Here is a 115,343-nt window from a genome sequence, read left to right as displayed (position 1 = left end):
ATTGCCATTGAATGTGGTACTGAAGATTTTTTCTATAAAATGAATGTACGTTTGCATGATGAACTCCTGTATAACAATATTCCTCATGATTTTACCACCAGACCCGGTGTACACAACTGGGATTATTGGGCCAATGCGATTAAATTTCAAAGCGTTTTCTTAAGCAATTATTTTAACTTAAAACCTTAATATAGTTTAGGCAGCAAGCCGTGTACAACTTCAGTTTGAGTGTGCCTGTAATCCAACCGAGAAAAATAATAAGCAGACTAATAGTCATGCCAGTCCCAACGAAATTAAAATGATGTAGCGATAGTAATGTAGCCCGCATTAAAATTAATACATCATTTTAAGTAAAAAATTAACTTTTAGATTACATACAAACTAAAGACTTACCATATTTTTGACCGTTCTCGAAATCTTATTTATAAAACAGGAAACGAAGATTTAAAACCAAAAATGAAATACTTAGTCAAAGAAATCAGTGACGGAAACTGCGATATTACCTTGTTGCCAGAAAACCTGAATGATAGAAATCTTTTAGTCGAAACAACGAAAAACCTTCAGCACGATTATCAAGAAGCTATCCAATCGCATTATGAACATGCATTGAAAAATGAAGTTCATGGCAATGCGGCATTTGTTTCCTTAAACAGCGAGGAAAGCAATTATCCGAAAAGAGTAAACGTAAATTACCAGATTATCTTAAGTTAAGCAGATATTCTTCTGGCAAAGGCTTTCTTTATGGCAAAGAAAGCCTTTTTTGTTTTGGGATTATTTTGCATAAAGCCCGTAAAAATAGCTCAGAACAATTGCCATATAAAAATTGTTTTTAAGCAATCAGCGGATTGAATCTGTAAGGTTTTATGCCAACTTAAAAACGATGTCGAGGCAAATTTACAATAGAACCATCAAAGTGGATGGAATTGATCTATTCTACCGCGAGGCAGGAGACAAGAAGAATCCATCTTTACTGCTTTTGCATGGATTCCCAACCTCATCAATAGCTTTCAAGAATCTGATGATTGCCATGTCTGATCGGTATCACCTTGTTGCACCAGATTATCCCGGTTTTGGTTTCAGTGAATTTCCTGTGCCGGATAATTTCGAATATACATTTGGCAACATATCAGCTTTGATAAACAAATTCACAATAGCCATAAATCTACATAAGTTCTTTATTTATCTCCATGATTATGGTGCACCAATCGGACTTCAACTATGTATAAACCATCCAGAAAAAATCTCTGGTATAATTGTTCAGAGCGGCAATGCATATCGTGAGGGTATGGGGCCTGAATGGGACGAGTATATCGACTATTGGTACAATCCAACACCTGTAAAAAAGAAAAAACTTATTAAATTCTTGAGTAAGGAAGGTATAATAAATCAATACTTCGGTGGGCTTCCAGAAGATGTATTATCTAAAGTCAGCCCGGAATTGTGGATGCTCGACTGGGCATTTCTGAAAAGGCCAGGGAACATCGAAAGGCAGTTTGAATTAAACTGTGATTTCAAAACCCACTTTGAAATGTTCCCTATTTACCAGGAGTATTTTCGCAATCACCAACCACCAGCGCTCGTTATATGGGGAAAGTATGAAATATTTTTTTCAGTAAAGGAAGTTTCATGTTACAAGCGAGACTTGCCGGATGCGCAAATCCATATTTTAGATGGCGGACACGATGTGCTTGATACTCATTTTGATGAGGTATTGATGTTAATAAGGAATTTTATTAATGATCTACTTAAGTCAAATACAATAAAATAAAAATGATGTTGATTCATTGTGCTTTCCTCAGCATGGGTTGTAAAATAGGTGAGCTATCGGATTGAATTTCGCCGATAATTACCTGTCGGCGGTGCAAAATACCTGTTTTGAAAAAATATTGAACTTTTAGGGATATCCGCTTGTCGTAATAATAGAAATCTATAAAAAAGGTATCTAAGTAGCATAACTCTAATCACTTTATTTATAATTATGGAATTGCAAAATGAATCACACAACGAGGGAAAAGTAGCCCGCATAATAGAGGAACAAACATCAAAACTACCATCCGATACCTTTTTATGGGCCTCACTTGCCTCCATGGGTATATCATTGACATTGAAATGTCTCGGACATCGTCACAATGCTTTATTTGTAGGGCAATGGGCTGCACCATTCCTGCTACTGGGTATTTACAATAAAATAGTAAAAACCCAGGGACATGATCAGCAGGACCCTCAGCCATAATACTTGAAAGTAAACGGCAGGCGATGCCTAAACGTCTCTTGCCGTTCGCGTGTTAGTAGTACGGTATGGAATTAGCATTCTTTCATTAAAACTATGAAATTAAAAGATCCGATACTGAATGTCCTCGGGAAGCAGTATGAGCCTTCTTCAATGATTGAGGTAAGATTTGGTCGATATGATCTGGCCTTTAGAACCGATGATGGAGGTAGGCCAATCCTGTTGTTTATTGGAAGGAAAACCGAAAATGGCAGAATTGCCGGAGAAAGATATGCCCGGCGCCTAAAAATTGAGGATGGTAAAAAGATTAAGGACCACTGGGAACATAAAGGAAAGGCTTCGTAATGGCAAATTATTGTTGATTTTTATATTAAGCGTATCGGCGCATTTTTGATTTTAAATTTAATATGATACATGGATCTAATTGATATCATTGGTATTGTAGCGGGTATTTTTACCTCATCTTCGATCGTTCCACAAATTATAAAAACACTTAAAAAGAAAAAGGCGGGGGAGGTATCGGTATTTATGTTTATTGTAATGATGACCGGTAATGCGCTTTGGGTGTACTATGGTTTCGACAAGTCAGACATTGCAATTATCTCAACGAACTTTTTGGCGCTTGGATTGAATATTACAATGGTGGTGCTCAAATACCGCTTCAGAAGCTAGTAATTGCTAATGGGAGGCAATTATGTAGCTTTGGGCATATACAAGAAGCTGGGTAAATCTTAAATGGCAGATGCTGTTATTAATCCGAATTGCTGCAAATGGTGATAAAAATGTTTGCTATGCCATATCAGCCATTCTTTATAGGTCATTGGTCCAAATGCGCCATGTATTTCGGTTTTCCCTGGTTCAGCGAAATACCGGTCAAAATCACGAAGTTCCGTCATTAATTGTTTAGTGGCACTAAGCAGATCTGGATACAGTAACTTTTGCTGAGGTGTTCCGAATACTACATTCCTTGGTATTTCTACAGCGGTGTAGATATTGATTTGCCGGGCATTATTTGCTTCTTCTTCTGAAACTTCACAGAAAGGTTTCTTTTTACCATTGGTATATTCAACCTGGCTTATCAAGTGTTCAACCATTTGCTGTGCGGTCATTTTTCCCCAAACCGCAGAAGTGTTTGCCTGAAGTTTTAGCAGCAGGCTTTCTAAATATTTACGGTTCTTTGGTGCTATGAGTTCGGTTAGCGGGTTCATTTTACATGGGGTGCAGGTTTTACAGGTAAGCTGCTGTGCAAATATATGCTATAACTTAGGCGCAGCGTGGGGCGAAACAAGACAATTATAAGGCGATATTTGCCAATTATACATTATCAATAATATATTGAAACAAATTTTTGATCTCCTTTTCCCGGATTCCTCATTTGAGCGATGAGGATAAATAAATTTAAACAAAAAACCTTTCATTTCTGAAAGGTTTTCTTCCGATTTTTTTGTGTACCCGCAAGTATAAGCTATATTTTTCAACAAATAGTTTTCCAAAATTTTTAAAATAAACCTGCTAATCACTTTGTCGGAAAACAAATCGCAATTTTTGGGATATCCAAGCTTAAATTTCGTTATATTCCCATACGCCGGAAATGGTAAGCAGAGTCAGTCCAGGTTGTTTTTCACCATAGCTGAAAACACAAATATATTTTGAATGACAAGAAGGACAATCTGTCCCAAAGTACAATGTTGGTAAATCATTTACGGTCAATTCTCCAAAGTGAAGTAAATTTATGGAGGTTTCGGAGACAATTTTATTTTTTAACAATTCATTTTTTGCTAAAACTTCTTCGTTATTGTACAATTGAAAAATCGGAAAGCCTGATTCATAAGGTGTTATTTTAACGGTATTTTCATGTCCACAGTTACAGCATTTGAATTTTACTTCTGCTGAGTTACCGATCTCTGCATTACTGAACGTATTTTTGGCTACAGAAACCTGTTTTTCAATTAATATTTTTTTTGAAATGGAATACATCTAAATGATTTTATTGTGCAATAACTACGCCCACAGCTCCCGGGTATTTTCCACTCGGGTTTTTCTTGATTGTTACTCTAATATACCCTTCTTGGGCCAATTTATTCCAGGTTTTTTGGTAGCCAGTCGCTGGATCGATCGGGATTTTCCACATGGTCTGCTTACCATAGCCCATCTGATTAAACCAAGGAATAATATCTGCTGTTTGGCCTTTGAAATTTAACGAATTATTTAAAACTTCGATTTCATAATAAAAATCATAAGTATTTTCCGGTTGATTCAAGGCTCTTTGCCCGAAGGAATACACGGATCCATTGATGATTGGACTTGTAAAGCTTCCTCCCAAGGTCGGAGCCCCTGTTCCGCTGTAGGTTCCAATCGCACCACTGTATCTATCGTATTTTTGTCCCATCGTGATTGGCGTATCATCTACTGTATTGAAACCCCCGTTTGCAGGTGGCCATTTTCCGTTTAAATTGTTGTTTAAAAATAGTGTTTCCAGTTCGCCCCACTTTTGTTTCTTGTATAAATCGTAAACCTGATCCCTCAGCGTCTGGCTTACAGTGTTTGAAGGATCATAGGTCGCAGCCAGTTGGTTTGCGTTTTTGTAGAATTCAGTAGGTGCCGTAATTGGTGGTTCATCTAAAAGACCATCCTTATCTGAGCGACAAGCCACAGAGAATAATGCAATGTTTAAAAGTAGTAAGTACTTTAATAAATTTTTCATAGCTGTTAATTTAGTTTAGTAAAGTGATGATTTTAAAATAGGTCGATATATGACAGTGAAATTAGACATTAAACTGCATGGCTAATCTAATATTTTTTAATGATAAAAAATACAATTCTATAAAATATTAACTACAAATATAAAGGTAAGACCCATATTGAACGTAAAGAGATCAATGAGGAAATAGCCACCTAATAGAAAACTTGCAAAAGCACGAGACTTGCTTTTTGATGATAAATTGGAATCAGACGATTACAAGAAATCAAGAAAGAATGTGAAGGTAAGGTTAAGCGTCTCGAAATAAAGCTAACCGAGGCGAGGCTGCAAAACTCGAACCTTTCGAGCATAGATAAAATGCTCTCGCAGGCAATGGGGATGCTTTCACAACTTAGTTCATTTTACGAAGCTTTTGATGTATTGAAAAGAGAGTTATTTGGTTTGATATTTTCCGATTTTCTCAGAACGTAGAATATAAACTGTAAACAAAAGAATTCAACTTAAAAGAAAAATGACTAGAAACAAAAAAACCTTTCATTTCTGAAAGGTTTTCGTTCGATTTTTTGAGTACTCGGGGCGGGAATCGAACCCGCACGCCTTTGAAAGCACAGGATTTTAAGTCCTGCGTGTCTACCAGTTCCACCACCCGAGCATTAGCCTGTTCCGAAATCCTTCGGTAGGTTAACTTTAAAATAAATGCCTTCTGGTAGGAAGGCATTTAGAGCGAAAGACGAGATTCGAACTCGCGACCCCGACCTTGGCAAGGTCGTGCTCTACCAACTGAGCTACTTTCGCAAATTAATACATAGTGTTGTATTCCTTTGGGGTTGCAAATATAGGAATTAAAGTTTTTAAAGCAAAAAAATAAAATAAATTTTTCGGATGAAATTCTTAATGCTTAAAAATCAGCGGGATAAATTCTGAAATTAGGGTTTATAAGTTTTTTTTTAGAATTAATGTAGGCCTTAGGGATGTAGAACTTTTCAAGTTTATGTTTGTTACCTAATAGATTATCTATTCTGATAGCGTTTGTAATCGTTGCTTATGCCAAAATAAAAAGGTTTATAAACTTTAATTGATAACCATATGGATAAATTAAGCCAAACCAGGATTCAATTATTACACCCTGATTTAAGGGCTTTAGCAACAGAGACTTTTTCTAAAGCCGAATTAAAGTTAACGGGTAGGGCACAAGCCAGAATAACTGCTACTTTGCGCACGTTTGAGGAGCAGGATGCTTTATATAAATTGGGCCGGACGGTGGTGAACCCTGATGGCAAATCGAAAAGTAAGCCGATGGGAAATATTGTGACTAATGCGAAGGCAGGTCAATCGATACATAATTATGGTTTAGCGATGGATTTTGCCCTGATTATAGATGGCGAAGAAACTTCATGGAATACGGCTAAAGATTTCGACGAAGATGATGTTGCCGATTGGACAGAAGTGGTTGCCGTTTTTAAGGCCAACGGTTGGGAGTGGGGAGGCGATTGGAAGAGTTTTAAAGATCCACCACATTTTCAATTCGATTTTGGTTATACCTGGCAACAATTGCAGGCCAAATGGAATATTGGCGATCAAAAAAATGGCTATGTCAATTTAAAAAGAGCTGCCCTAAACGTAGCCAACCTCTACAGGGCAAAGACAGCTTTAAACCTTAGAACAGGACCATCTATTACTTCGAGAAAGAAAAAAGTTATTTTAAAAGGCGATTATCTTAGCGAAATTTCGAGAGAAGGTGAATGGAGTAATGTGGTTTTTGAAGGCATTAAAGGATATGTTAATAATAAATATCTGGTTAAGTGATCAAACGCAGAACATTAAATAAATTAAACCGCTAATCTGTATGCTGGAAATTATTTCCAAATCAACTTTTACCATGCTTTTATTCTAAAATTCTTAATTAATGTAATAATCGTCAAATGGTCTTGCCAGTGATTCTGCCTTGGTTATCATTAGAGGAGATGAATAAAACCAAGGTTGGAAGCATGAAAGATCCAGCCTTGGTTTTGTTTTGGATATTAATCAACTTAAATTAACCGGTTGTATATGCTACTGTCAAGTCCCTGCTTTTACTTAAATGATGTCTGGACTATAGAGATGTACAGGTATTACCCGAAAGTGTAGCACCTGCCCCATTGGAAGCTGTAACATTTGCTTTTACTGTTGAAGCATTGAGCACAGTAAGGCTGTAAGGCGGTATGAAAGCCGTTACACCATTACCAACTTTATTTCCGGTAATAGAAGTGAAAATACTGTTTTTCTCCTGTACTGCCGTGGCGCTATTGTTCATCAGATCGATCGGGATCTTAACATTTTCAAATACATTTGACTCGATCAACAGATTTGATTCGAAACCGGCCTGAATGCAATTTTTACTTGCCGTGCTGTTAAAGTAGTTGTTCACCAGATGCACCTTGCCAAACCTTACCCTTGGCATTCTGGCAACACAGCCCTGGGCCCACCAGCAGCGTACAAAAGTAATCCGGAAGTGCCCCCTGTCCGAAGTAACATCATCCCCTGAGCCAATCAGGTTAGAAAAACGATGGTCGTCTGATCCTCCTGGGCCACCGGCTCTTGGTGCTTTCAGATAGGTGAATTTACAGTAGGAAACTGTAATGAAATCGGAAGCTGCCTTGATGTCAAAGTTTCCGTCAACGCCGTCCCTGAATTCACAGTGGTCTACCCAAACATTGGTGGAAGCATCTAAGGTAACATTATCCCATCCATCAACATCGTAAGCGCCAGGACCTTCAAAAATCAGGTTCCGGATAATGATGTTTTTGCATCTTTTTACATACATTATCCCTGAGCCGGCCTTGGTCTGATCAGCTGAAACGATCTTTGCACCAGTAGACCCAAAGAGCGTTTTTCCCGTCTGGTCCTGAAAGGAAATCCTTCCGCCAGAAGGTACTGTTATTGTGCCATTGACCTGGATTACCTTGATGGCTGTATTTTCTATTGCCGACTTTAACGAGGCATAATTTGTAACCACCGTGGCGCTGACTTCTCCACCGCCGTTAGTGCCGCCGTTTTGCGATGCCCAGGCCTTGGCATAACATATAGCTTCGGTTGTTGCAGGGTTCGGAATGGTTTGGTCGGTTGAGAGTGATGTGTTACTCGTTTCGTCACTCAGTTGAGCCGACTTTTCGCAGCTGAACATCAGCATAGGGATGCTAATAGCCATTAAATAATGGCATAGATTTTTGTTTCTCATTTTTGGTTTTTTTGGTTAGAATTTTTTACAACAGGACAGAAGTTTTTTAAGTACATATTGGTTAATATTCGGTTGTTGTATTAGTTAAGTTACATGATGTATCTGTTTAAGCAGTGTTTTTGTGTCTAAATATTTGTGCAATCGTTCCCGTTATCGATTGCGTAATGCCGTATCTATTGATTTTTAGCATTAATACATCAAAAAAAGATTGATTTCCATTGAACGGCAGCATAAAAAATTATACTCTCGGCCATTATTTATATAGCATATCTTGTATAATATTATTGCAGTTTTTTAAATTTCTCAGGTATCGTTTTTAGCCTAAATTCCTTTCTGATTTCTGCTTTATTAAGCTCCGCAAACGATTGCACAAATAAATAATCCAATTTACTACAAGCTCTGGTTAAAACTCCGTAAGATTGTTGGATGTGCTGTTCAGTGCTGGATTTCAGGTCTTTGTGCTGTTTGCATCTAACTAATAATTAACATGTACATCGAATTTAGGATTTGATGTGCCTATTGAAAACCTAACCAAATATTATGATCAAATTGTATCTATCGTTGGCTATGTGCTGTCTGCTTTTTTTTACAGCTGCAGCGCAGAACCATACCGTTACCGGCCAGGTATCGGATGCCAAAACCGGTGAAACCCTTATTGGGGTGAGTATACTCCTTAAGGGCACTACCCAGGGCACAAGTTCAGACGGCAATGGGAAATTTAGCATAAGTGTACCAGACAATGCTGCTGTGCTCGTTTTTAATTATGTGGGTTATGCGAACCGCGAAGTAACTGTGGGCACACAGCGTCAAATTAGTATCAAGATGTCGGCAGACGAAACCAACCTGAACGACGTTGTTGTTATTGGATATGGAACGGTAAAAAAACGTGACCTAACAGGCTCAGTTGTATCTGTTAAAGGGGATGATATTGCTAAAGTGCCTTCGGCAAATCCCCTTGAGTCTATTCAGGGAAAAGTACCGGGTGTTGATATTACCAGAAGCAGTGGCTCAGCTTCATCGGGCGTTAATATTAATATCAGGGGTACCCGTTCCATTTCAGCAGGAAACGGTCCGCTTATTATTGTTGATGGTGTGCAGTACGGAAGTTTGCAGGATCTAAATGCGAACGATATTGCTTCAATGGAAATACTCAAAGATGCTTCCTCTACTGCAATATACGGATCGAGAGGCGCCAATGGTGTAATCCTGGTAACCACTAAAAAAGGAATTTCCGGACAGGCTGTTGTATCACTTAATTCCTATTACGGGATCTCGCAGGTTGCACGGTATCCGGGTGTAATGGATGGCCAGCAATTTGTTGAGCAGCGCCGCCAGGCCTATCGTACCACAGGAAACTGGGCCAGCCCTGCCGATGATATCAAGATCTTCAATTCGGCCGAGTATGCAGCCGTTCAGAATAACCAGTTTACCAATTATCAGGATCTGTTGCTCCACGATGGTAGCCAACAGGATTACCAGCTCGGTGTTAGGGCCGGAACCGAAAAAACCAAAGCCTACTTTTCGCTCGATTATTTAAATGAAAAAGGAATCCTCAAAAATGACAGATCGGCACGTTACTCGGCGCGGTTAAACCTCGATCAGAACATCGGAAAGTATTTCACAACGGGAATGCAGGCACAGTTTACCCATTACGAGATAGATAACCGAAGGGATCCCTTAAACCAGGCCAACAAAATATCGCCTTTGGGTGATGCTTTCGACGCGCAAGGCAATTTTATTGTCTATCCGCTTGCAGGAACTTCTGTGAATCCCCTTGCAGATGAGCAGCCGGATGTATATTCTGGAAAATCGATCATCAACCGTACACTCTTGTCTGCTTACATGGAGCTAAAACCAATAAAAGGGCTTGTCATCAGGTCGAATGTGGGTGCAAACCTGAATACCGACAGAACAGGTACATTTGCCGACCGGTATTCGATTGACAGGAATGGTTCGGTTCCAAAGGCCACATATTCGGCCTCGAACAGCCATCTAATCAATATTGAAAACTTTGTAACCTATAACAAGGAAATAAAAGACCACTCGTTTACCCTCACAGGGATTAATAGTATGCTTTTTAACCGGTCTGACAATATCGCTGCATCGGGAGAGAACCAATTGCTCAAATCGCAGCTTTTTTATGCCTTGGGCAACACCCAGAACCAGGCGGTTACTACCGCCTATAACATGAGCAACCTGATCTCTTATGCCGGCAGGATTAATTATGCCTATAAAGGGAAATATCTATTAACCGCCACCGGACGTACTGACGGCTCTTCTAAACTTGCAGAGGCCAATCAATGGGCATTCTTCCCTTCGGCTGCTGTTGCCTGGAGAATCAGTGATGAGCAGTTCCTGAAGGATAATAAGGTAATCAGCGACCTGAAGGTAAAATACAGCTACGGTATTGCGGGAAGCGATAATATTGGCGCATATTCTACCCAGAGCAGCCTTTCAAGGATAGCTTTCGGCTACGACGAAACAGCTGTACCGGCCTATACCTATTCTCCAAGGATCGGAAATGTTGATCTCACCTGGGAAAAGACTAAAACAAGCGATTTCGGTCTGGAGATTGGATTGTTCAAAAACAGGATTACAGCAACTTTCGACTATTATGATTCTAAAACTTACGACCTACTTCTTAATAGAAGTTTGCCTCCAACTGATGGGGTGACTTCAGTAACCCAGAATATTGCCAAAACAAGGAACAAGGGAATTGAAATTTTTATTTCTTCGAAAAACATGGAGAGCAGGGATTTCAAATGGTCTACAAACCTCACCTTTAGCAGAAATGTTGAAAAGATAACGGAACTTGCCGGCGGCGCACAATCGGATGTGCTCAACTCCTGGTTTGTAGGCTCACCTGTACAGGCCTTTTACGATTATCAGAAAATCGGGATTTGGCAAATCGGAGAGGAAACAGAAGCTGCAAAATATGGACAGAAGCCGGGCGATATACATGTGGCCGATCTGAATAGCGACGGGAAAATAGATGCAACCAATGATAGGAAGATTATTGGTACCAACAGGCCAAAATGGAGCGGAGGGCTTGAAAACACCCTTAGTTATAAATCATGGGACCTTAACGTTTATATTTTTGCCAGAATTGGACAGACCATTTATCCGGACTTTTTAAGAAGGTATGATCCGCAGGGCGTTGGCAATAGTACAACTGTTATCAACTACTGGACTCCAGAAAACCCGAGCAACGATTATCCGCGTCCCAATAAAAATATTTCCCTGGCCTCAACGCTTTATTCCTCATCCCTAGGTTATGTAGATGGGTCTTATGTAAGGCTGCGTAACATCACCCTGGGTTATACCGTTCCAAAAGAAGTTATCCAGAAGAGTTTTGTTAAAAGCCTGCGTTTATATGCTACGGCAAGAAACCCATTCACCTACACCCGCTCAGCATTTTTAAAGGAGTATGACCCTGAAAGAGGGGGATCGGAAAATGCACCGATGACCAAACTATACACCTTCGGACTGAATGCAACTTTTTAGAAAATTAAAGGAAAACATAATGAAACAATATATATTTAAAGGACTGCTGTTGTTAAGTGTAATCACATTGACTGCATCCTGCCAGAAATCGTTAAAAGAATACAACCCGTCGGGAATGACTGCCGAAAGCGTTTTCACCACCCCTGAAGGATTTGAAACATTGGTAAACGCGGCCTATTCCTACCAACGCTGGTGGTATGGGAAAGAAGAAGGGTTTGGTCTTTCAGAAATGGGAACAGACATTTGGATGAGCGGTGCCGGAGATGTGGCAACTGACCTTACCCAGTACATTAACCTTCAGGGAACAAATGGCGCCATTACCACAGAATGGCAACAGCTTTATGCTGCTGTGAACCTTTGCAATACAGGGATCAACAGGATTTTCGGCGCTGGCCTGTCTGCTACGGCACGTCCAATAAGAGAGGCTGAACTCAGGTTTTTAAGGGCATTTTATTACTGGCATATTGTAGAGACTTGGGGCGGAGTACATTTTTCGCTTGCAGAAACCCAGGGCGTAATTACCACAGCAAATAAGACACCTGTTGAAACCTTTAACAAACAGATTATTGAAGACCTACTTTTTGCAGTCGAACGGCTTCCGGTTACAACCACAGATTATGGAAGGGTTACAAAACCTGCGGCCCAGGCATTTTTGGCAAGGATGTACCTCACCCAGAAAAAATACACTGAAGCAAAGGCCATGGCACTTGCTGTAATTAATGGTGGCTATGGTTTTACCTTGCTGCCTAATTATGCCGATTTATGGAAAATGTCGAACCTTAAGAATAAAGAAGTGGTATACGCGGTAAACTATGCCGTAAATCTTTCCCTGAACGACCTTTCCGATCCGATATTAAACCCGCTAGGGCACAGTAGGGGAAGCAATAATGGCCATATGCTTTTTGCTATGAAATACGACGACCAAGCGGGTATGTTCAGGGATATTGCCAACGGGCGGCCGTTTAACAGGTATATGCCAACCAGGTTCCTGCTGGATCTTTATTCTGATAACGATGCGCGCTATGAAGGTTCATTTAAGACCGTATGGTTTGCAAATAGTACCTCGAGGCCAGCGGGTATGGCCATAGGAGATACCGCTGTATTTGCAACAAAAAAGGTGTATGCACCGATCGGCAAGCTTTATAAGGTATACGACCGGAATGCGGTGTATAATGCAAACGGAACAGTAAAAGACCAATTACATTATGTATCACTCAATAAGTTTGATGATCCCACCAGAACGAGTACAAATGAGGCACAGAGTGCACGTGACAGTTATGTGATCCGCTTTGCTGAGCTTTATCTCATTGCCGCCGAAGCAGAATTCAATCTGGGAAATCCCGATCAGGCTGCAACCTATTTAAATGTTGTGCGTACAAGGGCAGCTAAGGCAGGTAAAGTTGCCGAAATGCAGCTTACCGGTAGCCAGGTAACCTTAGACCTGATCCTTGATGAACGGGCAAGAGAATTTGCAGGCGAACAGCTACGCTGGTTCGACCTAAAACGGACAGGTAAACTCATTGAAAGGGTTAAGGCAAATAATCCGAATGCTGCAGGGGGAATACAGGACTTCCATCTTGTACGCCCCATCCCAAGAACACAGGTAGATGCGGTAACCAATAAGGACGAATTTAAACAGAACCCTGGTTATCAGTAAGTTTTTTCCAGAACAGCCGTTCTGGAAACTTTTACCTGTTTTGGAACTATATTGAGAAAATGCCGCTTTCAAGCGGCATTTTTTTGTTGTTTTCTTCTTTATCGTTCATTCATTGGAAAGATTGAAAGGGTGTTGTTGGCCAAACCAGTTCATTTGATTCCTTTTAACCGGCGAACAAATTAAAAAATGCACATCGCTTAAGGGTGCCGGGTAATCTGGGAATAGACAGGTTGTTGAAGAAATTCATCTGTTTGCAAATTGTATTTTGCCAAGAAAAATCTTACTTTGGGGATATATGAAAAACGCTTTTCTGCTCTTGCTTCTCGGGATATTCATTAATACTAAATCCCTTGCGCAACAATATGCGATCAATGCTCAAATTACTGGTTTTGAGGATGGTACGAAATTTTATTTAAACGATGTCACCTTCGATACTAATATTGATAGCGCAATAATCAAAAACAATTTTTTAAGTTTTAAAGGAAAACTCAAGGCAGAACCCCAATCTTTATGGGTTACCACAAATGCCGGGCAAAAGTTTTATTACTTCACATTGTTGATGGGAAATGAAAAGATCAATGTAAGAGGGGATATCAAGGATTTTCCTTTTGATCTGAAAATAACGGGTTCTAAGACTCAGGACATGCACAACAAAATGATCTACCTGACCAAAGAAGGTTATAAGAAGCGGAGCAAATTGGTAGAAGAATACCAGGCCTTGACTGGGGATAGCGCGAAATCAAAAGGTAAGGCAATATGGAAGGTTATTGCTAGGCTGGACAGTTTGGATATGCTCATTAGAAAGGATTTTGTGAAACAGAACCTGAATAGTTATGAAGCACTCGATGCCTTGTTCTACCTTAAAAGAGATTTTCCAAAAGACACCATCAGTAAATTTTATAACGCACTGAATTCAACGTTCAAAAACACCTCTTATGCAAAGCGCATTAAAACTTTTTTAACCGTGGGTGATGCGCTTGAAGTAGGGGATGTTTATGCTGATTTCAACGGTTTTGATAGGGATGGAAAGCGCCATACTTTATCGGAAATAAAAGGCAAATATGTACTGCTGGATTTTTCTGTCACATACTGCGGCCCTTGTATAGAATCGGTTCCCGAATTAAAAAAAATCTCACAGGCATACCGTCAGGAGCTGGACATAATTTCATTTTCAGTGGACGCTGGTAAAGAAACCTGGTTAAAGGGTGTAAATAGAGACCAACCGCAATGGCTAAGTCTTTGGGATGGGAAAGGATTTTATGGGGAAACGATCATCAAGTATGGTATTACGGGTTATCCAACATTTGTACTTATTGATCCCAAAGGAAAAATTGTATCCAAATGGTCGGGATATTTTCATGGTGACGTACTGAAGGAAGTTCAGAATCAACTCGCCAAAAAACAATAAGACAGATCAAATCTGTTTATCGCAAATAAGTTTTGCTGTTGCAAAAAAGATGTGCTGATGATGACCTAGATCGAACGGGTCACATTTTTCTTTTCCTACATCACTGATGTAGTCATACTGTGGGTGAATAATAATCGTTATTTTAACGTTTGTTTTTTATATTTAATAACACCAAATATATAGGCCATGTCTTTTTTCAAATCTTTGATCCTTTTAATATTACTCATAGCAGTTGGCCCTTTGGCTTTAATTGCGCAAGAGGAGTTACAGCGTAAACAGCTCTTTGATCATGATTGGAAATTTAACCTGGGAGATGTTAAGGGAGGAAGCAGTTTTGAATTTGATGATCAGCATTGGAGAGCCCTCGATCTGCCGCACGATTGGAGCATTGAAGGGAAGATCAGTCCGAAAAATCCGACTGGTGGAGACGGAGGTTTTTTTCCATCGGGAACAGGCTGGTATAGAAAGAAATTTATGGTGCCGTCTGATTGGAAGGGAAGGCTTATTTCCATAAACTTTGAAGGAGTTTACATGAATTCGGAAGTTTTTATCAATGGAAAATCATTAGGCACTTATCCTTACGGGTATTCGGCATTTACTTATGATCTTAGTCCATACCTTAATTTTGGAAAACAAAATGTGATTGCGGTTAGGGTAGATAATTCAAAACAGAAAAACAGCCGCTGGTATAGCGGCTCCGGCATCTACCGTCATGTGTGGCTGGTGGTAACGGGACAGGTTCATATACCCAATTGGGGGATAGCAATTTCTACGCCTGAAGTTGCTGAAAAAAAAGCCACTGTAAAGATTAAAACAAGAGTTAAGAACGAAACCGCGCTAGCTAAAATGGTTACGGTTCAGACCAATCTCCTTGACCCAGGGCTGAAAAAGTCAGGTACAATACAAACCCAGGTCAGGTTAGAAGCGCATAGTGAAAAGGAGGTAATACAAGATATACAGGTAGAAAAGCCACTTTTATGGTCGCCAAAAAAACCTAACCTATACCGGGCTCAAATTAATATTATCTCCAATAAAAAGGTGATTGATGGCAACCGGACAGATTTTGGAATCCGTTCATTAAGATTTACGACAGAGAATGGTTTTCAGCTAAATGGACAGACACTAAAACTCAATGGCGGCTGTGTGCATCATGATAACGGCTGTTTAGGCGCCGCTGCCTTTGATCGGGCCGAGCAAAGGCGGGTTGAACTGTTGAAAGCAGCAGGATTTAATGCCATAAGAACTGCTCATAATCCCCCTTCTGAAGCCTTTTTGGACGCATGCGACCGCTTAGGGATGCTGGTTATCGATGAAGCATTTGATGGTTGGAAGACCGCCAAGAATAAATATGACTATGCCATGTATTTTGATGAGTGGTGGAAAAAAGACATAGATGCAATGGTACTAAGAGACAGGAATCATCCCTCGATAATCATGTGGAGTATAGGGAATGAGATCATAGAAAGGAAGGAACCACAGGCGGTACAAACCGCAAAAATGTTGGTAAACGCTGTTCATGAAATTGATTCTACCCGTCCTGTAACCTCAGCAATGACTACCTGGGATAAGGACTGGGAAATATTTGATCCATTAATGGTGCAGCATGATGTTGCTGGCTATAATTATCAGTTGCACAGGGCTATAGCAGATCATAAAAGAGTACCTTCCAGGATCATTGTTCAAACAGAATCTTATCCCAGAGATGCTTTTGCCAATTGGAAACTTGTAAATAACAATAGTTATATCATCGGAGACTTTGTTTGGACTGCGCTCGACTACCTTGGCGAATCGGGCATAGGCCGTTATTATTATTCGGGTGAGACACCTGGTGAGCATTGGGAGAATACTTTTTTTCCATGGCATGGCGCTTACTGCGGCGATATTGACCTGACCGGATGGCGGAAACCCATTTCCCATTACCGGAGCATGCTGTATAACGATAACGAAAAACTCTATTTGGCCGTCCGTGAGCCGGCCCCGGAACCGTTAGAAATCAAAGAAACATTGTGGTCGGTATGGCCAACCTGGGAAAGCTGGACATGGCCGGGATATGAGGGTAAACAGCTTCAGGTAGAGGTTTATTCCAAATATCCCAGGATTCGTTTATACCTTAATAAAAAACTGATAGGAGAAAAGGAAACCGGCATAGCCCAAGAGTTTAAGGCTGTTTTTGCCGTTCCCTATGCTGCTGGAGAATTGCTTGCTGTTGGTGTTCAGGATAGTAAAGAAGTGGAAAAAGCCATACTCAGAACCTCAGCAAATACAGCCAGGATAAAGCTCAAGGCAGATCGCAGTGAAATCAGCGCAAATGGACAAGACCTGGTATTTGTAACTGTTGAACTGACCGATAAAAACGGTGTGTTGCAGCCAAATTCTGAAAACAGGGTAAATTTTGATATTGAGGGTCCAGGGAAGATTATTGGAGTAGACAATGCGAACCTGAAAGATGAAGACCTCTATGTTTCCAACTCACGCAAGGCATGGAAAGGGCGGGCGCTGGTGGTCGTCAAAAGTACCAAAAACACCGGAACGATAAAGTTGAAGGCAAGCGCTCCAGGCCTGGCCGAGGCTGTGGTTGTAGTGCGTTCATCTCCAGAAGCAATTCAGCACACACTTCGTTATTAGCCATAACGTATTGAAATTAAAAAAGAAAGGGTTGCTTCAAAAAGAGCAACCTTCTTCAAAAATGTTTAAGGTTCCCATTTGTACCCGGAGCGGGAATCGAACCCTTACGCCTTTGAAAGCATCCCGACTTTAGGTCGGGACGTGTCCACCAGTTCCACCATCGACAATTAGCTTAAAAGAAAAATGACTATAAACAAAAACCTTTCATTTCTGAAAGGTTTTTGTTCGATTTTTTTTGTGTGTACTCGGGGTGGGAATCGAACCCGTACGCCTTTGAAAGCATCCCGACTTTAGGTCGGGACGTGTCCACCAGTTCCACCATCGACAATTAACTTAAAAGAAAAATGACTATAAACAACAAAACCTTCCATTTCTGAAAGGTTTTCGTTCGATTTTTTGAGTACTCGGGGCGGGAATCGAACCCGCACGCCTTTGAAAGCACAGGATTTTAAGTCCTGCGTGTCTACCAGTTCCACCACCCGAGCATTATCCGCTACCGATCTCCATCGGCTTGGTTAACTTTAAAATAAATGCCTTCTGGTAGGAAGGCATTTTGGAGCGAAAGACGAGATTCGAACTCGCGACCCCGACCTTGGCAAGGTCGTGCTCTACCAACTGAGCTACTTTCGCATGAACAAAACTGATGTTGTTGTTTCGTTTTGGTGATGCAAATATAGGCAGATTTATATTTCTGTCAAGAGATTTCTTGTTAAAAATTTAATATTTAATTTAAATTGCTGGCTTTCAGTACAAGTAAAATTAAATCAGTTTCAAAACCTTTTGCCAGAAGGTAGCTCATTAGCTTATTTTTTCTTTTAAACGGATCATTTTCGTTCAAACTCTCCACTTTTTTGATGGCCAATTTTTCTATCGTTTGTAAATAATCATCGTCATCGATGCTATAAATTGCCTTTTGCAGAATTTTATCCGGTACACCTTTCAATTTTAAACCCTGTTTAATTTTAACGCGGCCCCAGTGTTTAATGTTGAATTTACCCGATGCATAACTTTTTGCAAACCTTTCTTCATTTAAAAAATTATTTAAAATCAACTCGCTTATAATTTCTTCCAGCTCATCGCCACGCATGCCCCATTCTACCAGTTTATACCGTACTTCCTTTTGCGAGCGCTCCTGGTAAGCACAAAAATGCTCGGCTTTTACCAACGCTTGTTTTTTATCTAATAATACTGCTTCTTGTTTACCGCTTTTCATAATTATTTACTGAAATTCGTAAAAATAATAGCGATTACCGTATTTTTCTGAATATAATAGCATGCAAAATCCAATATACACCATTGCCGAAATAGCCGAAATTTTAAATGCCGATGCCAAATTAGTTGATGAACAGGTAATTATTCAATACCTGGTGATCGATAGCCGTTCGGTTTTGGTTCCGGAAAATTCTGTATTTTTTGCCCTGTCTTCACACCGCGATGGACATGAATTTATTAGAGATGCTTATGCAAAGGAAATCAGGAATTTTGTAATTACCGAAGCGAAATACATTAACGAGTACCCCGACTGCAATTTTTTATTGGTAGATGATGCTTTGGCGTCGCTTCAAAAGCTTGCTATCGAGCATCGGAATCAGTTTGATTTAAAAACCATCGGTATTACGGGGAGTAATGGGAAAACAATTGTTAAAGAATGGTTGTATCAGCTTCTGGCCGCCGATTTTAATATCGTTAAAAGTCCGAAAAGTTATAATTCGCAGATTGGGGTGCCGCTTTCAGTATGGCAGATTGAGGCCGATCATACCTTAGGCATTTTTGAAGCTGGTATTTCTGCAGTTAACGAGATGCAATACTTGGCAGAAATTATCCGTCCCGAAATCGGAATCCTAACCAATATAGGTGAAGCACATGCCGAAGGATTTGGTTCTAAAAAGGAAAAACTAACGGAGAAACTGAAACTTTTTGCAGCATCAGAACTGTTTATTTATTCGCCCGAATACGTAAGTGAAATAAGCGTGAAAGCGCTACCTGGTAAAAAACAGTTTAGCTGGAGCAGTAAACAAACAGCAGATCTTCAGGTTATTGCAGTTGAACCCATCGAAGGCAATTGCTACCTGAGGGCCATTTATCAAAATAGGGAAATTGAATGCATTTTGCCTTTTAAAGATAAAGCCTCGATAGAAAATGGAATGATCTGCTGGGCAACCTTACTGGCTTTAGGCTACACGCCAGAGCAGGCCGATTTACGTTTGGAAAAATTGAGCCATGTGAGCATGCGTTTAGAGCTGAAAAATGGGATTAACCAATGTTCCATTATCGACGATTCTTACAGTGCCGATATTTCTTCGTTGGCCATTGCCCTGGATTTTTTAAATCAACAGAATCAGCATGCAAAGAAAACCGTTATTCTTTCCGAATTATTTGAAACCGGCAGAGATGATTTAGATTTATATACGGAGATAGCCGAATTGCTTTTACAGAAGAAAGTAAACCGCCTGATTGGTATTGGGACTCATATTTCCAAGTATGCTGATCTTTTTAACTTTGAAACACAGTTTTTTGACAATACCAATGCTTTTATCGATGCTTTCCCCGGTTTACAGTTTAACCACGAAACCATATTGGTAAAAGGGGCCAGACGGTTTGAATTTGGCAGGATCAGTAAACTGCTCACACAAAAAATACATGATACGGTTTTAGAGATTGATCTGAATGCCATGGTTGGTAACCTGCAATTTTACCGTTCTAAAATCAAACCAGGTGTTAAAATAATGGCCATGGTTAAGGCCTTTTCGTATGGAAGCGGAAGTTTTGAGATTGCCAATTTATTGCAGTTCCATAAGGTAGATTATCTGGCGGTAGCTTATGCTGATGAAGGTATTGCCTTGCGGAAAGCTGGAATCACTTTGCCGATTATGGTGATGAGTCCTGAAGAGTCTGCTTTCGAGGCCATCATTAAACACAAGCTTGAGCCCGAAATTTACAGTGTAGAAATTCTGAACAGTTTTTTAAATGCACTGTCTGATTATGATTTTGATTACCCCATTCACATTAAAATAGATAGTGGCATGCACCGTTTGGGCTTTGATCAGCCAGAAATCGATACATTGTCTAATCTGCTTAAAGATTCGGCGCGGGTAAAGGTTCGAAGTATTTTTTCTCATTTAGTGGCAAGCGATGCAGCAGAGCATGATGGATTTACGCAACAGCAGATCGCAAGGTTTAAAATTATCGCCAACCAGTTGGTAGAAGTTTTAGGCTACAAGCCATTGCTTCATATATCCAATACTTCGGGCATTTCGCGTTGGCCCGAAGGGCAAATGGATATGGTTCGTTTAGGTATAGGTTTGTATGGTTTTGATTCGGCTTTGGCCAATAACCGGGGTTTGCAAACCGTAATGGTGCTTAAAACTACGGTTACCCAGGTGAAGACTCTAGCCCCAGGTGAAACTGTAGGTTATAGTAGAAGAGGAGTAATGCCAAATGGTGGAAAAATAGCGACTGTAAAAATTGGTTATGCTGACGGCTACACGAGGTATTTTGGCAATGGAGTGGGTAAAATGCTTATTAATGGCCACTTAGTGGCAACAATTGGTTCAATCTGTATGGATATGACCATGTTGGATATCACAGGTATCGATGTGAAGCCAGGCGATGAGGCTATTGTTTTTAATAAGGAGCACACCATTATGCAGCTGGCCAAAGATATCGGCACCATTCCATATGAAATTCTGACAAATATCTCGCAAAGGGTTAAAAGGGTTTATTTTTATGAATAGTTTTTAGTTAATTGGTTCAGTTGTTCATTAGTCATTAGTGTAGCATATTGCCTATTAGTTCACTAGTTCATTGGTATAGCGGATGTGTATTATAGGCACCCCGGACGAATGAACCAATGGCTAATGAACCATTGAGCTGTCCATGCAAATGAACTATTGAGCGTGCCACACGAATGACCTAAAAAAATGTTATTTTTGCACCATGAATAAAGTCGGGAAAGCTATTTTAAACTATTTGATTAAAGGTTTATTAATTGTTGTGCCCATTGCCGTAAGTATTTTTATTGTGGTTTGGGCGGTTACAACTGTAGATAGCTGGTTGAATGTAAACAATATTTTAGGCGTAAATCCAAGTACTGGCGAAAGCCGGAATATCCCTGGTTTAGGTTTGCTGACCGTTTTAGCCCTTATTTTACTAGCTGGTATCTTTGTAACCAATTTGGTAACAGAGCCCATGTACAATTGGTTCCAGCGGATTATGCAGCGGTTACCCTTACTTAATTTTATCTATTCTTCTATAAAAGATTTAACAGAAGCTTTTGTAGGTGATGAGAAGAAATTTAACCACCCGGTGCTGGTAGAAGTGGAGGGAGGCCTAAAAAAGATTGGATTTTTAACGCAGAACGATCTGCATAAACTCAATCTGCCCGAAGAAGTAGCCGTATATTTTCCACTTTCTTATTCTTTTGCAGGTCAGCTTTGTATTGTAAGAAGAGATAAAGTGACTGATTTGCATATGACAGCAGCTGATGCCATGAAACTGGTGGTTAGCGGTGGCGTGAGCGGGCTTTAAACATTTCTAAATGATTACAATTTATCACAATAACAGATGTACTAAAAGCCGTTGTGCTTTAGACGAACTCGAAAAAAGCGGAAAGGATTTCGAGGTGGTTTATTATTTGGAAACCCCGCCCAATAAAAGTGAACTCGAAGAAATTATTCGAAAACTGGGTATTAAACCATTGGAATTGATCCGTAAAGGTGAAAAGGTTTTTACTGAAAATTATAAAGGAAAAATCTTGACTGATGAAGAATGGATTGATGCCATGGTTGCACATCCTATTTTAATTGAAAGACCGATTATCATCTCAGGAGATAAAGCTGTTATTGCCAGACCAACTGAAAAGATAAAAGAGATTTTAGGATAAATTAAAGCCTGGCTCTAGATACGTCATCCTGAGGGATAAGTTGCTTCATAAAAATCCATATGAATAACAGAACATTTTTTATGAACTGTAGGCTGCGTGGAGTCGTCATTGCGAGAAGGCTTTTTCAGCCGACGAAGCAATCTTACAACGATCGCTACTAGCGAGCGCATTAAGATTGCTTCGTTCCTCGCAATGACGGATTTTCTGACTCTAGTCGTCGCCCCGCTACGAGATGAAATGGTTATATAAAGACGAGATTAATATTTCTAGCGTTTTAGCAAGGCGCTAAGACCAGATTGTTTTGTGGATATATCTGATAACCGCCTGTACACAATAGCCCTGATGGAAATGGAAATCCCTTTTGGGTATTGGCAGTTGTTTATATGTAATATTTCCCAAAAGGATTGGAATGTACAGCAGGACCGGAACCTTCCCACTGATTACAGGTGTTAGCGCTTCAAAAGAAATGCTTTACTATGAAAAGTTTGAAATGGCAGTATTAGCCTAAAAAATATTCTTGAAACTAAAAAGAAAGAATACTACAATGATAAAGCCAACAAGAAGTCTCGAATAGTATTCCCTGATAAAAAGCCCGCATAAAATCAATTTATCGTCGTCTACGTTGCTATGTAACATGCCATTTCCGCTTGAAGCATTGAACAAGATCTGTTTATCCTGATGGTCGTTTAACGACCACCTACTTAACCAGCTGTTTTGAAAGCTCCAGTCAAAAGTATCGCCAGAGGCAAATATAATTTTTGCTTTAAAACGAAGCCAGTCATAAGTAATTATAGCTAAAACCTCATTCTGATTGTTCAGTAATTTAGTTTCAGGTTTAGAAAATCCTTCACTTTTTAACAGGTAAATACCTGCCTGGGTAGTGGCTATTGCCGAATTTTTCCACGAATTAAAATTCAGCGAAAATTTTAACAGTCCGTTGTTAAATACCTGATAATTGCTATCAAATAAACCTTTTCTCCAATTTAATACCTGTTCCATCTCACAAATGATTTAATTCACTACTAATGGCGCATTGTTGATATCACTATAATTGGCATGAAGCAGGCAATAAGTGTAACTACCCGTTTGTTGTAAATATGCTTAATAAACAAACCTGCAATAATCAATAATTCATTGTCTGTATCTGATGATATTGCACCGCTATAGCTGCTTGCGTTATAGGTGATGTGCTCGTTGTTATAATTGCTTACCGTAAACTGCGATTTCCATATTCCGGTTGATGTCCATTCGTACCGTTCGCCGGATTTTAAGCTGATTACGGCTTTTGATTTCCAGCTGTCGTAAGTAATCACCGCAACAAGTTCATGTGTTTTTCGGTCGATTACATTAGTTCTCGATTGCCAAAATCCCACATTCGAGAAGAAGTAATTTTTGTCATCAAACACGCCCTCTGCATCACTTCTCCAGGTTCCAAAAGCGATCATTCCTTTCTGAATACCATCTACAAAGAGTTGAAAATCCCCGCTCAACCAATTACTTTTCCAATTGATAAATTTCGCCATTTCAATTACATTTTATTTTAGATAGCAGTTTTCTCCAGTTGTTACAATAAATGAAGACATAAAAAAAGTGCTTATTGTTTGTAAGCACTTTTTTTAGTTAGCAGTTTCCAATTTCCAATTTTCAGTTAACCGATTTAAACAATTAACCAGTTAACCATCTTGAACTGACCAATGAACCAATGGCCAATGAACCATTGAACCTTCCTAGAAATTCGGTTTAAGTACGTATTTATCGTAGAAACGGAAAATGTGCTCTGCAGCTTCTTCTGCGGTATCTACCAACCTGAAAAGGTTTAAATCTTCCTCATGGATATTATGTTCCTTCTGCAACATCGTTCCTTTAATCCAATCAATTAATCCACCCCAATAATCAACCCCCACCAATACGATTGGGAAACGTGCAATTTTTCCGGTCTGGATTAAGGTTAAAGCTTCAAAAAGTTCATCCATGGTGCCAAAACCACCAGGTAAAACCACAAAACCCTGGCTATATTTCATGAACATTACTTTGCGTACAAAGAAATAATCAAACTCCAGTAATTTATTATGATCGATATATTTATTGTGGAACTGCTCAAATGGCAACTCGATGTTTAAACCTACCGACTTACCCCCGTTGGTGTGGGCGCCTTTATTGCCGGCCTCCATAATACCAGGGCCACCGCCAGTGATTACACCATAACCACGATCGGTTAATAATTTACCGCACTGCTCTGCCAATTGATAATATCTATGTGTTTGAGCGGTACGTGCCGAACCATAAATGGTAACACATGGGCCAATTTTAGCTAGTTTTTCAAAACCGTCTACAAATTCGGCCATGATTTTAAAAATTTGCCAAGAGTCTGTTACTTTAATTTCTTGCCAGTCTTTGTTTTCAAAAGCGCTTCTAATTTTTTCTTCACTCGTCATATACTGTTATTCTAATATTAAAATCTGGTTTGCGCATCAGTTTTTTTACTGATGAACAACAAGCCTATAAATGTGATTAAACCGTTAATCAAAATCAGTTCAACACTAAAAACGTAACCGCCCAATAAAGTGGTAGAATACGTGGAAAGCAAGTAACATAAAAAAGGTGATAATAAGCAAACTATTGGCACTAATTTATCGTGAAGACCACGTTTTTTTACAAATAATCCAAAACTATAGAGTCCTAAAAGCGGTCCGTAGGTATAAGAGGCAATGGTAAAAATTAAACTGACCACCGATGAGCTGTTCACTGCATTGATGACGATGATCACCAAAAACATCAGAATAGAAAATGCCACGTGTACGGTATGGCGCTTTTTTACGGCGTCTTTGGCATTTACATTTTCCGCCTTGGCCATGCCTAAAAAGTCAACACAAAAGGATGTGGTTAAAGCGGTAAGTGCCGAGTCGGTAGTGGCAAAGGTTGCTGCGGTTAAGCCCAACATAAATATAATTGCTGGTATGGCACCCAGGTTATTTAAAGCAATTTCAGGGAACAATAAATCTGTTCTTGGTTTCCCGGTAATATGATCTAATGGAATATCGATGCCGTTTTTTGCGGCGAAAATGTACAACAAGGCGCCCACGCTCAAAAAGAAAACATTCAGGATTACGAATACTCCTGTAAAAGTAAACATGTTTTTTTGTGCCTCCTTGATGGTGCCCATGCTCAGATTTTTCTGCATCAGATCCTGATCTAGACCCGTCATGGCGATGGTAACGAAAATACCGCCGATAAACTGTTTGCTGAAGTAGAATTTATTGGTCAGGAAATCGTTTAAAAAGAATATTTTCGAGTAACTGCTGGTTTTTATGGTCTCGAATGCCTGTGGGATATTGAAATCGAGACTGTTGCAAATAAAATAAATCGTCAGAAAAACCGAAAGCACCAAGAAAAAAGTCTGCAGTGTATCGGTAATGATAATGGTTTTTAAGCCACCTTTAAAGGTGTACGACCAGATCAGTGCCAACGAAATTAAAACCGTTAACCAGAACGGAACACCATAATTGTCGAATATAAAACGCTGTAAAACAATCACTACGAGGTATAATCTTGTTGCTGATCCCAAAGTGCGGCTCAATAAAAATATCGATGCCGCCGTTTTGTAACTATAATGCCCCAACCTCTTTTCGATGTAGCTATAAATGGATGTTAAATTCATCCGGTAATAAAGTGGAAGCAGAACTGTGGCGATGATGATAAAACCAACTGCATTGCCCAGAACGAACTGGAAATACTGGAACTGGTTCCCGCTGGGGGCGCCAACTTCTCCGGGCACTGATATAAAGGTAACACCCGAAAGTGCGGTACCTATCATCCCAAAGGCAACTAAATACCATTTAGAATTCCGGTTGGCGATAAAGAAAGTAGAATTATCAGATGATTTTTTTGAGGTTACGAATGAAATAATAATCAGCAGTAAAAAATAGCCGATCAGAAAACATAAGAGAATGGTTGGAGACATAGTTTTGTGTTAAGCTGATAAATGTAAAGAAAAGTATCAAATCAAGCAATATTCTTGAGTCTGAAGTCCGAAGTCGGGAGTCCGAAGTCAGGGGGGCGGAGTCGGAAGCCAGAGGTCCGAAGCCGGAAGTCAGGGGCGGGAGTCGAAGTCAGAATTCAGAAGGGAAATCAAGTCCCCCTTTTAAAGGGGGCAGGGGGATGAAAAAAACTCGACCTGTCAATATCCAAGTTTACTTTACCAATGAACTATTAACTATTGAACCACATTTAGTTTTCAATTGGCAATTTGCAGTTACTATGGCTATGGACTATTAACCCATCAACTATTAACCACTAAACTATCAACAAGTGAACGAATGGCTAATGAACTATTGAACTAACAAACCATTTTACCTATTTTTGTAATATGAATTTTTCATCCAAGCTGCTCGAAGATGCGGTAAACGAATTCTCGAAACTTCCTGGTGTAGGGCAAAAAACAGCTTTACGTTTGGTATTACATCTTTTAAACAAAGAGCAGGAGGAGGTAAACCAGTTTGGCAATACTTTTATAAAACTTAAGGAGCAGATTAAACATTGCAGCACCTGCCATAACATTTCCGATTACGTGGTATGTGAAATCTGTACTTCGCCAAAACGCGATAAAGAAACCATCTGCGTGGTTGAAGATACCCGCGATGTTATGGCAATCGAAAATACCGGTCAATATTTTGGGGTTTACCACGTTTTGGGAGGTTTAATTTCTCCGATGGATGGCGTAGGCCCTTCCGATCTGTTTATTGATGGATTAGTAGTCAGAATGGCAGCAGGGGGGATTAAAGAGGTGATTTTAGCATTGAGTCCGAATATGGAGGGCGATACCACATTGTTTTACCTGTACAAAAGATTAAAGGAGTTTAATGTTCCGGTAACAACCATTGCACGAGGGATTGCTTTTGGCGGTGAGCTGGAATATACCGATGAAATTACATTGGGTAGGTCGATTGTAACCCGTGTGCCTTACGAAACTGCAATGATGAAATAATGGTACAGCATCTTTTCGTTTTCTTAGCCCTGGTTTTATCAGGATTATCCGCCAAAGCGCAGGTTAAGATCCACTCCCATAATGATTATACCCACGACAAACCATTTATTGATGCGGTTAATAATCGCGTTTTCTCTATTGAAGCCGATGTTTTTGTAGTTGGCAATTCGTTGATGGTAGCGCATAGTAAAAAAGAAATCAAAGCGGGTAATACATTAGCGCAATTGTATTTAGAACAGATTAAAGCCTTATCGGCCGAAAAGGAATATTATACTTTCCAATTGATGATCGATGTTAAAGGTGACTGGGATTCGACATATCGCTTGTTGCGGAAAAATCTGAAAAAATACCAGAAATACTTTGACAGACAGGGGAGAAATACCGTTGTTGTGATTAGCGGCAACCGACCTGCTGCAAATACATTTCATAAATATACTCACCTGTTTTTTGATGGCTTACCAAATGTAAACTACAGCTTAGAGGACCTGAAGAAAATAACCATGATCAGCGATAATTTTGCCACTTACTCTAAATGGAAAGGTATTGGTGAAATTTCGGAAGCTGATAAAGCTAAATTGACAGAACTGGTTAACAACGCACATAAATTAGGTAAACCCTTTCGTTTTTGGGGCGCACCCGATAATCAGCCTTGCTGGAAATTACTACATGACTTAGGTGCAGATATTATTAATACAGACAAAGTTACGGAAGCAACAAACTACTTTAAAATAAACTAATGAAAGCAGTATCAAGTCTTGATACTTGATACTCAAATCTTGATACTACACATGAACCTAAAAAATAAAGTCATCATCATCACTGGTGCATCGAGCGGAATCGGAAAAGCTTGTGCCGAAGAATTTGCTAAACGTGGCGCTAATTTGGTTTTAGCAGCACGCCAATACGTAACCCTTTGCGAAATTACTGCCGATCTGGAGAAAAAATATACCATCAGGGCCGTAGCAGTTCAGGCCGATGTAAGTAAAGAGGCAGATTGCGAACTGATTATCAAGCAAGCTTTAGTATCTTTTCAAAAGATTGATATTCTGGTAAATAATGCCGGATTATCCATGCGTGCCCTGTTTAACGATCTGGATTTATCGGTGCTTAAAAACCTGATGGATGTGAACTTTTGGGGGACGGTTTATTGCACCAAATATGCTTTGCCAGAGATTTTAAAAACCAAAGGAACGGTAGTGGGCATATCATCAATTGCAGGTTACCGTGGTTTACCGGGCAGAACGGGTTATTCGGCTTCTAAATTTGCAATGAACGGTTTTATGGAATCTTTACGCACCGAATTACTAAAAACCGGGGTAAACGTTTTATTGGCCTGTCCGGGTTTTACCGCTTCCAACATCAGGGTAACCGCTTTATCAAAAGATGGCGCTGCACATGGCGAAACCAGTATGGATGAAGGCAAAATGATGACATCGGAAGAGGTAGCGAGCATCATTGCCGACGGTATCGAAAAACGTAAACGTACCTTAATCATGACCGGACAAGGGAAATTGGCCGTTTGGATGAATAAACTTTTCCCGGCTTTTGTAGATAAAAAGGTTTTTGATCTGTTTGCTAAAGAAAAGAATCCGCTGATAAAGGGGTAAAAGGTTGAGGGTGTAGAGGTGGAAGGCTTAGGGTTTAAGGCGTAAGGTAAACGTATTGCGGTTGGGGTTTGGCGTTAGGTGGCACCGTTAAGTTGGCGGTTTAAGCTAATTAATTGTCAGTCTGAGCGGAGTCGAAGACCTTTAATTTTGTGTTTACCTGGATTTATATGAGGATATTGCTGATTTTATAGGTCGCTGAAACACCCCGTCCTGCGGACACCCCTCTGAAAGAGGGGAACGCAAATCGCATAGAGACGATGAGGGGCAATTCCCCTCCTTTGGAGGGGTGCCTGAAAGGCGGGGTGGTCATGTTTAGCACAGACCAGACCGTCCTAAACCCGGTAGTAGCGAGCATCCCGATCCTTTGCCGATGATTCGGCACTAAAGGAGCATCGGGATAAAGCGAATAACGGGACTACCGCAACCGATTAGCAATATCATTGCTTTCCAAAAAATAAAAAGACTTCGTTAAATGAGAAAACAAGAAACTTATGCCGTCGGTGTAACTTTATCCAGTTTACTATAATCCATCACCATTTTGCCTTCTTCGTTATGGTAATACATTTTATCAAACTTAGCATCCATTTCAATTTCCTCATCCTGATAACTGGTTCTGGTGTGGATGGTCTGCGAGAAAGTATCATCAAAAGCTTTAAGGATCACAAAAACCTCTACTTCGGCATGTTGCAGCTCGGTTAATGATTTTTCGAAAAACGGACTTTCTTCTGTAATGGGGTGTACCAAAGTCCAGTTTAAAGATAGGATACCGATTTTACTGCGCTCTAATGGCAAAGGATAAAACCGACGAACATGTTTGCCATCAATGGTTTCGTTGTACGACATCACCATCTGCACCTCAACCTCTATCAATTGATTGCGGCGGAGGTTAACCAAACGGCACATCAATCCGTGGCCTTTCTCGTAAGGGGCAATCACCATTTTTTTGCTGAAGCTCACCTTTGAGGTGGGCCTGCTAAAACGGCCATACAATAAACCCGTAGCCAATGCAAAAGCCAATAAACCCAACATACTTTCGAAAGCGGCAAGCACACTGGTAACAAAACCCTGTGGCGAAATATGGCCGTAACCCACGGTAGAAATGGTTTGAGCAGAAAAGAAAAAGGCATCAAAAAACTGATCACGAAGCGTTACACCTTTGGCGCCATTTAAATTTTCGATACCCACAACATTATACAAAACCGCGAATATGGTATTTACAACAAGGTAGGCAAGCAGGATGACAAAGAAAAACCGCGGCCAGCTCATGGTAACCAAGCGGGTATAGGTATCATCGAACTTAAACCAGGGAAGGCCCGTTCGTTCGATATTTGCCGAACCATCTGGGTTGAGCATGCGCTGGTTTTTGGTTACGGGGTTGGATCCGAAACCGAAATCATCATTAAACTGTACTTTTCTTTTAAAAAAGACCATATATTTTTAGAAAGATTTTGGAATATTAAAAAACTATGTCAATATTTGCTTTATACAAACATGATAATTAAAAACTTAAATAACAATTGGTGGTGGCATAACGAAATTCGTTAGGCAAATTCTATTGTTATATATATTAAAATATTTTAAACACAACGAAGAGGATTGCCCAAAAAGCAATCCTTTTTTTTATGCTTTCCCCTCCCATGGAGGGGTGTCCGAAGGACGGGGTGGTTTAAAAGTGGTGCGTCATGCTGTCCCGATTAATCGGGATCAGCATCTATAAGATAAGATTTATAAAACATAAGTGGTCTGTGGAGACACAGACCACGGAGATAAAAATAAGATTTAGAAAAATTAAATGGTTTGTGGCGACACAAACCATGGCGAGCAGATTGAATACAAAACTAACGCCCCGGTTCGTGTCTCCACGAAACGGAATATTTAAATGGTTTATGGCGACACAAATCATGGCGTAAAAAAATAAGATAAATGAGAAATGAACCACAGATAAAAAAGATGAACACTGATAAAATCTGTGTGTATCCGTGTTCATCTGTGGTTAAATAAGATTGAGCAATAAACATGAAAAAAATATTAAACCATTTATTCGAGAACAAGAGTTTTAGCAGGGAAGAGGCAAAGAACATTTTAATCTCCATTTCGGAAGGCACATTTAATTCTTCGCAGATTGCCGCTTTTATAACGGCTTATGCCATGCGTAATATTACGGTGCAGGAGTTACAGGGTTTTCGTGATGCGATGCTTGATATGTGCGTTAAAGTAAACTTATCGGGTTACGAACTGATCGATCTTTGTGGTACCGGAGGTGATGGTAAAGATACTTTCAATATTTCTACCTTATCCTCATTTGTGGTGGCAGGTGCTGGTCATCATGTGGCCAAACATGGTAACTACGGCGTTTCTTCGGGCTGCGGTTCTTCTAATGTAATGGAATATTTAGGTTATACGTTTACCAATAATGAGGATACTTTAAGGCGTAATTTAGATGCAGCCGGGATTTGTTTTTTACACGCCCCGCTGTTTAATCCGGCAATGAAAATTGTAGCACCGATCCGTAAAGAACTGGGTGTAAAAACATTTTTCAATATGCTTGGCCCAATGGTTAACCCGGGGCAGCCAAAATACCAGATGGTAGGCGTTTTTAGTTTGGAGCTCGCCCGTTTATATGCTTATTTATACCAGGACACGGATAAAAGTTATACCATTGTACATGCATTGGAAGGTTATGATGAGGTTTCGTTAACCTGTGATGTGAAAACCTTTTCGAACAAGGGCGAACAGATTTTAACCCTTCAGGATATGGGTTTTGATAAGGTTGATACCAATGCGATTAAAGGTGGCGATACCGTAGAATCATCAGCCAAAATATTTATGGATGTATTAAATGGCGAAGCCACAGATGTACAGAACAATGTGGTATTGTGCAATTCGGCACTGGCCATCAAAACCATTAAACCTGAACAATCTTTTGCCGATTGCTTTTATGAAGCGGAAGAATCTTTAACCAGCAAAAAAGCGTTAAACAGTTTCAAAAACTTATTGGCATGTTAAAGTTAAAAGTTTGCGGCATGCGTTTGGCAGCGAATATTGCTGCGGTAGCCGAGCTTCAGCCAGATTACCTGGGTTTTATCTTTTATGAGAAATCGCCCAGACTAATCAGTGAGGTTTCTGCTGAATTGATTAAATACATTCCCTCAGAAATTAAAACTGTAGGTGTTTTTGTAAATGAAGAGCTGGAAAGAGTAAAAGATAAAGTAAACACATTGAAGCTAAAGGCTGTTCAGTTACATGGCAGCGAACCGACTGAATACTGTGCAGCATTAAAATCAAGCTTTCCTACCTTAGAAGTGATTAAAGCATTTGGAATAGATGAAGATTTTGATTTTTCAGTTCTCGAAGTTTATTTAAATGTGGTAGATTATTTCCTGTTCGATACCAAAACCAAAATGCATGGTGGATCGGGAAAAACATTCGATTGGTCTGTTTTAGACCGATATACTTACACCAAACCCTACTTTTTAAGTGGCGGCATTGATTTAGAACATGCACCGGCCATAAAAGAAATAAATGATGAGCGTTTATATGCCCTGGATATCAATAGCAGATTTGAAATTGAGCCGGGTTTAAAGGATGCAGAGAAGATTAAAGAATTTATTAAAGAATTGAATAAATAGATTGTTATTCATAACCCTTGGTTTCAACCAAGGGAAAAAAGAAAAACCATGAAATACAAAGTAAACGAAAAAGGATATTATGGAGATTTTGGTGGCGCGTACATCCCCGAAATGCTTTATCCAAACGTAGAAGAATTGCGTCAAAACTATTTAAAGATTATTGATGATGCCGATTTTCAAAAGGAATTTCATCAATTGTTAAAAGATTATGTTGGCCGCCCTTCGCCTTTATATCTTGCCAAAAGATATTCGGAACGTTATGGTGCCAATATTTTCTTAAAAAGAGAAGATTTAAACCATACCGGTGCCCATAAGATCAACAATACCATCGGACAGATTTTATTGGCCGAAAAACTGGGTAAAAAAAGAATCATTGCCGAAACTGGCGCTGGTCAGCATGGTGTAGCTACTGCAACCGTATGTGCACTGCGTAATCTCGAGTGTGTAATTTACATGGGCGAGGTAGATATCGAGCGCCAGGCACCTAACGTGGCCCGAATGAAAATGTTGGGGGCAAAGGTTGTTCCGGCAAGCTCTGGAAGCAAAACCCTAAAAGATGCCACTAACGAGGCGATGCGCGATTGGATCAATAACCCGGTAGATACGCATTACATCATTGGTTCGGTAGTTGGTCCACACCCTTATCCTGATATGGTGGCGATTTTCCAATCGATTATCTCTGAGGAAACCAAAAAGCAGTTATTAGAGCAGACCGGAAGCGATCAGCCTGATTATGTTTTGGCCTGCGTAGGTGGCGGAAGTAATGCCATGGGTATGTTCTACCATTTTATGGACGATGAAAATGTTAAACTGATTGCTGTTGAAGCAGCCGGAAAAGGTGTATCGAGCGGATTTTCTGCTGCAACCACTTATTTAGGTAAAGAAGGTGTTTTGCATGGTAGCAGAAGCATTTTAATGCAAACGCCAGACGGACAAGTTGTTGAACCGCACTCGGTTTCTGCCGGATTAGATTATCCAGGCATTGGCCCACAACATGCACATTTGTTTAAAACTGGTCGTGGCCAATATGTTTCCATCACTGATGAAGAAAGTTTAGATGCAGGTTTGCTTTGTACACAATTGGAAGGGATTATTCCGGCGATTGAAAGTGCACATGCCCTGGCTTACTTAGAAAAAATGGAATTTAAAGGTGGCGAAAACGTAGTGGTTTGCCTTTCAGGCCGTGGCGACAAGGATCTGGATACTTATATTAAATATTTTAATCTGTAGAAGAATCGTCATTGCGAGGCACGAAGCAATCTTAATGCTTTGGGTTAGCCTCCTAGCGAGTGTAGTAGGATTGCTTCGTGCCTCGCAATGACGGAAAAAGAAAAAACATGAACCGAATTAAACAACTCTTCCAGGAGAAGAAAAATATATTATCAATATACTATACCGCTGGTTATCCAAATACTGGCGATACCATTAAAATTGCCGAAGCGCTGGAAAAATCAGGTGCAGACATGCTGGAGATAGGCTTCCCTTATTCCGATCCTGTTGCCGATGGACCGGTAATTCAGGCGAGCAGCAAACAATCGCTCGATCAGGGCATGACACTTAATCTGCTTTTCGAACAGTTGAAAGACTTACGAAAGACCGTTACCATTCCTGTTTTGTTGATGGGTTATGTAAATCCTGTTTTGCAGTTTGGTGTAGAAAAATTTTGCGAAGCCTGTGCAGAAGTAGGAGTAGACGGCTGTATTGTTCCTGATCTGCCAATGGTAGAATATGAGGAGTTTTATAAAGATTGCTTCGAAAAACATAACCTGAGCAATGTATTTCTAATCACCCCTCAAACTGCTGAAGAACGTATCCATAAAATTGACGGTTTAACCAATGGGTTTATCTATTTGTTATCATCGTCGGCTACCACAGGTAAAAATCTTGAGGTTGGTAATACTACCGAGGCTTATTTCAGCAGGATTAAAAACCTGAATCTTAAAAACCCAACCATGATCGGTTTCGGGATCAGCGATAAACAAACTTTTGATAAGGCTTGTTCGTACGCCAATGGTGCAATTATCGGTACTGCTTTCGTTAAAGCCATTGCTGATGGAAATTTGGAAGAAAGTGTGAGCAACTTTATGAAAAAGTTTAAAGGTTAGTGTTTTTCCTTTTCTTCCATGTATCGTCATTGCGAGGAGGCACAACGAAGCAATCTTACAACTATCGCTATTAGCGAGCGCATTAAGATTGCCACGTCGGCTGAAAAAGCCTTCTCGCAATGACGATCAATTTATCGGTCCGTCACCCTGAACTTGTTTCAGGGTCTTTCATGCAAGATTGTCCAAACATTCCGTTTGCACTTGAGTCGAAATGATTTTTTTCCTAAATTAGTACCATTAAAATCTCTTTATAAAATATAACTCAAACAGAATTCAATTCTGAAATTCCCTTATCGTTCTGATAACGGGAGATAAATTGTTATTTTCTAAAATTTTATAAAGAACATCATGCAAGATTTAAAAATTGCTTTAATTGGTGCCACGGGCAAAGCTGGTATTTATATTTTAAAAGCGCTATTGGCGCAACAATTCAAGGTGAAAACCCTCATCAGAAATCCTGAAAAACTTCAGATCCATCATGCTTCATTAGAAATCGTAATCGGCGACGTAAAAGATACCGAAACAGTACACGCGCTTATTGAGGGTTGCGATATCGTAGTCAGTGCATTGGGAATGGGACAACCCGCAAGCGAAAAAACAATCTTTACGCAATCGACAGGTAATATTTTAAAAGCAATGGAAGCCATTCACCTGAAGCGGTATATTGTAATTACCGGGATCAATGTAGATACGCCTGCTGATAAAAAGGATGCGAAGCCCCAATTTGCAACCCAATGGATGTATGATAACTATCCGGTTTCTACAGCCGATAAACAGAAAGAACATGATCTGTTAACTGAAAGTGATCTCGATTGGACCTTGATCCGCTTACCTTTAATCATGCAAACCGACGAGCAAACGCCTGTAGGGACAAGTGTGGTTAATTGTGATGGAGAACAGATTAATGCGGCTAATTTAGCGCAGTTTATTGTTGAACAGTTAGAGGGAACAACTTTTATCAAACAAGCACCTTTTATCTGGAATAGTTAGATTGTTTACCGCTAGGGCACTTGCTTTGTGACTTGGTGGTTAATTTTTTCTCGCTGCATCGTCATTGCGAGGAACGAAGCAATCTTACAACTATTGCTACTAGCGAGCGCATTAAGATTGCTTCGTCGGCTGAAAAATCCTTCTCGCAATGACGATCATTCCCAAGATCCGTCACCCTGAACTTGTTTCAGGGTCTTTTAGGCCATAGATCTCTCTCCCGAAAATTCGGGACTGCGCTTCAGTCGAGATGACGATTATTTCAGAGATCCGTCACCCTGAACTTGTTTCAGGGTCTTTTATACAATAGATATCTTCCTTCCGCTGTGCTTCGCAGGCTGAAAAAGCCTCCTCGCAATTACTATATCCCGAATGGATCTACCTACCCACCCAATCCTCATAACTCATTTCAAATTTCACTTCGCCTTTGTTTACCATGCCCACGTTTTTCCAGCCTTGCCGGGTATAAAATTCTTCGGCTCTGGTATTGGGTGATGTACCCAACCAAACTGGCTCATGCGTTTGATCGAAATACCAATCCATCATTAACCGGTGCAGTTCTTTGCCAATGCCTTTGCCTTCAAATTCTGGCCGAAGGAATAAAGCCCAGATATTATGCTCCTTTAAATCCACGATGGAGAAACCAACTACTTCTCCACCTACTTCGCAAACCCATCCTTTGCCACGTTGCGTAATAAATTCTTCGCAATCTTTGTCAGTAACAAGTGCTGGATCTGACAAAATGTTCTCTTTTACTGTATGTCTGACAATTTGTATCGCAGGTATGTCAGTCGTTTTTGCTTCGCGGAAAATCATTCTTATAAGTTCTTGAGAAAATTAATTTATTTGAAAAAGCCTTTTGAATGCTTTAATGGTTGATTATCAGCTATAAAACTAAACAATAAAATGTTTATGACAAATGAATGATTGTCAATTCTGGAATTGGTTCTACATTTGCTTAACGGTGTTAGATTATTTACACTGTATATTCCAAGTCATGGGAAGTAAAGAAAGAATTCTACGTTTAAAAGATGAAACCAGAACAAAAATTCTGGATGCTGCCTTGAATATTGTTCAAACAGAGGGCTGGCAGGCATTGAGTATGCGTAAAATTGCCGACCAGATCGAATATACTGCACCAATTATTTACGAATACTTTTCCAACAAAGATGGCATCTTACTGGAACTCACCAGAAGAGGTTACTTAATGTTGGCAAAAGATATCCGCGAAGCCAGAGATCAACACGAATCTCCGGAAGATAAAATGGAAGCCATGTGGATTGCCTACTGGAACTTCGCCTTTACCCATAAAGAATTTTATCAATTGATGTACGGTGTGGATATGGTTTGTTGTACTGTTAAAAATTCAATGCCCGAAGCCGAAAACGTAGGTAGTATGTTGGGCGAGGTAATTGAATCTTTATTCGAGAAAAAACCAGTGTCTGATGATGATATCTGCATGAAGTATTACACCTATTGGTCTATCATCCACGGTTTAATCTCCATCAATCTGGTTCGCCCGAATGGAAGAACAACCGACGAATTAAACCAGCAGATTTTAAAAGATGCCATCAAGGGCATTACATTATCTATTAATAGTTAATTTTTTTTTACAACGTAATTTAACACTGTTAAATTATTATACACACTAATTCCAATTAAATTTAATCATATGAAATCTCTACATCGCTTGTACCCTTTACTTAACACCGTTAAATGGTTTAATAGTATTAAGTTATTGTTAACAATTTCTCTTCTATCTATAATTTTAGTGAGTTGTAAGTCGTCTCCTGATCAGGCTGCAGCTGCACCACCGCCACCGGCATTGCCTGTAAGCGCCATTAACGCGAGTACAGAAACCACCTATATCGAATATCCGGCCTCTATTCAGGGTGCTGTTGATATCGATGTACGGCCACAGGTAAGTGGTTACTTACAAAGTGTATTGGTTAACGAAGGCGCTTATGTAACCGCCGGACAAACCTTGTTCAAAATTAATGAAAACCCTTACCGCGAGGCTTTAAACAATGCTAAAGCAAGTTTACATGCTGCAGAAGCGGCTATTTTAAACGCTCAATTGGAAGTTGATAAATTAACACCACTTGTTCAAAACAAAGTAGTTTCAGATTTTCAGTTAAAAACAGCTAAAACGGCTTATAAAATTGCCCAGGCAAATGCCGAACAAGCTAAAGCCAACGTTGCTTCGGCACAGATTAACTTAGGTTATACCAATGTTAAGGCTACTGTTAGCGGGTACATTGGCCGTATCCCTAAAAAACAGGGAAGTTTAGTTTCGCCGACAGATCAGGTTGCTTTAACACAGTTATCAGATATCCACGAAGTACATGTTTATTTCTCTCTTGCAGAAAACGACTTCAACAATTTTAATGCAAACTACCCGGGTAAAACACCTGCCGACAGGATTAAACATTTACCAGCAGTAGAACTTTTATTGGCTGATAATTCTGCTTATCCAATTAAAGGCAAGATCGATATGATCGATGGTCAGTTTGATAAAAACACAGGTGCAATCACGCTTAGGGCAAGTTTCCCTAATGCCAACGGAATTCTTCGCTCGGGTAATACCGGTAAGATCCGTTTAGGTTTGCAGCATGATAATGCCATTCTGGTACCTCAGTCATCGACAGTAGAAATGCAGGATAAAGTATTTGTATTTACCGTAGGCGACAGCAGTAAGGTGAAAAAACAATCTATTACCATTGTGGGCAAAGCCGGCGAAAATTACCTGGTTAAAGACGGGGTAAAAGTTGGCGATCAGATTGTGTTAAGTGGGGTTGATAAATTACAGGAGGGCATGGTGATCCAGCCTCAAAAAGCAGCAGATAAAGTAGCTGTTGCAAAAACAAAAAATTAATAAGACCTAAAATCTAAAAAGTCATGTTTCAGAAATTTATAGACAGGCCTGTACTTTCGACTGTTATTTCCATCTTATTGGTAATAGTTGGTATACTAGGCTTAACAAAGTTGCCCTTAGAGCGCTTTCCAAATATCGCACCTCCGTCGGTATTGGTAACTGCTGTATATCCTGGGGCCAATGCCGAAACGATTTTACGTTCGGTAACTCCATCATTGGAGGAAGCAATTAATGGTGTAGAGAACATGACCTACATGACCTCCAGCGCCAGTAACGACGGTACTCTTGCAATCACAGTTTACTTTCAACAGGGTACCAACCCCGATCAGGCAGCTGTTAATGTGCAAAACCGGGTTTCGCAGGCTACCAGCCAGTTACCTGCAGAGGTTGTACAATATGGTATAACCACTACTAAACAGCAAAACAGTTTTATTGGTGCTATCGGTGTTTACTCAGAAGACACAAAAAAATACGATGCCGTTTTTGTAAATAACTATGCACAGATCAATATCATTCCCGAACTTAAACGTATCCCGGGTGTAGGTTCAGCCAGTGTATTTGGTGGTATTAAAGATTATTCAATGCGTATTTGGTTAAACCCAAGTCAATTGGCAACTTACAAAATTACACCTAATGAAGTAATCACAGCCATTCAGGACAAAAACCTTGAAGCAGCACCTGGTCGGTTTGGAGAAAGAAGTAGTGAGGCCTTTGAATATATTATTAAATATAAAGGTAAACTGACCAAACCAGAGGAATATCAGAATATAGCGATCCGTTCTAATTCTGATGGTTCTATATTACGTTTAAAAGATGTGGCCCGTGTAGAATTGGGTGCTTACAGTTATGGTAGTGTAAACCGCTTAAACGGACATGATGGTATTACCATTGGTATAATCCAGTTATCAGGCTCGAATGCCAACGAAATCCAGATTGCCATTGATAAACTGATGGCAAAACTATCGAAAGATTTCCCTGCAGGCATTAAATTTAATCAGTTTTACCGTACCAAAACCGATCTTGATGAATCCATCAACCAGGTGGAGCACACTTTGATAGAAGCCTTTTTACTGGTATTTATCGTTGTATTTATCTTCCTTCAGGATTTCAGGTCTACTTTAATTCCGGCTATAGCGGTTCCGGTTGCAATTATCGGTACCTTCTTTTTCATGCAGTTGTTCGGCTTCTCCGTTAACCTTTTAACACTTTTTGCACTTGTACTGGCCATTGGTATTGTGGTTGATGATGCGATTGTGGTAGTGGAAGCGGTGCATGCCAAAATGGAAGAAAACCCGTCGCTTAGCCCCAGGGCGGCAACTACCGAGGCGATGAATGAAATTACCGGGGCCATTATATCGATTACATTGGTAATGGCGGCAGTATTTTTACCGGTTGGTTTTATGACAGGCTCAACAGGTATTTTCTACAAACAATTCGCCTTAACCATGGCCATCGCCATCATTATCTCGGCTGTTAATGCCTTAACCTTAAGTCCTGCTCTTGCGGCCTTATTTTTAAAGAACAAACATGCCGAAGGTGGTCATAACGCGCCTAAAAAAGGTTTTGTAGAAAAGTTTTATGCAGGCTTTAATGGTGGTTTCAATTATATGACCAACCGATATGTTGGCGGTTTGAAAGTGCTTATCCGCAACAAATGGATCAGCATGGGTGGATTAGCTTTAATCGTTCTGGTTACCATTTTCCTTGTAGGCAGAACAAAAACAGGCTTTATCCCTACAGAGGATCAGGGTTTTGTGGCTATCGCGGTTGCCAGTCCATCGGGAACATCATTAGCCAATACCAATAAAATATTAAAACAGGCAGAAGAAGAGTTGAGGGCGATGCCATCAGCAAGATTTGTGATGTCGTTGGCTGGTTATAATTTTTTAACTGCATCTAACAGTCCTTCAGCAGGTCAGATTTTCTTATTGTTAAAACCAAACGACGAAAGAGGGGCGGTAAAAAATATCGATGAGATCCAAAATATTGTAAGGGCCAAAATGGCGGCCATATCTGCCGGTACCTTCTTTGTATTCAGTTTCCCTACGGTTCCGGGCTTTAGCAATGTGGAGGCCATGAACGTAATGTTACAGGATAAAACGAACGGCAAATTGGATAAATTTAGCGGTGTAGCGAATAACTTTATCGGAAAGTTAATGACCAAACCGGCTATTGCTTATGCTTTTACTTCTTATAAAGCAGATTATCCGCAGTTACAATTAGATGTTAATGATGAAAAGGCCGATCAGTTGGGTGTAAGCAAAAAAGATATCTTACAAACCATGCAAACTTATTTTGGTACTGCACAAGCATCAGATTTTAACCGCTTTGGTAAATATTACCGTGTAGTGGTTCAGGCCGATGTTGCCGACAGAACCGACCCTGCAAGTATCGATCGTGTATTTGTTAAAAACAAGGCAGGAGAAAGTGTGCCAATCAGCACCTTGGTTAAATTAACCCGTGTATATGGTTCGGAAACGGCTTCCCGTTATAACCTGTTTAACTCTATCGAGGTAAATGCGATCCCTAAACCAGGCTTCAGCTCTGGTGATGCAATTAAGGCGATAGAAGAAACCGCCAGAGAACAATTGCCAACCGGTTATGCTTACGAATTCTCAGGGCAGACACGTGAGGAGATTTCTTCAGGCGGACAGTCGACAGTGATCTTCCTACTTTGTTTGGTGTTTGTGTACTTCTTGTTATCAGCACAGTATGAGAGTTACATCTTACCATTGGCGGTAATCTTATCTATTCCTACAGGTGTATTCGGTGTATTTGTGGTATTGGGTTTAACCGGTATCGAAAATAACATTTATGTACAGGTAGCGCTGATTATGCTTATCGGGTTGCTGGCTAAAAACGCCATTTTGATTGTGGAGTTTGCCGTGCAGCGACGAAAGGCGGGACTCAGTTTGGTTGATTCGGCTATAGAAGCAGCAAGATTAAGGATCAGACCGATCATAATGACATCACTTGCCTTTGTGTTTGGTTTATTCCCGATGAGTATTGCAACGGGTCCATCGGCACAGGGTAACCACTCCATCAGTATCGGTGCCGCAGGTGGTATGGTATCGGGTGTAGTTTTAGGTTTGTTTATCATTCCGGTACTTTTCGTCATCTTCCAGGCTTTACAGGAAAAAATATCAAAAAAATCAAGAAATGAGGTTGTTCACCACAATGGAGAACCTGTAAATAATAATCATGTAGTTTATGAAACGGTTTAATCTAATTACCATCCTGCTCCTTGCTTTAATCTGGAGCGGATGTTCGGTTTCGAAAGATACAGCCTTGCCCAATATTGCGCCAGGCTTATTCAGAAATTCATTGCCTAAAGATTCTTCGAGTGTTGGCGGTATGCCATTGAAGAGTTTTATCAACGACCTTACTGTTCAGAATTTAATTGATACAGCTTTGGTTAAAAATTACGATATGCAGATTGCCTTGAAAAATATCGATGCAGCCGAAGTATTGTTCAAACAATCGAAATTGGGTTATTTACCTGAATTAAAATTGCAGGTGGCGGCGAGTTCGAGCCGCCCGTCTGATAACAGTTTAAATGGTTTAAGCCTTAACCAGTTTACAGGCTCAACACACATCGAAGATTACAATGCGAATCTGGGTGTGGTTTGGGAAGCTGATATCTGGGGTAAAATCCGTAGTCAAAAAGCTGGCGCTTTAGCCAGTTTTTTGCAGACAGAAGAGGCACGTAAAGCAGTACAGACACGTTTGGTGGCCAATGTTGCGCAAGGGTATTACAATTTGTTAATGCTTGATGCACAACTGGAAATCGCGAAAAAGAACTTAAAGCTGAACGATAGTACATTGAGGATTATCAATTTACAGTTCGATGCCGGTCAGGTGACTTCATTAGCGATACAGCAGGCACAGGCGCAACAGTTAAATGCGGCACAGTTGATCCCTCGTTTGGAGCAGAATGTAACCTTACAGGAAAATGCTTTAAGTGTATTGATCGGTACTTTGCCTAAAGCCATTAACCGCGAGAGCCGTTTAGATAAAATGATTATCCCGCAGGATTTAAACGCAGGTTTTCCTTCATCGATGTTAAGCCGCAGACCAGATATTAAAAGTGCTGAACTGGCGCTTACCATTGCCAATGCAAAGGTTGGTGTAGCGAAAGCAAGTTTATATCCATCGCTGGTAATTACCGCAAGCGGAGGTATCAACTCTTTTAAAGCGAGCAACTGGTTTAATGTTCCGGCATCGTTGTTCGGTTTGGTTGGGGCAGGGATTACCCAGCCGATTTTTCAAAGAGGTCAGTTAAAAACTTCTTTAGAACTGGCTAAAATCGACCGCGAGAAATCGGTGATCCAGTTCCGTCAATCGGTATTAAATGCTGTTGGTGAAGTGTCAGACGAGTTAACGAAAGTAGAGAAGTTAAAAACACAATATAGTATTGCCGAAAAAAGAGCGCAGACTTTACAACAAGCCTCAAGAAATGCAAGTTTGTTGTTTAAAAGTGGTATGGCTAATTATTTAGAGGTAATTACAGCGCAAGGCAATTTATTGCAAAGCGAACTGGAGTTAACTACCATTAAAACTGAGCAATTAAATGCAGTTGTTGGCTTGTACCGTTCGTTAGGCGGCGGCTGGCAGTAATTCCGGTAATCCGTCATTGCGAGGCACGAAGCAATCTTAATGCTTTGGGTTTAACCAGCGGTTACAGGCAGGCAATCTTTATAGATAGATTTACTAGCGATCGTTGTAAGATTGCTTCGTGCCTCGCAATGACGACCGTTTGTACGGAAACACCAGGGACGTTTTGCAATAGCAGGATGCTCTTGGTGTTTTTTTGTTATACAATGATTTGTCATCCTGAGGCACGAAGGATCTCTGCGTAATTAACCACTGCCTTTATTTATATAGTATCACTAATACGATCGTCATTCCCGCGCATGCGGGAACCTTAAAGCGGTCGCTATTCTTTGCCCTTCGCACTGTCTTGCCTCGGCTCACCGCCGCCGAGGGGCTCTTTCTTTTCTCTTGATAGAAAAGAAACAAAAGATCAAGGCTTGGATCTGATGTCGGATAAATTCGTCAAAGCTTTATTGGTCGCCAGCACAAGCCCCCGATGAAGGATCGGGGAGGGCGTGCTGCCTCTGGGCTGTGGTAGGTTGAAAGGAGGTGCAAAAGCTTTAACGTTTTCTCCTTCCATCATATCCTAGGCCGATAGCGAGATGCAGATCGCATGGAGCATATTGCAGGATGCGGTAATTTGTTTTTTAGCCCTTTCCCTTTCAGGTGAAAGGTGCCGATAGGCGGATAGAGATTTAAGGCGCTCGCTATAATACGGTCGTCATTCCCGCGCAGGCGGGAATCTTAATGCTTTCGCTACTATTGTGAAATTGAATATATTGGCCCTTCTCAGCCTTACCTCGGCTCACCGCCGCCGAAGGGCTCTTACCTTTTTCTTGATAAAAAGGTAACCAAAAATCAAGGCTTGGATCTGATGTCGGATAAATTCGTCAAAGCTTTATTGGTCGCCAGCACAAGCCCCCGATGAAGGATCGGGGAGGGCGTGCTGCCTCTGGGCTGTGGTAGGTCGAAAGGAGGTGCAAAAGCTTTAACGTTTTCTCCTTCCATCATCTCCTAGGCCGGATAGCAGGATGCAGATAGCATGGAGCAGATACAAGCATCCGTAGATTTATTCCTCTGAAACTATGAGGGGGCACGCTGGGTCGTCATCTCGACCGTAGTGGAGAGATCTTTGTACTTTCTATTACGGTCGTCATTCTCGCGCATGCGGGAATCTTAATGCTTTCGCTATTCTTTGCCCTTCGCTTGGGCTTGCCTCGGCTCACCGCCGCCGAGGGTTCATCATTGTTGTATTTTCCTCCGGTTTTTTGTCATCCTGAGCGTAGTCTAAGGATCTCCTTCCATCATATCCTAGGCCGAATAGCAGGGAGCAGATCGCATGGAGCAGAGGGATTATTCGCGTAATTTCTATTCCGATCAATCCGTCATTGCGATGAGGCTTTTTCAGCCGAGGAAGCAATCTTACTACTATGGGTTATCGGAGATATAGTTCAGACATTGCAGTCGATGGTTCAGACATTGTAGTCGACAGTTCAGACGTTGCAGTCGTTAGTTCAGCCGTTGCAGTCGTTAGTTCAGACGTTGCAGCCGATGGTTCAGCCGTTGCAGTCGATGGTTCAACCGTTGCAGTTGATAGTTCAGGTGTTGCGGTCGGTAGTTCAGACTTTGCAATCGATAGTTCAAGTATTGCAGTCGGTAGTTCAGATGTTGCATTCGCTAGTTCAGGCGTTGCAGTCGACAGTTTAGGCGTTGCAATGAGCCGTTTTACGGTTAGGTATTGCATAAAAGAGAAACAGTAAGCCGTCTTGGTGCCTGTTAAGTGGAATGAGGAAATAAATTAGGGATGATTTTTTTTAGGGTATTATGGGTGTTTTAGGTCAGGGTTCGGAAAGGGATACCCGAAACCTGTTTGTATTGGGGGCTGGTTGACCCAAAAACGGATTTTGCGTAATTTTTCACATCCTGAGCCAAGGCAACTATGCCGGTTTCTGCATCGTAAAGCGCGTTATTGCGGTTAATGCGTAGGGTACTCAACTGCGAGCTGTTGGCTACCACATCGCGGTTTTTCTGCAATAAATCGTTATATAAACTGGTGAGGCTGGCCAGCTGCAAATCTACCTCGTTAGGGGCGTACTGCGGTATGGTAGCTAACAATTTAATCTGTTTATCGAGCGTATCGAGCAGGTTATCGTAACTCTGTTGCGAGGCCGAAATCTGGTTAACCACCGTACCGCTGGCGGCCAGGTTATTTTTTTCTTCGGCTGTGAGTTTGGCTGTTGCCCTTTGCCCCTGTATTTTGCGGTGGTGGCTTGCTGCATTATCCAATACCTGTTGGGCTACACTGTTTGCCTTAACGGCGCTCAGCACGCGGGTGCTCAACTTTTTTAAGGGTGCAAAAGCCAGATCGCGCAGGGCTATGGCATTGCTGTTTTTGGCGGCTGCATCGTGCACCTGCTCGTTAATGGTTTTTGCTGCGGCAGCTTTCTCGGTTAAACTCGTTAACTGGATGTTTGCATTGCTGGGATTGTAAACAGCGCCGTAGCCGGTTAAATAGGCAATAAGGGTTTCGAAATTCGCTACGTTTTTGGCGTGTCCGGTGTCATTTGTTTTAGACATAAGATGATGTTTAAAAAGTAAATGGATATAATTAATTAGTTGTAAGATAGTATTATTTTCTTTACAACTAAAAAGATAGGTTGATTTTTTTTGAGGAGGTACGGGAAACCGTAGGGAATAGTAGGTAGAATAGGAGAGGTTTAGAAAATTAGTTTAATCTTCTTCATCCTACTAAAAGCTTACAGGCATGCATGCCTACACAAGAAATGAGTAATTTTAGGAAATGTGAGTTGAATTCAATAATTCTAATAATTTTTGTTTACTTTAAAATAACTTCAATTCGCATACGTAATTTTTTGAGATATGAATATTAATGGAAGTGTGTAAAAAAAGTCTACTCTTGGTAAATATTAGTCAATTTGTTCTTGAAATATATGTTAAATGATCATCTTTGATAACCTGTATGCTCTCAATCCGCTAAAAAAACAAAGTAATGGCTTTAGATATTAAGTTTATTGAAAACGAAATTATTGATCAATTTTTATATGATGAAAACAGTTCAAGACCCTGGATTATAGGTTTTAGTGGTGGAAAGGATTCAACAATGTTATTGCAACTTGTTTGGTCTGCTTTAAAAAAAATAGATCCTTTTTTGCGGCATCAAAGAGAAATCCATGTTGTGTGCAACGACACTCTAGTTGAAAATCCTAAAATCGTTCAGATGATTAATAAGACACTGGGTCTTATAAGCAAAGCAGCAACTGAACAGGGAATGCCTATCTATGTTCATCAAACAACACCTAAATTAGAGGATACTTTTTGGGTGAAATTGCTAGGATTAGGTTATCCTGCACCAAACAATACATTTAGATGGTGTACTGATAGACTTAAGATTGCTCCAACAACCAGATTCATTTTAGAAAAATTAAATGAAAAAGGAGAGGCTGTAATCCTACTGGGAACAAGAGAGGACGAAAGTGCAACAAGAGCTAAATCCATGAAAAAGCATGAGATTAAAGGAAATAGGTTGAGAAAGCATGTTTTGCCGAATGCTTGGGTTTATGCACCTATAAAAGATGTTGTAATTGACGAGCTTTGGCCATACTTATTACAGGTAAATCCACCTTGGGGAGGTACTAATAGAGATTTAGTAACATTATACAGAAATGCGACGGGTGGTGATTGCCCATTAGTAATTGATACTACTACTCCATCCTGTGGAAATAGTCGTTTTGGATGTTGGGTTTGCACGGTAGTAAAAAAGGATAAATCGATGGAGGCTCTTATAGATAATGGAGAAGATTGGATGGAGCCCTTGATGGAATTTAGAGATTTGCTTGTAGAAACTAGAGATGATATTACCTGGCGCGATGACAAGCGACGAAATGGACAAGATGGAATCGGGCCTTATTTATTTGAGAAAAGAGCACTTTTACTTGAAAAGCTACTAAAAGCACAGTATCTTGTTCAGAAAGATCAGCCTGACTTGGAATTAATTACGCATCAAGAACTTGTTGCAATTCAATTAGCATGGTACAGAGATTTTTATTTTAAAAGGAAAGTGTCAGATATTTACAATAATATTTACAAAACTCACATTGATATGAGTAAGCATGATGAAAAATTGCAGCAGGAACATGAACTTCTTAAGCAATCTTGTAATGGTCAAGAAGAGCAGGTCACTCTAATCCATGAGCTTTTAGCTTTGCAAAAGTCTAAGTCTCTAATGATGAAAAAAAGAGGTTTACAAAGTGATATTGAAAGTAGAATTCAAATATTTTTATCCGAAAAAAAGAATTAATGATAATAAAAAGCTTAGAACTTTTTAACTATAGAATATATAAAGGACTAAATTTAATAGACCTCTCAAAGGATTCTGAAAAGAATATATTTATAGTTTCTGGTAAAAACGGGTTTGGTAAAACCACATTTTTAATGTCTTTGGTTTGGTGTCTTTATGGCAGGCAAATGGAAGATGTTGACGAACTGTATAAACAAGAAATTGCTGATCAGGGAGGTTACTCAAAATATATCAACAATGCATTAAATAGGTTGGCAGAAGCTGAAGGTGAAACTTCACTGTATGTTGCAATCACATTTACGGATGTTAGTATTCCAGAGCTACCGTGCAATGAAATTAAAATTATTAGATCGTATAATAAACTAACTGGCGGGCATGATACTGTTGATATACTTATAGATAATTATCCTAATGAACTGACAAATGAAGTTGGACCAGAAATTTTTATTAGAGATTTCTTACTTCCAAAGGAAATTGCGAAATTTTTCTTCTTCGACGCAGAGAAGATTGTAAATCTAGCAGAAGAAAGTTCGATCGATCAACAGAGAAAATTAAGCAAAGCTTATTCTGAAGTTCTTGGAATCAAAAAATATGAGGACCTTAAAGGCGAACTTGAAGAGTTAAGGTATAAGCTTAGAAAGGAATCAGCAAATTTTAAAGATAAGCAAGAATTAATCACAATTGAAGCTGATATAGCGTTAGCAAGTAACCAGATAATCCAAAATGAGAAATCGATTTTAGAGCTAAGTGATAAAATTGATTTTAACAAACAGGAACTCAATCAAGTTCAGGAAAAACTTATTAGAGCAGGAAGTTCTATTTCGTTAGAAGAACTTCAAGAGATGGTTAAAAAAGAGAATGAATTAGTCGCAAAGTCCGAATCACTAGCATCTGAGTTAAAAGAACATTTCGATTTGGTGCCTTTTGCAATTGGGGGAAATATTCTTTCTGATTTACATTCACAGCTTGCTTATGAAGCTAAATTAAAAACCACTAAGTTTCAAGCTGAGGCAGTTGTTAATAAAACTGAAGATGTTATAAATGAATTAGCTGAAACTTTGCCACAAGATGGTAATACCGTTATCACTTTTAAGATAAGAGAGATCTACGCCGAAGCGCTAAGGAAAATTATTAAAAAGCACTTTTTTGGTGAAATTGAGGAGATTCCTGACGATGTGCAAACTATTCATGATTTTTCAGAAGTTGAAACGAATGAATTTAACTCTCTTATTTCTAATATAAGAAATTCATTTAAGGAATCCTTTAGACGCATTAGTGGGGATAATCAGCAGGCAAAGAATGAATTAAGTTCTTTACGGAAAAAGATTAGAGATGCAGAGGCCCAGCAAGATGAGCCTCTAATAATAGCTCTGAAGGAAAAGAGAAAAAGGTTGGATGATAGTATAGAACAACTACAAAAAACTAAGTTTCAACTCGAGTTGCAATCAGATGAAAAGCAAAAAGAGATCATATCTAAAGAGAAACAAAAGCTAGAATTAACAAAAAAGCTTGAGGTTTCGGAACAGAATAAAGGCAAAGATGAGGAGGCCTCTAAACTAATACTCTATTTGCAGGATTTCATTGTAACATTTAAGGAAAAGAAGAAGGAATCACTCGAAAGGGAAATACTAATCGGGCTTGATATGCTTATGCATAAAAAAGACTTTATAAAAAGAGTTAATGTTGAAATTGCCGATGATTTGATTGATATCAAATTATATAATAATAGAAATAATGAGATAAGAAAAGGCAGTTTGTCTAAGGGGGAACAACAGATGTATGCAACCGCACTATTACGTGGTTTGGTCGAGGAATCGGACATTGACTTTCCCGTGTTTATAGATAGTCCGATGCAAAAATTTGATGAACAACATGCTGAAAACATAGTTAAGCATTTCTATCCTAGTGTTGCGGATCAAGTAGTTATTTTTCCTCTTATAAATAAGGAATTGACATTGAAGGAATATGAGCTGCTAAAGCCAAATCTTGCAAAAACATATTTAATTGATAATATAAATCAAGATAGGTCACAATTTTTAATGTTGGAACCAAATGATTTTATCGAAGCCTATAATACGAAATACAATGCAAATTAATATTAGAACTTCAGAGGCTAATAAACAAGCGGTTCAAGAATTAACAAAAAGATTAAATCTTGGATCGGAAAACTATATTTCAAGAATTGCATTTGCTTATTCTTTAGCGAAAGGACAAAAATTAAATATTGAACAAGACTTACGGGATAGCAAAGGTAAAGAGTATAAAGAAGATGTTTTATTTGGAGCGCATAAAGATTTTTATGTTGCAATGGTATGCCAACTTTATGGTATTTATAAAACAGATAAAGATATACCTAGGTTCATTAAAATGCATATTGACCATGGGTTAGACATTATCAATAAATTATTTGATTTGAATAAAAACTATGCAAGTATTGATTTTTTGTTGGAAAACATAGAAAAGGGTATAGATGCATTAGAAGATATTGAGGTAAGTTTAAGTCATGTTAAGAATAATAATCAGTCAATTCAAAAATCGCTATTTAACGAGGTAATGCAGATTAAAGTTGGTAAAGATATTGAGACTGATGAATCGATATTATTCCGACTAAATGATATCTCAATTCATAATAATGCTCATGTCGCCGTGGCAGGTAATTCTGGTACAGGAAAAACTCACTTTGCATTAAGTTTTCTTAGGCAGCTGGTTCAGGAATCTCAAAATAAGGTGAATTATATTTATCTTGATTTTAAAGGATTAAAAAAAGAAGATGAGGAAGCGTTGAGACCTTTTTTCAATGAAACTTTTACAACACTTATAGATGTTCCACAAACAACATTTCCTTTAAATCCATTATCATTTATCGATAACATTAATGAGAAAAATAAATTAATGGGTATAAATAAGTTCGTTGATATAATTGCAAGTTATTCAGGTATTGGGAAAAAGCAAGAACAGACACTGAAAGACGCGGTTAAGGAAGTTTTTGCTGAACAAAAATCGGGTAAGTATCCAAATTTAAAACAGATTTATGATAGGGTTCAAGAATTTGAAGGTGAAAAGAGGAGTACATTAAGTGAGATCCTCGAAGCACTTACCGAATTTGATATTTTTGATTCTGATACCACAACAAACAAAAGTTTTATAAATAAAAATTATTATTTATCTCTTTCAGGAGACCTTAATAAATCATTAAGGTTTACCTCAATGTTTTTAGTAATAAATTATTTGTACAATACTTTTATGAATATGGAAAATGCCCCAATTGAAAACAATATTCAATCAATGAGGTATGTGATATTAATTGATGAAGCTCATGTGATTTTTAAAGAAAAAAAATCCCAAGACTTACTTGAGAAAATCCTTAGAGAAATTAGATCTAAAGGTGTAGCAGTAGTTTTATTATCGCAAGGTATTGAAGAATTTAACCAACCAAGTTTCGATTTTAGTAGTATGTGCGAAACTGCATTTCTTTTTGATATAAAAGATAAAACTAATTTGAAACTTGTTCAGAAATTTATGGGGGTTGGTGATAAGGATGCAAATAAATTGAAAGTCAGTCTAGAAAAAATTCAAAAATATCAAGTGGTTTCTAATCTTAAAGAATATAAGATTGGTGAACTATTCAAAACAAATTAACATTTCAAATTAAATTTAAATGAACGCCGAATCAAAATTTCTCGACCCAATACCTGCAATTCCGGTTAAACAGGGTGAAAATGAATTTTATATATTCACAATTAATGCAAAAAAGTTACTATCTATCTCATACACCAGTGAGAGAACTCAAAATAATAGAGATGGCATCCAAAGAGGGCTTAGGAGAGATCGTTTAATTAAAATTGGTAAATATCTTCAAGGAGAAACGTCAGGAATGCCAATATTACCCAATACGATCATTGTTAGCTTGAGTAGTGATAGTTATTTCAAAAATGGCTTGTTGCATATCGCTAATAAAGAGTTTGCTGAAGCATTTGTAATAGATGGCCAGCATAGGCTATGGTCTTTCTCGGAAGAATTTTCAAAAAAAACAGATATTAATATTGTAGTATCTGCATTTATTGCATTAGGGAATGAGAAAAAAGCATTAATATTCAAAACAATTAATGGAGAACAAACAAAAATAAATCCATCACTAGTTTATGATTTAATACCAATGCTGAGGGAAAAAGATTGGGTTAAATTTGAAGATCTTAGATCACAAGAAATTGTAAGCTATTTCAATACATATGAAAATTCCCCATGGGCAAAGAAAATTTCAATGGTTGGAGAACCAGGGAAAATAATTAGTCAATCATCCTTAATGGCAGCAATAAAGAAGTTATTTAAGAAAGGACATATTTTCTATAGTAGTGGGAATGTTGATGATTTATATGAAGCAGTAATTCAGGAAAATTTATTGAATGAATATTTTATCTCTGTATCTGATGCTTATAGCGTAGAGTGGGACAATAAGGATTATTTGTTAAGTAAATATGTTGGTGTCTCAGCAATATTGATGCTCCTCGAGTTAATAGTCAATGATATAAGGCAAAATAAAAGTATTGTAGATGAAAAAGGGTTAAACATTACTTCAGCAGATTTTGATCCTTACATCGCCAAATTGAGAATATATAACTTTTCGGCGAAAGATGCTAAAAAAGAGGGTAAATCCTATGTTGGAGAGGGAGGCGTAAATGAATTATTTAAGAAAATTTCCAATATTATTTTTCCTCAATAATTATGACGCAGAACGGACTCTCAACAAACGACATTAGTAGTTTGATTAATAAATCTTGGACATTAAGAGATCAAAAAGTTGCTTTCGCTGGAAATTTTGTACCGAGTTTGAATCCAATAGCATCTTTGGTAGACCCGGTTGTTAGTGGACTTCACTTGAATCGAGAAACAATAAAACCTGGTTTATTGGTCGAAGGCCAAGATCTCACAAACTTAATTTTGAACCAAGCATTAGAGTATTTTCAAAAAGCACTTTATAACTTTAATTCACACTATGTATTAGCGAATCGAGGATTTAGCACGTGGGCTAGTGTGACTAACTATTATTCTAGTTATTTCTCTGTCTTTGCATTACTATCTCTCCAAGGTAGGGTTATAACTAAATTTAGGTTGACCGCAACTGAAGATATACCCTGTATGATTCATCCAGAAGACTTTAAAGTTCATAAATATATTATCACTAGTAAAGAAGCTGGCGGTAAAACACATCAAGTTCCCTGGAAGAAATATTATACAATTTATGATACATATCAGATGATAAAACCTGAATTTGATGTAGTACAATCTAAAAGCTTTGTAACTGAATCTATAGACGAAACTGAAGAAAGGAACAAAATCAATTATAGGATTTTTGAGGGATTTCAAGAGGTATTGAACCTAGCAGACATAACTACATTTAGAACACAATATTCTGATTCCTTAGCGAGTCCAGTTTTGGGTGAAAATATAGATAAGTATTTAGATACTTTGAGGTCATTATCAACAGATCCGTCCTTTAAATATTTTGCGCGCTCTGCTTTAAGGCTAATTCTTATAAAATCTATTTTTGAAGAAATTGGTCAGATCAATAATGATTTTAAACTTGAGTACGAACGAAGAGTGCCTATTTGGCAGACAACTTTATTCGATATTTATGCACCACCAACAAATTACTATGAGAATTTTGTAAATACATTTTTGAATTAATATTTTCAAATGGTATCTAAAATTCAATTAAACTATCTCTCTACTTATAAAATTTCATGGCTGAAAAAATAAAAAAAAAATTACAAGATTCAAGAGAAGAAAGATACAAGTTGCTTATATCAGCTAGGAATTTTCACTATGATAATTTCAGTAAGTGGGCAAACTATTTTTATATTGCTATTGGAGCATTATTCGTTGCATATTATTCTATTGTTACTACTCCAAAGGACTTATTTGAAAAGAAGTTATTCTCTTATGTAGTTTTATCATTAGGCTTTTCATGCTCATTGTTGTGGTATTGGAGTTCAAAAGGTTATTATTATTGGAATATAAATTTTATCTCTCTGGTAAATAATTATGAAAGTAAGATACTAGAGTGGGATAAGGAAGAAAGAATCTATTTCGTTTTTGCAAATAAAAAAACTCAAAATAATTATTATGCGCCTTGGAGTGGTGCAAATATATCAACTTCAAAAATTGCCATTTTATTTTCCTACATCATTACATTATCGTGGGGATTCTTGATAACTTATAAAATATTGACGCTTCGTTTATGCGAAGATAGTGGATGGACAATTTTATTATCCATTTTTGTATCAATTTGTTTAATTCTTATTCTCAGTTTGTTAATCCCTAAATATATATTATATAGTAAAATTGACCATTTTCCGGATTTAGAACTTAGTCAAAAAGAAGAATAAGCTTGTAAGATGGATAGGATTAGATATATAATGATTACCAATTGGAGTTGTCATTGGGATGATTTACAATTGAAGTTCAACAATTCTACCCTTTTCACTTTTCCGTTAATAAAAGATGGAATTGAAAAAGAGTCACTGACGCAACAATGTGAAACTTTATTTATTAAACTTACAAAGAACAATGACTTCGAAAAGGCGTGGTACGGTATCTCGAAGAATTTTAGAAAAACATATTATAAAACTAAAGATGCAATAAGATTTGATGTCGCTGATTTGGTAGAAGTTGATTGCCCAATGGAATATAAGACACTTAAAAATGGGTGGCATAAGAATTGGGCCAATAGTAACTATCTGTCAGTAAACAATAGCAGTACAAATGGTCTTTTAGAGCCAGGTTTTTTTGCTGAAATGAAAAATTGTGGGTGGGAGGAATTTGAATCATTTAGTTTTGTCTTATTAAAACTTTTAGGTATAAATAATATTCACAAATACAGTAGTTTAGACAATAGAGGTAAGGCAGATGGTTTTTTTAAATTCCAAAATCTTTCTGTACTTTATGACTCAACATTAGAATCGAAATTTGATAAAAAAAAGGAAATTCAAATAAATAATTATTTAGATCAGATAAAAAATGATAAGATAGTGATTCGAGATCATTACTATTCGTTAAAGGATACCACGAAACAAGTATGGATAATTTCTAGAAATACCGGAACTCGATTAATAAGAAATGAAGATGGGATAAAAGTTAAAGAAATTGGTTATCTAACTCTTATCGATTTGTATAAGCGAAGATTGAATGAGGAGATTACCTTAGATGAGTTAACAGATCTTTTAAAGACATTAAATGGGTAATTTGAGTTTGTTGATAATTTTGTGAATAAGTGATTTTATAAATCGCATAAAAGCCCAATCATCTCTGATTGGGCTTTTACTTTTATAGTTATTTTTTCTATTTATTCTTCAATATCTCCACTTTCTCTCTTTCGCTTTCCAATAGTCGTTCTAGCAAAGCGACTTTCTCATCATATAACATAACAATCTTTTCAATTGGGCTAAAATTATAGTAATGACCGTAAGAACTTGCATTGTCATTATATGTATTGGCAATAAAACTTATCGTAGCTTCATCCGAGTAATTCTTAATCGCTTCCGCAGTTACGCCCAACACCTTTGCTACTTTTTCTAAAGTGCTATCCTCAATTTCTTCGCTTTGCTCGAGTTTGCTAATGGCCTGCTGGCTAATGCCGAGTGCTGTAGCGAGGCTTTCCTGTTTCATTCCGCGCAATTCGCGGATGCGGCTAATTTTACGGCCTATATGTGTTCGGTTGGGTTTTTGAGCAGTTTCCATAGCCAAATATATCTAAATTTTTCGTGTGGTAAGAAACAACTGCCTAATTGTTTTAAACAATTGCCTGTGGTTCGGTACCCGGTTTTTCTGTCGGAAATTGTAATTATTAAGCATGAAGATATGAAAAAGAACCTATTAAAGCCAGTAGAAAGGGCGAAAGAGGAGTCTGCGCTAATTACAATTACAGGGAAACCACTTTCGCAGTTTTACAAACTGCCTTTCGAAAAAGGGAGCAGAGTGTTGAGGTTAGAGGTACTTGAATTGCATAGTACATTTAGGGTAGGTAAAAAAACTAACCTGGTAGAAAGGAAACTACTTTCTTTTAAGCAGGGGTTGTTAACCGTTACCATTAAATTGAAAAATGAGGCGCCAGAAAGGGTTTACATTTGGGTAGAATACGATCATCTGTTGGTGAGCTGTAGTGTAGATACTGATGAAACGTACCTGGGGCGTTATGCTTACCATATTTTGCGGGCCATGCTGTGGACGGGCAGCCTTGATTTTAATAAATATTACTGGCCCGAATGTTTTGGGGTAAATACGGAGCGATCTAAATATGTAGATATTATTAAAAAACCTAACGGACCGGAGATTAGATTAAAGAAAAAGTTTATCGGTTTATTTAGGCCTGGTGATTATTTCCCAGAGGTTAAGGAGCGGGTGCTTGAGCAGCGGCCAACAGGGGCTAAACATGCCGTTGCTAATTTGGTACCGATGGGTGTTGGCTATTGTTTTGCCAATACAGATCTGCAGAATTTCCACAGCAACCATTATCCTTTTCTTATTCCTTATGTTTATGCTGCCACTGCTTACCTGAAAACGGTTAAATCGTACAAAAGTTTCGTGTTTAATGCGCAAGATGTTGAAGGGATAAGTGTATCGCCACAACAGCAGGAGCTGAACAGCATTTGCTTTGCCATGAAAAAGATTGCTTCAATACGTTTCAGTGCACTACCCGAAACCGTTGCTGAAATTAACAGGATTAATGAGGCTAATCACCTCGAAATTTTTAAGCTCTGGAACAATGCCTTGCCATTATTGGTACAACAACCTTTTACGCACTACTTATATACGTATGGCATGCGGAATGTTGCGGGCAAGCCAGTAAGGAGGGATATGAAACTGGCTTTTTTCTCGATGGATATTCCTGTTTTAAGCTTTTTGTTAAGGGATAAGGGTGATTATTACGAACTGCAGCTTAGGCTTAAAGTGAAAGGGAAGCTGTTGAAATTAAGTAGCGATAGCTTTGGGCTGTTTTTGGTTTGCGATTGCGTTAAAACGTATTTGTGGTATTTGCTTGGAGCAGAAATGGATTATAGGTTGGTATGGTTTTTTAGTAAGGTAAATTTTAGGGTACAGGTACCGAAAGGGTATTATAAAGCGCATTTTGAAAGATATGTTGAGGGGATTGAGCGGTGGTATGTGGTTAAGAGGGTTTAATGAGAGGTGTTTGGTTTTTGCAGTATCTCTAATACGGTCGTTATTGCGAGGCACGATTTGCAAGTTTTGCCCTTCGCGCAGTCTTGCCTCGGCTCACCGCCGCCGAGGGGCTCTTACCTTTTTCTTGATAAAAAGGTAACCAAAAATCAAGGCTTGCATCCTTTCTTGTAAAAACCTACGGAAATCTTAATTGCGGCAGCATCGAGGCTCTCACCCTTGCTTATTCCCAACGCACCCGCTTGATCCTGCCTTGGGCTGTGGGGTTATGAGGGGAAGTGCACAGGTTTCCGTGCTTTTTCCGGCGAAAATCTGCTAGGCCGGATAGCAGGGAGCAGATAGCATGTGCCACATTGCAGGGTGCGGTAATTTGTTTTTTAGTCCTTTCCCTTTCAGGGGAAAGGTGCCGATAGGCGGATAGGGGTTTGAGGCGCTCGCTGTAATACGGTCGTCATCCGATAGCTATCGGATCCCGCGCAGGTGGGAACCTTAAAGTGGTCGCTATTCTTTGCCGCTGGCTCAGGCTTGCCTCGGCTCACCGCCGCCGAGGGGGCTCTTTCTTTTGGCTTGGCCCAAAAGAAACAAAAACCCAAGGCTTGCATCCTTTCTTGTAAAAATCTACGAAAATCTTAATTGCGGCAGCATCGAGGCTCTTACCCCTTGCTAATCCTAGCGCTCCCGCTTGATCCTGCCTTGGGCTGTGGGGTTATGAGGGGAAGTGCACAGATTTCCGTGCTTTTTCCGGCGAAAATCTGCTAGGCCGGATAGCAGGGTGCAGATCGCATGGAGCATATTGCAGGGTGCGGTAATTTGTTTTTCAGTCCTTTCCCTTTCAGGGGAAAGGTGCCGCTAGGCGGATAGGGGTTTAAGGCGCTCGCTATAATACGGTCGTCATTGCGAGGCACGAAGCAATCTTAATGCGCTTGCTATTTTCTTGGCCCTGCTCGGGCTTACCTCGGCTCACCGCCACCGAAGGGCTCTTACTTTTTCCTTGATGAAAAAGTAACAAACCTGAGCGCAGCGAAAGCATGGCTACCTTTAAAAACAACAAACACCAAGGCATAACTGAAAGGCTTGGAACTGATGTCGGATAAATTCGTTAAAGCTTTTTTGGTCGTCAGCACAAGCCCCCGATGAAGGATCGGGGAGGGCGTGCTGCCTCTGGGTAGTGGTAGGTTGAAAGGAGGTGCAAAAGCTTTAACGTTTTCTCCTTCCATCATTTCCTAGGCCGGATAGCGAGGTGCAGATAGCATGGCGCACACTGCAGGGGGAGGTAATTTGTTTTTTAGTCCTTTCCCTTTCAGGGGAAAGGTGCCGATAGGCGGATAGGGGTTTAAGGCGCTCGCTATAATACGGTCGTCATTGCGAGGCACGAAGCAATCTTAATGCGCTTGCTATTTTTTTCTTACCCCTTGCTGGGGCTTGCCTCGGCTCACCGCCGCCGAGGGGGCTCTTTCTTTTGGCTTGGCCCAAAAGAAACAAAAACCCAAGGCTTGCATCTTTTCTTGTAAAAACCTACGGAAATCTTTATTGCGGCAGTATCGAGGCTCTTACCCTGGCTTATCCCATCGCACCCGCTTGATCCTGCCTTGGGCTGTGGGGTTATGAGGGGAAGTGCACAGATTTCCGTGCTTTTTCCTGCGAAAATCTGCTAGGCCGTATAGCAGGGTGCAGATCGCATGGGGCATATTGCAGGGTGCGGTAGTTTGTTTTTTAGTCCTTTCCCTTTCAGGGGAAAGGTGCCGTTAGGCGGATAGGGGTTTAAGGCGCTAAAATTAACGCTTGTAATCGCGTTCTTTGCGAAAAACTTTGCACCCTTTGCGGTTAAATATTAGCTTAATCTTTACAACGAATCTAAAAAATCTAAATACAAAGGAACGCTTTCTTCTATCCATTTTTTCGACGTGTTATGCTCCATTCCATAATATGCAAATGGGGGTTGGTAATCGGCTTTTACATATTGGAAGGAGAGTTCGTACGGACGGGTTAATTCTGCTAATGTATATTTATATTTTTCTGATGGACGCAGTTCGTGTTCTTCAACGCCTAATGAAATGGCCAGGGCAATTTTCTTTCCAGACAATTTATAACCGCTTTTGCTGCCATAAGCCCATCCATGAGTAAGTACTTCATCCATCCATTTTTTTAAAAGTGAGGGGCAATTGAACCAATAATAGGGGAATTGGAATACGATTTTATCATGTCGTTCAACCAGCTTTTGTTCTGCCAATACATCAATCTTTTCATCTGGATATGCCTTGTACAGTTGATGGACTACATATTTATCAGGGTATTTATTTAATTCTTCAATCCACCGCTTGTTGATTAGGGAACTTTTAATATCGGGATGGGTTACAACGATTAGTGTTTTCATTTTTACAAATTTTGGTGATTATAAAGCGCAAAAATAGATGCATAACCGCTTATTTTGTAAATTAGCAACCAATTGTAAGGTACTATAAAAAATGTAAGCATGTCTAAAATCAAGGAAACCTCAACCAACTATGCTAACAAACAAGCTTTAGCTGATGAGTGTTTAGAAGTTTATGCAGCCAACATTATCGGCGGGCAATGGGCTTTAGTAATCTGTTCGTGGTTAATGAATGGCAAACTCAGATTTGGAGAGTTAAAACAACATTTGCCAAATATTACCGAGCGGATGCTAACCTTACAGCTACGTAAATTAGAGGCAGCTAGAATTGTTAAGCGAACCATATACGCCGAAGTTCCGCTACGGGTGGAATACGAACTAACCGAAATTGGCCTTGAATTGAGGCCAATTATTCATGCACTCGAGAGTTGGGGTGTAAAACATAAAAGTCTGTTAGGGGAGTAGCTGGCCTGGTTTAGTTTAAGGTCAGCATCCAAAACTTAATGCTTATCTCTTTTATTCGAAGCGCATACCTCGAGGGGGTGAAGCGGAAGGTTTGAAAATGATAGGCGGATAGGGGTTTAAGGCGTTCGCTATAATACGGTCGTCATTCTCGCGCATGCGGGAATCTTAATGCATTCGCTATTTTCTTGCCCTTCGCATAGTCTTGCCTCGGCTCACCGCCGCCGAGGGGCTCTTTCTTTTCTCTTGATAGAAAAGAAACAAAAGATCAAGGCTCGCATCTTTTCTTGTAAAAACCTACGGAAATCTTTATTGCGGCAGCATCGAGGCTTTTACCCTGGCTTATATCCCTGCGCACTCGCTTGATCCTGCCTTGGGCTGTGGGGTAATGATGGGGAGGTGCAAAGATTTCCGTGCTTTTTCCGGCGAAAATCTGCTAGGCCGGATAGCAGGGAGTAGATAGCAGGGTGCAGATAGTATGGGGCGTATTGCAGGGTGCGGTAATTTGTTTTTTAGTCCTTTCCCTTTCAGGGGGAAGGTGCCGATAGGCGGATAGGGGTTTAAGGCGCTTGCTATAAAACGGTCGTCATTGCGAGGCACGAAGCAATCTTAATGCGCTCGCTATTTTCTTGGCCCTTGCTCAGGCTTGCCTCGGCTCACCGCCGCCGAGGGGCTCTTACTTTTTCCTTGATGAAAAAGTAACAAACCTGAGCGCAGCGAAAGCATGGCTACCTTTAAAAACAACAAACACCAAGGCATAACTGAAAGGCTTGGAACTGATGTCGGATAAATTCGTCAAAGCTTTTTTAGTCGCCAGCACAAGCCCCCGATGAAGGATCGGGGAGGGCGTGCTGCCTTGGATAGTGGCAGATTGGAAGGAGGTGCTAAAGCTTTAACGTTTTCTCCTTCCATCATATCCTAGGCCGGATAGCAGGGTGCAGATCGCATTGGGCATATTGCAGGGTGCGGTAATTTGTTTTTTAGTCCTTTCCCTTTCAGGGGGAAGGTGCCGATAGGCGGATAGGGGTTTAAGGCGCTTGCTATAAAACGGTCGTCATTGCGAGGCACGAAGCAATCTTAATGCGCTCGCTATTTTCTTGGCCCTTCGCGCAGTCTTGCCTCGGCTCACCGCCGCCGAGGGGCTCTTTCTTTTGGCTTGGCCCAAAAGAAACAAACCTGAGCGCAGCGAAAGCATGGCTACCTTTAAAAACAACAAACACCAAGGCATAACTGAAAGGCTTGGAACTGATGTCGGATAAATTCGTCAAAGCTTTTTTAGTCGCCAGCACAAGCCCCCGATGAAGGATCGGGGAGGGCGTGCTGCCTCTGGGTAGTGGTAGGTTGAAAGGAGGTGCAAAAGCTTTAACGTTTTCTCCTTCCATCATTTCCTAGGCCGATAGAATGATGCAGATCGCATGGTGCACACTGCAGGTGCGATAACTTGTCTTTTAGTCCTTTCCCTTTCGGGGGGAAGGTGCCGATAGGCGGATAGGGGTTCTGTGCCCCTCTGTGTTTTACTTTGTGTCCTCTGTGGTTAAATTGCCTTCTGTGGTTAACCCTTTAGCTTTCACCGATTTCAAAAACACAAACCCCACCACGCCCGATAGGATCGAAGCCGTTAAAATTGCAAACTTTGCTTCCGAAACATGGAGCACTTCGCTAAAAGAGAGCAGCGCAATAAAAATCGACATGGTAAAGCCGATTCCGGCGAGCATGCCCAAACCTAAAATGTGTTTCCAGCCTGCTCCGGTGGGTAAATCGGCCCATTTTAATTTCACGGCTAACCAGCTGAAAAAGGTTACGCCAATGGTTTTACCCACGAATAAGCCTACGATAATGCCGAGGCCGAGAGGTGAAACCAGTCCGGCGAGCATTTCTTTTTGAAAAGTGATATTGGTATTGGCTAATGCAAAAATGGGCATAATGATGTAGTTTACCGGCGTGGTTAAAAAATGTTCCAGTTTTTCAAGTGGCGATTCTTCATCCGTTTCGTTAGTAGGGATGGTGAAAGCCAACAGTACCCCTGCAATGGTGGCATGGATGCCAGAGTGGTGAATGAAATACCAAAGGAATATGCTTGGAATGAGGTAAAATGCCAGTTTCTTTACGCCGAAATAATTCATCAGTCCTAAAAGAACAAGGATGCCTCCGGCCATGGCCAGGTATTCGAAATGAATCTGGTTAGTATAAAAGATTGCGATGACCAGGATGGCACCAAGATCATCGACAATGGCTAAAGCGGCCAGGAATATTTTTAAACTGGTGGGTACACTTTTACCGAGCATGGCAATAATGGCAAGGGCAAAGGCGATATCGGTTGCCATGGGGATGCCCCAGCCTGATGCCGAGCTTTCTCCTTTGTTAAACAGGCTATAAATTAAGGCAGGGACGAGCATGCCGCCGAGCGCTGCAATTACGGGTAAGGCTGCGCTTTTAACGGAAGATAATTCTCCTTCGAGCAGTTCGCGTTTGATTTCGAGCCCTACGAGCAGGAAAAATATAGCCATTAAGGCGTCGTTTATCCAGGCTAAAATGCTGTAGTTGATAGCGCCGAAGCCTAGTTTGGTTGCTAAAAAAGCTTCGAAACTTTCTTTTGAATCGGTGTTGGCGATGAGTAAGGAAATTGCCACGCAGATCAACAATAAAAAACCACCTACTTGTCCGGAACGAAAGAAACGCTGAAATACTTCTAGATTGATGAGTTTAGCCATAGGGGTAAAAATAGTGAAATAAGGGGGAAAGGGGGTGGTTTTTGTGAGGAAATTTGTTATTTAACGTAGTCGTCATTCCCGCGTATGCGGGAACCACGAAGTGCTCAGCGAAGCTAATTTTAAAATTTGCTATTCTTGCCCTTCGCGCAGTCTTGCCTCGGCTCACCGCCGCCGAGGGGCTCTTTCTTTTCTCTTGATAGAAAAGAAACAAAAGATCAAGGCTTGGAACTGATGTCGGATAAATTCGTCAAAGCTTTTTTGGTCGCCAGCACAAGCCCCCGATGAAGAATCGGGGAGGGCGTGCTGCCTCGGGGTAGTGGTAGGTTGAAAGGAGTTGCAAAAGCTTTAACGTTTTCTCCTTCCATTCATTTCCTAGGCCAGATAGCATGGCGCCGATCGCATGGGGCATATTGCAGGGTGCGATAATTTATCTTTTGCCCTTTCCCTTTCAGGGAAAAGGTGCCGATAGGCGGATAGAGGGTTGAGGCGCTCGCTATAATACGGTCGTCATTCCCGCGCAGGCGGGAACCTTAAAGCGGTCGCTATTCTTTGCCTTAGGCTCAGTCTTGCCTCGGCTCGCCGCCGCCGAGGGGCTCTTTCTTTTGGCTTGGCCCAAAAGAAACAAAAACCCAAGGCTCGCATCCTTTCTTGTAAAAACCTACGGAAATCTTAATCGCGGCAGTATCGAGGCTCTTACCCTGGCTTATCCCAGCGCACCCGCTTGATCCTGCCTTGGGCTGTGGGGTAATGAGGGGAAGTGCGCAGATTTCCGTGCTTTTTCCGGCGAAAATCTGCTAGGCCGATAGCAGGGAGCAGATCGCATGGAGCATATTGCAGGGTGCGGTAATTTGTCTTTTAGTCCTTTCCCTTTCAGGGGAAAGGTGCCGATAGGCGGATAGGGGGTTAGGCGGATCCGTGGGAACGCGATCAATTAAAAAAGCCACAGACCTAGTATCTGTGGCTTTCGTTTTGTTGCATTAAGATCCCCGCATGCGCGAGGATGACGACAGTCGCTTTAATTAAGGTTTCTTACCGATATTAACCCTGATATTCACTTCAAAATCGCCATCGGTATAACCACTGATTGCCGAAGTTGCGGTGTTGTAATATGCCATAAAATATAAGGTCGATTTATAATTCATGCCAAAACCAATAGTAGCATTCTGGGTATTGTGGTACATGGCCATTACGTACAATTTATCGTTGGCAAAATTTGCATTTAAACCTGCATCCCAAAGGTTGTCGTAATTTTTAATGCCTCTAAAAACACCTTTTGGTTCTAAGCTGATTCCGTTTATACCTGATCCCAGCATGAACTTATAACTCACCGCCGAATAAAACGTGGGTTTGTCGGCAAAGTTTAAATCGTCTTTTCTAAAAACGGAACGCATGTTCGGTACGGCACCTTCAACGGTTAATCCTTTCGAAGTATAAGAGATCCCAAAATCGCCATCTACATAATAACCCCTGTCGTTAAAACGGGCAATGGACGGGTCGTTAATATCACTGTTTCTTACGCTGCTTAAATCCAGTTTATCCTGACTGGCACCAAAAGAGATCCCGAAGTTTAATTTCTGGTCGTCGCTGTTTAACGGAAGGTGGTAAGCAAAGGTTCCGACAGCTTTGGTGCGTTGGATACCACCCGATTTCTCGTTGTAGATATTTACACCCCAACCCACTTTGTTCACCTGTTGATCTAAGGTTACGCTCTGGGTAATGGGTGCACCTGGAATGTTCGACCACTGCTTGCGGAAACTTCCGTTGATATTAAAACCTTCGTTTATACCGGCCATTGAGGGGTTAACGAGGTAACGGTTCTGGAAATATTGTGCATTGAGTGGAAGAATCTGTGCTTTAACAGAACCCAAAAATAATGTGCCTGCAGCAAATAGAAACGTTACGCGACGCATTTGCTTTATGTTTTTTGTAATTGCTCTCATGTCTGTAATTAGTCTCTAATGATGTTGATATAACCTTTAAAAGTGCCTGTGCCGCTACCTAAATCGATGATGTAATAATAGGTGCCTTCATTCAGCGGACTACCGTTTATGGTTCCGTCCCAATCGTTGGCATAAGTGTGTTTGGTATATAAAATCCGACCGGCCTTATCAAATATCTTCAAGGTATTGTTTGGATAATAATCGATGTTCTTCACGATAAATTTATCGTTGTAACCATCACCATTAGGCGTTATTACAGTACTGGCGTCGAGTTTATAATCTTCAACTACCGTGATGGCAATGTTTTGATCGCTCACACAGCCACTCGCATTGCTTACGGTAACACGGTAAGTACCGCTCTGTTTCGGTCGGATGGTTAAGGCAGCAGTACTTTGCCCGCTAATGATGTCGGTGCCTGTCCAGCTGTATCGCGTACCGCCGGTAGCCGTTAAAACGATGGCATCGCCTTTAGAAACCGATAAACCTTTGTTGCTGCTGATAGAAACTACAGGTAAAGCGTTTACCGTTACCGTGGCTGTTCCGGTTTGCGTTTGGGTAGCATAGGCATCGGTCACGCTTACTAAATTGTAGGTAAATGTACCTGTTGCGCTGGTTGGCACACTAACTGTTGCCGTGGTTGAACTTGTGCTTACCGTACGGTTACTACCTCCATTAATACTGTAGGTAAAGGTGTAAGGTGCTGTTCCAACTGACCCGGTAAAGGTAATATTTGGTGATGAACCGAAGTTACATACGGATGTATTACCTGCAATGGTGGCTACTGGTAAAGGCCGAACCGTTACCGTGGTTGAAACATTTTGGGCCTGTGCACTAAAAGCATCGGCAATGCTGGTGATGGTGTAAACGAATGTACCTACTACATTGCTTGGTGCCGTTACTGTTGCAGTATTGCTTGTTGCTCTCAATGTTTGGCTGCTGCCTCCATTAATGTTATAAGTGAAGGTAAACGGTGCAGTGCCTGCAGTTGCCCTAAAGGTAATTACCGGAGCAGTGGCGTTTTGTGGAACAGCAACACTGGCACTTAGTGCGGCAACCGGTTTGGCGTTAATATGAAGATTGGCAGCATTATAGTTGATGGTGTAATTGCTACTTAAAGCCAGGGTTCCCTGCTGAATGGCATAATCGCCTGCGGTTTCGCCCGCCACACGGCTTAATGCTCCTGTAAAAGCATCAGCACCAATTAATGCAGGGCTGGAAACATAGGTAAATGCGGGATCAGCTGTTCCTTCTAGCTTGGTTTTGGCATCTGCCGTTACCGTAATGCCTTTAGGGGCAATGGTTAATACCTGTTGTTTGGCAACTGCCGGGTTAAAGAAAGTATCGCCAGGTTGATTGGCTGTAATGGTTACCGTACCTGCTTTTACAATGTGGATATCGTTATTGCTGATGGTGGCAATATTGGTATCGCTACTGGTATATTCGATGTTAATGGCCGTATTGTCGCTCGTAGCCCCTGCAACCAAATCAGGGTCGCCATAAGTAGCGGTTCTGGTAGCGGTAAAGGTAATGTTCTGGTCTTTCTTAACGGTTGCATCATCCCTGGTGTACCAGATGGGGGAGGTAATGATCCGGCTTCCGTCTGCCTCTACAATATCAGCATAATAATAGCCTGTGGCCAGGTTGGCCAGGGCATTATCGGTATAGGTTAAACTTGCGGTTGCACTGGTGGTTAACTCTACCGGATTGGTGCCGCTTCCAGGTGTTCCGTATAAAATTTTAATGCTCGTTACCGCACTTGTGGTCATCGAACTCACGGAGATCTGTGGTGCACCGGCGGTTTTGAATACACTGCCTACGGGTTGTTTGTTGATGGTGAATACGACTTTAGCGGCCGAATCTTCTGAAGCATAAAAACGCATCTTTTTAATGGCATCCAACAAATCGTTCTCCGTAAGGGCAGGAGCCAATACCACTAACCTCGCACGGGTGTGCTTACCAAAGGTTAAATTGTGGTTATCATGATCGATGGTTGCACCAAGGTGATAACCTTTAGCCAGCATGCGGTTATAATAGCTTAAATAACTCATTGAGCTGGCGGGATCAGAATAGGTAACATTGGTCGAAAATGCAGGACCACTTTCTAAGGCCGCACCTACAATGGCGCTATCGGCACTTAAATCGTAAGTCGCCGAGATGTTGTTATAATCGGTAGTATTGGGGTGAGCCAAAGTAGCTATGGCATTTAAACCATGGCGGTTAATGATCCTGAATAAACCCGTTGGCCCGGTATAAGTACTTTTAGGTACATAAATCTGGTTTTCGCCGGGCTCCCAGCCAATCAGTGAATCGATTCCGTACACAATTACGTGTCCGCCGCCACTGATTACGCCCCATTCCATACCGTGCAAAGCAACGAAAGTAGAAGTGGTTGCATTTTTGGCTGCAATGATACCCGGTTGCCAGTTGGCCAATGACATGCCCGCCTGGGTATGGTTATGCTCTGATATCCCAAGGAAATCGAGGTTCATCGCCGTTTTGGCAAAAGCATAATCATCCTCTGGTTTTTTGGTTAAATCGTCTTTATTTCCGTCAGAATAACTGCTGTGACTGTGTAGGTTACCATAATAGAAATTGAGTTTGTTTACATCAAGGATGCCGGTTTTAAAGTTCCCTAAAAGAGGCTGCGTGGTTAAATACAAAGGGCCACCGCTGCAGGCACTATTTACCGCATAGGTGAAAAAGTAATAATTGGTGTTTTGGGTTAAACCATTTCTAATAAATGAAGTGCCCGTTCCTCTTTTCACCACGATACCACCACCTAAAGCATCGCCTACATTATAAACCGTTTGGTTTACCGGTGCTGCGGTTAAGGTGCTGCTGGTGCTCATCACCACCAGGTATTCATCAGCTGCGCTGGCGGCGGTGAAAGAAGCTTGGATAAAGTTATAGTTAGCAGAAGTAATGGTAAAACCTGTAGGTTGTGCGGTTGGAGTGGCACAAGGCAATAAGGTTTTAGTAGTTTGTGCTGCGGTTAAAATGTTGGTGGTTAAATATTTCGGTCCGCCGGTACAAGAAAGGTTGTTTAACGGAACAATAAAATAATTGTAAGTAGTAGAACTGTTTAAATTGTTATCGGTAAAGGTATTGCTTACAATTTTGTTGATTACCGTGCCCCCACCAAAAGCAGAACCAATGGCATAAGCGGTACCATCAACCGGAAGCGCGCTTAAGGTGGCATTTAAACTTCTGATGATCAGGTATTCGTTGGCATCGGCCGATTTAGTGAAAGTAGCGGTGATACTACCTGTGGTTACGGCGCTAAAAACCAATGCGGTTGCAGGGCTGCTTGGCGCGGCGCAGGCAGGTAAGTTAGGTGGGAAATGTACACCCAATCTATTGGCATCGTCATCATCAATGGCATTTTGAACAGTAGCAAGTGGTGTTCTGGTCCAATCGTCGTCTACATAAGCAGGACTGGCAGCGGTTACATTCAAACTTCTTACATAAGAAACATCTTTGGCGTTAACACCCTGACCGAAAGCATCGATAATGTTGTTATTGGCATCTAAAAGGGCCACACCATCGTTGCCGTTAAAGTTGATTACGGTGTTGCTGTTTAAGATGGCACTGGCAGGACTTAGGTAAGGTACTTCCGTATTGCTATTACCCGTATTGCCCAAAATTACGGAGCCATGGGCTGGGATGGTAAAGTTTAAGTTTACCGTTTGCGAAGGTGTACCAGTGATGTTGATGTTACCCGCATCGCCCGAAATATTGTATAAAGCTAATTTTAACTGTGGTGATGCGGTATTGATCGGTGCATTGCTCAGGTTGGTTAATTCGATCCATTTGTTTACAGAAGTTCCTTCGTAATATTGGCTGATGATTACGGGGGCGCTTACCAAAGGAGGATTGGCAGTGGTAGCATCTACCGTGGCAACTGTGGTTTGTAAATTGCCGGCTGCATCCTGTGCCACAACATATAAGGTATAGCCGGTACCAATTGTTAAACCGGTGATGGATGCACTGGCATCGGTATTGGCCGTGTTGGCAAATGATCCCGATTTTAAAGCTGCAGATCCACTTCCATCCTGTGCGGCTTTCACCTGTGCAGGTGTTGGGGCAGTACCGCCAGTAAGGGCTAGCACATAATAAGTGGTACCTGCTTCGTTAATGTTGTTTGCAAAAGCTACCGAGGTAGTGGTAACCGTTGTTGTTTTGGGATAAGTGGCTGCGGTTACCGGTGGGCTAACGTCGCCTACAATACCAGTACCTGTAAGGGCAACATTTATAAGATTTGCTCCGGTACTCGAAATTTGGACGTTGCTTGAAGATGTACCAGTGACCGTTGGACTATAGCGTACGTAAACCGTTGGCGAAGCCGAAACTTCGGCAACACTGTAGGCTACAGATGTGCTGAAAGTGCTATTATCTTTGGATACCGTAAAAGGTAAAGTTGTGCTAACGTTGGTATTTGCTGTGGTATTGCTGCCGCTTAAAGTGAAGCTCTGCGCAGTAGAATTTGTTGCAATACTTTGGTTTCCAAATGCCAAGCTGGTTGGCGATGTTGATAAAACCGGTGTAGTGGGGCCACCGCTTTTCGGAGTGATGCTAAAATTGTCGATCGTGTAAATACCGTCGCTTCCCGAATCATCAGTATCTGTCCAGCGGATATAAAGTGTGGCACCATTTGCCCAGGTAATGGCGGTGATACTTCCCGAAATAGCCGTTTGATTTGCAGGTAGGTTTCCATCAATACCAGCCGCTGCGGTAGTTGTGGTTAACTTTTCGTTAAGGTCCATGCTACTAAGTGGTAGCCAGGTGGCCGATGCATCGGCAACGCTTGTGGCATTGAAACTGTATTCGAAATTTAGTTTTTCGTTAACCGTAGCTGTCGAACCGCTTCTCCATTGTTCCATCACACCCGATAAATCGATTGAAGTTACAGTTGCGCCGGTGTTATTCTGGAATCCTGCACCAAATCTTGGTACCAACGAACCAGAAGCCAGACTTCCTAACGATCGGTCAGCCGCTCCGGCTGTTCCTGCGTTGTAGGCAGCACCGGCATTTGACGAAGCGGTGTAAACCGTTAATGTTAAGGCTGAACCAACGGCTACGCCGCTTGTGCCACTGGCTTTAACGGCGCTCCATCCGGCAACTGTTGAAGTCCCCGTTGCAGTCATGCCATCAAAATTTTCTAATCTAGCTGTATTTATTGTCGTTAGTGAGACTTGGGCAGATAAATAATTGGAGAAAATCAGAAAAAATAAAATGAGAAGTAAAGGTCTTTTCATATAATAAGTTTTGTTTACAACAAATGTATATGCAAAAGCCTTATAATCAGATTAACTTAATGTTAATTTGGGCGATTGTGGAAAAATAAACATAATAAGGAATAATTTTTTGATTGGGATGACGTTGATATGCTTTTTTTTGGCGTTTTGGTTTAAAGATTCGACTTACTATCATTGACAGATACTAAAAATCGGCAACATCTCGACCGGAGCGATTGATACGGCAGTAACTTGGTCATTTTTGCTGCTAAATAATTTTCTATCATCCTGAGGCACGAAGGATCTTTTGCCGAAAGATTCTTCACTGCGTTCAGAATGACAATTGTAGGTTTTGCCCTAGGCTTGGGCTTGCCTCGGCTCACCGCTATAATACGGTCGTCATTCCCGCGCAGGCGGGAACCTTAAAGCGGTCGCTATGTTGTTGCCCTCCACGCTGTCTTGCCTCGGCTCACCGCCGCCGAAGGGGCTCTTTCTTTTGGCTTGGCCCAAAAGAAACAAAAACCCAAGGCTGGGAACTGATGTCGGATAAATTCGTTAAAGCTTTTTTGGTCGCCAGCACAAGCCCCCGATGAAGGATCGGGGAGGGCGTGCTGCCTCGGGGTAGTGGATGGTTGAAAGGAGGTGCAAAAGCTTTAACGTTTTCTCCTTCCATCATTTCCGAGGCCGGATAGCATGATGCAGATCACCTGGAGCACATTGCAGGGTGCGGTAATTTGTTCTTTTAGTCCAATCCCTTCGGGTGAAAGGCGCCGATAGGCGGATAGGTGTTTAAGGCGTTCGCTATAATACGATCGTCATTCCCGCGCAGGCGGGAACCTTAATGCTTTGCTGTTCTGCTGTCCTTTTCTATTTTGCCCCTTGCTCGGGCTTGCCTCGGCTCACCGCCGCCGAGGGGCTCTTACTTTTGGCTTGGCCCAAAAGTAACAAAAACCCAAGGCTCGCATCCTTTCTTGTAAAAAACTACGGAAATCTTAATTGCGGCAGTATCGAGGCTCTTACCTTGGCTTATCCCATCGCACCCGCTTGATCCTGCCTTGGCTTGTGGGTTAATGATGGGGAGTGCGCAGATTTCCGTGCTTTTTCCTGCGAAAATCTGCCAGGCCGGATAGCATGATGCAGATCGCATGGCGCACATTGCAGGGCGCGATAATTTGTTTTTTTAGCCCTTTCACTTTCAGGGGAAAGGTGCCGATAGGCGGATAGGGGTTTAAGGCGCTCGCTATAATACGATCGTCATTGCGAGGAGGAACGACGAAGCAATCTTAATGCGCTCGCTAGGAATTGTGCGCCATTTTATTTTGCTTTGTCATCCTGAGGCACGAAGGATCTTTTACTGAAAGATTCTTCACTGCGTTCAGAATGACAATTGTAGGTTTGCCCTAGGCTTGGGCTTGCCTCGGTTAGCCACCGAAGGGCTTTTACTTTTTCCTTGATGAAAAAGTAACAAACCTGAGCACAGCGAAAGCATGCCTGCCGTTAAAAACAACAAACGCAAAGGCATAACTGAAAGGCTTACATCTTTTCTTGTAAAAACCTACGGAAATCTTTATTGCGGCAGTATCCAGGCTATTACCCCTTGCTAATCCTAGCGCACCCGCTTGATCCTGCCTTGGCTTGCGGGTTAATGATGGGGAGTGCGCAGATTTCCGTGCTTTTTCCTGCGAAAATCTGCCAGGCCGGATAGCATGATGCAGATCGCATGAAGTACATTGCAGGGTGCGGTAATTTGTTCTTTTAGTCCAATCCCTTCGGGTGAAAGTTGCCGATAGGCGGATAGGGGTAAGGTGCTCGCTATAGTCGCTCGCATCCGATAGCTATCGGATCCCGCGCAGGTGGGAATCGCTACAAATACTCTTCAATATTTCCTTTACCCTCACGGATCACCTCGAACTCGCCTGTGGTACAATCGATTACTGTAGAGGCATCGTTATCGCCGTAACCGCCGTCGATTACCAGATCAACCAGGTCTTCATATTTTTCGTGGATCAATTCCGGGTCGGTAGAATATTCGATTACATCATCGTCATCCTTTATTGAAGTAGATAGGATGGGGTTACCCAATTCTTTTACAATACAACGGGCAATGTTGTTATCGGGTACACGGATACCCACTGTTTTTTTATTGGAACTTAATAATTTGGGTACGTTGTTGTTCGCATTAAAAATAAAGGTAAACGGACCCGGTAGTGCTTTTTTTAACACCCTGAAAGTGGTATTGTCAATTGGTTTAATATAATCGGAAATGTGTTTTAAATCGTGACAGATGAAAGAGAAATTGGCCTTCTCAGGTTTGATACCACGTATTCTGCAGATTTTTTCGATCGCTTTCGGGTTGGTGATATCGCAGCCCAAACCATAAATGGTATCGGTTGGATAGATGATCAAACCACCTTTCTTCAACACTTCAACAACTTGTTCAATGGCTCTTTCGTTCGGGTTTTCTGGATAGATCTTAATAAGCATAGCGTAAAAATAACAAATTAATGGTGTCAGTTGTTTAATAATCCTAATCTTTGTACCAACAAAACATACGCTAATCTATTATTATGAGAAAAGCTTTCGTTGCGATTGCCGCATTTTTAATTGCCCTAACCATTATGCTGGGCCTTTACCATCCGTTTTTATGGTGGACATTCATCTTCACTGGTCCTTTTGTAATTCTTGGTATTTACGATTTGTATCAGCCCAAGCATAGTATTGTAAGAAATTACCCGGTTTTTGGCCGTTTAAGGTACTTTATGGAAGAATTGAGGCCAAAAGTTTACCAGTACTTTGTAGAAAGTGATACCAACGGTACGCCTTATAACAGGTTAAACCGCTCATTAATTTATCAACGCGCTAAAAAGGATAACGATACCATTCCATTCGGAACGCAGTTAAATGTTTACGATAATGGCTACGAATGGTTAAGCCATAGTATTGCCGCCATTTCTCACCACGAATTAAATTTGGATCCACGTGTTATCGTTGGTGGACCAGATTGTAAAAAACCTTACTCTGCGAGTATTTATAATATATCGGCCATGAGTTTTGGCTCCTTAAGTCAGAATGCTATTCTGGCTTTAAACGGTGGTGCTAAAATGGGCAATTTTGCACACAATACCGGTGAAGGTGGAATCAGCGATTATCACCGTCAGCCAGGAGGCGATTTAATCTGGCAGATTGGTACCGGTTATTTCGGTTGCCGTAATGGCGATGGTACCTTTAATTACGATGCTTATGCAGAAAGGGCAAAAACCGACCAGGTAAAAATGATCGAAATTAAACTTTCACAAGGTGCTAAACCTGGGCATGGTGGTATGCTGCCTGCAAAAAAGGTAACGCCAGAGGTAGCCAGGATCCGTTTAGTGCCCGAAGGTAAAGATGTATTGTCGCCACCTGCTCACTCGGCATTTAATACCCCGATCGGTCTGTTGGAGTTTGTGAAGAAACTCCGCGATTTATCGGATGGTAAACCAGTAGGATTTAAACTTTGTATCGGTCGTAAAAGCGAATTTTACGCCATTTGTAAAGCCATGGTAGAAACCGGTATTTATCCTGATTTTATTACCGTTGATGGTGGTGAGGGCGGAACAGGTGCTGCTCCACAGGAATTTTCGAATTCGGTAGGCATGCCATTGCGCGAAGGTGTGGCTTTTGTGTACGATGTTTTGAATGGTTTTGATCTGAAAAAACACATTAAAATTATCGCCTCGGGTAAAGTGGCAACAGGTTTCGATCTGGTTAAAAATATCGCCCTGGGTGCCGATATGTGTAATGCTGCCCGTGGAATGATGTTCGCTTTAGGCTGTATTCAGGCTTTAGAATGTAACAGCAATACCTGCCCAACAGGCGTAGCTACACAAGATCAGAGTTTAATGAAAGGTCTTGTGGTAGAAGATAAAACCGTTCGGGTTAAAAACTTCCACAACTTAACCGTGGCCAGTGCTGTAGAATTATTGGGCGCTGCGGGTTTAAGAGAAACGCATCAATTAAGCAGGGCGTATATCAACAGGCGGGTGAGTCCGAGTGTAATGCAGAGTTATTTAGAGAGTTTTCCATATATCCCGGCAGGCAGTTTGTTAAAAACGCCTTATCCAACGCGTTACGAACTGGGCATGGCGCTGAGCACTTCGGCCAGTTTTGCCCCAACCGATTATAAGGTTTCGGCGGTAGATTATGCACATGCCAATCCGTACGGAGATAGTATGCATGATGACGGGCGATAAATCTGGGGATGACTTCCGAAGTTTTAATAGGTTGAGCGTCGGCAGAACTTCGTAAATCTAGCATATGGCAACTCATTAGTTTTTTGGAAAGCAAGGGCAGTGGTATTTAGGCTTGTTTAGTCCTGCTTTTTGCTTCTGCCGATGAAAAATCGGTATCCGCGTCAATCAGGTTTAGGTGGCCAGAAATGAAGAGGTATTAACGGGTAAATCACCAAACGTTCCTACGGAACGAAACCGCCAATTGTACAATTGGCTACCCATGAGGCGTCCCACTGGGACGATTTTTCAAAATTCTTGATTTGTTTAGCTTACATTAATTCGGTTGTGTTCACACTGTGAGGGCATCGTCATTGCGAGAAGGCTTTTTCAGCCGACGAAGAAATCTTTATAGGACGATTACTAGCATGAAAGATTGCTTCGTCGTTCCTCCTCGCAATGACGACCCTTATATTGAAGTCTGTAAGGTGTTTTATCTCAGGGGCTTAAGAATACAAAATAGCATGATAGATACTGAAACAAGTTCAGTATGACGGGATTCGTTCCCTCGATCGTCACCCTGAGTTTATCTCAGGGTCTTAATAACGCAAAAAAAAGAAGTCAAGTTTTTAAAACTTGACTTCTTTTTTTTGCGTTATTTGTTTTCCCTAAACCCTCTTAAAACTCTGCGTTTTTCGGGAACCTTGGGAAAGCAATTACATCACGGATGTTGGTCATTCCGGTTACAAACAATACCAAACGTTCGAAACCTAAACCAAAACCCGAGTGCGGGGCTGATCCAAAACGGCGGGTATCTAAATACCACCAAAGTTCTTCCTGTGGAATGTTTAAATCTTCCATACGTTTAGTTAAACGGTCTAAACGTTCCTCACGTTGCGATCCGCCAATCATTTCGCCAATACCCGGGAATAAGATATCCATCGCTGCAACAGTTTGTCTGCCTTCAGCATCAGGCTCATTCTGGCGCATGTAGAACGATTTAATATCAGCAGGATAATCTGTTAAGATTACCGGTTTTTTAAAGTGCTTTTCTACCAGATAACGTTCGTGCTCACTTTGTAAGTCTGCACCCCATTCATCAATCAGGTATTTAAATTGTTTCTTCTGGTTTGGTTTAGAAGATTTTAAAATCCTGATCGCCTCCGTATAGGTTAAACGCTCAAATTCGTTGGCCAAGCAGAAATCCAATTTCTCCAACAAGCTAAATTCACTGCGCTCGTTCTGCGGTTTTTGTTTGTCCTCTTCGGCCAAACGGGTATTTAAGAATTCCAATTCATCCTTGCAGTTATCTAAAGCATATTTAATTACATACTTCATCATATCTTCTGCAAGCTGCATGTTGTCTTCTAAATCGGCAAAGGCAACTTCAGGCTCAATCATCCAGAACTCGGCCAGGTGACGTGTAGTATTTGAGTTTTCTGCCCTAAAAGTTGGGCCGAAAGTATAAATCTGTCCGAAAGCCATTGCTGCCAACTCGCCTTCCAATTGACCAGATACAGTTAAGTTGGTTGCACGGGCAAAGAAATCCTGCGAGAAATCTACCTTACCATCATCTGTACGTGGTGTATTGTCGAAATCTAAAGTGGTTACCTTAAACATTTCGCCGGCACCTTCTGCATCACTTGCGGTAATTACAGGCGTGTGCATGTACACAAAACCACGTTCGTTGTAGAATTGGTGAATGGCAAATGCCAAAGCATGACGTACTTTAAAAACGGCATTAAAAGTATTGGTACGGAAACGCAGGTGTGCAATTTCACGTAAAAACTCTAAACTGTGTTTTTTTGGTTGCAACGGGAATTTTTCAGGATCGCTATCACCCAAAATTTCTAAAGTTGCTGCCTTAATCTCAACGGTTTGACCTTTACCAAGCGATTCGATCAATTTACCTGTTGCAGAAATGGCTGCACCGGTAGTTATTCTTTTTAACAGCTCATCAGGTAAATTATTAAAATCGATCACAACCTGGATATTGCTCATGCAAGATCCGTCATTTAATGCAATAAACTGATTATTACGGAAAGTTCTAACCCATCCCATAACCGTTACTTCTGTGTCAAATGCTGTCGACTTTAATAAATCTTTAATTTGCTGTCTCTTAATCATATTGTTATTTGTAAAAGGCGCAAATTTAGAAAAAAACTTTATCAGTTGGCAGTTTTCAGTACACAGTTTTCAGTTTTTTAGCATTAAGCAACTACCAACTGAAAACTACCTATTGTTGTTTCAAATAAATTCTCATCCTCAAATGATTTTAATATCAAAATTAATTTTACCATATTCAATCTATATTAACTTATTTTTTAGTTGATTGTTGAATTCGTTTTAATGTTAAAGAGGCCTCATGAATAAATTTGATATTGATAAACAAACCTTAACCGACTTAAATATATTTGAGGCTTATGGCCTGGATAAAAGTGTTTTTTCTTTATTCAATTTTACTTCGACAATTAAAGGCAACGATAAACTGATCGAAATTTTCAGAACACCATCAACAGATATTAAGATAATCAATGAACGGCAGAGGGTAATAAAATATCTTTCAAACTACTCAGGCGATTTAAGTTTAGATCGTACCAATATGGATTTTGTGGAAAGCTACCTGACACAAAATTCTAAAATCAAGTCTTATTCCAGAATATCTGCATTAACTAAATTTGTACATTATTTCTTTTCTCCCAATCAGGGCTATTATTTAAAAGAGAAAGGTGTAAAAGAAATCATTTATTTGCTTAAAAAGCTGAGCGGAGTTTTTGCGGGATTGAATGATCAGGATAAACCTGAGCTGGCTAAAGAATTTGATGAAGTTGTGATTATCTTATTTAAACAAGAATTAGTTAAAAACATTGTTGAACGTAAGGAAAAGAAGATCAGCATATTCGAATTAGAAGAACTTGATTTTATTTTTAAGAAAATTGAACTGAAAACAATCAGGAAGTTTTTAGATATCATCTATCAGGTAGATGCTTATTTTTCTATTGTTCTGGCCGCCAGAAAGTTTAATTTAACCCTGCCGAATGTCAATCGTAAAGCACGTCATTTTTACATCTGTGGCGTTTTTCATCCTTTTTTAAGTAATCCTGTTGCTAATGACATTGAATTCGGAACCGAGAAGAATGTCTGCTTTCTTACGGGAAGTAACATGGCTGGAAAATCTACTTTTTTAAAGTCTGTAGGTATATCCGTTTATTTAGCGCATTTAGGGCTTCCGGTTCCTGCAAAGTACATGGAAACAGGTATTTGGCAAGGGCTAATATCGACTATAAATTTGCCCGATAACTTAAATCAGGGATATAGTCATTTTTACAATGAGGTTTTAAGGGTAAAACATGTTGCGGAGAAGATTAAAACCGCTAAAAATATTTTCGTGATTTTTGATGAGCTGTTTAGGGGTACAAATGTAAAAGACGCTTTTGATGGCTCTTTAGCTATAATTAAATCATTTTCTAAAATAGAAGATTGTTATTTCATGATTTCAACCCATATTATTGAGGTTGCCGAAATGCTGAAAGATAATAAAAACATCATGTTCAAATATCTCTTTACCGAAATGAAAGACAACAAACCTACATTTACTTATAACCTGATGGATGGGATTACCGATGAACGAATAGGGATGTGGATTATTGAAAACGAAAAAATCGATGAAATTTTAAACAGTAGAGATTTGAAATAGATCTCTACTGCTTTTATTCCTGATGATTTGAAACTGTTAACTGCCAACTGCAAACTGAAAACTGCCTACTGTTGTTGTTGCTGCTGTTGTTGCTGAATGGCTTCCATATATTGCTGATAGCTGTTTTGTGTTCTTGCAGTGGTTATTGTTCCAGATGGTTTAGTGTAATTCACTTCTTTTGGCTGGAAATAAGTTTCATTATCATTAAAATCTTCATCATTATAACCTACTGAAACGTTAACTTCCATAATATGCTCGAAACCACCTTTGTAAACCCCTTTTACAGGGGAGCAATCGGTAAAATTGCGGCCTACTGCCAGGCGTACATGGTTTTCGTTGGCAATGCAGTTATTGGTGGGGTCTAAGCCCAGCCAGCCGTACTCGGGTAAATATGCCTCGGCCCAGGCATGCGTTGCGCCTTCACCCCGCATGCCATCTCTATTGGGGCAGATGTAACCGCTCACATATCTGGCAGGAATCCCGGTTAAACGCAACATGGCTGTTAATACATGGGCGAAATCCTGACAAACACCTGCCTTGATGTTTAAAATTTCATCAATAGTAGTGTCAACTGCAGTTACCCCTTTAATGTATTCGAAATTGTTGAATACATGAGCGCAGTATTTTATTGCGGTTTGATAGGGGGTATCTTCAGCATCTTTAATCTTTAGCGCTGTTTCTTTCAGGTGGCTAATGCCCTCGAAACTTTCTTGTCGCAAGTAATCGATATATGGCACTTCGAATTTTAGAACGTTTAAACTGTTCCACTGCTCGCTGCTAAACATATCGTCTTGCGGCAATGGCTTCGGGAAGGTTTCTACACTTACTTTGGAGAAAATTTTCAGCTGGGTATGCGGTTCATTTTGGGTAAATGTGCCCACTTCATTGCCGTAATAATCGATAAAAATTTCAATTTCCGGGCTTCCGGAGATATTCAGGTCGTGTTTAACCACCTTTTGAAAATCATCCTTAATCGGAAATAAAATAATCTGATTTGCACTGTCCCGAACAGGCAATTCGTATTTATAATTGGTGATATGTTTGATTTTGAAAATTGGCATATTGGTTTTTATTATTATAGGTTACCACAGATAAAAAATCAATAAAGGAAATAGTATCTGTGTTAATCATGTTTATCTGTGGCTAAAAAACTATTTATGAATTTGCGAAATAATATTCGTTTAGCTGGTTTCCGATGCCGAAAAGTTCAGCCCTGATCTCTGTAAGGTAATGGTGCAACTGCTCTTCGTTCATGGTATTTACCGAGCTATAGGTAATCATACTTTTTAAACGCCCTATCTTAAAAGATAAGTTGTTGTAATGTTCGATATTGCTTTCGCTCTTTAACCGGTTGAAATACCTTTCAATATTGTTCATGGCATACAGCACAGACCGTGGAAAATCATTGTTGAGCATCACTAATTCGATGATGTTTTTTGCATCAAAACCTTGCCTGTAAGTTTTTAGGTATAGTTCATAACCACCTAATGAGAGCAATAAATGTTTCCAGTAGGATATATCCGTCAACAGATCTGGATTGCTGCTTATCGAACTGAATTTAATATCGAGAATATCTACGGACTGTATGCTTCTCTCCAGGTGTTTGCCAATATTCATAAAACTTCTGCTTTCCCCGCGCTCCATCACACTGTCGGCAGTTCCGTTGTATAACATTACCTGTTTAATCAAAACATCGAAGGCTGTAACAGGATCGTCCTTTTGTACGTACCACAATAATTTCTCGTCTTTTACCGCATGGTAATATTCGTTTAAACACTGCCATAAATCTTTAGGGATATGTTCCTGAACGCTCCGTGCATTTTCCCGGGCTAGGGTAACGATGTTTAAAATAGAATTTTGATTCTCGCGGTTTAACAAGAGGTATTCTATCACGGCACGGCTATCGTGCTGGATATTCAATAATTCATTTTCGTCATCTGAAGAAAAAATCCTGATTACGGGCTTCCAGGTAAATTCCTGTATGGTATCTTGTGAGGAAGCATAATTTGTTTTTAACATGCGCAGCATACCATCGCTGCGCTCAACATATCTGCTTAGCCAATATAAGCTTGATGCAACTCTACTTAACATATTCTGTATTCTAAGAAGTTAAAACCCATGTGTCTTTACTGCCGCCACCCTGTGAGCTGTTTACAACCAGCGAACCTTCTTTTAAAGCCACCCGGGTTAAGCCGCCCGGCACAATTGAAATGCCCTCCGGCCCGTTTAAAGCAAAAGGGCGAAGATCGATTCTGCGCGGGGCCAGTTTTCCGTTGATAAAACAGGGGGCGGATGACAGGCTTATGGTAGGCTGGGCAATAAAATTGCGCGGATCTTTCAATACTTCGATTTTGTATTCGTCAGTTTCCTGTTCGCTGGCAGCATGCCCCATTAACATGCCATATCCACCACTTCCATTGGTTTTTTTAATGACCATTGTATTGATGTTTGCAAAAACATAATCGAGCTCATCTTTATTGCTGAGCTGGTAGGTGGGTACATTCTTGAGTATGGGTTCTTCGTTCAGGTAGTACCTGATCATATCTGGTACATAGGTATAAACGGCTTTGTCGTCGGCTACGCCATTGCCTATTGCATTAATAATGGCTACATTACCCTTGCGATAGGCACCCATCAGGCCAGCAACGCCCAGTACGCTGTTCGGATTAAAAACCAGCGGATCAAGATAGTCATCATCTACACGGCGATAAATCACATCAACCTGCTGCAGGCCAGTGGTGGTTTTCATAAACACCTTTTGGTTTTTAACCACCAGATCTCGTCCTTCTACCAGTTCTACCCCCATTAAGCGGGCCAGGGTAGTGTGTTCGTAATATGCAGAATTATACATGCCAGGGCTTAACAGTACAATTGTTGGGTTAGAAACAGCTCTGGGAGAGAGGCTCATTAAATTTTTGTATAATGTGGCAGGGTATTCGGTTACACTTCTTACGCCGCACTGTGGAATAAGGTCGGGAAATAATCTTTTAGTGATTTCCCTGTTCTCGAGCATATAACTCACCCCCGAAGGTGTGCGCAGATTATCTTCTAACACATAAAATGTTCCATCGTGATCTCTTATCAGGTCTATTCCGGCAATATGAATATAGATATCGTGTAATACGTTTACATTGTGCATCTCTCTTAAAAAATGCGGACAAGAATAAATTACATTTATAGGTACAATCTGGTCTTTTAAGATAAATTGATTGCTATAAATGTCTTTTAAGAAAAGATTCAGTGCTTTTAAGCGTTGTTTTATTCCTTTTTCTATAAAACTCCACTCTGTTGAAGTAATAATTCTAGGGATAATATCAAAAGGAAAGATTTTTTCGATCCCTTCGCCGCTGTCATATACCGTAAAGGTAATACCCTGGCTCATGAATAGCTTTTTGGCCAATTCTTCCTTTTTGTTCAGGTTCTCAAGAGATTCTTTAGAGAAATTATTGATGAAGTTTGCATAATGATCCCGGTAATGATCGCCATTTAGGAACATTTCATCATAAGTTTTGGGATGATTTAAGTAATTTTTTATAAAATCTTCTATCATTTTGCTTAAATATTTCCTTAAATTATGATTTTGTAAGGAAAAAACTAATGTTTTTGTATTAAAAATTAATTTTTATATGATTTATATCTATTTGTTTTATTTTTTTAGTCTGCATTTTAGTGTTTTATCTATTTTTTATTAAAATATTTAAATTTTTTAATAAAAATACTTGCTAATATGAATAAAGTTTGTACTTTTGTAATGCTCGTTAATTATTATTATATATTTGGTTTAAAAAAAGCGCTGGCAACGGCGCTTTTTTTACAAAAAGCATTAAGACTTATTCATAATCAACATAAACTAAACATCCTAAACCAATAAGCTCCAGTTTTGCTGGAGCTTTTCTTTTTATTATCGGTTGTTAATCTCGATCCGATCGTAATCGGATGAAACATAGTAAATGGAGCGTTCTCAGAGAAAGTCGTAATCGCGAGAAGGCTTTTTTCAGCCGACGAAGCAATCTTATAACTATGGATTGTAGCGATCGTTGTAAGATTGCTTTGTCGTTCCTCCTCGCAATGACGACCCCTCGTTTGGATTCTAAGTGCATAAAAAAAGCTATCCTGATTTAATCGGGATAGCTTTCAATATATGTTTTGTTGTTGTTATTCTTCCGAATAGGTGATTTTGTTCACATGTTTATCAATTTCCCATCTTCCTGTGCCTTCTTCGCCAATCACTTCGAACAATTCTAATGCCCTGCGGGCTTTGTATTCTTCTTCGCGTTGCTCTTTCAAGAACCAGTTTAAGAATTCCATCGTTACAAAATCCTGTTCTTTATGGCATTTAGAAGCCAGGTTTTTAAAACTTTGGGTAATGGCGATTTCTGCTTCTAAAGCATCTTCGAAAACTTCTCTAAATCCGGCAAATTCAGTTTTTATGCCAGAAACTTCCGGAGATATTGCGTTTCCGCCCATATCCAAGACATATTTGAACAATTTAAGCTGGTGTACTCTTTCTTCTTCAGATTGCTTTAAGAAATAATCTGCTGAAAAGTCGAATCCATTTTGGTCACACCAAGATGACATTGATAAATATAGTGATGAAGAGTGTGCTTCTTTTTTGATCTGCTGATTTAATAGTGTTTCAATATCCTGTGATATTAAACATTTGATGCGCATTAAGTCTTTCATAATTTTCTTTGCTTAACTAATGATACAAAGGTAACATCAAATTAGCCATATTGTGTGATTTATTTGCTATATGAAATTAGTCTAAATTGCTGATAATTAGTTATTTGTAATCAGTTTAAATAAGAGGCGGGAATGGAAATGGATAGCGGAATAACGTCAAACGGATAGTGCTTGAGGATCAGAAGGATAAAAGGCGACTTTCAGTTGGCAATTTCAGCTAACAGTTTTCTGTGAATTAAGTGTATGTGAATAATTGAGGATTAAAGAATGAGACAGTATATTAAAAATTTTCCTCGTGATCGTCACCCTGAGGATTAATTTATTGTATAAAAATCAGTATTAATTAATGACAGGGGATTTGAACGAAGTGATAGGCCGCGAAGAATCGTCATTGCGAGAAGGCTTTTTCAGCCGACGAAGCAATCTTACAACGATCGCTACTAGCGTGCGCATTAAGATTATTCATTTTTTCAGTTGTTTTAAAGGCGTTCATGAGCTCACTTTCGTTCGGTTATCTTCGTTCCTCGCAATGACGACCCTTCTTAAGAGATCTGTCATTGGTAGTTTATCTCAGGATCTTTCCAGTATGACGAACTGAATAGAATTGAGCGAAAAAAGGATGTAGTTAAACAATACAGTTTTCAGTTGGCAATTTTCAGTTTGATGTAAGCAGTTAACCAGTTTAGGCAATTAACCTATTAACCAATCTGAACTTACCAATGAACTAATTGCTAATGAACAACTGAACTAATGACTAATGAACCACTAAACTAATGACTAATAAACCAATCTATAAAGGCAGTCGCTGATGAGGTGATTTAGTTTAAACATGGTAAAAGTACCTTGCAACAAATCTTTTAAAGCGATAATTTCTAAAGCACTTAATAAATAGATGTGTTCACAACCATTAAAAGTAACCAGTTCGAAATCGGCTTTGTGGGTGTTTAAAAGGAGTGCTTCAATATCAATATCTTCCACAACCTTTTTTAATTTTTGAAGCGACAGGCAATTAAAGCGAGCAAATTTGCCGCCAAAATCTACATAAAAGCAGTTTAATTTATCTGATTGATAAATAGAACCATGGGTATTTGAGAATACGTTAACCAGTTCGTTAATATCGATACACGCTTTTTCCATCGGTTACAAAAATTGGTATTATTTAGATTAAATACAAATAAAAACGAAAATAAATTTTGGAAGTGCCGGGCGTGGAGCGTTTGAGGCGCAAAAGCGATATTGGGGGAAGGTTATTTATTTGAGCTTAAAGACCATATGATGGTACAAGCCGCCCATAAATTGTTTTTCATTTTGAATAACAAAGCCCATATTCTGGTAAAGCTTTAATGCCCGGTTATTGTTTTGTTCTACCAATAAGCCGATGTTGTAGTGGCCAAGTTGTTCAGCCCAACCAATCCCTGCTTTAATGAGCTGTTTTCCTATTCCCTTCCCTTGGGCCAGTGGATTAACACTAATGGTATCAAGGTAAAATTCCCCGCTTTGGGTCTCGGTACCTTGATCGGTGTTGTTTGCCTGGTAATGCTCAGTCAGGTATGCTAAAAATGGCTGGCGGAGCTGTAGGAGTTTTCCGCCATCGTAGGCATTTAAAGATCCTAGAATTTTGCCCTCATCTTCAAAAATCAAAGTGTTTTCGTAACTGTATTGGTTGTGCTCTTGTTGGAAGAAATGTTTAAAGATCCGATTAATGATTTCATCATCTTCTACATTGGTTAATTTCTTCGCCAGCTTGCCCATGGCCTGAATAATCAGTGGTACAACTTCTTCTGCATCTGCGGGCCTGGCTGGTCTGATCATTTAAATATCGCTTAGGTTAAAAGTTTCTGCCACACGGATTCCTTTTTCTGTTCTTTGTAAAGTGCAGCATTCGTTAATTGGATCGTGTTCAAGATATAAGATGTAGTTGTTGTTTACGGCTTCTTCTAAAAAGGCTTGTTTCTCAGTCAACGTTTTTAACGGAAACATATCATAGGCCATTACATAAGGTAGCGGAAGGTGCCCAACTGAGGGTAAAAGATCGGCCATATAAACGATGGTTCTGCCTTTGTAACTGATTTTAGGCAACATCATGGCATCGGTATGGCCATAGGCGAAACTGATATTGATATTTTTTTGCCATCCGATATTTTCTTTTTCGGCTACAAATTTAAGCTGTCCACTTTCCTGGATTGGCAGGATGTTTTCTTTTAAAAAAGAAGCTTTTTCCCTCGCATTTGGCGTTACTGCCCATTGCCAATGTTTTTCATTACTCCAATAATGTGCATTTTTAAAGGCTGGTATCAGTTTCTCGTTTTCTCTTGTTATTGCCCCACCAACATGATCAAAATGAAGGTGTGTGAGGAAAACATCAGTAATATCGGCCGTACTGAAACCCAATTGCGCCAGCGATTTTTCCATCGAATCATCCCCATGCAGGTAATAATGACTGAAAAACTTTTCATCCTGTTTATTTCCAATTCCGGTATCCACTAAAATCAATTGATTAGCTTCTTCAATTAAAAGGCAACGCATGGCCCAGGTGCAAAGGTTATTCGCATCAGCAGGGTTTGTTTTTTGCCAGATGGCCTTGGGTACAACGCCGAACATGGCGCCACCATCTAATTTAAATAAGCCTGTGTTTATGGTGTGGAGTTTCATTTTTGTAGTATCAAGTAATTAGTATCGAGTATCAAGTATCAAGTATCAAGACTGGAATTGGTTAAAAATACAAAAACCCTTCAGCTTTAACTAAAGGGTTTTTGTAAATGATATTGGTTTTACTTATCGATGAGGCACCTTATGCCTTCCACCTTCAAACCTTCTACCTTATAAGTGTATCACTTCTCCGTATGCATCAGCTGCAGCTTCCATTATGGCTTCGCTCATGGTAGGGTGAGGGTGAACAGATTTAATCATTTCGTGACCAGTAGTTTCTAATTTACGGGCAACTACGATTTCGGCGATCATTTCGGTAACGTTTGCACCGATCATGTGTGCACCTAATAATTCGCCGTATTTAGCATCGAAAATTAGTTTTACAAAACCATCTTTAGCACCGGCAGCACTTGCTTTACCTGATGCAGAGAATGGGAATTTACCGATTTTCAATTCGTAACCTGCTGCTTTTGCTGCTTTTTCGGTATAACCTACTGAAGCAATTTCTGGCGTGCAATAGGTACATCCCGGGATGTTATTGTAATCTAATGGCTCGGCGTGCTGACCTGCAATTTTTTCTACACAGATAATTCCTTCTGCAGAAGCCACGTGGGCAAGTGCCTGACCGCCTACTACATCGCCAATTGCATAGTAACCTTTAACTGAAGTATTATAGAATTCGTCGGTAACAATTTTGCCTTTCTCCGTTTTGATACCGGTTTCTTCTAAACCAATGTTTTCGATGTTGGCTACAATACCTGCTGCCGAAAGTACGATGTCGGCCTCGATAGTCTGCATACCTGAAGCTGTTTTAACAGAAACTTTACAGCCTGCACCGCTGGTATCAACAGATTCTACGCTTGCTGATGTCATGACATCGATACCTACTTTTTTCAGGCTGCGTAATAATTGTTTAGAAACGTCTTCATCTTCAACAGGAACAACGTTATCCATAAATTCTACGATGGTTACTTTTGTACCCATAGTAGCGTAGAAATAAGCAAATTCTACACCGATAGCACCAGAACCTACTACTACCATGCTTTTTGGTAGTTCAGGAAGTACCATTGCCTGGCGGTAGCCAATAATTTTTTTGCCATCTTGTTTCAGGTTAGGTAGTTCTCTTGAACGGGCACCTGTAGCAATGATGATATTTTTAGCACTGAGTTCTTGTTGAGAACCATCTGCACCTTTAACTTCTAATTTGTTTCCTGGTTTTACTTTACCAGTTCCCATAATGACGTCAATTTTATTTTTTTTCATTAAAAATTGAACGCCTTTACTCATGCCATCAGCAACGCCACGGCTGCGTTTTACCACAGCAGCAAAATCTGCGGTTGCACCGGCAGTAGTAATTCCGTAATCAGCAGCATGATTAATATATTCGAAAACCTGAGCACTTTTTAAAAGTGCTTTAGTAGGGATACAGCCCCAGTTTAAACAAATACCACCTAATGATTCACGCTCAACAATTGCAACTTTTAGTCCCAATTGAGAAGCTCTGATTGCAGCTACGTAACCACCTGGGCCGCTGCCTAAAACAATAACGTCGTAATTCATCTGTTTTTTAATCTATTTTAAAGAGATTTGTTTTTAATTGTTTTGTATTATCTGTAATCGTGTGGCTTCATCCCTTAATCGTGGCTGCCTACATCCGGATTACAAAAAGTTAAAGGATCTTCATCCTGCAACAATCGTTCAAAACTAAAAAAAAAATGTCAATTGCTGAGCTCAATGTTGAGATAACAGTTAAAATTTACAATGATTGAATATTGTTTTAACCGTTCTGTTTAAAAATGATAAATACAATCAGGTGGATTTACAGAATAATGTATGGATAAGGTGGCAAAAAGTTAAATAACAACGATGTTTATGGCTTAAAAAATGTTGTTAACATGTGTTATTTGAAAAATACCAATGTTAACTTAGGTTTTCTGCTTAAATTATAATCAACTGATGATTTCATTATTAAATATTTAGTTTTATAAACAATGTATTGATAAACTGAAAGTTATTAGCACTGCAATATGTGTTAAATGTTGAAAAGTTTTGCCTGACTTAATAATTATTTAACATTGGATGTTAAAATGTGTTAAATTTTATTGGGTACATTTGCGGCATAATATCCCTATTAGATTTATTATTCAACAACAAAAACATTTAAAAAACAAAGTATGAAGAAATCTTTACTTTTAAGATTAGTACTGGTTATTGTTGCATTTGTAGGTTTTACCGTTGGTGCAAATGCGCAGGTAACCTCATCATCAATGACAGGAACAATTAAGGATGCCAAAGGCGCCTTACCTGGGGCAAGTGTTAAAGCAACACATACACCAACTGGTACAGTATATTCTGTGTCAACAAATAATGATGGCCGTTTTGTAATTAATAACATGCGTGTAGGTGGCCCTTATATTTTCGAAATCAGTTTTGTTGGCTATCAACCAGAAAAAGTAACTGGAGCAATGTTAAAGTTAGGTGAGCCTTACTTATTAAACCTTGTTTTAAGTGAAAATGGTAAACAACTACAAGAAATTGTGGTTGCTGGAAAAAGAGATGCCGTATTTAGCAGTAAGAAAGTAGGTGCTTCTACCAACGTTAGTAAGGATCAAATTCAAAACTTACCATCTTTATCACGTTCATTACAAGACTTTACACGTTTAACACCGCAAGCTAATGGTAATTCATTTGGTGGTATTAATAATCGTTTTAATGGTTTAACTATTGATGGAGCTGTAAATAATGATGCTTTTGGTTTAGGAAGTACTGGTGCTCCAGGTGGTCAGGCAAATACACAACCGATTTCTTTGGACGCGATTCAAGAACTTCAGATTGTTTTAGCTCCATTTGACGTTACAAATAGTAATGCAATTGGTGGTGGTGTTAATGCTGTTACCCGTTCTGGATCAAATACAGTAGAAGGTTCAGCTTATTTTTTTGGTAGAAATCAAAACACAATTGGTAAAAGTGTTGATGGTACAAATACCAAAGCATTACCTTTCCATAATTTTACGTACGGTGCAAGAATAGGTGCTCCGATTATTAAAGATAAGTTATTTTTATTTGTGAGTGCTGAAAGACAGAGTATCGTTCAACCAACCACTTTTAACTCAGGTGATGTAGGTGCGGTTTCTACAGCTGAGCTTTTAAGAATCGCTAAAGTTGCTAAAGATCGTTACGGCTATGATGCTGGTGGTATTGATGCATTTGATGCAGAGACTAGAAGTGATAAATTATTTGCACGTTTAGATTGGAATATCAATTCAAAGAACCAATTAACTTTGCGTCATAACTACATTAAAGCTTATGATGATAACATTTCGAGAAGTGCAACATCTTTCCGATTTGCAAGTAACCTATATCGCTTTAATGACCAACAAAATAATTCAGTACTAGAATTAAGAAGTGCTATTTCAAGTACTTTATCTAATAATTTAATTATTGGTTATTCTAGAATTAGAGATACAAGGGCTACTGTTGGCGATTTATTCCCTCAAATCAGAATCAATGGTTTAGGTACTGGTAGTCAGTCTGCTGCACTTGGTTCAGAGGCTTCTTCAACAGCAAATGAATTGGATCAGGATATTTTTGAATTTACTGATAACTTTAAAATTTTTGCAAACAAACATACTTTCACTATTGGTACACACAATGAGTTTTATAAAATCAGAAACTTATTTGTAAATAATTTAGCTGGAAGTTATGCATGGAATAACTTGGCAGATTTTGAAGCTAATACAAAACCTTCTGCTGCTACTAGTACTTCAAAGATTCCTGGAGATCCAAGACCTGCAGCTAAATTTAGCGCTGCTCAGTTAGGATTTTATTTCCAGGATGAAATAGATGCCTTTAAAGGTTTTAAATTAATTGCTGGTTTAAGAGTTGACGTACCGTTAATTTTTGATACTCCATTAGCTAACCCTGATGTTGTAGCTACTTTCCCTAATTACAAAACCGATCAGGTTCCTAGCGGTCAAATACTTGTTTCTCCACGTTTGAGTTTCAACTGGGATTTAACAGGAGATCGTTCGGTTCAATTGAGAGGTGGTGGTGGACTATTAACAAGTCGTGCTCCATTTGTATGGATATCTAATCAATTCTCAGGAAATGGTATGTTAACCAGTTCCGTTAGTGCACCGATTGGAACAGGTACCTTTATTCCAGATGTAAACAACCAATCAGCTGCTGGTGGTGTTGCTGGTACAACTTCACAAATTAGTTTAATTGATAATAATTTTAAATTACCTCAGGTTTTTAGAGCCAATTTAGCAGTTGATTTTAAAATACCTGGTGGAATTCAGGCAACTATTGAAGGGTTGTATTCTTCAACGGTTAACAATATTTCATATAAAAACTTAAATATGAAACCTTCTGTTGCCCCAATCAACCCGTCTTTATCTGGTGGTGCTGATACCCGTCCTCTTTTTGTTAATACAACAGCAGGTAGGGTAAATGGAGCAAAATTTACTGAGGTTTATTTATTACAGAATACAAGAAGTGGTTCTGCTTATAACATAACTGCTCAGTTGCAAAAATCATTTGACTTTGGATTATATACTTCAATTGCCTATACTTATGGAAAATCACAAGATATTAATTCAGGTTTTAGTAGTACCGCAAGCTCTGGCTTTGGAGGTGTATTGATTTCTGGTGATCCTCAAAATCCACCATTAGCTTACTCTAATTATGATCTTCGTCATAGAGTGGTAGGTGCATTAAATTATTCGATTAAATACGGCAGAAATAAAGCTTCAGCGACTACTTTCTCATTATTTTATGTAGGTAAGTCTGGAACCCCATTCTCTTATATTTATAATGGAGATTTAAATGGTGACAATTCAATTTCATCTGGTAACCCAAGTAATGATTTGATTTTTGTACCTCGTACACAAGCTGATATCAAATTGGTTACTATACCTGCAGTTACTACTGGTTCTAATCCTACCCCAGCAATATCTCCTGCAGAACAATGGGCAGCCTTAGATAACTATATTAATAATGATCCTTATTTAAGTAAAATTAGAGGCCAGTATTCTGAGCGTAATGTTGCAAGGATGCCTTGGGAACACCAATTTGATGTTCGTATTATGCAAGATTTAGGTATTGTGTTTAAAGGCACTAAAAATTCGTTACAGCTTTCTGTAGACATTATAAACGTAGGCAATCTGATCAATAAAGATTGGGGAAAATCTTACTTTATTAATAATACAGCCTATTCGCTTATTAACTATGCTCCTGCGAATGGTGGCGGTTTTACATTTAGAGCGCCAACTGGTGGTGTTCCTTATGCATTGTCTTCTTTTCTTTCAAGATGGCAAGGACAAGTTGGAATTCGTTATAACTTTAACTAATAGCAAAATACATAGATAACAAAAAATCCCCGATCATTTGATCAGGGATTTTTTGTTATCTATGGACTTTTTTTTAAATGCTATTTATTATATTTTAGAATCTGTTTAATCCGGTAAACTTCTATGGTGATTAATAGAATTTTTTATTGTAGCGTTTATTAACCATGATACGTTTTTGTTATAAAACTAAATAATATGAAAAATCTCATCTATTTAATGCTCTTGTTTTTATGTTTTACCTCTTGTAAAAAGCTAACGGTAAAAGAAGAAAAAACATTTTATGAAATTAATGTGCCCAAATCTGATGGATATCTTACCAGTGCGATACGCGTTACCCTCATGGTAGATGGCAAAGCAGATATAGTGCCAGGTGGCGATGTAGCATATAGAGGTACTTACAAAATCAAGGGTAAAAAGCTTACTGTTACAGCAGAAAAGGAATATGAATTTGCAATCACCTCTGAGACAGAAATTAAGTATGGTGAACGGATTTTGAGGTTACAATAGTGCATATAGATACTTAGATGTTTTTACAAATCCGCGGTCATTCGATCGGGGATTTTTTATTTATATCAACTTCTGAAGTATTTATAAATTCAGATTGTTTAATCTATTGTTTTTTTAATCTTTGCAGGCACACCCGCAATCATCACATGCGGCGGAACATCTTTTGTAACGCAAGCTCCGGCGGCTACATAGGCTCCCTTTCCAATGGTTATGCCTGGAATTATTGTTGCTCCCGCACCTATAAAAACGCCTTCGTTAATGTTTACGTTTCCGGCAATGGTTACGCCGGGAGAAATGGTCACATAGTCTTCTAGTATGCAATCGTGACTGATGTTGCAGTTGGAATTAACAATACAGTGGTTACCGATACGCACATTTGCATTGATTACACAGCCTGGGGCAATACAGTTGCCGTGGCCAATTTTAATAGATGGACTGATGTAGTTGTGTTGATGGATAATATTAATGAATTGATAGCCTTTGTTTTCTAATGGTTCAATAATAGATTTTCTTTCATAAGTGCCTATTGCACCAATTAATGCAATATTTAAAGCAGCAGGATGTTTTTCTAAAAAAGATGGTAAGGAAATAACTGGCATGGCTATATTTGGATGGTTAACGGCATTATCCAGGTTTATTACGTATCCTGCTAATTGATATTCGTTATTGCCGTTAAAATACTCGCTCAGCTCTGTAGCATGTTTGCCTGCACCAAGAAGATATACATTGATCATAACGTTATTCCTGTTTGGAGTGATTTATTTAAAGTCAATATACATTTATCTCAGCAAAATTAAATGATGTACCGTAAACTTAATAATGTGTCGATACGGTAGCTAGTGTGTATTAGATTAAATTATGTCTTAGCGATGTTTTTTATTATAACTAAAACCATTTCTGCCAAAAAATGATTTTAATATTAGTCTATTTATTTAAAACTAATATTTAAAACAATGAGCACTTCGAAACAGACCCATGATCATGCTACAATAAAAGCCTGGGCAGAGGAACATGGCGGTGTACCGGCAATAGTTGCAGATACAGCAGAAACCAAAGGTGGTGGCATTTTAAGGATTCATTTCCCAAAGCATAGCGACAGTTCTTCAGACCTAAAGGAGACAGATTGGGATACCTTTTTTAAAACCTTTGATGACAACAAACTCGATTTTTTGTATCAGGATAAAAAAGCAGATGGAGAGGAGAGTACCTTCCATAAATTTGTAGAACGTGAGTAATAAATAAAGGCTGCTGAATTTAATTTTCAGCAGCCTTTTTAAATTGTATCTCAAAACTTAGTTATAAACGAAAGTTCCTTTTTCGCTTTCGATAGTCACTTGTTTTTGATCGCCTTTTTCTACGCGACCGATAATCTGTGCATCGATATTAAAGCTTTTTGATATTTCGATAATGCTTTCGGCAATCTCCTGAGGAACATATAATTCCATGCGGTGCCCCATATTAAATACCTTATACATTTCTTTCCAATCGGTACCCGATTGTTCCTGAATCAATTTAAATAGGGTAGGGATAGGAAATAAGTTATTCTTGATGACGTGGATATCATCATTGATGAAATGTAATACCTTGGTTTGTGCACCACCACTGCAATGTACAATACCATTAATCTGACTGCGATGACTTTCTAAAATCTTTTTGATTACAGGTGCATAGGTACGCGTAGGGGATAAAACCAATTTACCTACCGTAGTTTGGCCAAATCCTTCAATAGCTATTTCTTCTGTTAATTGTTTTTTTCCGGAGAAAACCAGATCAAATGGAACAGCCGGATCGAAACTTTCAGGGTAACTGTTGGCTACTGTTTTATCGAAAACATCATGACGGGCAGAGGTTAATCCGTTCGATCCCATACCACCATTGTATTCGGTTTCGTAAGTGGCTTGTCCGGATGAGGCTAGTGCCACAATTACGTCGCCTGGCTGAATATTATCGTTGCTGATGATATCTTCCCGCTTTAATCTACAGGTTACCGTAGAATCGACGATAATGGTCCTCACTAAGTCGCCAACATCGGCAGTTTCGCCGCCGGTAGAATAAATCGAGATGCCTTGTTCGCGCAGATCGGCCAAGATTTCTTCTGTACCGTTAATTACAGCAGCAATCACTTCGCCCGGGATCAGGTTTTTATTCCTTCCAATGGTTGAGGATAACAAAATGTTATCGGTAGCACCAACACAGATTAAATCATCGATATTCATGATGATGGCATCTTGTGCAATACCTTTCCAAACCGAGATATCTCCGGTTTCTTTCCAGTATACGTAAGCTAAAGAAGATTTGGTACCTGCGCCGTCTGCATGCATGATATTGCAATATTCCTCGTCACCACCTAAAATGTCAGGGATGATTTTGCAGAATGCTTTAGGGAAAATTCCTTTATCTATGTTTTTGATGGCATTGTGCACATCTTCTTTTGAGGCAGAAACGCCACGTTGATTGTACCTGTTATCACTCATGTTGGCGCAAAGATAAGGTTTTAAGGGGAAAGACTAAAGCTAAATACTTAAGGTTTTTTATGGCCAAACGGCAAGGCTTTTTTACCACCTTAGGCACCTGAGTTTGTTTACCACGAAGGCACAAAGCGCACAAAGATTTAAGGTGTAAAAGGTAGGGATTCGTTTTTTTTTGAAAGCGAAGGTTGGTCTTTGGCGGCTTGCAGCCCCGCTTTTCCTGCTGCCGTTAAAGGTGGAATAAATAGGAGATTTAACTTAATAAAACGGCATCCGTACAATCGGGCTTAGGTAAAGCGGGTAGGTTCTTCGTTGCGGTTTTTTCCTTGCACAAGCCTGGTTTAAAAAAACCTGATTGGATGGATGCTGTAAACGATGCATTGAAAATCTTGCGAAAACTTTACAGCAGGAAGGAAAGCAGGGCCTGGTTAACCGATGAGCACTGGTATTGCTTTCAAAAAAAAGCCTTTGCCAACGTAAAGCAATTTCGATTAGATCCTGAACCAAGTTCAGGAGGACGCTTTGGTGGGGATAATAGTAGCTAATTAAGAGGTTTTGAAGTGAACGTTCGTATTCCATGGCAGCTTTCAGCCCCGCTTTTCCTCCTGCCGTTTTAAATTTTGAGAATTAAAAAACTGTCGATTAAAACGGCATCCGTACAATCGGGCTTAGGTACAGCGGGAGGTTCTTCGTGGGCGGATTTTTTCCTTGCACAGGCCTGGTTTAAATAAACCTGATTGGATGGATGCTGTAAACGATGCATTGAAAATCTTGCGAAAATTTTACAGCAGGAAGGAAAGCAGGGCTGGATTAATCGATGAGCACTGGTATTGCTTTCAAAAAAAAGTTGACAGTTGTCAATTGCCAGTTAAGCCATTTAAAACAATTAACCGTTCTAATAACCAATGAACTAAAAGAAAAGGGCGTAAAGTTAAACCTTACGCCCTACACCTTAAACCTTACGGCTTAAAATCTATTTCATGAATAATAATTCTCTGAATTTTGGTAAAGGCCAAACGCTATCGTCAACAATCTGCTCTAATTTATCAGCGTGGTAACGGATGATATCGAAGTAAGATTTAACTTTCTCATCGTAAGCAATCGCTTTCTCGCGGGTATCTTCGATTTTGTTGGTTAATTTACGTTCTTCTAACATCGCATCGATATTGGTTTTGACAATTTCTAAATGCTCTGATAATTTTTTAACGATATCGATAGAAACTTTGCTATCTACACCAATTGCTTTTAATCCTTGTACGTTTTCGATTAAAGAGTTTTGGTAAGCAATTGCAGCTGGGATAATGGCCGTGTTAGCCACTTCGCCCATTACACGTGCTTCGATCTGTAGTTTTTTATAGAAGTTTTCTAACATGATTTCATGACGGGCATGGATCTCACGTGCGCTATAGATACCTGTTGTTGCAAATAACTCAGCAGATTTTTCAGTTAAATAAGCATCTAAAGCTTTTGGTGTAGTTTTGATGTTTGATAAACCGCGTGCTGCAGCTTCATCTTCCCACTCCTGGCTATAACCATTGCCTTCAAAACGGATGTTTTTAGATTCTTTGATGTATTTTTTGATCACGGTTAATAAAGCGATGTCCTTTTTATCACCTTTTTTGATCAATTTATCAACTTCAGCTTTAAATTTAACCAATTGCTCAGCCATAATCGCGTTTAAGATCGTCATTGGTGCAGAAGAGTTTGCTGAAGATCCAACAGCTCTAAGCTCAAATTTGTTACCTGTAAATGCGAAAGGAGAAGTACGGTTACGGTCGGTATTATCTAATAAAATCTGAGGGATTTTAGGAATACCTAACCAAAGTGCGTTATCTTCTTTGATTTTTTTGCTGATACGTGAGTGCTCAATCTCATCTAATACATCGTTCAACTGAGAACCTAAGAAGATAGAGATAATTGCAGGTGGCGCTTCGTTAGCGCCTAAACGGTGATCGTTGCTTACTGATGCAATACTTGCACGTAATAAATCGGCATGCTCGCTAACGGCTTTAATTGTGTTTACAAAGAAAGCAAGGAACATTAAGTTGTTTTTAGGTGTTTTACCTGGTGCCAACAAGTTTTTACCTGTATCGGTAATTAACGACCAGTTGTTGTGTTTACCTGATCCGTTGATACCTGCGTATGGTTTTTCGTGTAACAATACACGGAAATGGTGACGACGGGCAACTTTTTCCATCAAATCCATCAATAATTGATTGTGATCGATAGCCAGGTTGATTTCTTCATAAATCGGTGCGCACTCGAACTGAGATGGTGCAACCTCATTGTGACGGGTTTTTAAAGGAATACCTAATTTTAAAGCTTCATTTTCGAAATCTACCATGTAGCTGAAAACACGCTCAGGGATAGAACCGAAATAATGATCTTCTAATTGTTGGCCTTTAGCAGACATGTGTCCGAATAAAGCACGGCCTGTTAATAATAAATCGGGACGGGCATTGAACAATGACTCATCAACCAAGAAATATTCTTGTTCGATACCTAAAGATGCATTTACTTTAGTAATGCTTTTATCGAAATATTGGCAAACATCAACAGCAGCTTTATCAAGCGCAGCTAATGCTTTTAATAAAGGTGCTTTATAATCCAAGGCTTCTCCGGTATAAGATACGAATACTGTAGGGATACATAGTGTTTTACCTGCTTTGCTTTCCATGATAAAAGCTGGAGAAGAAGGATCCCAAGCAGTATAACCACGAGCTTCGAAAGTATTACGGATACCACCGTTAGGGAAACTAGAAGCATCTGGCTCTTGTTGAACTAAAGCACTACCTGCAAATTTCTCGATAGCACCATCGCCACTTGGCTCAAAAAATGAATCATGTTTTTCAGCAGTTGTGCCAGTTAATGGCTGGAACCAGTGCGTGTAGTGCGTTGCGCCAGCGCTCATTGCCCAAGCTTTCATAGCTGTAGCAATTTGGTTAGCATCGTCAGAATTGATTAATTCACCTTGGTTGATAGATGAAATTAATTTTTCATACACGTCCTTAGATAAGAAATCTCTCATTTTTTTCTTATCAAATACATTCGAGCCGTAAAAATCAGAAATTTTCGCCGAAGGAGATTTAACTTCTGGTGAAATTCTGTTTTGAGCCTCTTTTAATGCGATGGTTCTTAAGCTTTTCATTAATTTGTTATGTTTTTTGTCAAAAATAGTATATTTTATTAATTCTCGTAAAAGAATCGTATTATTTTTATCAATTTTATTGAAAATGAAATAAAAAAATGTTTTTCAGATGAAAAATTTCATTTTTTGTAAAGAAAATAGATTTTTTAAATGTTTTATGGAATTGCTGATTTTGCCGCATCATGCTATAAAACTAAAAGCTATGTTCAACTCTTTAATTAACGTATACAAAACCGAGTGGCTCGATCTTGTATTTGCAGACCGCAACAAAAATTATGGTGCTTATGAATTAAGGTCTAAATCTTCATCGATTATGACAAGAGCACTTTTCGTATCTGGTAGTCTATTCTTATTGTTGTGTTTTTCTCCTTTGATTTATGCAAAACTGTTTCCGAAAGATGTAATTGTTGATACCGTTACAACAGTTACCGAGACAACTTTGCCTGATCAAATTCATCAGATGAAAAAAGACGAACCTAAACCCGAGAAAAAACCTGAACCTGCAAAAGCCGATCCGGTAAAGGTTAAAACAATAGCGCTTCCATCGCAAGTGGTGGTGGTTAATAAAACAGAGCTTCCCCCTCCTCCGACAGTTGATGATATAAAATTAGCAGTGATCAGCACTAAGACACAGGATGGAGTAGTTGCGCCTGCTGCAATAGTAACCGACAATAAAGGTAAAGGTAGTGGTGATGGTTCAGGAACTGCTAAAGAAGGTACAGGAACACCCGAAGATAAAGAGATTTATTTAGGCGCTGATGAGTACCCTGAATTTACCGGTGGTACCAAAGCGTGGTCTAAATATATGGAACGTAATTTAAGGTATCCTTCAAGGGCACAGGAAGAAGGTGCTGGAGGAAAAGTATTTGTAAGCTTTGTCGTAGAGAAAGATGGTTCGATTACCGATGTATCTGTAATTAAAGGGATTGGGTTTGGTTGTGATGAGGAAGCCATTAAAGTTATAAAAAAATCACCGCTATGGAAACCAGGGAAAAATAAAGGAGTTCCGGTGCGTGTAAGGTATAATATGGCGATTAATTTTCAGATGATGTAAGCGGGATGGATGATGTAAAACGAATAATGGGGGATGCTTTCTAAGCTGCATGATAGATGCTGAATCAAGTTCAGCATGACGATACTGCCCTCCATAGGAGTCCGTTGGACAGAATGACATCTCTTTTTAATAATTAAATGATTTTTCTATTAATGCGCTTATAGAAAAATGTGAGGTTGGGTAAATTGAAACGGTTTGGGCGGTGCCCAGGCCGTTTTTTTTATTTTAATATCGTAAGATTGTCATTCTGAACGCAGTGAAGAATCCTTCAGCTATGGAAAGCTTACTATTATTGTTTTCCATTTCAACGCCACGAAAATTAAAGCAAGTAGCTATCTGTTAGAGATTCTTCATGCCTCAGCGTGACAATTTATATGATTTATTTGTACCTGAGCTTAGGTGTTCAGTGACTAATTAGCATGATAGATGCTGAAATAAATCCGATAGCTATCGGATCAGCATGACGATCCAACTATAGAATGATGATTAACAAAAAAAAGGATGATGGTTTTAATTCCATCATCCTTTTATACTTTCCATCAGTTTCTTATCCCTTGTTTTCAATCCACTTGCGTGCATTTACGAAGGCTTCCATCCACGGCGAAACTTCGTCTTTACGGCCTTGTAGGTAATTTGCCCAGTGCCATTGGAACAATGAACGCTCAATGTGTGGCATCATGACCAGGTGGCGACCAGTTTCATCACATAACATTGCGGTGTTGTAATCTGAGCCATTGGGGCTAGCCGGATAAGTTTCGTAAGCATATTTAGCTACGATTTTATATTTGTCTTCTGCGTACGGCAATGAGAATCTTCCTTCGCCATGCGATACCCAAACACCTAAAGTGCTTCCGGCCAGGGTAGATAACATGACAGAATTGTTTTCTTGTAAGGTTAACGATGTGAAAATACTTTCGTGCTTACCACTCTTGTTGTGGAGCATTTTAGGTTTTTCTTCGTGGTCTTTATTAATTAAGCCCAACTCTACAAATAACTGGCAACCATTACAAACCCCAACTGATAAGGTATCAGGACGGGTAAAGAATTTTTCTAATGCTACCCTTGCTTTTTCGTTGTATAAAAATGCACCTGCCCAACCTTTCGCCGATCCTAAAACATCAGAGTTAGAGAAACCGCCAACTGCACCTATAAACTGGATGTCTTCTAAAGTTTCTCTTCCGGTAATTAAATCGGTCATGTGTACGTCTTTCACATCAAAACCCGCCAAATACATGGCATTGGCCAGTTCGCGCTCAGAATTACTTCCTTTTTCGCGGATAATGGCTGCTTTTGGTCGTGGTTTAGTCGGATCGATTACAGGTTTCTTTCCATCAAATTGTAATGGAAAAGTGTAATTTAATACGTGGTTTTTATAATTGTCGAAACGTTCTTTCGCTAATCCGTTTCCGGTTTGTTTACTGTCTAATAAGTACGAAGTTTTGAACCAAACATCACGTAAATGGTCGATATCAAAGCTGAAGCGATCAGTAGCATTTTTAACTTCCAGTTTAGCCGATTGGGTAACCTCACCAATTTTATGGAAAGCAACGCCGGTTTGTGCAAAGGTATCTTCAACCGAAGCATCAGCCTGGAATACAATACCAATGTTCTCTGCAAATAATACTTTAATGCTATCTGCTTCTGCCAGTGAAGACAAATCGATCGAAGCGCCCAAATCGCGGTCGGCAAAACACATTTCCAATAGGGTTGTGATTAAACCACCGCTACCAATATCGTGACCTGCCTGGATTTTGTCAGCTTTGATTAATTGCTGAAGGGTATTAAAAGCTGTTTTAAATTGATCAGCACCTTTAACATCAGGTGTTTCTGTGCCGATTTTGTTTAAAATCTGTGCAAAAGATGAACCACCTAATTTATAGGTATCATTAGAAAGGTTGATGTAATAAATTGATCCACCGTTTTTTTGAAGCACCGGCTCAACCACTTTGGTAATATCATCGCAATTTGCTCCGGCAGAAATAATTACTGTTCCCGGTGCAATTACATCACCATCTTTGTATTTCTGTTTCATCGATAACGAATCTTTTCCGGTTGGGATATTGATTCCTAAATCGATGGCAAAATCAGAACAAGCTTTTACTGCTGTATATAAACGGGCATCTTCGCCTTCGTTTTTACAGGCCCACATCCAGTTGGCAGAAAGTGAAACACTTTTTAAGCCATCTTTTAGCGGTGCCCAAACGATATTCGAAAGTGATTCTGCAATCGCATTGCGGCTACCCGCTGCAGGATCGATCAAGGCCGAAAGTGGTGCATGGCCAACTGAAGTGGCTATACCTTCTTTCCCCTGAAAATCTAAAGCCATTACACCACAGTTGTTTAAAGGCAATTGTAGTGGGCCTGCACATTGTTGTTTGGCTACACGGCCACCCACACAACGGTCTACTTTATTGGTTAACCAATCTTTAGCTGCAACCGCTTCCAATTGAAGCACCTGTTCTAAGTAGTTGTTTAATTCGTTGTTGTTATATGTTACAGCTTCATATTTACGATCGATGGTTTGATCGTCCATTACGATTTTTGGTGAACTGCCAAACATGGCGGCCAATTCAAAATCCATAGGTTTTAAACCTGTTGTTGCAGATTTAAAGGTAAAACGGTGATCGCCGGTTACTTTACCTACGGTGTACATAGGTGAGCGTTCGCGGTCTGCTATTTTTTGTAAGGTTTCGATATGCTCGTTGCCGATCACCAAACCCATTCTTTCCTGCGATTCGTTTCCGATAATTTCTTTGGCCGAAAGGGTAGGGTCGCCCACTGGCAATTTATCAAGATCTATTAATCCACCAGTTTCTTCAACCAGCTCTGATAAACAGTTTAAGTGACCGCCTGCACCGTGATCGTGGATAGAGATAATCGAATTGTGATCGCTTTCTACCATACCACGCACCGCATTTGCAGCACGTTTTTGCATTTCAGGATTTGACCGCTGGATGGCATTTAATTCGATGCCGCTTCCGTGCTGACCAGTATCTGCAGATGAAACGGCTGCACCGCCCATTCCGATCCTGTAATTTTCTCCGCCTAGGATAACGATGTTATCGCCTTCCTGTGGTTTAAGTTTTTGCGCCTGACTGGCTTTACCGTAACCGATACCACCTGCAAGCATAATTACTTTATCGAAACCCAGTTTTCTGGAATCTTCTTCGTGCTCGAAGGTTAAAACCGAACCCGTAATAAGCGGTTGACCGAATTTATTTCCAAAATCTGTAGCACCATTTGATGCTTTGATCAGGATATCCATCGGGGTTTGGTATAACCATTGTCTTTCTTCAACGCCTTTTTCCCAAGGGCGGTTATCTTCTAAACGCGAAAGCGCAGTCATGTAAACGGCAGTTCCTGCTAAAGGTAACGAACCTTGTCCACCTGCCAAACGGTCCCTAATTTCACCACCCGAACCTGTTGCTGCACCATTAAAAGGCTCAACTGTAGTAGGGAAATTATGGGTTTCTGCTTTTAATGAGATTACCGATTCAAAATCGCTTGTCGTATAATAATCAGGCTCATCGGCACGTTTAGGTGCAAATTGTTGCACTTTCGGGCCTTTGATAAAAGCTACGTTATCTTTATAGGCCGAAACAATATCATTAGGATTTTCTTCTGATGTTTTGCGGATCAGCTTAAATAAAGAAGTAGGTTGCTCTACGCCATCGATTACAAATTTACCATTGAAAATTTTATGGCGGCAGTGTTCCGAATTCACTTGGGAGAAACCAAAAACTTCAGAATCGGTTAGCGGTCTTTCTAATTTTTGCGCTAAAGTATTTAAATACTCAACTTCTTCATCGCTTAAAGAAAGCCCTTCTTGTTTGTTGTAAGCCGCAATATCGGTGATTTCTAAAATCGGTTCAGGTTTGATATTGATGGTATATACCTCTTGATCGAGCTTGTCGTATTTTTGAGAAAGCATCGGGTCGTAATCCGCAAAACTTTCGTCAACCTGCTTAAATTCTTCAATCCTGATGATTCCCTGCATGTCCATGTTTTGGGTAATCTCTACTGCGTTGGTACTCCATGGAGTAATCATTGCTGCTCTTGGCCCAACGAAAAAGCCTGTTAGCGCTTTTTCTTGCGAGATTTTGGCACCGCCAAATAACCATTCAAGTTTAGTAATATCAGTGGTAGAAAGCGCTTTGTCTGTTTGTAGAACAAAAATCGCCTGCGATTGACTAAGGAAGAAATGAATCATGCTTTTTTTTTGAAGTTGCAAAAATAGCTTTTTTATATGAAAAAACTGGTGTGATTACAGGATTGAATGAGAGAATTTTGAATGATTGAATGTCAAAATATAATGATCGAATGAGAGAATTATTAAATGAGAGAATGGCTGATGATAGAATGAGTGAATTTTGAATGAGAGAATGTTGAAATAATTATTGGTTGATTCAATTATAGAATGTGCAAATTTGCCTAAACGCTAACTCACTCATTTACTCATTCAAAATTCAGTTATTATTTATGCTTCGCATCCACCACATTGCCATTATCTGTTCAGATTATGAAAAATCGAAAGATTTTTATGTGAATAAATTAGGTTTTACCGTTTTGGCAGAGGTTTACCGGGCTGAAAGGAAATCGTATAAATTAGATCTTGCGGTAAATGGTGTATATCAGATCGAGCTGTTTTCTTTCGAAAACCCTCCTGCAAGGCCATCGCGGCCAGAGGCTCAGGGTTTACGTCATTTAGCTTTTGAGGTTGATGATATAGAAAAAGAGATTTCGCGTTTAAATGATCATGGCATTATTACCGAACCGATCCGTATTGATGAGTTTACCGATAAACGCTTTACTTTTTTTGCTGATCCTGATGGTTTGCCTTTAGAGTTGTACGAAATTTAGGATGAGTATTTTCAAGTTCAAACAGTTTGAAGTCGACCAAACGGGTTGCGCCATGAGGATCAACACGGATGGTGTTTTAATTGCGGCGATGGTAAATCACGAAAAACCTAAAAGTATATTGGATATTGGAACGGGAACCGGTGTAATTGCCTTGATGTTGGCTCAACGTTTTCCGGAAGCAAATATACAAGCTGTAGAAATTGATGAACAGGCCGCACAAACTGCTGGAAAGAATTTTCAATTATCTGTTTTCAGTGAGCGGTTAACCATTAACCACACAACAATTGAACAATATAACTATGCTCAGCAATTCGATCTGATTGTCTCTAATCCACCCTTTTTTGTAAACGATTTAAAAAGTGAGGCATTTAGAAAAGGAATAGCCCGGCATGCAGATAAAGACTTTTTTAGCATGCTCATTAAAAAAACGAGTGGGTTATTGGCCGATGAAGGTATGATTTGGTTAATCCTTCCGGTAAAACAAGCTGATGAGGTTATTGGTAATGCTGCACATTATAATTTATCGCTTGCAGAGCGGATACATATTCATTCTGATCAAAGCAAACCAACCTTTAGGCAAGTGATCTGTTTAAAAAAAGGTAAAGCGGTTTTGAAGGAAAATGATTTTTATATTTATGAATCGTTAAAAGCGCATACAGCTGCTTATAAAGAATTGCTGAAGGATTTTTTTCTGGCCTTTTAGCTTATGGTTTTTGGATGGATGGCGGGGTAGGGAACAATGGTAACATTGTATAATCGCTGTCGTGTTTTTTTATAATATTTAATCACCATTTTTAAAAGATTTGTCAACCCTTTGAGGATTTGTTTTAGCGAAAAGTGGTCGAAAGATTTTGCCAGTCCTGTAAATTAAGGGGCACAATTAAGTTTACATAATGAAAAAAATAGGTTTAATTTCTGATACACACGGTTTTTTAGATGATGCGGTTTTTAAACACTTCGATGGGGTAGATGAAATTTGGCATGCCGGAGATTTTGGCCCTAATGTAGCCGAGCCTTTGGCGGCGTTTAAACCTTTGCGTGGCGTGTTCGGAAATATAGATGATAGTGCGATTAGAGCGGAGTTTCCAGAGCAAAATCGATTTAGCTGCGAAAGGGTTGATGTTTGGATGACGCATATAGGTGGATATCCAGGAAGATACTCATCTTATGTTAAGCCTGAAATATACACTAACCCTCCGAAATTATTCATTACAGGGCATTCACATATTTTGAAAGTAATGTTCGATGAAAAAATAAAATGTCTGCATATAAACCCCGGTGCGGCTGGAAAACACGGTTGGCACAAAGTGAGAACCCTCATTCGTTTTTGCATATCTGATGAAAATATTCATACCTTAGAGGTTATAGAGTTATCGGGTAGATAATGTAAAATTTACACTAAGTATGGTTTGTGGCGTTAAAACACTAGGACAATTTATTATAGAAAAACAAGCAGATTTCCCATATGCTAAAGGAGAGCTTTCGAGGTTGTTAAGGGATATTGGTATAGCTGCAAAAATTGTAAACCGCGAAATTAATAAAGCTGGTTTGGTTGATATTTTAGGCGATATGGGAACCACCAATATTCAGGGTGAGGAACAAAAAAAGCTAGATGTTTATGCTGATGAACAGTTTATTGCTGCGTTAACCAGTGGTGGCGAATGCTGTATTGTTGCTACCGAGGAAGAAGATGATATTATTCATATCGAATCGCCGGTTTCTCAAAATGCCAAGTATATCGTCTGTATCGATCCTTTAGATGGTTCATCCAATACGGATGTAAATGTTGCTGTAGGGACAATTTTCTCTATTTATCGCAGAAAATCGGTTGATGGCAGAGCCAGTATAACGGATGTGTTGCAAAAAGGTACAGAACAGGTAGCTGCCGGTTACATTATTTATGGTTCATCTACCATGTTGGTTTATACCACAGGGAAGGGTGTTAATGGTTTTACATTAGACCCCTCTATTGGTGAATTTTGTCTTTCTCACCCCCAGATGAAAATACCTGAAACAGGTTATATGTATTCTGTAAACGAAGGCAATTATGTTCATTTTCCTGATGGCGTTAAAAAGTACATCAAATATTGTCAGGTAGAGGATGAGGCCACTAAACGCCCCTATACTTCACGTTATATTGGTTCTATGGTTGGCGACATCCACCGGAATTTAATTAAGGGTGGGATTTATATTTACCCAACCACTTCGCGCTCACCTAATGGGAAATTAAGATTATTGTACGAGTGTAACCCGATGTCTTTTATTATTGAGCAGGCTGGAGGCAAAGCCAGCACAGGTTTTGAGCGTATACTCGAAATTGAACCTACAGAATTGCATCAGCGAGTTCCGATTTTTATCGGGTCAAAACATATGGTAGAAAAGGCTGAAGAAATGATGTTGTTGTATACAGCAAAATCAATCTCGATTGATGCCAATGTAGAAACGAAACTAGAGAATTTAAATGTAGTTGGCGGAATTGATTAAGATTGGTTATATCTTACTTCTCTCTGCTTCAAAAAAAGTATCTATAGCCAGGTTTTGTTTGTCTTGTGACGCAAAAACAGCTAAACGGTCGCAACGCTCATTCTCAGGATGATCGTTGTGGCCTTTAATCCAGATGAATTTCACTTTGTGAAGTTTATACAGTTCCAGGAATCTCAACCACAGGTCTTTGTTCTTTTTATCCTTAAAATTTTTGGTTACCCAGCCAAAAACCCATTTCTTCTCCACAGCATCTACTACATATTTCGAATCGGAGTAAACGGTTACTTGTTGATTTAGGCTTTTTAACGCCTCTAATCCTTTTATTACAGCCAATAGTTCCATGCGGTTATTGGTGGTCATTCTAAAGCCGCCACTTAATTCCTTATAGTGCTGTCCTGCCCTTAAAATTGTACCCCAACCACCTGGTCCTGGGTTTCCGCTAGCTGCTCCGTCTGTATAAATTTCGATCATAAACGCCGTAAAGTTATGTTTTTAGGTTCAAAATAGCTTGTTTTATCTGCTTCTGAAATTTTTTTTCGATTTCAAATAATTGAATGTTAAGGAATTAAAAATTAGTTGTAAAAACTTTGAAAAAAATATTTGCAAGAAATATTAAAAGTCGTACTTTTGTGACACTAAAAAATACGGTGGCTGTAGCTCAGTTGGTTAGAGTATTGGTTTGTGGTGCCGAGGGTCGTGGGTTCGAGCCCCATCAGCCACCCGTAATGGGACAAAGACATTTTCGAATGATTTTGTCCCTTTTTTTTGCTCCTAATTCTTTGTTTCTCAGTAGATATGTTCAGCAGTTTCATTGACTAAATTGTTCGATATCATTCTCCATTGTTACCTTTTTTCAGGAAAAAGGCAATTAACTAAGTATCTTTTACCTTCACCCTGTCCGGATTACTTACAAAAATCTCACGCTTAAATCTTATTCCATCTTGTACATAAGAGACCGCAACAAGTCCTCTGTTTAGATCGAGCTCCTTCCGGTAGTTAGAATACCTTTTGTTGGATTTAAAATCAAATCGAAGATCGCCTTTGTCTGGTAACAACCATAAGGCTTGCCTCCCGAGCCAGGGCCTTAGCTCGACGAGAGGGATAGGTTAGCATGGTTTAGTTATAAATTCCATAGCATAGCTTTGTCTTATCTGATTGCATATTTGAAATTATCCAGTATTACCTCTCCTTTTCCTGCAGAAATAAATCCAGGTCTCAATGCAAAAAAACCACCATATTTGTTGTGGTTTAAGCCTGATACATCCAAGTCAGATTGAAGCGCTATCCAACTTTTGCCATCTTTGCTGGCTAGCATGTCACATCTGTTGCGTTTGTTTACAATTTTAAGATAAAAACGCTCTCCAAACCGGCTAGCCTTGTTTGATTTTTTACCTGCATTTTCATAGACGATAAAATTCTTTCCATCGGAAGCGATGCCAGCAAAAGCTTTCTCATTGTAAAACAAAATCAGTCCGCCTGTACTTCCTCCTTTTAAAGTGACCTCGACCTGGGTTTCATAGCTTGTATCCGGAGCAGTAGTTAGCAAAAGTTGTGCATCCGCAGGACTTATACCTTTAGCTTTTAAATAAAGGCTACTATTTTTCAACTCAATAGCATTCGAATCATAACCTTTCCAGGCCATCCATTGCAATCCAAGCGTCTTTTTATTGAAATTATCTGATAGCGTAAAGCCTGATGAAAGTACTTTTTCTTTTGTTCCAGAGTATATCTTTCCTTTTGCTGTTTTGAACCAACCATCTGTTGTCCATTCAATGGGTTCAATTAGTGTTTGCCGGCCAAGGGTATGGTATCCATTTTCATAGGCATGATACACGATCCACCAATTTCCTTTTACGTCGTCAATCAATGTTCCATGTCCTTTAGACCACCATTTTTCATCTGATGAATAAGTATGTACTATCGGATTATATGGTGAGTTTTCCCAAGGACCCTGAATGCTTTTTGAGCGCGCAACTATAACCATATGGCTCGTTGCAGGACCTGCTGTGCCACCTTCGGCTGTTACCATGTAGAAATAACTGCCTTTTTTTAAAATCTTTGGAGATTCAAGGCACTTGCATTCAGTAATCCAGCTTTTAGGATATTCCCATCCTTTATAAACTTCTTTCAATGTGTCAGTGACAGAAAGCCCATCGGTCGCCAGGGGAGCCATACGACCTTCATTAACGAACAAATAACGTTTGCCGTCCTCGCCTACTGCATGGCTTGGATCAATAAAGGGGACTTTTAAATCAATCGGTTTACTCCAGGGGCCTCGTATATCATTTGCCCATATTACCCAGTTGGTTCCGCTAGCCGGAAAATATATATAATATTTACCGTTGTGTTTCAGCAGATCGGGCGCCATGGCAGAACCAACCAGGTCTGGCATGGCTCGTGTTATTGGTTTCCAGTTAAACAAGTCTTTCGAATGCCATATTAAAAATCCAGGAGAATAGGTAAAGGGAGAATGGGTCATATAAAAATCGTCTCCATCACGCATAATACTTGGGTCGGGATAATCACCTCTTAAAATAGCTTTTGGGTATTCTTGTGCAAGCACACAAAATGTAAGCCTTGCAAATACCAGTAAAAGAGTGATCTTTTTGAAGAAATTAGGTGCAGTCATATTTATTTTATAAAAGTCTTTGTTTAAAGTTTCAACCCCCAATGAACGGCAAGCTTTTTGGCTTCCTTTTTGGTAAGATGAATAACGGCCGCATGTTTAGGCGACGTGAAATTTGTTGTTTTCATTACGCCTTCGTTGAAATGCCCCAGATCTTTAAAATTCACAAAATCTGAAGTTTCGCTAAAACCGAAATTATGCGGATTGATGCCATAAATATCGTACATCAACACATATTTATCAGATCCAATACGCTTCCAAACGTTAGGAGCTTCGCAGGCTTTGGGTTCAGGATCATACCACTTAGCATCGTATACATAGCCAGTATTGATCGAATCGGATACCGCCTGTTTAATACCGGCACCTACATCATGGGGTACATAAAACATATGATATTTATTACCCACCTTGGTAATATCCGCATCGATATAAGACACCTCTTTAGGATATTCAAACAGAAGTTTCGGCCTGGCTTCCATTTTTGTGAACTCATTGTTCATGTACGAATAGTAAACCTTGTCTTTACCATCGCCGAAACGCATGGTAAAATAGATCATCATTTTTTTCTTCTCCTCATCGTAAATGGTTTCCGGAGCCCAGGCACAGCCAATTTCTTCTAATCCGGGAAAAGCCTGATCTACACGCAAAATTGTTCTTGACCAGTGTATGAGGTCGGTTGACTTCATTAAAACCAAAGAGCGATTATTGCCCCATCCGTATTGATTACCATCCCGCTCCCATTCAGTATCACGAAGGCCTGCTTTTTTAGCAAAAACATGCAGGTCAGTCAAGGCCAGGTAGAATGCTCCATCCGGTCCGCGAGTTATATGAGGATCGCGGATTCCTTTTTGAATTGCGATAGTATCACCTGCGATTACAGGTTTGCCCTTGTTAACATCTGTAAATGTGTAGCCGTCTGGGCTGAGTGCCATGTGTAAGCCATGCGTGTCGTCTTTAAAGTAAACCATCAGATAGGAACTCATATCCTTTTCCTGAGTAACTTTGGTCTTTTTCTGAGCGGAAGCTGCGCCAGCAATTAGCAACAAGGTTATAAATCCAAATTTCATAAATAATATCTATTTCAAACGGTTAAGCGTTCTGCGATTATAATGGAGCTTTAAACGGCATATTTAGCTTCCTTAAGTTGTTTGGCGGCGCTTTTTTTTATGTACCTAGCAACTTCCCTACAAGTAAATAATCGTTTTATTTTGTGAACTTTAAAAATTCCATCCGCTTATTAATTAAAGACGCAATTATTTGAGTTATATACTCTAATTTCAAAAAAAACAAATATGCCTTAGTAGGATAGGGAATATGTGACTCGTCCTGCTATAGCTTGTCGTTTTTGAGTTATAATACTAGAATTAGTTTACATCTTCTAAGTGTTGTAGTCAGATTTTCAAACGTTTTTTAAATACTGTAAATAAATCCGCTACCTTTTATCTAGCGATTTGATGACTGTCAGATCATCGGCGGTGGCAGAAAAGTTTGGCCATCGGCGAACACTATATTCTAAAAATGATAACTGTTTTTTCCTCGCTGAAATCTGACTTATGTTATTCTTTATTGCATGTCATTCTTCCGGTCGTATTTGCTTTTATAAAATATTAATTTATATTTGTTAACGTACACGATTCGTTTAAAGCCGCTTTCCCCCGTCATTTCTTCATTAATCAACCTTATTTAAAACAAATTACGTTCAATTTACGTGTACGTTAACGTTTTTTTTGACTTTTTTAAAATATCTACCGATAAGCATACCATCCAAAATAGATTTAACAACAACCTAAAACCAAAAACAATGAAAAAGAAAAATTTAAAATCCCTAATACTGGCGCTGGCAGTGTTGGTAACCGCTGCTTGCAGCAAGCAAAAAGAAATCCCATTAAGTACTAGAGACGAGGACCTAAAAGTATCTGGTGTGAATATGCTTGCAGGTAGCCAGGCGCTAGTCACTAATCCCGACAAAGTAGTAATCGGTTATGTGCCTGGCTGGGTAAGTAGCGTTTCTAACCTGGCCAATTCGATAGATTTCGGTATTGTAACCCACGTTAACCTCGCTTTTTTTGCACCCAGTTCCAGTGGCGGTATGATGGCCAATGGGCAACCCTTGTTCAGCGATTTTACTGCTGCAGAAATTAACGCGGTAGTAAGCAAGGCACATGCAGAGGGAAGAAAAGTACTGGCTTCGATAGGTGGGGGAGATCCGGATACAGCTGCCGGTGATATTGCCGTGCAGTTCCGCGTTGCCAACCGTACCAACTTTATCAACAACCTTGCTTCTTTTGCTACCTATTTCAATCTCGACGGCATAGACATCGATGTGGAGGGGTCAACGCTAAATCAGATCAAAGCAGAACAAAACTTTGCCCCTTTTGTGGCGGCATTGAGGGCCAAGATAAACCCGCTTGGCAAACTGGTTACCGCGGCAACCGCTGCATTTAATGGTGGAGAAATCCCAAGTTCTTCCTATGCCTATCTGGATCTGATCAGTATTATGTCTTACGATAATGGATGGGGCGGCACCTCGAACCACTCTTCATATGATGCGGCCATCCAACATATCAATAAGTTTCTCACGCTTGGCGTTCCTGCTTCCAAATTGGTATTGGGCGTTCCCTTTTACGGTTATAAACCTACTGTGGGTGCTGGCTACAAATCCTGGGCGCAATTAATTGCCGATTACGGCGCTTCGGCGGTAGCCTATGTAGATACCTACGATGGCTATAAATACAATTGTATCACCGCTATAGAAGCGAAAACGAAATATGCAGCCCAAAATATAAAAGGGGTAATGATCTGGGAACTATCACAGGATGTTACCGGAACGTATAGCCTGCTGCAGGCCGTAGGAAGGAAAATTAATACACCGGCTCCCTAACTCAATTCAAGGTATGCTTATCTTATATGCCAGAAACCGTTTTTGCGGTTTCTGGCATAATTAAGGCACTTATATAACCTCATAACCCTCAGTGTAATCCAAACTTTATCAGGTTATTATTCAATTTCTTCTATGCCACTGATTTTTTAATTTACTATCCGTTAACGTTAACATTTTAGCGCTTATACCATTGTTCTGTTCTTTAATTATCTCTACATTTGTTAGGGATGAAAAAACAAGCTGAAAATAGCACGGGCATAAGAGAGATAGCAAAACGTGCCAACGTTTCTATCGGAACCGTTGATCGGGTGATCAACAACAGGTTAGGGGTTTCGGCGAAAACGAAGGAAAAGATCCAAAAAATTATCGAAGAGCTTGATTACCAGCCCAACATTATGGCACGGATGCTTGCCTCAAAAAAAGTAATTAAAATTGCTGCTTTAATCCCATCCGTTTCCAATGAAACCGGCTATTGGAACGCTCCGTTGAAGGGAATAAACCAGGCTGCTTCAGAAATCAGGAATTTCGGAGTGATGGTTGAACATTACTTCTTCGATCAAAATGCCAAACAAACTTTCATCAACCAGGCAGATATTATCCTTAAAAAAGGTTATGACGGACTGCTATTGGCGCCCATGTTCGAAAAAGAATCGATTAATTTCTTGGCGCGTTGCAGACAACACAATATTCCATTCGTCTTGATCAATTCGGATCTGGCCAATCAGGCTAACATAGCATACATCGGTCCAGACCTCTTTCAAAGTGGATACCTGGCCGCCCACTTGTCTAAATACCTCATTTCGCCGTCACAGCGGGTACTATTGGTTAACATCTCTAGGGAGATTGACCTGCACCATCACCTTTTAAAAAAAGAGGAAGGTTTCAGGGCCTACTTTGAAAAAGAAAATATAGTAGTTGATATAGATAAAATTGATGTAAACGAAACCGACTATAACTCCCTTCAAAAAATCTTAAAACAGCAATTCGAAAAAAACAGGCCCAATCTGGTTTTCGTGACCAACTCCAGGGTATCGTCTGTAGCGAAGTTTTTTAACGAATACAAAATTAAAGATGTAAAGCTAATGGGATATGATTTTCTAGAAGAAAATATAACCCACCTGAAAAATGGTACCATTGATTTTCTGATCTGCCAAAAGCCGCAGGAGCAGGGTTACAAAGGGGTGATGTCTATCTATCAGCACCTGTTGCAGGCCACGGTAGAAAGCGTACAATATATGCCAATCGACATCATTACCAAAGAAAACTACATTTACTATAAAAACTAGCTATAATTTTTTTATAAAAAAAATGGCTGTAAAATTTGCTTTTGAAATAATATTCAATATATTCGTGTACGTTAACGAAACAGGTAAACGAAAATGTTCATAGGAGTTTAAAACCCTTCTATGTTTTTTTTGACCAAAGAACGTGTACGTTAACGGTGAATACTGACGGTAACCAATTATAAACGCATCCCTATCGTAAAACATTTTAGTACAGCTGGCTTATGGGTATCGCGCAGCCCGAGAAAATAGCTATTTTAATTTTGAAGAACCACAACAACTAAACATTTTTAAACCAACAAACTATTAAAATGAAACGACTTTTACAAATGACCAGGGTTTTTCTCGGTTTCATTTTCCTGTTTCTGTTAGTGACCTTTCCCAAAACCGTGTTTGGGCAAACAGGGGCATTTAATGTAACCGGGATAATTTCCGATGAACATAACTTCGCATTGCCGAATGTTAGTGTGCTGAATAAAAAGACCAAACAGGTGGTCAACACTAATGCGTCTGGTGGATACTCGGTGAGGGCCGGCAATGGGGATACTATTCAGGTAAGTAGCGTGGGTTTGGCTACGCAGTTCTTTGTGGCACGCGACTCCAAAAAACGGGTTGACCTCCGGCTGAGAGAGGATGTAACCACTTTGAATACCGTCGAGGTAAGAACCGCTCTCGGTATCAAGCGCAGCGAAAGAGAACTCGGTTATGCCGTTACGCAGGTTAACGGAGATGATATTAATAAGGCCAAAGAAACGAATGTAATCAATTCGCTGGCAGGTAAGGTGGCCGGATTGGTTATTACAAGTACCGCTGGTGGTCCGGCAGGTTCATCTCGGGTTGTACTCAGGGGTTCAACAAGTATTACAGGAAATAACCAGCCTTTATATGTAATAGATGGTATCCCGATGGACAATTCTAATTACGGCCAGGTAGGGACCGATCAATTCGGTGGCGGGGTAGATATGGGAGATGCAATTTCTGCAATCAATCCTGACGATGTGGAATCGGTAACGGTACTGAAAGGCCCCGCAGCAACGGCACTTTACGGAAGTTTGGCCGGTAATGGTGTAATCTTAATTACGACCAAAAAAGGTGCTAACAGCAAAGAGCTCGGGATAGATTTTAACAGTACCAACTCGATAGAAACACAATTGACGAAATATGATGATGTCCAATATTTATACGGACAGGGAAGAAACCAGTTATTACCGGTTGATCAGGCTTCGGCTTTCAATAGTCTTTTCATCAATTTCGGTCCACGCCTGGATCCAGGAATCAATCTGGTGGGTTTCGACGGTGTAAGCAGGCCTTATGCGCTGGTTAAAGATAACATTCAGAACTTTTTCCGCACAGGTTCATCCTTTAATAATACAATAGCCCTGAGCAGTTCTACAGATAAATCGAACTTCAGGTTTTCTGCAGCAGACTTGCGGTATAAGGATATTGTGCCAACAAGTGACATCAAAAGAAATACTTATACTTTTTCGGGACGTTCGAAATTCGGCGACAAGTTCTCGCTTGATGTACGGGCAACTTATATGAACGAGAAAGTGAACAACAGGGCCGGACTGGGCGATTCTCCTTCCAATATCGGCATGAACTTCAATGGTCTGGCCAATAATATAGATCAAGAACTGTTTAAAACAAACTACAAAACAGCGCAGGGCGATTATGTTGATTGGGGCGGTGGCCAATTCCGTATCAATCCTTATTGGGTAATCCAGGAAATGTATAACAAGACGACTAAAGAGCGGCTTACCGGATCGTTAAACGCAACCTATCAGTTTACCAAGAGTTTTAGTTTAAATGCTAAAGCAGCAACTGATGTTACGTTTCTGGACTATGAAAGCTATAGGCCAAAAACGACACCCGGGGCATTGGGCGGACAGCTTGATCAGGTTAACCAACGTTACACGACCAATCAGGTAGAAGCTTTGGCAAGTTATACCAGGCAGATTGGCAAAGACTTTAACATCTCCGCACGCTTAGGTGGAAGCATCAATAACCGCATTCGGAAAGGCACGACATCTGCTTTCTCAAATATGATTGTTTTAGACGCCATCAGTGCCAGTAGTTATTTAGATAAATCGGTGATTCCTAACGATATTCCGCGTACCATCAGGTCTGTTTACGGACTTATAACGGTAGGTTTTAAAAAATATCTTTATCTAGACGCTACCGTAAGAAGAGATCAATCTTCAACCTTGCCCGAGCATAACAATACTTACACTTATCCATCACTTTCTACCAGCTTTGTATTTACCGATGCTTTTAAAATTAATAGTAACATTTTATCGTTCGGTAAGTTAAGGGCATCGGTAGCAGAGGTTGGAAATGATACTGATCCTTTCTTATTGGATTTGTACTATTCACTTAATCAGCTTCCTTTTAACGGGGCATTGAATGGCAAAATTTCGTCTCGGGTGATTCCACCGATCGACTTGAAACCAACCAGAACGAGGTCTTTCGAAATTGGTACCAACCTGAAGTTTTTTAAAAACAAAGTTAATTTTGATGCGGCTTACTATAGTTCAAAATCAAGAGACCAGATCAACATCGTACCTGCTGCGTTCTCATCAGGCTATCCACAACAGCTGATAAACGCGGGCGTAATCGCCAATCATGGGATCGAATTATTGGTTTCGGCAAGTCCGCTGTCTGATAAAAGCAGAATCAAGTGGGACATCAGTGTCAACTTCGCCAGAAACGTAAGTAAAGTAGCGTCTTTGTCTGACCGGGTAGGCGAATACCTCTCGCTATCAGAGGCGCGTTGGGCAGGCTTACGGGTGGTAGCCAAACCTGGAGAGCAGTACGGAACTTTAATGGGATACGATTTTATGAGAGACCCGGATGGCAACGTGATCTTAAACTCTACCAACCTGTTGCCCATTATCGATCCTAAAATGAAGGTTCTGGGCAAGGGGGTATTTGATTGGACCGGCGGGGTAACCAGTCGGATTTCTTATCGAAACTTCAGTTTGAACGCCAGCTTTGATGTGAAATACGGTGCAGATCTATTTTCTATGACCAATCTATTTATGCATGCCAGAGGCTCTGCAACAGCAACCTTAGCGGGAAGAGACGAGTGGATCTTATCTGAAGAAAACCGTTTGGCCGCTAAAAAAACCGCTGCAGAATGGGCCGCGGAAGGAAAAGTAAGGGGATTTGTGCCACAAGGCGTAATCAATACCGGTACTGCGGCTAATCCGGTTTACACGGCGAATACAAGAGCTATGGATCCGACACTGTACTGGACAACCTTTGCTACCGACGGTTCTAATATTGCAACACCATTTGTTTATAAGGCTACTTATGTGAAGGTGAGGGACCTGACGCTTACCTATACTTTATCACAGGCATTGAATAAAAAGCTGGGACTGAAAGGCTCGTCGCTAGGCCTGGTGGCAAGAAATCCTTTTATCATCTATAAGGATGTACCCAATGTAGATCCTGATTCCAATTACAATAACAGCAATGGCCAGGGCCTGGAATATGGTTCACTTCCCACCCGGAGAGGTTGGGGTTTTAACCTCAATGTTAAATTCTAAAGATGTCGATCATGAAACAAAAAATAACATATATAGTAATGCTCCTGCTGATCCTGACTTCACTGGGGTGCAAGAAATTTGGTGACCTGAATGTAGACCCTACCAGATCATCTAATTTAGATCCTGCCAGTCAGCTGATGTACACCCAGGTATATTTTTCGGGCGATTTGGGCATACAGGAACGCACAAACTATTTTATGCTCATCCCGATGATGCAGCAGTTTGCCGGTGCTTTTAACATGAGTTTTGGTGCGGTGTATAAGAAAACGCCTTCTTACCTCTGGCGGATGTTCGATGAGAGCTATCAAAACGATGTGGTTAACATTGTTGATGCGGTAGAACGCAGCAAAGGGGTGGCCAACCAAACCAACCTCAACGCCATGTGCCGGATCATGAAGGTGTATATCTTCGCCCGGTTGACTGACACCTATGGTGATATCCCTTATTTTGAGGCAGGGAAAGGATCTACCGGGCAGATCAGGCCGAAGTTTGACGCGCAGAAAGATATTTATTACGATTTCTTTAAGGAATTGGCCGAAGCGTCTGCCCAGTTAGATGCGGCTAAAGATAGGGTGCCCAACGAGTATTTTTACAAAGGCAATATCTCCGCCTGGAAAAAGTTCGCCAACTCACTCCGGTTGCGCTTAGCTCTTCGCCTGGCGAAGAGAGATCCGGAAAAGGGCAA

At 39.9% G+C, this 115,343-nt stretch carries 86 protein-coding genes and 5 tRNA genes (2 of these 91 only partly in view); 50 read left to right on the top strand and 41 right to left on the bottom strand.

What is annotated here, in order from left to right:
• The 5 genes from LQ201_RS01205 to LQ201_RS01185 all read left to right on the top strand — a co-directional run.
• Positions 1-189: the final stretch of an alpha/beta hydrolase family protein gene (locus LQ201_RS01205; protein WP_230144069.1), read on the top strand. It extends 630 nt beyond the left edge of the window; only the last 189 of its 819 coding nucleotides appear in the window; its start codon lies off the left edge, out of view; its stop codon occupies positions 187-189.
• Positions 190-456: 267 nt separating this feature from the next.
• A complete protein-coding gene (locus tag LQ201_RS01200) occupies positions 457-711 on the top strand; it encodes a hypothetical protein (protein ID WP_230144070.1) in 255 nt (84 codons plus the stop codon).
• A 169-nt stretch (positions 712-880) separates the two neighbouring features.
• Complete coding sequence (locus tag LQ201_RS01195) at positions 881-1,768, top strand: alpha/beta fold hydrolase (protein ID WP_230146585.1); 888 nt, start codon at positions 881-883, stop codon at positions 1,766-1,768.
• Positions 1,769-2,326: 558 nt separating this feature from the next.
• Positions 2,327-2,575: a hypothetical protein gene (locus LQ201_RS01190; protein ID WP_230144073.1), complete on the top strand. Its 249-nt coding sequence runs from the start codon at positions 2,327-2,329 to the stop codon at positions 2,573-2,575.
• A gap of 69 nt (positions 2,576-2,644) precedes the next feature.
• Positions 2,645-2,902 (top strand): SemiSWEET family sugar transporter, encoded by a 258-nt coding sequence (locus LQ201_RS01185; protein ID WP_230144074.1) that lies wholly within the window; start codon positions 2,645-2,647, stop codon positions 2,900-2,902.
• Between the two features lie 59 nt (positions 2,903-2,961).
• Here the strand turns inward: LQ201_RS01185 and LQ201_RS01180 are convergent, their stop codons facing one another.
• The 5 genes from LQ201_RS01180 to LQ201_RS01160 form a co-directional block, all read right to left on the bottom strand.
• Positions 2,962-3,438: a DUF1569 domain-containing protein gene (locus tag LQ201_RS01180; protein ID WP_230144075.1), complete on the bottom strand. Its 477-nt coding sequence runs from the start codon at positions 3,436-3,438 to the stop codon at positions 2,962-2,964.
• A 352-nt stretch (positions 3,439-3,790) separates the two neighbouring features.
• Complete coding sequence (locus tag LQ201_RS01175; RefSeq protein WP_230144076.1) at positions 3,791-4,207, bottom strand: hypothetical protein; 417 nt, start codon at positions 4,205-4,207, stop codon at positions 3,791-3,793.
• A gap of 10 nt (positions 4,208-4,217) precedes the next feature.
• Positions 4,218-4,934, bottom strand: coding sequence for a TNT domain-containing protein (locus LQ201_RS01170; protein ID WP_230144077.1), 717 nt, complete (start codon positions 4,932-4,934; stop codon positions 4,218-4,220).
• 565 nt (positions 4,935-5,499) lie between these two features.
• Positions 5,500-5,583 (bottom strand) — tRNA-Leu (locus LQ201_RS01165).
• A gap of 70 nt (positions 5,584-5,653) precedes the next feature.
• Positions 5,654-5,726: transfer RNA gene (locus tag LQ201_RS01160), tRNA-Gly, on the bottom strand.
• 291 nt (positions 5,727-6,017) lie between these two features.
• Here LQ201_RS01160 and LQ201_RS01155 point away from each other — a divergent pair.
• The gene (locus LQ201_RS01155; RefSeq protein ID WP_230144078.1) at positions 6,018-6,737 is read left to right on the top strand and encodes a M15 family metallopeptidase; all 720 of its coding nucleotides are present in this window, start codon (positions 6,018-6,020) and stop codon (positions 6,735-6,737) included.
• Positions 6,738-7,023: 286 nt separating this feature from the next.
• Here LQ201_RS01155 and LQ201_RS01150 read toward each other — a convergent pair whose 3' ends face one another.
• On the bottom strand, positions 7,024-8,148 hold the full coding sequence (locus tag LQ201_RS01150; RefSeq protein WP_230144079.1) for a polysaccharide lyase family 1 protein: 1,125 nt from the start codon (positions 8,146-8,148) through the stop codon (positions 7,024-7,026).
• 540 nt (positions 8,149-8,688) lie between these two features.
• On the opposite strand from LQ201_RS01150, the gene LQ201_RS01145 reads away from it, so the two are divergent.
• The 4 genes from LQ201_RS01145 (at position 8,689) to LQ201_RS01130 (ending at position 17,342) form a co-directional block, all read left to right on the top strand.
• Positions 8,689-11,652: a TonB-dependent receptor gene (locus LQ201_RS01145; RefSeq protein ID WP_230144080.1), complete on the top strand. Its 2,964-nt coding sequence runs from the start codon at positions 8,689-8,691 to the stop codon at positions 11,650-11,652.
• Between the two features lie 19 nt (positions 11,653-11,671).
• Positions 11,672-13,309 carry a RagB/SusD family nutrient uptake outer membrane protein gene (locus LQ201_RS01140; protein ID WP_230144081.1) on the top strand — a complete coding sequence of 546 codons (1,638 nt, stop codon included), beginning with the start codon at positions 11,672-11,674 and terminating at the stop codon, positions 13,307-13,309.
• 295 nt (positions 13,310-13,604) lie between these two features.
• On the top strand, positions 13,605-14,717 hold the full coding sequence (locus LQ201_RS01135) for a TlpA disulfide reductase family protein (protein ID WP_230144082.1): 1,113 nt from the start codon (positions 13,605-13,607) through the stop codon (positions 14,715-14,717).
• Between the two features lie 186 nt (positions 14,718-14,903).
• Positions 14,904-17,342 carry a sugar-binding domain-containing protein gene (locus LQ201_RS01130; protein WP_230144083.1) on the top strand — a complete coding sequence of 813 codons (2,439 nt, stop codon included), beginning with the start codon at positions 14,904-14,906 and terminating at the stop codon, positions 17,340-17,342.
• 401 nt (positions 17,343-17,743) lie between these two features.
• On the opposite strand, the gene LQ201_RS01125 is transcribed toward LQ201_RS01130, so the two are convergent.
• The 3 genes from LQ201_RS01125 to LQ201_RS01115 all read right to left on the bottom strand — a co-directional run bounded on the left by LQ201_RS01125 (position 17,744) and on the right by LQ201_RS01115 (position 18,555).
• A tRNA-Leu gene (locus tag LQ201_RS01125) sits at positions 17,744-17,827 on the bottom strand.
• Between the two features lie 69 nt (positions 17,828-17,896).
• Positions 17,897-17,972: transfer RNA gene (locus LQ201_RS01120), tRNA-Gly, on the bottom strand.
• A gap of 94 nt (positions 17,973-18,066) precedes the next feature.
• Positions 18,067-18,555: a regulatory protein RecX gene (locus tag LQ201_RS01115; protein ID WP_230144084.1), complete on the bottom strand. Its 489-nt coding sequence runs from the start codon at positions 18,553-18,555 to the stop codon at positions 18,067-18,069.
• 61 nt (positions 18,556-18,616) lie between these two features.
• Here LQ201_RS01115 and LQ201_RS01110 point away from each other — a divergent pair, with 61 nt between their 5' ends.
• The 3 genes from LQ201_RS01110 (at position 18,617) to arsC (ending at position 22,224) form a co-directional block, all read left to right on the top strand.
• Complete coding sequence (locus LQ201_RS01110) at positions 18,617-21,076, top strand: bifunctional UDP-N-acetylmuramoyl-tripeptide:D-alanyl-D-alanine ligase/alanine racemase (RefSeq protein ID WP_230144085.1); 2,460 nt, start codon at positions 18,617-18,619, stop codon at positions 21,074-21,076.
• Between the two features lie 202 nt (positions 21,077-21,278).
• The gene (locus tag LQ201_RS01105) at positions 21,279-21,869 is read left to right on the top strand and encodes a DUF502 domain-containing protein (protein ID WP_057935154.1); all 591 of its coding nucleotides are present in this window, start codon (positions 21,279-21,281) and stop codon (positions 21,867-21,869) included.
• Between the two features lie 10 nt (positions 21,870-21,879).
• Positions 21,880-22,224 (top strand): arsenate reductase (glutaredoxin), encoded by a 345-nt coding sequence (gene arsC, locus LQ201_RS01100; protein WP_230144086.1) that lies wholly within the window; start codon positions 21,880-21,882, stop codon positions 22,222-22,224.
• A gap of 504 nt (positions 22,225-22,728) precedes the next feature.
• Here the strand turns inward: arsC and LQ201_RS01095 are convergent.
• The 4 genes from LQ201_RS01095 to LQ201_RS01080 form a co-directional block, all read right to left on the bottom strand.
• The gene (locus LQ201_RS01095) at positions 22,729-23,223 is read right to left on the bottom strand and encodes a hypothetical protein (RefSeq protein ID WP_230144087.1); all 495 of its coding nucleotides are present in this window, start codon (positions 23,221-23,223) and stop codon (positions 22,729-22,731) included.
• A gap of 23 nt (positions 23,224-23,246) precedes the next feature.
• On the bottom strand, positions 23,247-23,747 hold the full coding sequence (locus LQ201_RS01090) for a hypothetical protein (protein ID WP_230144088.1): 501 nt from the start codon (positions 23,745-23,747) through the stop codon (positions 23,247-23,249).
• 204 nt (positions 23,748-23,951) lie between these two features.
• Entirely contained in the window at positions 23,952-24,659 is a 708-nt protein-coding gene (locus LQ201_RS01085) for a TIGR00730 family Rossman fold protein (RefSeq protein ID WP_029278019.1), read from the bottom strand.
• Between the two features lie 17 nt (positions 24,660-24,676).
• Complete coding sequence (locus tag LQ201_RS01080) at positions 24,677-26,185, bottom strand: sodium:solute symporter (RefSeq protein WP_230144089.1); 1,509 nt, start codon at positions 26,183-26,185, stop codon at positions 24,677-24,679.
• A gap of 405 nt (positions 26,186-26,590) precedes the next feature.
• Between LQ201_RS01080 and recR the strand changes: the two genes are divergently transcribed.
• From recR to LQ201_RS01065, 3 genes are read left to right on the top strand one after another with little or no spacing between them, the layout of a single operon-like run.
• Positions 26,591-27,208: a recombination mediator RecR gene (gene recR / locus LQ201_RS01075; protein ID WP_230144090.1), complete on the top strand. Its 618-nt coding sequence runs from the start codon at positions 26,591-26,593 to the stop codon at positions 27,206-27,208.
• Positions 27,208-27,945, top strand: coding sequence for a hypothetical protein (locus LQ201_RS01070; protein ID WP_230144091.1), 738 nt, complete (start codon positions 27,208-27,210; stop codon positions 27,943-27,945). Before recR ends, LQ201_RS01070 begins: the two co-directional genes overlap by 1 nt.
• A 51-nt stretch (positions 27,946-27,996) precedes the next feature.
• A complete protein-coding gene (locus LQ201_RS01065) occupies positions 27,997-28,815 on the top strand; it encodes an SDR family oxidoreductase (RefSeq protein WP_230144092.1) in 819 nt (272 codons plus the stop codon).
• Between the two features lie 489 nt (positions 28,816-29,304).
• Here the strand turns inward: LQ201_RS01065 and LQ201_RS01060 are convergent, their stop codons facing one another.
• Complete coding sequence (locus LQ201_RS01060) at positions 29,305-30,246, bottom strand: ion channel (protein WP_230144093.1); 942 nt, start codon at positions 30,244-30,246, stop codon at positions 29,305-29,307.
• A gap of 585 nt (positions 30,247-30,831) precedes the next feature.
• Between LQ201_RS01060 and trpD the strand changes: the two genes are divergently transcribed.
• The 5 genes from trpD to LQ201_RS01035 all read left to right on the top strand — a co-directional run bounded on the left by trpD (position 30,832) and on the right by LQ201_RS01035 (position 35,539).
• Positions 30,832-31,821: an anthranilate phosphoribosyltransferase gene (trpD, locus tag LQ201_RS01055; protein WP_230144094.1), complete on the top strand. Its 990-nt coding sequence runs from the start codon at positions 30,832-30,834 to the stop codon at positions 31,819-31,821.
• The gene (locus LQ201_RS01050) at positions 31,815-32,444 is read left to right on the top strand and encodes a phosphoribosylanthranilate isomerase (protein WP_230144095.1); all 630 of its coding nucleotides are present in this window, start codon (positions 31,815-31,817) and stop codon (positions 32,442-32,444) included. The genes trpD and LQ201_RS01050 overlap by 7 nt, the downstream gene beginning before the upstream one ends.
• Positions 32,445-32,492: 48 nt before the next feature.
• A complete protein-coding gene (gene trpB / locus LQ201_RS01045) occupies positions 32,493-33,674 on the top strand; it encodes a tryptophan synthase subunit beta (protein WP_147229001.1) in 1,182 nt (393 codons plus the stop codon).
• A gap of 107 nt (positions 33,675-33,781) precedes the next feature.
• Positions 33,782-34,549, top strand: a complete 768-nt coding sequence (gene trpA, locus LQ201_RS01040; RefSeq protein WP_230144096.1) for a tryptophan synthase subunit alpha — start codon at positions 33,782-33,784, stop codon at positions 34,547-34,549.
• 348 nt (positions 34,550-34,897) lie between these two features.
• The gene (locus tag LQ201_RS01035) at positions 34,898-35,539 is read left to right on the top strand and encodes an NAD(P)-dependent oxidoreductase (protein ID WP_230144097.1); all 642 of its coding nucleotides are present in this window, start codon (positions 34,898-34,900) and stop codon (positions 35,537-35,539) included.
• A 375-nt stretch (positions 35,540-35,914) separates the two neighbouring features.
• Here the strand turns inward: LQ201_RS01035 and LQ201_RS01030 are convergent, their stop codons facing one another.
• A complete protein-coding gene (locus LQ201_RS01030; protein WP_371823027.1) occupies positions 35,915-36,352 on the bottom strand; it encodes an N-acetyltransferase family protein in 438 nt (145 codons plus the stop codon).
• Between the two features lie 181 nt (positions 36,353-36,533).
• On the opposite strand from LQ201_RS01030, the gene LQ201_RS01025 reads away from it, so the two are divergent.
• The 4 genes from LQ201_RS01025 to LQ201_RS01010 all read left to right on the top strand — a co-directional run bounded on the left by LQ201_RS01025 (position 36,534) and on the right by LQ201_RS01010 (position 43,028).
• Positions 36,534-37,139 (top strand): TetR/AcrR family transcriptional regulator, encoded by a 606-nt coding sequence (locus LQ201_RS01025; RefSeq protein ID WP_230144099.1) that lies wholly within the window; start codon positions 36,534-36,536, stop codon positions 37,137-37,139.
• A 69-nt stretch (positions 37,140-37,208) separates the two neighbouring features.
• Positions 37,209-38,411 (top strand): efflux RND transporter periplasmic adaptor subunit, encoded by a 1,203-nt coding sequence (locus LQ201_RS01020; RefSeq protein ID WP_230144100.1) that lies wholly within the window; start codon positions 37,209-37,211, stop codon positions 38,409-38,411.
• Between the two features lie 23 nt (positions 38,412-38,434).
• Positions 38,435-41,635: an efflux RND transporter permease subunit gene (locus LQ201_RS01015; RefSeq protein WP_230144101.1), complete on the top strand. Its 3,201-nt coding sequence runs from the start codon at positions 38,435-38,437 to the stop codon at positions 41,633-41,635.
• On the top strand, positions 41,622-43,028 hold the full coding sequence (locus LQ201_RS01010) for a TolC family protein (RefSeq protein WP_230144102.1): 1,407 nt from the start codon (positions 41,622-41,624) through the stop codon (positions 43,026-43,028). Before LQ201_RS01015 ends, LQ201_RS01010 begins: the two co-directional genes overlap by 14 nt.
• A 1,809-nt stretch (positions 43,029-44,837) precedes the next feature.
• Here the strand turns inward: LQ201_RS01010 and LQ201_RS01005 are convergent.
• A complete protein-coding gene (locus LQ201_RS01005; RefSeq protein ID WP_230144104.1) occupies positions 44,838-45,581 on the bottom strand; it encodes a hypothetical protein in 744 nt (247 codons plus the stop codon).
• A 433-nt stretch (positions 45,582-46,014) separates the two neighbouring features.
• On the opposite strand from LQ201_RS01005, the gene dndC reads away from it, so the two are divergent.
• From dndC to LQ201_RS00970, 7 genes are read left to right on the top strand one after another with little or no spacing between them, the layout of a single operon-like run.
• Positions 46,015-47,322, top strand: a complete 1,308-nt coding sequence (dndC, locus tag LQ201_RS01000) for a DNA phosphorothioation system sulfurtransferase DndC (RefSeq protein WP_230144105.1) — start codon at positions 46,015-46,017, stop codon at positions 47,320-47,322.
• A complete protein-coding gene (dndD, locus tag LQ201_RS00995; RefSeq protein ID WP_230144106.1) occupies positions 47,322-49,418 on the top strand; it encodes a DNA sulfur modification protein DndD in 2,097 nt (698 codons plus the stop codon). The genes dndC and dndD overlap by 1 nt, the downstream gene beginning before the upstream one ends.
• Entirely contained in the window at positions 49,408-50,961 is a 1,554-nt protein-coding gene (locus tag LQ201_RS00990) for a DndE family protein (RefSeq protein WP_230144107.1), read from the top strand. Before dndD ends, LQ201_RS00990 begins: the two co-directional genes overlap by 11 nt.
• Before the next feature lie 19 nt (positions 50,962-50,980).
• Complete coding sequence (locus LQ201_RS00985) at positions 50,981-52,042, top strand: DGQHR domain-containing protein (RefSeq protein WP_230144108.1); 1,062 nt, start codon at positions 50,981-50,983, stop codon at positions 52,040-52,042.
• 2 nt (positions 52,043-52,044) lie between these two features.
• Entirely contained in the window at positions 52,045-53,007 is a 963-nt protein-coding gene (locus LQ201_RS00980; RefSeq protein ID WP_230144109.1) for a hypothetical protein, read from the top strand.
• 56 nt (positions 53,008-53,063) lie between these two features.
• Positions 53,064-53,708, top strand: coding sequence for a hypothetical protein (locus tag LQ201_RS00975; protein ID WP_230144110.1), 645 nt, complete (start codon positions 53,064-53,066; stop codon positions 53,706-53,708).
• A gap of 30 nt (positions 53,709-53,738) precedes the next feature.
• Positions 53,739-54,563, top strand: a complete 825-nt coding sequence (locus LQ201_RS00970) for a hypothetical protein (RefSeq protein WP_230144111.1) — start codon at positions 53,739-53,741, stop codon at positions 54,561-54,563.
• 97 nt (positions 54,564-54,660) lie between these two features.
• Here the strand turns inward: LQ201_RS00970 and LQ201_RS00965 are convergent, their stop codons facing one another.
• Complete coding sequence (locus LQ201_RS00965) at positions 54,661-55,059, bottom strand: helix-turn-helix domain-containing protein (protein WP_230144112.1); 399 nt, start codon at positions 55,057-55,059, stop codon at positions 54,661-54,663.
• A 120-nt stretch (positions 55,060-55,179) separates the two neighbouring features.
• Here LQ201_RS00965 and LQ201_RS00960 point away from each other — a divergent pair, with 120 nt between their 5' ends.
• Positions 55,180-56,499 carry a hypothetical protein gene (locus tag LQ201_RS00960; protein ID WP_230144113.1) on the top strand — a complete coding sequence of 440 codons (1,320 nt, stop codon included), beginning with the start codon at positions 55,180-55,182 and terminating at the stop codon, positions 56,497-56,499.
• A 977-nt stretch (positions 56,500-57,476) separates the two neighbouring features.
• Here LQ201_RS00960 and LQ201_RS00955 read toward each other — a convergent pair.
• The gene (locus LQ201_RS00955) at positions 57,477-57,716 is read right to left on the bottom strand and encodes a hypothetical protein (RefSeq protein ID WP_230144114.1); all 240 of its coding nucleotides are present in this window, start codon (positions 57,714-57,716) and stop codon (positions 57,477-57,479) included.
• A gap of 623 nt (positions 57,717-58,339) precedes the next feature.
• A complete protein-coding gene (locus tag LQ201_RS00950; RefSeq protein WP_230144115.1) occupies positions 58,340-58,870 on the bottom strand; it encodes an NAD(P)H-dependent oxidoreductase in 531 nt (176 codons plus the stop codon).
• A 99-nt stretch (positions 58,871-58,969) separates the two neighbouring features.
• On the opposite strand from LQ201_RS00950, the gene LQ201_RS00945 reads away from it, so the two are divergent.
• A complete protein-coding gene (locus LQ201_RS00945) occupies positions 58,970-59,332 on the top strand; it encodes a helix-turn-helix domain-containing protein (RefSeq protein ID WP_230144116.1) in 363 nt (120 codons plus the stop codon).
• Between the two features lie 1,037 nt (positions 59,333-60,369).
• On the opposite strand, the gene LQ201_RS00940 is transcribed toward LQ201_RS00945, so the two are convergent.
• The 5 genes from LQ201_RS00940 to LQ201_RS00920 all read right to left on the bottom strand — a co-directional run bounded on the left by LQ201_RS00940 (position 60,370) and on the right by LQ201_RS00920 (position 71,698).
• Positions 60,370-60,714 (bottom strand): hypothetical protein, encoded by a 345-nt coding sequence (locus tag LQ201_RS00940; protein ID WP_230144117.1) that lies wholly within the window; start codon positions 60,712-60,714, stop codon positions 60,370-60,372.
• Between the two features lie 129 nt (positions 60,715-60,843).
• Entirely contained in the window at positions 60,844-62,040 is a 1,197-nt protein-coding gene (gene nhaA / locus LQ201_RS00935; protein WP_230144118.1) for a Na+/H+ antiporter NhaA, read from the bottom strand.
• 1,019 nt (positions 62,041-63,059) lie between these two features.
• On the bottom strand, positions 63,060-63,950 hold the full coding sequence (locus LQ201_RS00930; RefSeq protein ID WP_230144119.1) for a type IX secretion system membrane protein PorP/SprF: 891 nt from the start codon (positions 63,948-63,950) through the stop codon (positions 63,060-63,062).
• 38 nt (positions 63,951-63,988) lie between these two features.
• Complete coding sequence (locus LQ201_RS00925; RefSeq protein WP_230144120.1) at positions 63,989-69,235, bottom strand: CehA/McbA family metallohydrolase; 5,247 nt, start codon at positions 69,233-69,235, stop codon at positions 63,989-63,991.
• A gap of 1,842 nt (positions 69,236-71,077) precedes the next feature.
• Positions 71,078-71,698: an L-threonylcarbamoyladenylate synthase gene (locus LQ201_RS00920; protein ID WP_029275823.1), complete on the bottom strand. Its 621-nt coding sequence runs from the start codon at positions 71,696-71,698 to the stop codon at positions 71,078-71,080.
• A gap of 83 nt (positions 71,699-71,781) precedes the next feature.
• Between LQ201_RS00920 and LQ201_RS00915 the strand changes: the two genes are divergently transcribed.
• Positions 71,782-73,443, top strand: a complete 1,662-nt coding sequence (locus LQ201_RS00915; RefSeq protein WP_230144121.1) for an FMN-binding glutamate synthase family protein — start codon at positions 71,782-71,784, stop codon at positions 73,441-73,443.
• A gap of 654 nt (positions 73,444-74,097) precedes the next feature.
• Here the strand turns inward: LQ201_RS00915 and asnS are convergent.
• Complete coding sequence (gene asnS, locus LQ201_RS00910; protein ID WP_230144122.1) at positions 74,098-75,546, bottom strand: asparagine--tRNA ligase; 1,449 nt, start codon at positions 75,544-75,546, stop codon at positions 74,098-74,100.
• Between the two features lie 238 nt (positions 75,547-75,784).
• Here asnS and LQ201_RS00905 point away from each other — a divergent pair, with 238 nt between their 5' ends.
• A complete protein-coding gene (locus tag LQ201_RS00905) occupies positions 75,785-77,116 on the top strand; it encodes a hypothetical protein (protein WP_230144123.1) in 1,332 nt (443 codons plus the stop codon).
• Between the two features lie 65 nt (positions 77,117-77,181).
• Here the strand turns inward: LQ201_RS00905 and LQ201_RS00900 are convergent, their stop codons facing one another.
• From LQ201_RS00900 to lpdA, 8 genes are all read right to left on the bottom strand, one after another.
• Positions 77,182-78,177, bottom strand: a complete 996-nt coding sequence (locus tag LQ201_RS00900; RefSeq protein ID WP_230144124.1) for a transglutaminase family protein — start codon at positions 78,175-78,177, stop codon at positions 77,182-77,184.
• Positions 78,178-78,271: 94 nt separating this feature from the next.
• Positions 78,272-79,207, bottom strand: a complete 936-nt coding sequence (locus tag LQ201_RS00895; protein ID WP_230144125.1) for an alpha-E domain-containing protein — start codon at positions 79,205-79,207, stop codon at positions 78,272-78,274.
• A gap of 10 nt (positions 79,208-79,217) precedes the next feature.
• Positions 79,218-80,666, bottom strand: coding sequence for a circularly permuted type 2 ATP-grasp protein (locus LQ201_RS00890; RefSeq protein WP_230144126.1), 1,449 nt, complete (start codon positions 80,664-80,666; stop codon positions 79,218-79,220).
• Positions 80,667-81,271: 605 nt separating this feature from the next.
• Positions 81,272-81,799: a ferritin gene (locus LQ201_RS00885; RefSeq protein ID WP_057934873.1), complete on the bottom strand. Its 528-nt coding sequence runs from the start codon at positions 81,797-81,799 to the stop codon at positions 81,272-81,274.
• A 777-nt stretch (positions 81,800-82,576) separates the two neighbouring features.
• Positions 82,577-82,936: a hypothetical protein gene (locus LQ201_RS00880; RefSeq protein ID WP_029275814.1), complete on the bottom strand. Its 360-nt coding sequence runs from the start codon at positions 82,934-82,936 to the stop codon at positions 82,577-82,579.
• Positions 82,937-83,050: 114 nt separating this feature from the next.
• Positions 83,051-83,611 (bottom strand): GNAT family N-acetyltransferase, encoded by a 561-nt coding sequence (locus LQ201_RS00875; protein WP_230144127.1) that lies wholly within the window; start codon positions 83,609-83,611, stop codon positions 83,051-83,053.
• A complete protein-coding gene (locus LQ201_RS00870; protein ID WP_230144128.1) occupies positions 83,612-84,451 on the bottom strand; it encodes an MBL fold metallo-hydrolase in 840 nt (279 codons plus the stop codon). It lies immediately after the preceding gene.
• A 168-nt stretch (positions 84,452-84,619) separates the two neighbouring features.
• Positions 84,620-86,008: a dihydrolipoyl dehydrogenase gene (lpdA, locus tag LQ201_RS00865; RefSeq protein ID WP_029275810.1), complete on the bottom strand. Its 1,389-nt coding sequence runs from the start codon at positions 86,006-86,008 to the stop codon at positions 84,620-84,622.
• A gap of 614 nt (positions 86,009-86,622) precedes the next feature.
• Between lpdA and LQ201_RS00860 the strand changes: the two genes are divergently transcribed.
• Both LQ201_RS00860 and LQ201_RS00855 read left to right on the top strand, forming a co-directional pair.
• Entirely contained in the window at positions 86,623-89,799 is a 3,177-nt protein-coding gene (locus tag LQ201_RS00860) for a carboxypeptidase regulatory-like domain-containing protein (protein ID WP_230144129.1), read from the top strand.
• A gap of 195 nt (positions 89,800-89,994) precedes the next feature.
• Complete coding sequence (locus LQ201_RS00855) at positions 89,995-90,306, top strand: hypothetical protein (RefSeq protein WP_230144130.1); 312 nt, start codon at positions 89,995-89,997, stop codon at positions 90,304-90,306.
• A gap of 98 nt (positions 90,307-90,404) precedes the next feature.
• On the opposite strand, the gene LQ201_RS00850 is transcribed toward LQ201_RS00855, so the two are convergent.
• Positions 90,405-91,040: an acetyltransferase gene (locus tag LQ201_RS00850; RefSeq protein WP_230144131.1), complete on the bottom strand. Its 636-nt coding sequence runs from the start codon at positions 91,038-91,040 to the stop codon at positions 90,405-90,407.
• 219 nt (positions 91,041-91,259) lie between these two features.
• Between LQ201_RS00850 and LQ201_RS00845 the strand changes: the two genes are divergently transcribed.
• On the top strand, positions 91,260-91,541 hold the full coding sequence (locus tag LQ201_RS00845) for a hypothetical protein (RefSeq protein WP_230144132.1): 282 nt from the start codon (positions 91,260-91,262) through the stop codon (positions 91,539-91,541).
• 57 nt (positions 91,542-91,598) lie between these two features.
• Here LQ201_RS00845 and LQ201_RS00840 read toward each other — a convergent pair whose 3' ends face one another.
• Positions 91,599-92,780: an AIR synthase related protein gene (locus LQ201_RS00840; protein ID WP_230144133.1), complete on the bottom strand. Its 1,182-nt coding sequence runs from the start codon at positions 92,778-92,780 to the stop codon at positions 91,599-91,601.
• Positions 92,781-93,133: 353 nt separating this feature from the next.
• Between LQ201_RS00840 and LQ201_RS00835 the strand changes: the two genes are divergently transcribed.
• Positions 93,134-93,319, top strand: coding sequence for a hypothetical protein (locus LQ201_RS00835; protein ID WP_230144134.1), 186 nt, complete (start codon positions 93,134-93,136; stop codon positions 93,317-93,319).
• Positions 93,320-93,747: 428 nt separating this feature from the next.
• Here LQ201_RS00835 and LQ201_RS00830 read toward each other — a convergent pair whose 3' ends face one another.
• Positions 93,748-95,922: a glutamine synthetase III gene (locus LQ201_RS00830; RefSeq protein WP_230144135.1), complete on the bottom strand. Its 2,175-nt coding sequence runs from the start codon at positions 95,920-95,922 to the stop codon at positions 93,748-93,750.
• Positions 95,923-96,124: 202 nt separating this feature from the next.
• On the opposite strand from LQ201_RS00830, the gene LQ201_RS00825 reads away from it, so the two are divergent.
• Positions 96,125-96,976, top strand: a complete 852-nt coding sequence (locus tag LQ201_RS00825; RefSeq protein ID WP_230144136.1) for an energy transducer TonB — start codon at positions 96,125-96,127, stop codon at positions 96,974-96,976.
• A 547-nt stretch (positions 96,977-97,523) separates the two neighbouring features.
• On the opposite strand, the gene purL is transcribed toward LQ201_RS00825, so the two are convergent.
• Positions 97,524-101,222 (bottom strand): phosphoribosylformylglycinamidine synthase, encoded by a 3,699-nt coding sequence (gene purL, locus LQ201_RS00820; RefSeq protein WP_256449147.1) that lies wholly within the window; start codon positions 101,220-101,222, stop codon positions 97,524-97,526.
• Positions 101,223-101,455: 233 nt separating this feature from the next.
• Between purL and LQ201_RS00815 the strand changes: the two genes are divergently transcribed.
• From LQ201_RS00815 to fbp, 4 genes are all read left to right on the top strand, one after another.
• On the top strand, positions 101,456-101,836 hold the full coding sequence (locus tag LQ201_RS00815) for a VOC family protein (RefSeq protein WP_230144138.1): 381 nt from the start codon (positions 101,456-101,458) through the stop codon (positions 101,834-101,836).
• A 1-nt stretch (position 101,837) separates the two neighbouring features.
• Positions 101,838-102,539, top strand: coding sequence for a tRNA1(Val) (adenine(37)-N6)-methyltransferase (locus tag LQ201_RS00810; RefSeq protein ID WP_256449126.1), 702 nt, complete (start codon positions 101,838-101,840; stop codon positions 102,537-102,539).
• A 190-nt stretch (positions 102,540-102,729) separates the two neighbouring features.
• Positions 102,730-103,221 (top strand): metallophosphoesterase, encoded by a 492-nt coding sequence (locus tag LQ201_RS00805; RefSeq protein ID WP_230144140.1) that lies wholly within the window; start codon positions 102,730-102,732, stop codon positions 103,219-103,221.
• A gap of 19 nt (positions 103,222-103,240) precedes the next feature.
• Positions 103,241-104,320, top strand: a complete 1,080-nt coding sequence (gene fbp / locus LQ201_RS00800; RefSeq protein WP_230144141.1) for a class 1 fructose-bisphosphatase — start codon at positions 103,241-103,243, stop codon at positions 104,318-104,320.
• A gap of 6 nt (positions 104,321-104,326) precedes the next feature.
• Here fbp and rnhA read toward each other — a convergent pair whose 3' ends face one another.
• A complete protein-coding gene (gene rnhA, locus LQ201_RS00795; RefSeq protein ID WP_057934856.1) occupies positions 104,327-104,791 on the bottom strand; it encodes a ribonuclease HI in 465 nt (154 codons plus the stop codon).
• A gap of 176 nt (positions 104,792-104,967) precedes the next feature.
• On the opposite strand from rnhA, the gene LQ201_RS00790 reads away from it, so the two are divergent.
• Positions 104,968-105,041: transfer RNA gene (locus LQ201_RS00790), tRNA-His, on the top strand.
• Between the two features lie 151 nt (positions 105,042-105,192).
• On the opposite strand, the gene LQ201_RS25695 is transcribed toward LQ201_RS00790, so the two are convergent.
• From LQ201_RS25695 to LQ201_RS00780, 3 genes are all read right to left on the bottom strand, one after another.
• Entirely contained in the window at positions 105,193-105,375 is a 183-nt protein-coding gene (locus LQ201_RS25695; RefSeq protein ID WP_371823026.1) for a glycoside hydrolase N-terminal domain-containing protein, read from the bottom strand.
• A 92-nt stretch (positions 105,376-105,467) separates the two neighbouring features.
• A complete protein-coding gene (locus LQ201_RS00785) occupies positions 105,468-106,949 on the bottom strand; it encodes a family 43 glycosylhydrolase (protein ID WP_230144142.1) in 1,482 nt (493 codons plus the stop codon).
• A 23-nt stretch (positions 106,950-106,972) separates the two neighbouring features.
• Complete coding sequence (locus LQ201_RS00780) at positions 106,973-108,013, bottom strand: glycoside hydrolase family 43 protein (protein ID WP_230144143.1); 1,041 nt, start codon at positions 108,011-108,013, stop codon at positions 106,973-106,975.
• Between the two features lie 734 nt (positions 108,014-108,747).
• On the opposite strand from LQ201_RS00780, the gene LQ201_RS00775 reads away from it, so the two are divergent.
• From LQ201_RS00775 to LQ201_RS00760, 4 genes are all read left to right on the top strand, one after another.
• Positions 108,748-109,827 carry a glycosyl hydrolase family 18 protein gene (locus LQ201_RS00775; protein ID WP_230144144.1) on the top strand — a complete coding sequence of 360 codons (1,080 nt, stop codon included), beginning with the start codon at positions 108,748-108,750 and terminating at the stop codon, positions 109,825-109,827.
• Between the two features lie 227 nt (positions 109,828-110,054).
• On the top strand, positions 110,055-111,113 hold the full coding sequence (locus LQ201_RS00770) for a LacI family DNA-binding transcriptional regulator (RefSeq protein WP_230144145.1): 1,059 nt from the start codon (positions 110,055-110,057) through the stop codon (positions 111,111-111,113).
• A 308-nt stretch (positions 111,114-111,421) separates the two neighbouring features.
• Positions 111,422-114,658: a SusC/RagA family TonB-linked outer membrane protein gene (locus LQ201_RS00765; RefSeq protein WP_230144146.1), complete on the top strand. Its 3,237-nt coding sequence runs from the start codon at positions 111,422-111,424 to the stop codon at positions 114,656-114,658.
• Between the two features lie 11 nt (positions 114,659-114,669).
• Positions 114,670-115,343, top strand: the 5' end (the start) of a protein-coding gene (locus LQ201_RS00760) for a SusD/RagB family nutrient-binding outer membrane lipoprotein (protein ID WP_230144147.1). The gene runs 913 nt beyond the window's last position; 674 of the gene's 1,587 nt are visible here — the first part of the coding sequence; it begins with the start codon at positions 114,670-114,672; the stop codon falls past the right edge of the window.

The organism is Pedobacter sp. Bi126 (assembly GCF_918698245.1).
Classification (GTDB): domain Bacteria; phylum Bacteroidota; class Bacteroidia; order Sphingobacteriales; family Sphingobacteriaceae; genus Pedobacter.
The sequence above is the reverse complement of the archived record's forward strand: the minus strand, read 5'-3'. Positions and strand labels throughout refer to the sequence as shown.

Excerpts from the sequence above, each read along its gene's own strand:
- LQ201_RS00845 (WP_230144132.1), top strand. The coding sequence starts at position 91,260 with ATGAGCACTTCGAAACAGACCCATGATCATGCTACAATAAAAGCCTGG.
- LQ201_RS01175 (WP_230144076.1), bottom strand. The coding sequence starts at position 4,207 with ATGTATTCCATTTCAAAAAAAATATTAATTGAAAAACAGGTTTCTGTA.
- LQ201_RS00970 (WP_230144111.1), top strand. The coding sequence starts at position 53,739 with ATGATTACCAATTGGAGTTGTCATTGGGATGATTTACAATTGAAGTTC.
- LQ201_RS00785 (WP_230144142.1), bottom strand. The coding sequence starts at position 106,949 with ATGACTGCACCTAATTTCTTCAAAAAGATCACTCTTTTACTGGTATTT.
- LQ201_RS00810 (WP_256449126.1), top strand. The coding sequence starts at position 101,838 with ATGAGTATTTTCAAGTTCAAACAGTTTGAAGTCGACCAAACGGGTTGC.
- LQ201_RS00985 (WP_230144108.1), top strand. The coding sequence starts at position 50,981 with ATGAACGCCGAATCAAAATTTCTCGACCCAATACCTGCAATTCCGGTT.
- LQ201_RS01085 (WP_029278019.1), bottom strand. The coding sequence starts at position 24,659 with ATGACGAGTGAAGAAAAAATTAGAAGCGCTTTTGAAAACAAAGACTGG.
- LQ201_RS00770 (WP_230144145.1), top strand. The coding sequence starts at position 110,055 with ATGAAAAAACAAGCTGAAAATAGCACGGGCATAAGAGAGATAGCAAAA.
- LQ201_RS00915 (WP_230144121.1), top strand. The coding sequence starts at position 71,782 with ATGAGAAAAGCTTTCGTTGCGATTGCCGCATTTTTAATTGCCCTAACC.
- LQ201_RS01180 (WP_230144075.1), bottom strand. The coding sequence starts at position 3,438 with ATGAACCCGCTAACCGAACTCATAGCACCAAAGAACCGTAAATATTTA.
- LQ201_RS00840 (WP_230144133.1), bottom strand. The coding sequence starts at position 92,780 with ATGAGTGATAACAGGTACAATCAACGTGGCGTTTCTGCCTCAAAAGAA.
- LQ201_RS01035 (WP_230144097.1), top strand. The coding sequence starts at position 34,898 with ATGCAAGATTTAAAAATTGCTTTAATTGGTGCCACGGGCAAAGCTGGT.
- LQ201_RS01005 (WP_230144104.1), bottom strand. The coding sequence starts at position 45,581 with ATGTCTAAAACAAATGACACCGGACACGCCAAAAACGTAGCGAATTTC.
- LQ201_RS00965 (WP_230144112.1), bottom strand. The coding sequence starts at position 55,059 with ATGGAAACTGCTCAAAAACCCAACCGAACACATATAGGCCGTAAAATT.
- LQ201_RS00880 (WP_029275814.1), bottom strand. The coding sequence starts at position 82,936 with ATGGAAAAAGCGTGTATCGATATTAACGAACTGGTTAACGTATTCTCA.
- LQ201_RS01150 (WP_230144079.1), bottom strand. The coding sequence starts at position 8,148 with ATGAGAAACAAAAATCTATGCCATTATTTAATGGCTATTAGCATCCCT.
- LQ201_RS00955 (WP_230144114.1), bottom strand. The coding sequence starts at position 57,716 with ATGATGGAAGGAGAAAACGTTAAAGCTTTTGCACCTCCTTTCAACCTA.
- LQ201_RS01195 (WP_230146585.1), top strand. The coding sequence starts at position 881 with ATGTCGAGGCAAATTTACAATAGAACCATCAAAGTGGATGGAATTGAT.
- LQ201_RS00945 (WP_230144116.1), top strand. The coding sequence starts at position 58,970 with ATGTCTAAAATCAAGGAAACCTCAACCAACTATGCTAACAAACAAGCT.
- recR (WP_230144090.1), top strand. The coding sequence starts at position 26,591 with ATGAATTTTTCATCCAAGCTGCTCGAAGATGCGGTAAACGAATTCTCG.
- LQ201_RS00875 (WP_230144127.1), bottom strand. The coding sequence starts at position 83,611 with ATGATCAGACCAGCCAGGCCCGCAGATGCAGAAGAAGTTGTACCACTG.
- LQ201_RS01155 (WP_230144078.1), top strand. The coding sequence starts at position 6,018 with ATGGATAAATTAAGCCAAACCAGGATTCAATTATTACACCCTGATTTA.
- LQ201_RS00925 (WP_230144120.1), bottom strand. The coding sequence starts at position 69,235 with ATGAAAAGACCTTTACTTCTCATTTTATTTTTTCTGATTTTCTCCAAT.
- dndC (WP_230144105.1), top strand. The coding sequence starts at position 46,015 with ATGGCTTTAGATATTAAGTTTATTGAAAACGAAATTATTGATCAATTT.
- LQ201_RS00850 (WP_230144131.1), bottom strand. The coding sequence starts at position 91,040 with ATGATCAATGTATATCTTCTTGGTGCAGGCAAACATGCTACAGAGCTG.
- LQ201_RS01070 (WP_230144091.1), top strand. The coding sequence starts at position 27,208 with ATGGTACAGCATCTTTTCGTTTTCTTAGCCCTGGTTTTATCAGGATTA.
- LQ201_RS00905 (WP_230144123.1), top strand. The coding sequence starts at position 75,785 with ATGAATAAATTTGATATTGATAAACAAACCTTAACCGACTTAAATATA.
- LQ201_RS01130 (WP_230144083.1), top strand. The coding sequence starts at position 14,904 with ATGTCTTTTTTCAAATCTTTGATCCTTTTAATATTACTCATAGCAGTT.
- LQ201_RS01145 (WP_230144080.1), top strand. The coding sequence starts at position 8,689 with ATGATCAAATTGTATCTATCGTTGGCTATGTGCTGTCTGCTTTTTTTT.
- LQ201_RS01030 (WP_371823027.1), bottom strand. The coding sequence starts at position 36,352 with ATGATTTTCCGCGAAGCAAAAACGACTGACATACCTGCGATACAAATT.
- LQ201_RS00765 (WP_230144146.1), top strand. The coding sequence starts at position 111,422 with ATGAAACGACTTTTACAAATGACCAGGGTTTTTCTCGGTTTCATTTTC.
- LQ201_RS00990 (WP_230144107.1), top strand. The coding sequence starts at position 49,408 with ATGCAAATTAATATTAGAACTTCAGAGGCTAATAAACAAGCGGTTCAA.
- asnS (WP_230144122.1), bottom strand. The coding sequence starts at position 75,546 with ATGATTAAGAGACAGCAAATTAAAGATTTATTAAAGTCGACAGCATTT.
- LQ201_RS01115 (WP_230144084.1), bottom strand. The coding sequence starts at position 18,555 with ATGAAAAGCGGTAAACAAGAAGCAGTATTATTAGATAAAAAACAAGCG.
- LQ201_RS00895 (WP_230144125.1), bottom strand. The coding sequence starts at position 79,207 with ATGTTAAGTAGAGTTGCATCAAGCTTATATTGGCTAAGCAGATATGTT.
- LQ201_RS00805 (WP_230144140.1), top strand. The coding sequence starts at position 102,730 with ATGAAAAAAATAGGTTTAATTTCTGATACACACGGTTTTTTAGATGAT.
- trpD (WP_230144094.1), top strand. The coding sequence starts at position 30,832 with ATGAAAAAAATATTAAACCATTTATTCGAGAACAAGAGTTTTAGCAGG.
- LQ201_RS00940 (WP_230144117.1), bottom strand. The coding sequence starts at position 60,714 with ATGATGGAAGGAGAAAACGTTAAAGCTTTTGCACCTCCTTTCAACCTA.
- rnhA (WP_057934856.1), bottom strand. The coding sequence starts at position 104,791 with ATGATCGAAATTTATACAGACGGAGCAGCTAGCGGAAACCCAGGACCA.
- LQ201_RS00960 (WP_230144113.1), top strand. The coding sequence starts at position 55,180 with ATGAAAAAGAACCTATTAAAGCCAGTAGAAAGGGCGAAAGAGGAGTCT.
- LQ201_RS00890 (WP_230144126.1), bottom strand. The coding sequence starts at position 80,666 with ATGATAGAAGATTTTATAAAAAATTACTTAAATCATCCCAAAACTTAT.
- LQ201_RS01135 (WP_230144082.1), top strand. The coding sequence starts at position 13,605 with ATGAAAAACGCTTTTCTGCTCTTGCTTCTCGGGATATTCATTAATACT.
- LQ201_RS01015 (WP_230144101.1), top strand. The coding sequence starts at position 38,435 with ATGTTTCAGAAATTTATAGACAGGCCTGTACTTTCGACTGTTATTTCC.
- LQ201_RS01050 (WP_230144095.1), top strand. The coding sequence starts at position 31,815 with ATGTTAAAGTTAAAAGTTTGCGGCATGCGTTTGGCAGCGAATATTGCT.
- LQ201_RS00855 (WP_230144130.1), top strand. The coding sequence starts at position 89,995 with ATGAAAAATCTCATCTATTTAATGCTCTTGTTTTTATGTTTTACCTCT.
- LQ201_RS01020 (WP_230144100.1), top strand. The coding sequence starts at position 37,209 with ATGAAATCTCTACATCGCTTGTACCCTTTACTTAACACCGTTAAATGG.
- trpB (WP_147229001.1), top strand. The coding sequence starts at position 32,493 with ATGAAATACAAAGTAAACGAAAAAGGATATTATGGAGATTTTGGTGGC.
- LQ201_RS01140 (WP_230144081.1), top strand. The coding sequence starts at position 11,672 with ATGAAACAATATATATTTAAAGGACTGCTGTTGTTAAGTGTAATCACA.
- trpA (WP_230144096.1), top strand. The coding sequence starts at position 33,782 with ATGAACCGAATTAAACAACTCTTCCAGGAGAAGAAAAATATATTATCA.
- LQ201_RS00870 (WP_230144128.1), bottom strand. The coding sequence starts at position 84,451 with ATGAAACTCCACACCATAAACACAGGCTTATTTAAATTAGATGGTGGC.
- LQ201_RS00825 (WP_230144136.1), top strand. The coding sequence starts at position 96,125 with ATGTTCAACTCTTTAATTAACGTATACAAAACCGAGTGGCTCGATCTT.
- LQ201_RS00835 (WP_230144134.1), top strand. The coding sequence starts at position 93,134 with ATGGATGCTGTAAACGATGCATTGAAAATCTTGCGAAAACTTTACAGC.
- LQ201_RS00930 (WP_230144119.1), bottom strand. The coding sequence starts at position 63,950 with ATGCGTCGCGTAACGTTTCTATTTGCTGCAGGCACATTATTTTTGGGT.
- LQ201_RS01065 (WP_230144092.1), top strand. The coding sequence starts at position 27,997 with ATGAACCTAAAAAATAAAGTCATCATCATCACTGGTGCATCGAGCGGA.
- fbp (WP_230144141.1), top strand. The coding sequence starts at position 103,241 with ATGGTTTGTGGCGTTAAAACACTAGGACAATTTATTATAGAAAAACAA.
- LQ201_RS01080 (WP_230144089.1), bottom strand. The coding sequence starts at position 26,185 with ATGTCTCCAACCATTCTCTTATGTTTTCTGATCGGCTATTTTTTACTG.
- LQ201_RS01025 (WP_230144099.1), top strand. The coding sequence starts at position 36,534 with ATGGGAAGTAAAGAAAGAATTCTACGTTTAAAAGATGAAACCAGAACA.
- nhaA (WP_230144118.1), bottom strand. The coding sequence starts at position 62,040 with ATGGCTAAACTCATCAATCTAGAAGTATTTCAGCGTTTCTTTCGTTCC.
- LQ201_RS00920 (WP_029275823.1), bottom strand. The coding sequence starts at position 71,698 with ATGCTTATTAAGATCTATCCAGAAAACCCGAACGAAAGAGCCATTGAA.
- LQ201_RS00975 (WP_230144110.1), top strand. The coding sequence starts at position 53,064 with ATGGCTGAAAAAATAAAAAAAAAATTACAAGATTCAAGAGAAGAAAGA.
- LQ201_RS01110 (WP_230144085.1), top strand. The coding sequence starts at position 18,617 with ATGCAAAATCCAATATACACCATTGCCGAAATAGCCGAAATTTTAAAT.
- LQ201_RS00780 (WP_230144143.1), bottom strand. The coding sequence starts at position 108,013 with ATGAAATTTGGATTTATAACCTTGTTGCTAATTGCTGGCGCAGCTTCC.
- LQ201_RS00860 (WP_230144129.1), top strand. The coding sequence starts at position 86,623 with ATGAAGAAATCTTTACTTTTAAGATTAGTACTGGTTATTGTTGCATTT.
- LQ201_RS00885 (WP_057934873.1), bottom strand. The coding sequence starts at position 81,799 with ATGAAAGACTTAATGCGCATCAAATGTTTAATATCACAGGATATTGAA.
- LQ201_RS01105 (WP_057935154.1), top strand. The coding sequence starts at position 21,279 with ATGAATAAAGTCGGGAAAGCTATTTTAAACTATTTGATTAAAGGTTTA.
- arsC (WP_230144086.1), top strand. The coding sequence starts at position 21,880 with ATGATTACAATTTATCACAATAACAGATGTACTAAAAGCCGTTGTGCT.
- dndD (WP_230144106.1), top strand. The coding sequence starts at position 47,322 with ATGATAATAAAAAGCTTAGAACTTTTTAACTATAGAATATATAAAGGA.
- LQ201_RS01190 (WP_230144073.1), top strand. The coding sequence starts at position 2,327 with ATGAAATTAAAAGATCCGATACTGAATGTCCTCGGGAAGCAGTATGAG.
- LQ201_RS00980 (WP_230144109.1), top strand. The coding sequence starts at position 52,045 with ATGACGCAGAACGGACTCTCAACAAACGACATTAGTAGTTTGATTAAT.
- LQ201_RS00830 (WP_230144135.1), bottom strand. The coding sequence starts at position 95,922 with ATGAAAAGCTTAAGAACCATCGCATTAAAAGAGGCTCAAAACAGAATT.
- LQ201_RS01060 (WP_230144093.1), bottom strand. The coding sequence starts at position 30,246 with ATGGTCTTTTTTAAAAGAAAAGTACAGTTTAATGATGATTTCGGTTTC.
- LQ201_RS01010 (WP_230144102.1), top strand. The coding sequence starts at position 41,622 with ATGAAACGGTTTAATCTAATTACCATCCTGCTCCTTGCTTTAATCTGG.
- LQ201_RS01090 (WP_230144088.1), bottom strand. The coding sequence starts at position 23,747 with ATGGCGAAATTTATCAATTGGAAAAGTAATTGGTTGAGCGGGGATTTT.
- LQ201_RS01200 (WP_230144070.1), top strand. The coding sequence starts at position 457 with ATGAAATACTTAGTCAAAGAAATCAGTGACGGAAACTGCGATATTACC.
- LQ201_RS01185 (WP_230144074.1), top strand. The coding sequence starts at position 2,645 with ATGGATCTAATTGATATCATTGGTATTGTAGCGGGTATTTTTACCTCA.
- LQ201_RS00775 (WP_230144144.1), top strand. The coding sequence starts at position 108,748 with ATGAAAAAGAAAAATTTAAAATCCCTAATACTGGCGCTGGCAGTGTTG.
- LQ201_RS00950 (WP_230144115.1), bottom strand. The coding sequence starts at position 58,870 with ATGAAAACACTAATCGTTGTAACCCATCCCGATATTAAAAGTTCCCTA.
- LQ201_RS01170 (WP_230144077.1), bottom strand. The coding sequence starts at position 4,934 with ATGAAAAATTTATTAAAGTACTTACTACTTTTAAACATTGCATTATTC.
- lpdA (WP_029275810.1), bottom strand. The coding sequence starts at position 86,008 with ATGAATTACGACGTTATTGTTTTAGGCAGCGGCCCAGGTGGTTACGTA.
- LQ201_RS01095 (WP_230144087.1), bottom strand. The coding sequence starts at position 23,223 with ATGGAACAGGTATTAAATTGGAGAAAAGGTTTATTTGATAGCAATTAT.
- LQ201_RS00815 (WP_230144138.1), top strand. The coding sequence starts at position 101,456 with ATGCTTCGCATCCACCACATTGCCATTATCTGTTCAGATTATGAAAAA.
- LQ201_RS00900 (WP_230144124.1), bottom strand. The coding sequence starts at position 78,177 with ATGCCAATTTTCAAAATCAAACATATCACCAATTATAAATACGAATTG.